Raw genomic sequence first — 90,877 nt, 5'->3', positions numbered from 1 at the left:
AGGGTGAGTTTTTGTTTTGCAACTCAAAGATAATTTGAGATACAAAATTCAACCCTCTTTTTTTGAACTTTTTTTAAACGTTTAGGACGCTATTGGTTTTAAATAATGATTCTAGCTCAACTTTAGAAAATCGTTACAACAACGAAATTTCTAAAGCGGGTATTTTTTCGTTCTTTTCTGCATTCCGAAACAATCATTTAAAATTCGATGAACATTACAAATCATTGCCGATAGAACAAGCTTTTGCGCAAATGAAAATCGAATTGCAAGATTCGAAAACTGTTTTCGATCAACAATATAAAAATCCATTGCGTCGAACTATTTTGGCAACAAATCCATCACAACCCGAACAAAAACCAAATGTTATTTTTGTGATGATGGAAAGCATGAGTTCTTCGTTTATGAAAGAGGAATACAACGGAAAACCGATTACGCCAACTTTAAATGATTTGGCAAATAACAGTATTTATTTCTCGAATATGTTTGCAAACGGAACGCGTACCGTTCGTGGTATGGAAGCTGTAACGCTGTCAATTCCACCAACGCCCGGAAATAGTATTGTAAAACGTGTGGATAATCAAAATTTATATACGATTTCTACTGTTTTTAAAGCAAAAGGTTACGAAAACATGTTTTTTTATGGTGGCGATGGTTATTTTGACAACATGAATGCTTTTTTTGGCGGAAATGGTTTTGATATTTATGATCGTGGTCGTGGAAGTATTTTGAGTGATAAAATTAATACAAACCGATACAACATCAACGATAACGAAGTTAAATTTGAAAATGCTTGGGGAATTGCTGATGACGATATTTACAGAAAAGTATTGAATGTTGCCGATCAAAAATACAAAACAAAACAACCGTTTTTTGCTTTTGTAATGACAACTTCAAACCACAAACCTTATACGTACGAAGATGGTAAAATTGATATTCCATCGGGTACAGGTCGTCCTGGTGCGGTTAAATACGCCGATTATGCCATTGGAGATTTCTTAGCGCAAGCCAAAAAGAAACCTTGGTTTGCTAACACCGTTTTTGTTTTTATTGCAGATCATTGCGCAAGTAGCGCGGGTAAAGACGCAATTGATGTAAAAAATCATCACATTCCGGCATTTATTTATAATTTAAAATCTCGCCCGAATGAAAATGTATCAAAAGAAGTCGCTCAAATCGACATCTTCCCTACTCTTTTCTCTTTATTTAACTGGAAATATACTTCGCAGTTTTATGGAAAAGATGCTTTCGATCAGCAATATCAATCGCGTTCGTTTGTTGGAACGTACATTAAATTAGGAATGAAAAAAGGTGATGATGTCATTATTCTTTCCGATCAAAAGAAAATAAATCAATACAAATGGACAGATTTAAATTTGAAAGATGCACCAATTGATCCAAAATTTGAACGTTCAATTATTTCAAATTATCAAACGGCAGATTATTTATTCAGCAACAAATTATTGAATGAAAAATAAAATCATTTTTATCATCAATCCTATTGCAGGAAAAAGTCAAGGAAAACTTGTTGAGTCGAAGATTCAGCAAGTTTTTGCTGATAAAAACATAGATTTTTCGACCGTTTTGACAGAAAATGCAGGTCATGCCATTACGTTAGCCAAACAAGCCATCTTGTTAAATCCTACTATTATTGTGGCTTGCGGCGGCGACGGAACCATAAATGAAGTTGCCCAAACTTTGGTCGGAACTGATATTGCATTGGGCATTATTCCGATTGGTTCTGGAAATGGTTTAGCAGCGAATCTTAAAATCCCAAAAAACATTGATCTTGCGATTGCTGGAATCTTAAATCATTCGAAAACAAAAATTGATGTCGGAAAAATTAACGAAAATTATTTTTTTAGCAACATGGGATTGGGAATTGATGCTGCAGTAATTGATAATTATTCGCAAACTAAAAAAAGAAACTTTTTGGGTTACGTAACCGCAAGTACAAAAGCAATGCTTCAATTTAAACCTAAGAAATTTAAAATTGAAATTGATCAAAATGATGCGTTTGACGATGCATATTATTTTGTATTTTGCTCCAATTCTAACGAAGCAGGTTACGGAATTTCGTTTTCGCCAAATGCAAAGTTGAATGATGGAAAATTAGACTTTTTGGTCGTTAAAAAATTAAATGTTTTACAACAACTTCAGTTTTCGGCTTGTGTTTTAGGGAAATGTATCGAAAAAATGAATCGTGCAAAAGTAATACAAATAAACAACGTAAAATTCAAAACAGATGAACCCAAAACTGTTGCCCAAGTTGACGGAGAAGCTGTTATATTTGAAAAAAATAGTATTGAAGTGAGCATTGTTCCTAATGCACTGAATATTATTGTTCCAAACTAATAAAAAATGAATAAAGCAGCTATTTTAATCGTAGAAGATGAAATCGGAATTGCCAATTTTGTAATACAAGGTCTGCAAGAAGAAGGCATGATTTTGACGCATTGCATGAGTGGCGAAGAAGCTTTATTGGCGATAAATCAACACAAATTTGATTTAATTTTATTGGATTGGATGATTTTAAATCTTTCTGGATTAGAAGTTTGCAAAGCCATTCGAAATTCTGAAAATCCGAATCAAAAAACACCGATTATTTTTATCACGGCAAAAGATACCATTGAAGATACGATTGAAGGTTTGAATGCTGGCGCGAATGATTACATCAAAAAACCATTCGATTTTAATGAATTGGTTGCGCGTATAAACGTGTATTTGCGTAATAATCAAGAAAATGAAGTTTTAAAATTCGGGAATATTTCGATTAATCCGAAAACGCATCAAACTTTTTTAGAAGAACAACTAATTGATTTAACTTTAAAAGAATTTCAACTTTTATATTATTTATTTCAAAATAAAAACCGAATTTGTACTCGAAAAGAAATTATCGAAAACGTATGGAATATTCATTTTGAATACGATACCAGTGTTATTGATGTTTTTATCAATGCAATTAGAAAAAAATTAAATCTAAAAAAAGACGATCCACGCTTGCATACAATTCGTGGCGTAGGTTATATTTCGAAAGATGTTTAAAAATTTATCGGTTAAAAACAGAATTGCCTTATTTTATAGTTTCACTTTTTCCATTGTTCTAGTTCTTATTTTCGGACTAATTTACTTTATTGTGAATTTTGGAATTAATAAAACGATGTATGAAACGCTTGAAGAAGAAATTAACAGTCACGTAGATTATGTGCTGCACGAACCTACGTTAAAAAATTTTGTACAACCGCGCGAATGGGAAGAAGTTGAACATACCGATTTGTCTTTAAATCCTGTTTTTATTGCTATTTATGACATCAATTTTAAGTTAGTTGAAAATTCGCCAAATCTCATTCAGAATAAATTAGAATGGAATAAAAATCAAGCGGAACAGACGCCTTTTTATGCGAATTATAATTCCATACAAATGTTACTTTCGCAAGCAAAACTTGTGCATCATGGCGAAGTTGTTGGTTATTTGGTTGTTGGTATTTCTACAAAACACAATCAATTGGCATTGGATTATTTACAAAAAGCTTTACTTCTTATTTTCCCGATTTCACTAATTATTATTTTCTTATTGGCTCGTTTTATTGCTGCAAAATCCATAAAACCTGTCTTTAATGTTATTCATACAGCGCAAGCTATTTCTGAAAATAATTTATCGGAACGAATTATTTTACCTAAAAATAAAGACGAATTATACCAACTTTCGACAACGATAAATTCTTTATTGGATCGATTAGAGTTTCAAATTATCAAAGCCAAACAATTTTCATCTGATGCTTCGCACGAATTACGAACTCCATTAGCGGTAATAAAAGGAACTTTGGAAATTTTGATTCGACGCGAACGCACAACCGAAGAATACAACGAAAAAATAAATTATACGCTGAAACAAGTCAACAGATTATACAATTTAGTAGAACAATTTTTACTACTTTCTCGTGTAGAAAATAATAGTTTGCAACTCACATCTTCTGATTTTGATATTAAAAATGAAGTTTTATCGTCAATAGATCGTTTTCAGATTTTGTTGGATGAAAAACAAATTGAAGTAAATACAACTGAATTATCTTCTCAAAGTCTATCCAATTATAAAGAATTTATTGAAATAATTATTGATAATATTCTGTCAAATTCAATAAAATATGTTCATCTAAAAGGAGAAATAACCATTTCATCGGTTACAGAAAATAATTTGTATCATTTAATTTTTGAAGATAATGGAATTGGAATGAGCGAAGATGATTTGAAATTTGTGCAAGATCGTTATTTTAGAATTCAAGACGAATCGATGCTAAATGTTTCGGGTTATGGCTTGGGATTAAACATTGCTACCAAATTAGCACAGCTTACCAACGCAAAAATTAACATTACAAGCACACAAGGAAAAGGCACAAAAATTGTTTTAACTTTTATATTGAAGTAATTTTATTAACATGACACTACCAAAAAATCAACTTAAAATGAGCGAACACGAGTATACAAACAGAGATGTAACCATTATTTGGAAACCAGAACTTTGTGCGCATGCAGGTATTTGCGTAAAAATATTACCAAAGGTTTATAATCCGAAAAATAGACCTTGGATAAAACCAGAAAATGCAATGAGCGACGAAATTATAAAACAAGTAAATCAATGTCCGTCGGGCGCATTAAGTATAAAATAACAAAAAACGCCTAAACTAAGTTTAGGCGTTTCTTATTTATAAAATATAAAGTGCTTATTATCTAACTCTTTTTACTTTAACAGCGTAAGAACCTTTTTGTCCTTGTTCTACTTCAAATGTAACTTTGTCATTTTCTTGGATTTCGTCAATTAATCCAGAAGCGTGAACAAAAATTTCTTGATTTCCTGTTGAAATGAAACCAAAACCTTTAGTTACATTGAAAAATTTTACTGTACCTTCTTGCATTTTATTAATTATTTATTATTAAACTTTTTTAATATCTATTGCTCTAAAACCTTTTTCAGAGACTTCTTTTTTATACGTAACCTTGTCGTATTTCTTCACTTCTTGTCTTAATTGACTTTGGTGGAAGAAAATACTATCATTTGTTTTTTCCTCAGTAATAAATCCAAAACCTTTTTCATTCATAGAATTAATAATTCCATTAAAAAGTTTAGCTGGATCCAATACTTCGTTTGGATTTTCTTTTCTACTTAATAAATCCTCTTCTTGATTCTGAAGATGTGGAGGAACTGATGTTAAATTTCCATTAATATCAACATAAGCAATCATGTCTTCCAACGTTTTTCCTTTGTTGTTATTAGTTTTTCTGTCCTCTTTTTTAATCAACTTATCTTGTCTCTTCTTTTCTCTCTTTTTTATATTTTCTTTCTTTGAATAAGAATCTGCCATATTATTATTTTTTTATTTTTAAGCTTTACTTGTAGATTTAGGATTAAATTTTTCAACCTTAATCTTTGTTCCTATAAGTCTTTCAATATTTTTCAAATCTTTCTTTTCTTCTAACGAACAAAAAGATCTTGCTACACCTTCTTTACCAGCGCGTCCCGTTCTACCAATACGATGTACATAAGTTTCAGGAACATTTGGCAACTCAAAATTAATGACATTAGATAACATATCAATATCTATGCCTCTTGCAGCAATGTCAGTTGCAATTAACACTTGTATTTTATTATCTTTAAAATCATTCAATGCTCTTTGGCGTGCATTTTGGGTTTTATTACCGTGTATTGCAGCCGAAAGTATCTTCGATTTCTCTAATTTTTTCACCAATTTGTTTGCACCATGTTTTGTACGTGTAAATACCAATGTTCTGTCATTAGAGTCTTTTAATAATTTTACTAAAAGTAATTCTTTTTCAGTTTTTTCTACAAAATAAACTGATTGTTGAATTGTTTCTGCCGTAGAAGATACTGGTGTTACGTTGATTTCTTTTGGGTGATTTAAAATCGTATTCGCAAATTTACGAATAGATTTTGGCATTGTTGCCGAGAAAAATAATGTTTGTCTAACTTCAGGAACTTTTTTCAGAATTTTTTTAATGTCATTTACAAATCCCATATCCAACATACGATCTGCTTCGTCAAGAACTAAAATCTCAATTTGATTTAATTTTATAATTCCTTGCGACATCAAATCTAATAAACGACCAGGAGTAGCCACCAAAACATCTACACCATTTCTGATTGCATTAACTTGTGCATTTTGAGAAACACCACCAAAAATAACTGTATTTTTGATTGGTAAATTCTTTCCATACATCGTAAAGTTATCGTTAATCTGAACGGCTAATTCTCTTGTGGGAGTTAAAACTAAGGTACGGATTATTTTACCTTGTTTTGGTTTTTGATGCAGTAATTGTAAAATTGGAATCGCGAACGATGCTGTTTTACCTGTTCCTGTTTGTGCGCAACCTATCAAGTCGTTTCCTTCTAAAACTAAAGGAATAGACTGACTTTGAATTTCAGTTGGACTAGTATATCCGGCTTCGTCTATTGCTTTTAATATTGGTTGTATGATATTTAAATCTGTAAAATTCATTAATTTTTTTATACTCTGTTGTTTAAAAATAATATGCTGTACATTATAGTCTTCAAAATCAATATGATTAATCATAACTATCAATGATACAAATTTGATAATAAAATTTGGCAGCCAAAAGCGAAAACTGGAGTAACTAAAGTATTACAGAAAAAGCAAATATATAAGTAGCCTCTATTTAATATAAATATTATTTTGCAAAGATACAATAAAATAACGAGATGTTATTAACTAATAATTTGTTATATCAATAAAATATTAAAATCATAAAAAAATCCTCTACCAAAAACTGATAAAGGATTTGCGGAGAGTGAGGGATTCGAACCCCCGGAGGTATGACCCTCAACAGTTTTCAAGACTGCCGCATTCGACCACTCTGCCAACTCTCCAACAACGCTGTCTATTGCGTTATTGTGTTGCAAATATAGAGCGATATTTTTAATTACCAAATCTCGATTTAAAGTTTTTTTAATCTAAAAACTTAGTTGTTTCAGTATCAAATAAATATTTTTATTATTTTTAACTAATTACAACAATTATGAGTTGAATTATAAAACCTACTGTAAAAAAGATGGCTGCAAGCTTTAATAATAAATACCTGAAATTTTGACTAATGATTAATTTATTCATCATAGGTTGCGAAATTTTTCTGTCCAAATAAGCTTCTATTCGTTTTGTATTTTTCCATTGTATAGCTACAATTATAGTAATTAATAGCACCCAAAAAATTGAACTTTTAGTAAAATAAAGCAAAAGCCCAATAACAATTCCTAAGATTAAAGAGATTAAACTTGGAATTTTATTGATTGCTTCTCTAATTATTCGCTCCGCTTTTTTTAACCAATCAACACCCAAAATTTCGGGTGCGGCAAACCAAAAAGCTACAAATTGCAATATTAATCCAAGAATTGTAAAAATTTTAATCATCTAAAAATCAATTTAGGATTAAAGATAAAAAAACCGTTCAATAATTAATTGAACGGTTTTAAGTTATTGTTTCAGAAAAAAATTATTCTTCTTCGTCTTCGTCATCTTCTTTCATGGTATGATAAACATTATTTACGTCTTCATCCTCATCAAATTTTTCTAACAATTTTTCGATATCTGCTTTTTGTTCTTCTGTTAATTCTTTTGTAGTTTGAGGAATACGCTCAAATTCTGAAGAAATAATTTCGTGACCAGCATCTTCTAACGATTTATAAATTGTTCCGAAGCTTTCGAAAGGTGCAATTAATACGATTCCGTCTTCGTCTTCAAAAACTTCTTCTACGCCATAATCAATCATTTCAAATTCTAATTCTTCTAAATCAAAATTTGCTGGTTTTGCAATTTTAAAATTACAAATATGATCAAACATAAATTCTACAGAGCCTTGTGTACCCAATTGTCCGTGACATTTACTAAAATAAGAACGCACGTTAGCTACAGTTCTGTTGTTATTATTTGTTGATGTTTCTACTAAAACAGCAATTCCGTGAGGTCCGTATCCTTCAAAAATAATTTCTTTATAGTTTTCGGTATTCTTATCAGATGCTTTTTTGATGGCACGCTCAATATTGTCTTTCGGCATATTGACAGCTTTAGCATTTTGGATAACTGCACGTAATTGAGAGTTAGAATGTGGATCTGGTCCGCCAGCTTTAACAGCCATTACGATATCTTTCCCAATTCTTGTAAACGCTTTAGACATTGCAGCCCAACGTTTCATTTTACGCCCTTTTCTAAATTCAAAAGCTCTTCCCATTGATACTTAATTTTATGTTGCAAATTTATTCATAATACCAAAAAAATCCAAGAACAATGCCTTGGATTTTAAGTATCTTATTATTTATTGTCAAAAAATGGTTTAATTATTTCAATCCATGGTATTTTAACATAGGTTCGATTGATGGATTTTTTCCTCTAAAATTCTTATAAATCACATTCAAATCGTCCGAATTACCTTGAGAAAAAACTTTATCGCGTAATATTTGACCATTTTTGCGTGTCATTCCTCCATTTTCTACTGTCCATTGGTAAGCGTCATGATCTAACATTTCTGCCCAAATGTACGCGAAATAACCTGCTGCATATCCACCACCAAAAATATGGCTAAAATAAGTAGAACGGTAACGAGGCGGAACTTGTGGTAAATTAGTTTTATTATCAATTAATGCCTGTTTCTCAAATTCATCAACACTTGTTATTGATTTATTTACATCAACTGTATGCCAAGACAAATCTAATGCTGCAGCCGAAAGTAACTCTGTTAATGTATATCCTTTATTAAAATTTGAAGCCTTTTTCATCTTAGCAACCAATGCATCTGGAATAGTTTCTCCAGTTTTGTAATGTTTTGCATAATTTTTAAGAACAGATGGTTCTGTTGCAAAATGCTCATGAAATTGAGATGGAAATTCTACAAAATCTCTCGAAACATTTGTTCCTGATAAAGTTGGATATTTTTGATTTGCAAAAAATCCGTGTAAAGCGTGACCAAATTCGTGAAATGTAGTAATTACATCGTCAAAAGAAATCAACGCTGGCTGACCATTTGCTGGTTTTGTATAATTACCAACATTATAAATAACTGGTTTTGTACCAAATAAATGCGATTGCTCTACAAGATTACTCATCCAAGCACCACCTTGTTTACTGTCTCTTTTGTAATAATCTGTATAAAATAATCCTAATGTAGAACCGTCTTCGTTAAACAATTCATACACTTTTACATCTTCGTGCCAAACCGGAATATCCGTTCTTTTCTTAAATGTAATTCCGTATAATTTAGTGGCCATATCAAAAACACCATTCTCAACAACAGAATCTAAAACAAAATATTGTTTCATTTCATTTTCGTCGATATCATATTTTTCTTTACGCACTTTTTCTGCATAATAATTCCAATCCGCAGCAGTTAATGTGTTTGATGCATTTTCTTTCTTCGCTAAAGCTTCAAAATCTTTTGCATCTTTTTGTGCCATTGCTGTTGCTGCAGGAATCATTTGATTTAAAATTCCTTTTGCTGCAGTTGGTGTTTTTGCCATTTGATCTTGCAAATTCCATTCTGCATAATTTTTATACCCTAATAATGTTGCTTTTTCTACACGTTTTTTAACCAACGTTAAAATTGTTGCACGCGTATCATTTTCATCATTTTTCTCATTTCTAATCCAAGCTGCATCAAATAATTTTTTACGAGATGCCGGATTCGTCATATTTTGTAATTCGGGCTGTTGTGTTGTATTCAATAAAGAAATTAAATATGTACCATCCGCTTGTTTAAAAGCTTCTAAATCAGAATCACTCAAACCAGCTAATTCAGTTTTTGTAAAACTTACTCCACCAGCTTTTGTACCTTTTAATAATTGATTTGAAAATTTAGTTTCTAAAGAAGCTATATCTCCATTCAATTCTTTTAATTTATCTTTTTGTGTATCATTTAAATTTGCTCCAGCCAATTCAAAACGTTGGTAATAAACATCTAATAATCGTGCTGATTCTTTATCTAAATTCAATTCATTTTTCTTCGTGTATAAAGCTTTTACACGATCAAATAATTTCTGATTCAAATAAATTGCATCGCTGTGTGCCGCAAATTTAGGCGCTAACTCCTCCTCCACTTGTTGCAAAGTTTCGTTTGTATTTGCACCCGTCAATAAACCAAAAACATGTTGAACACGCGTTAATAATTGACCAGATTTCTCCATTTCTACTAATGTATTTTCAAAAGTTGGAGTTGCAGAATTATTTGCAATTTTATTGATTTCAATCAACTGTTCCGCCATTCCTTCTAACAATGCAGGTTTAAAATCTTCATTTTTGATTTTAGAAAAATCTGCTGTATGATAAGGTAATTGACTTTCTTTATAAAACGGATTTGTATCGTTCCATAAATTATTTGTTGACTTTTCGCTACAAGAAGTGGCTAATATAGAAGAACCTACCATCATTCCGTAAAAAAGTTTTTTGTTGAACATTATTTATTTTTTTAACCTAACGAAGTTAAAATATTAATCTGAAGTTACAAATTATAAATTATATACATTTAAACAACTAAGGATGAGTAAAATATCTTGCTCAACTATTCTGAACGTAATCTTTTTCAAAAACTACCAAATAATTATACAAAGTTTACTTAAATTCGCAGGCATTACCTAAACTTTTAAAAACTTATGAATTTGTTAGTTAGACTAAAAAATACTATCTTTTTTATTCTATTTCTTGCCCTTTTTACGGTAAGTTATGCTCAATCTAATCAAAATTTTGACAAACTTTATCAGCAAACTGCGAAATTGGTTGATGACGAAAAGTTTAAAAATGCTTTTGATCAAGCACTTAATCTTGAAAATATTGGGAATCAAAACAACAATAATTTACAAATTTCGAAGGCTAATTATTTATTAGCTTCAATTTTTAAAAAGCAAGAAAATTATCTGCAAACCATAAAATACGCTACAAAAGCAAAAGAATTCGCAACGTTAGAAAATAATTTAGAATATACCATTTTATCGAGCGAATTGCTTTCTTGGGCGTATGTTTACATTGGTTTTTTTGACGAAGCAAATAGTCTTTTAAGTGATATTGATTCGATGATTAATCAATATTCTGGAAAAGAAAAACACTTTTTGACTTATAAAAAACTATACCGCGAAGCTTCTTTATTGAGAAGACAAAACGAAAAGCCAAAAGCAATTTTACAAGTTTATTTTAAAGCTCTAAAAGAAATCAATCAATACGATTTTAGTAATATTCATCACAAAAACGAGAATTATTTATCGCTTTACAACAATATTGGACGCAATTATAAAGATATCAACACCGATTCTTCTTTTGTCTATTTTGAAAAAGCAACAAAGTTTAAAGATAATTCTGACGAGCGCGGAAATGCAGATTTAGATGCAAATATTGCAGCTTATTTTGTCGACAAAAAGGAAAATAAGAAAGCAATTGAGTTATTAAACAAATCAATTCCTACTTTAATAAAAAGTGAGCATAAATTTTTGACTGCCGAAAGTTATAAAGTTTTGGCTGATGCCTATAAAAATGACGGAAATCTAGCAAAAGGATTAGAATATAATACACTTTATTTGACATACAAAGACAGCTTGAATCTTAAACGAAATCAATCTGTAAACGAAGCCGTAGAATATGTCAAAAAAATCAAGCATGTTGAAAAAAATACGGATTCAAAACTTCCTTATACATACATTATAGCTGGTTTTATTGCAATAATTGGCTTAATTATTATAATTGTGTTAAAAAAGAAGAAAAGCAACTAAAAAGGTGACTTTATCTTAATTTAAAATATTTAACTTTGAAAGGGTGAATTTTTCACTCTTTTTTTATTACCAAAAAAATTATTAAAACTTGTATTTAGATTTAGAAGAAATAAAATATCTGTTGGCAGAAAGCGTTGAAGGACTTCCTGGTTGGGATTCTCATCAAAAACTTTCGCCACCATATAGAGAAAAATACGACCTCGAATTTATAAAACGTACAAATCCGAGATCAGCTTCGGTTATGATATTATTGTATCAAAACGAATCAGGAGATGTAGAATTTCCTGTAACCATGCGTGTTTCGTACGAAGGCGCACATTCGCATCAATTTTCTTTACCAGGCGGACAATTCGAAGAATTAGACATTAGTTTTGACGAAACTGCAATTAGAGAAACGGTAGAAGAACTTGGAGTTGAGTATGAAAACATCGAAATTGTTCGTCAATTAAGCGAAATTTATATTCCGCCAAGCAACTTTTTAGTTTATCCATATATCGGAATTTATACGGGCGTACCAAATTTTACACCCGAAGAACGCGAAGTACAATACATTGTTCCATTAGATTTAGAAGCTTTTCTAAATGCTGATCACGAAGTATTTGAACGAGAATTTTCTGGTCAAATGGTCGAAATTCCAGGATATAATATCGGCGATGAAGAATATCTTTGGGGTGCAACTGCAATGATTTTGGAAGAATTCAAAGATTATTTGAAAATCGTATTAAATTTGTAACTTAAATAAAAAGATCTCGTGTCTCAAAAAGCAAAGAAAAAGAACGCCTTTCGCGATTCGTTCGGACATTTATATTTCCTAAAAAGAACTTTAATTTTCTTATTAGGTTCATTTACTTATAACCGTTATAATGGTTTTAATAAATTAAAAGTTACCGGAACACAAAAATTGGTTCATTTACCAGAACAAAACGTTTTATTTGTATCAAATCATCAAACTTATTTTGCTGATGTTTTTGCAATGTATCACGTTTTTTGTAGCGTAAAAAATGGTTTTATTGATACCATCAAAAATCCTATTTATCTTTTAAATCCAAAAATTGATTTTTATTATGTTGCCGCAGAGGAAACAATGAAAGACAATATTTTGACAAAACTTTTTGCCTACACTGGTGCAGTTACTGTAAAAAGAACATGGCGCGCAAAAGGCGAAAATGTAACTAGAAAAGTAGATTTAAACGAGTTAAATAATATTGATTTGGCTTTACAAAGCGGCTGGGTTGTTACATTTCCGCAAGGAACTACAACTGCTTTTGCACCAGGGCGTAGAGGAACGGCGCATTTAATCAAGAAAAATAAACCAATTGTAATTCCCGTTGTAATTGATGGTTTTCGTAGAGCATTTGACAAAAAAGGTTTACGTATCAAAAAACGTGGAATTAATGCAACTTTGACATTTAAAGAACCCTTAGAAATTGATTACGAAAATGATTCGAGCGATGCAATCATGCAGAAAATAATGAATGCAATTGAGCAAGCGCCAGAGTTTAATAAAGTTCGTCCAATTAATGAGATTTTAGAAGAAAACAAACAAAAATCTTTGGATGATTATTTAAACGAAGACGATGATGACGAAGAGTTTGACGATTTCGATGAAATGGGATACGACGAAAACAATAAAAAAGACTAAAATAGTATACAATTCAAAATGAAAAAAGTTCATTTTATAGCTATCGGTGGTAGTGCAATGCACAATTTAGCCATCGCTTTACACGAAAAAGGATACCAAGTAACAGGTTCTGATGATGCAATTTTCGAACCTTCTAAAACACGTTTAGATCAACGTGGAATTTTACCTGAAGAAATGGGTTGGTTTCCAGAAAAAATTACGACAGATTTGGATGCTGTTATTTTAGGAATGCACGCGCATGCGGATAATCCTGAAATGCTAAAAGCGCAAGAATTAGGTTTAAAAATCTATTCTTATCCAGAATATTTATACGAGCAATCAAAAGATAAAACGCGTATTGTAATTGGTGGTTCTCATGGAAAAACGACGATTACATCGATGATTTTACATGTTTTACATTATCACAATATTGACGTTGATTATATGGTTGGTGCGCAATTAGACGGTTTTGATGTAATGGTAAAATTAACGGACGACAACGAATTTATGATTATGGAAGGTGACGAATATTTATCATCTGCCTTAGATCGTCGTTCTAAATTTTTATTGTATCAGCCAAATATTGCCTTGATTTCTGGTATTGCGTGGGATCACATCAATGTTTTTCCAACATTTGCAGATTACACTTCTCAGTTCTCAAAATTTGTAGAATCTATTGTAGATGGTGGCGCATTAATTTTTAATGAAACCGACGAAGAGGTTGTAAAAGTTGTAGAAGAAACTGAAAAAGCAATCAAGAAATTTCCATATCATTTACCAGCACATTTTATTGATAACGGAATTACATTTATCGAAACAGAAAATGGTCCAATTCCGTTAGAAGTTTTTGGAAATCATAATTTGATGAATTTAGAAGGTGCGCGCGCTATTTGCAAACAATTAGGTGTAATGGATGATGATTTTAATGAAGCAATTCAATCATTCAAAGGTGCTTCTAAGCGTTTAGAATTAATTAATCGTACTACTGATTTTGTTGCGTATAAAGATTTTGCACATGCGCCAAGCAAAGTAACTTCGGTAACCAATGCGGTAAAAGAGCAATACCAAGACAAAACGGTTGTTGGATGTTTAGAAATACACACGTATTCTTCTTTAAATCCTGAGTTTTTAGTTCAGTATAAAGGAGCGTTAGACAAAGCGGACATTAAAATTGTGATGTACAGCCCAGAAGCGTTAGAAATAAAACGCATGGAAATGATTTCGCCAGAGGATATTAAAAAAGCTTTTGGAGATGATACAATTTTAGTTTTTACTAATGGTGAAGAGTTAAAAACGTATATTGAAAGTTTAGATAAAAAAGATAAAATATTTTTGATGATGAGTTCGGGTAACTTCGGTGGAGTTCATTTGAATGATTTATTTAAAGCTTAAAATTATAATATCAAATAAAAAAATCACCTCAAATGAGGTGATTTTTTTGTTATTTATAGAAGTATATTTAATTATTTACCGAAACCTTCGCTAAATTCTACTTGTCCTTTTATATGAACTTCGCTCCATGTTTTCGAAACTCCATCAGCACCTTTATGCAATTCTAAACACGCCTGATTTAACGCTTCTAAAGCTTTAGATGCATTAAAATCTAACAAATCTATTGTTCCATCAATCGTAAAAACATTGTTCTCAAAAGTAGATTTTACTTCGTACTCTTTTGACGCTTTGTTTAAAGTTAAATTTAAATATGTTTTACCGTCACGAAAATGTAATTGACCTTTTATTTCTTTTGTATCAATCATATTTCCGAACAAAATATCTTTCAATTTTTGATCTCTATCAATTTGATCCGAATTTAACGACGGTACAATTGCAATAATATTTGCGCCTTCTAAAACTTCTTGCGGCGTTTTACCATCTTCTTTGGCATCTTTTACCAAAACAACATCAAAATGTCCTGTTACACCAACTTTTTCTGTCGTTTTGTAAGCTGTCCATTCTACAGATGATTTACGAATTACACCTTCCACAATCTCAGTTGCTTCTTCTGTTGTTGTAGAAACCTCTTTTACCTCTGTCGTTTCTACTTTTTCTTCTGTTTTATTTGTACAACTGTACATAGACATTGCAACGCAAATTGCAAGTGCCATATTCAATTTTTTCATTTCAAACTTTTATCCAGCAAAAGTACAACATGCAAAATCGATTACACAATTGATTCTTAACATATTCGAAAAATTTTATACATTTGTTAAATGATTAAGAATCTGCTAAACACTTGTTTGATTATCATTTGTTTACCTTTTATTTTAGTATATGAGATTTATTGCTCCGTCTATAAATACAGAAAATAATTGGTTAACTTCGTCCTCAAATAAAAAATAATGAGCAATAAAATTATAGGTATAATGGGCGCTATTCCCGAAGAAATAAACGGAGTAGTTAGCTTATTAACCGATAAACAAGAACATAGGATTGGAAAAAGAACGTATTATACAGGCCTTTTAAACAATCAAAACGTTGTTGTTGTTTACTCTCGCATTGGTAAAGTTGCAGCCGCAACTACTGTTTCTACTTTAATTTTAGAATTTAAAATTACCGAATTAATTTTTACGGGTGTTGCGGGCGGAATAGATTCTTCTCTAAAAATAGGCGATATTGTATTAGGTCAAAGTTTAATACAACATGATATGAACGCGCAACCTTTGTTTCCTGCATACGAAATACCTCTTTTGGGTAAAGCTTATTTTGATGCCGATACTGATAAATTAGAATTAGCTAAAACGGCAATTTTAGAGCTCTTAGAGCAACAACATTTACACCAAGTAATATCGGATAAAGATTTAAATAAGTTTAACATACATCAACCACAATTACATGTTGGTTTAATTGGTTCTGGAGATTTATTTTTCTCTACAAATACTCAAAAAGAAAAACTACAAGCTAATATAAAAAATGTTTTATGTGTCGAAATGGAAGGCGCTGCAGTAGCACAAGTTTGTTACGAATTTGGAATTCCTTTTATCATAATCCGAACTATTTCTGATCAAGCAGATGATCATTCTACAATAGATTTTCAGAGTTTTATCGAGAAAATATCAAATGTATATTCGATAGAAATCATTAAAAATATCATCAAGTAAAAAGTCCTTAAAAAAGGGCTTTTTTTTGATGTATCACATAAATTAAAAATTCATTCAATATTTAATTGAACTACATTTTAAAACTAAAAAAAATAATGATTTATTTGTGGGGAGAGCAGGATTCGAACCTGCGAAGGTGAAACCAACGGATTTACAGTCCGTCCTCGTTGGCCGCTTGAGTATCTCCCCAACCTTATAAAGTTTTTTCAAAAAAGAACGAGCCGATGGAGGGATTCGAACCCACGACCTGCTGATTACAAATCAGCTGCTCTGGCCAACTGAGCTACATCGGCAATTTTTTATTTTTTTAAAGTAAATATAAACTTTCGAGCCGATGGAGGGATTCGAACCCACGACCTGCTGATTACAAATCAGCTGCTCTGGCCAACTGAGCTACATCGGCAATTTGTGGGGAGAGCAGGATTCGAACCTGCGAAGGTGAAACCAACGGATTTACAGTCCGTCCTCGTTGGCCGCTTGAGTATCTCCCCAACCTTATATTTTTGCTGAGCCGATGGAGGGATTCGAACCCACGACCTGCTGATTACAAATCAGCTGCTCTGGCCAACTGAGCTACATCGGCAAAAATTTTCTTTTTTGAAATGTCAAATTGAAAACAAGAACTTTAAAAACCATTAAAGGCAATTGTTCCTTTTTCGTGGTGCAATATTAGGGCAGTTTTTCGAAACTCGCAAATGTTTTTCAAAAAAAAAGTAGAAGTTTTTCACTTTTTGTTACTTCGATTTTGAAAATCAGAATTTTAGATTTAGAAAAAGTTTTTAAGTTTTTTTCAATAAAACCTAAAAAGATAATATTCTATTTACATAAGAGTCCCTATTTTTGTGCTCAATAATTAATAAATGCATCTTTTAATCCTAATATTACAACTTTTCGGAGCAATCGCTTTGTTTATTTTTGCAATAAAATTATTAAGCGAAAATTTACAAGCATTATCTGGATCTAATTTTAAACGCACTTTAAATAAATTAACCAAAAACAATTTTTCTACAATTGTTACGGGTACCATTTTTACAACTGCCATACAATCGTCTTCGGCAGCCAGCGTATTTATATTAGGTTTTGTGAATGCAGGATTGATTAATCTACGTAAAGCATTTGGATTAATATTGGGCGCAAACATTGGGACAACGCTTACTTTATGGTTGGTATATCTCGGAATGCAGTTTGATTTGGTACAAATTGCGTTACCACTTATTTTAGTTGCTTTTCCGTTTTATCTGTCTAAAAAACGAAATCAACGAAAAATTGGTGGAATATTATTTTCGCTTTCGTTGTTGTTTTTAGCTTTATATTTTCTAAAAAACTTTTTACCATCAATTGAGAGTCATCAAAAATTACAAGAATTTTTTCAACACCTTTCTAATTACGGTTTATTAACCAATTTACTTTTTATTGTTTTTGGTATATTATTAACTGTTTTAGTTCATTTTTCATCTGCATCCATCACAATTTCAATCTTATTAGCAAGCAAAGGTTTACCGATAGAATTGGCTGCAATGATTGTTTTAGGTGCAAATATCGGAACAACTTTTACCGCGCATTTAGTTGCCGCAATTGGCGATAAATACACCAAAGTTGTTGCTGCATTTCATACATTTTTTAATGTAATAGTTGCCTTAATTTTCTTGTTTTTAGGTAAATTATTACTCACTTTTATTGGAGATTATATTTCTACAAATCTTGCCGTACAACTTATTACGTTTGATACGATTACAAATCTTGTTGGTGTTCTTCTTTTTACACCAGTTGTAAATCGTTTGGCTTTTTATTGTCAGAAAAAATATTTTTCGTTTAATAATACAGAAAAAAGAGTCGAATTTTTTGCAATTCCTTTTGGTACAAATTCAGACCTATATAAAAACGAAGCCAATAAAAAATTAATCAAATTAGCAACTACAACCAAGCAAACAATTTATACGCTTGGACGAATGATTACGGAAAGTGACGAAGAGAAAATATTGGTTTTTCGTGAACGAATTTTAGAATTAGAGAAAGAAGGTGATCAATTGGAGCGCGAAGTGAATGAATTTTTGAATGAAATTGCCGATTTAGATTTGCCAAACGAAAACACATTGGCCATTCATCAATTGATAACGCTTTGTCATCATTTAGAAAGTGTTGGCGATATTGCGATTAAAATTTCCTCTATTCATCGTCGTCGACGTATGACAAATAGTTATTTTACACCCAAAATGAGAACTTATTTGGTAGAATTTCAGGAATATTTAGATCAAGCAACTCGAATTTTAAATCAAAATTTGAACGAAACACAAGAAGAAGTTTCGATTAAACAAGCAGAATTTATCGAAAAATCAATCAATACAATTTATAAAGAAGCGGAATCTAATTTGATGAAAACCATCGAAAAAGAGAAACTTTTAACTACAAGTGCATTATTTTATAAAGATTTAATTCAGAATTATGAAATCTTAGGCGATCATCTTTACAAAGCCAATAAAACAATTGTGAAATTAAAAAATCAGTAATTATTTGTAAGTTTGAGTTAATCATAAAAATTATGTTATGCAAAATGATTTATTTTCTAAAATTGATTTTGACATTAAAGAAGGACGAAAATATAAAGCAACTTTGCGTCTAAGAAATCTTATCAATGAGTATCCTGATGAATTAAACTTAAGAAATCAACTTGCTGATTTATATTATCAAAGTGGTTTTTATGATGAAGCTGGTAAGTTTTGGATATTATCCGAAACCATAAATCCTGAAATTTCAAAATGTATTGAAATTTATAAAAATTCAGTAAATAATTCTGGTAATCAAATTTTAAAAGACATTGTTTTTCGTGGAGATAAAAATAAATTATCTATAAATCAACAAACTATTTTAAAAGAACTGGAAAAAAATAGTTTAGAAAAAACGAAAACAGTTCCTAATTTTCAAAAAAAAAAAAATCAAAAAAACCTTATAGAATATAAAGAGACGTCTAAAGATAGACTTATTATATATCTATTTCTTATAATTATAATTTTTATTGTTCTGTTATTAATTCTTGGTATCATAAAAATTATTGAATGGTTTTAAACTTAAAATTCGTTCCCTTCTACTCTATTTTGTAATTTTGCAAAATGTTTGATTCAAAGCAAATTTTTTCTATTCAATCCGAAGAAGATTTTCAAAGCGTAGCGTTGGAAGTTTTCCGTTATCAAGCGCAAGAAAATGAAGTGTATAAAAACTTTCTAAATTTCTTGAATGTTGATTACAAAAAAATACAACACACCAACGAAATTCCTTTTTTACCAATTCAGTTTTTTAAAAAGTTTGAAATTATTTCAGGTAATCGTCCTGTCGAAAAAATATTTTCAAGCTCAGGAACAACTGGTACGTTGACAAGCAAACATTTGGTTACCGATTTGGCGTTGTATCATTATAGTTTAGAAAAATGTTTTGAACAATTTTACGGACCGCTTTCCGATTATACAATATTTGCGCTTTTGCCTTCGTATTTAGAACGAACAGGTTCGTCTTTGATTGATATGGTTGAATATTGGATTGAGAAATCTGGAAGCGATCAAAGTGGATTTTATTTGTACAATCATGATGAATTGTACGAAAATCTTGTAGCACACGAAAAAACGGGTAAAAAAGCTATTCTAATCGGAGTTTCGTTTGCTTTGTTAGATTTTGTAGAAGAATATAAAATGCAGCTTGAGCATACAATTGTGATGGAAACGGGCGGAATGAAAGGTCGTAAAAAAGAAATTACGCGCCAAGAATTGCATACTATTTTAAAAAATGGTTTTGGAACTGAAGAAATCCACTCTGAATATGGAATGACAGAATTGCTTTCGCAAGGTTATTCGCGTGGTGATTTGACGTTTAAATCGCCTAATTGGATGCGAATTTTGATTCGCGAAACCGAAGATCCTTTCAAATATGTAGAAGAGGGAAAAACGGGCGGAGTAAATGTGATTGATTTGGCAAATTACAATTCAATTAGTTTTATAGCAACAGATGATTTAGGAAAAAAAATAACACATAATCAATTCGAAATCTTGGGACGTTTTGATCATTCGGACGTCAGAGGTTGTAATTTATTGGTTATTGAATAAATGAAAAACCACTTCGGATTGAAGTGGTTTTCTTACTATTTAGCTTATTTGTTTTTATTTTTTCTTGATCAAAACTTCTTTTGTAGATTCTGTTTTTATTTTCTCAAAAAATTGTTTCAAAACAGTGTATTTATCTGCTTCGTAAACACCTTCTGGTAAAATAAATTGAATCATTAAAGTTAAAACATTGTCTTTTATTTTTGCTTCTTGATAATACTCTAAGCCTAAATCTATTTTATGATGTGCTTTAAATGTATCATCAATTACAACTGAGTAACCTTCTGGAATTTTAATTTTGGTTTGAATATTAAATAAATATGGAAACTGAAATTCTATTTTACGTTGACGATTTTTATCCTCAAAAGTATATTGTTTCAAAAATTCGCGCAAAGGATTAATTACTGTATAAAACGGGGATTTAACATTATTACTCGCTGCTCTGTAACTTTTTGTATACATGTTTTTGTCGTAGACAACTTTCTCTTCATTCTCTACATCCAACTGTATATCCATACTTTCTGTCACATATCTTTTTAATGTATTTTCATCTTTTGCATCTTTATCGTAAAAATATCCGTCAAAATTATCTTTACGATTTAAAACAAGTTTAGTATCTGTAAAATGATAACTTGATGCAGATTCGTAAGTCGACATTTTTTGATTTAATTTCACAAAATTAGGCTCACCTTTTTGTATCACTATACCATGATAGTTAAACGCATTAATTGGTCCAAATTCTACTTGTTCTTTGTTTAATTGCGACGCATCTAAAATAATACTTTGTCCATTTTTTAACTTTGCAACCGTCACAACCGAATTAAATTGATTAACAAACGGATAACCAAACATTATTTGCCCGTGTTGGCGCGTGCTATATAAAATAATATACGAATCAAAGCCTTTGGCAATAAGCAATTCGTTTAATAATAAATTTAAATCTGCAGTTGTTCCAACTTTTTCTTTCAACAAAGTTTTGTTTGATTTTCGCGGAATGATAGAGTAAAAATTATTCCATTTCACATTATTATCAACGTAATCAACAATGTTTTTTAAAGTCTCAACATCATCTTTTCCATTGGGTATCGTTTGCGCAATATCTCTTATTGCAGATGGATTTCTATAAGTCTCATATTCATTATTTAAATCTAATATCAAACTTTTCCAAGCACTTAATGTATTTTTCTTTCCTCCTTCTGTATGATAATTATCGGCTTGTAATTTTATACGTTCACTCTGATCTTCTGCATTATAAACATATTTTAATTTATTAAAACTTTCTATATTAGTTAAAAACCAAGTCGTTGTACTCGCAGATTTTGCTTTATATTTTGTATTTAAATCGTCTCCAATTGTTATGATAGAAAAATTATTATATGCTTGATTATTCAACTTAAATTCACTGAATAAAGTTGGTAATTCGTGCTGAAAATTCCATGCATCAATAGAAAAATTATGTTGACTATTTTTCGTGTACGAATACTCGATAATCGAACCAATTTTTACATTAGGCAAAGCAAAACGTTTTGACGAATACAACTCATTTATTTGTACATCAAAAACATCTTTATCAGTAATAGAGCTAATTACTGGCTGACCATTTTCAATATTTATTGTATTGGCTTTTATATTCGAAACACTTTCGTTTTTACTTTTACTGTAATAATCTAACTCAATATTTGCCTCATTAATTCCTTTTTCAGTCAAAATTTTAATTCGTCTTTTAACTGTCAAATAATAATTAGAAGGCGTTAAATCTATTTTTCCTTCTTCGGACAAAATAACCGCATTTGCGTCTTTCTCAAAAGAAACTTCTTTCAAATTAATTTCTTGTTCCGAAACTTTTCCGAATTTAAAATCTTTGATTTGACCAAAACTTAAAAAAGTAGTCAAAACCAAAAGTAGAGTAAGTTTAAATTTCATTTTATTTTTAATAATATTGCAAAATTAGTAAATACAACAATAGATAACAACAAACATCGGCTTCTTCTTTATTATATTTTACATCAACAATTACAATAACTCTTTTAAAGCTTTTTCTAATGCCGGATATTTAAATCGAAAACCTTGTTTTTCTATTTTAGCTGGACTAATTCTAGAACCTTTCAAAACCAAATCACTCATTTCACCCAAAGCAATTTTCATGATAAATGAAGGAATATTTGGCAGAAAAAAAGGTTTATTCATCTTTTTAGCCAATGTTTTATTGAAAGTAGCATGATTAATCATTTCTGGAGACGAAGCATTATAACTTCCATTCCATTGATTATTTGTCGCAGCATCGCAATACATTTGCACCAAATCATCAATATGTATCCAAGGCATCCATTGTTTACCATCTCCAAGATTTGCGCCAACACCAAATTGAATTGGCTTTTTTAACAACTTAAAACCTTCTCCATTTTTAGCTAAAACCAAAGATGTTCGCAAACAAATTACACGACTTCCTAACTTATGAAATTGGTATGCTGCATTTTCCCAATCCACACAAACTTGTCCTATAAAATCTGTTCCTGCTTTATCATTTTCTTCAAAAATATGCTCAGAAGTAATTTGACCATAATATCCTGAACCTGAAGCAGAAATAAAAAACTTAAGATTTGGAACGTATTTTTCTGCGTATTTATACAATAGATTTGCCGTATTTACACGACTTTCTAAAATTTCTTTTTTATAAGATTCTGTCCATCTTTTCGCAATTGCAGCACCAGCCAAATGAATAATTCCATCTAAATCTTCAAATGCTTTTTCATCAATTTTATTTTTATTCCAATGATAAAAAGGATGTTCAACATTTTTTTCTCGTGTTAAAATACGAACTTGATGACCGTTGTCAATCAATTTTTCTATTAATTCTGAGCCAATTAAGCCACTTCCTCCAGTTAGAAGAATATTCATAATTATTTTTTCTCTAATTTAGCTCATTCCAAAATATAAACCAATGTTTAAAGGTCGATTTCCAACATTCAAACGAATGGGTCAGGATGAAGAAAATAAATTGAAGCAAAAAATATTTGATGTCATTTTCGAGGCGAACACGCCTTACGGAAAATTATTCGACATTACTTTATTGTTTCTTATTTTGATGAGTGTTGGCTTAGTTATGTTAGAGTCTGTACCCGCTGTTAATGCGCGTTATCACTCAACATTAGTTACACTTGAATGGACTTTAACCTCTTTGTTTACACTAGAATATCTTTTGAGAATTTATTGTGTCAAAAATCGTTGGCGTTATATTTTTAGCTTTTATGGTATAATTGATTTATTGTCAATTTTACCTTTCTATTTAGGTTTATTCTTCCCGACAAGTAAATATTTATCAAGTATTCGAATTCTGAGATTATTACGAATTTTTAGAATATTTAATTTAACTCGTTTTACGCGCGGAAAAAATGTTTTGGTAATTGGATTGAAAGAAAGTAAAGATAAAATTATTGTTTTTTTATCCTTTATTGTTCTTATTGTCGTTGTAATTGGATCTATCATGTATATGGTAGAACATGATCATCCCGAATCTGGGTTTACAAGTATACCGATAAGTATTTATTGGGCAGTAGTTACCTTAACAACAGTTGGTTACGGTGACATTTCTCCAGTTACGGGATTAGGTCAATTTCTAGCTTCGTTGGTTATGATTATAGGTTATGGTGTAATTGCTGTGCCAACGGGTATTGTTACCATGGAAATGAATAAAGCTGCGAAATATGATGTTCCTAAAAATACAGAAAGATGTAGAAATTGCGGCGATGATTATCATTTAGATGGTTCTGTTTACTGCAAAACTTGTGGTCATAAACTCAATCATTAATCATCCTCTTTTTCGTCGTCTTTGTCCAAATTAATGTAACGATTACTATCTATATGACTAACATATTCGTAATTACGAGTATAGTTTATCGACATATTTAATTCATAACCTACCAACATCAAAATAACATTGATGTAAACAAAAATCATCATAATCATCACAAGTCCAAGCGAGCCATAAAGCAAATCAATATTGGTAAAATAGCTAATATAGGTATTAAAACCAATTACGGTTAATAAGAACAAAACCGATGTTAAAATAGCGCCTGGTAAAACTGTACTTCGAGATTTTTTGTGATTTGGACCAAAATAATACAACATACACATCGATACAAAATAGAAAATAAAGACCGTGAAATAATTAATCAAATACGAGAATTGACCTAATTTGCTTAAAAATCTAACATGACTTAAATATTTCCATATTACTGATGTTGAATAAGAGAAAAACACCTGTAAAACAATAAAAGCAGTAAAAAATAACGTCAAAACAATAGAAATTAACCTCGATTTCATATTTTTTCGTTTGACATAAACATCTTGATACGAAACATTAAATCCATTAATAATTCCTTGTATTCCGTTTGATGACATAAAAATTGTAATCAAAATCAACAAATAATTCACCTTCTTTTTACCTTGTATTGCTGTCGTATTATCGATGTAAGAAATCACTTCGTTACTTACATGTTTTGGTAAAAGTTGCGGTAAAAGTTGTGTGAATAATAAATTTTTTATCTCTTCATAATAAACCAAATGCGGCAAAACACTAAACAAAAAAAGTAAAAAAGGAAACATACTAAAAAACAAAATCCAAGAAACCGCCGCAGAACGCAGTGGAAAATTACCTTTCATCACACGAATCCAAAAAACTTTCAAAAAATCATATACAGTAATTTCCGTTTTTTTATTCATTAATGTCTTCTTCGACCAATCTCGAAAATAATTTATTCCTGTATATGTTTTAAAATCTTGCAGAATGCGCATATTTTTGCCTGATATAAATTTATTGAATGAATATTACGACCATTTGTATTGGTAAAACTGACGAAAAAGCCATTGAATTACTTTTACAAAAGTATGAAAATCGATTGCCTTCGCATATTAATTATCAAAGAATTGAAATTCCTGACCTTAAAAATCGTAAAAATTTGTCAGAAATTCAACAAAAACAAAAAGAAGCTGAACAAATTCTTAACAAAATAGTAAATACTGATTTTGTAATTATTTTGGACGAAAAAGGTAAACAACCAACGTCTAAACAATTTGCAGATGATATTCAAAATTACATGAATCAATCGGTCAAAAACCTAGTTTTTGTAATTGGTGGACCTTATGGTTTTGATGAAAGTGTTTACAATCGTGGCAACAAAAAAATGTCATTATCCAACATGACTTTTACACACCAAATGGTTCGTTTGTTTTTAACAGAGCAAATTTATCGCGGATTTAGTATCTTGCAGGGTAAACCTTATCACCATGAATAATACTTCTGCTTTTGACGAGTTTGTGCCGCAACAAACAAATAATTTAAGTTTCGGAATTCTTAAAGCATTCTTATATAGCTTTGTAGCTATTTTAGTTTGGCAATTTGTTGGCGGAATTATTTCTGTTCCAGGCATATTCTACAAACCATTAAATCACATCACATTACCGCTCGGATTTTTAGGTGGTACAGTTACTGCAATCATCGTATTGTTAATGCTTACATCAACAAAATTTGCAGTTATTTTACAATCCATCAAACATCCATTTACAGCAATACAACTCATTTTATCAATTGCTTGTTGGATTTTATTTTTGCCTTTGGCAGAAGTTTTTACAAGTTTAATTCCTACAGATGGACCTTTCGAAGAAATTTATCACATGTTTCAAGAATCTTTTGAAATGATGTTAGATTATAAGATTGCAGGATTTATAATGGTTTGTGTTTTAGCACCAATTTTTGAAGAAATTATTTTTAGAGGAATTATTTTAAAAGGAATGCTAAATTTCAAGGTAAGTCCAGCAATTGCAATATTAATCAACGGTTTTATTTTCGGATTAGCACACATGAATCCTTGGCAATTTATAGGAGCCGGAATTCTAGGAATCATCTTCGGATTTGTTTATTATCGTACAAAATCTTTATTAATTCCGATGATTTTACACTGTTTAAATAACACACTTTCATACTCAATGATGATGATTCAGGGCGATATGGAAGGCGATGTTTTTGTACAATCAGATTATATTTTAGTTGCAATAATGACGCTTCTTGGTGTTGGATGTATTTATTTATTAAGTAAAAAAACAGAACAAAAAACAATATAATGGAACTAATTTTTGCCACACATAACGATCATAAAGTAAAAGAAGTTGCGCAAATGTTGCCTTCTTATTTAACGATGAAATCTTTAACTGACATTAATTTTCATGACGAAATAGACGAAACGGGTAAAACTTTTGAAGAAAATGCTTTATTAAAAGCAAAAACAATCTTCGAAAAAACGAATAAAAATATTTTTGCAGACGATTCTGGATTAGTTATTGATGCTTTAGATGGCGCTCCAGGCGTATATTCTGCGCGTTATGCTGGCACTGGAAAAGATGCGGATAATGTTACCAAAGCTTTAAAAGAATTAGAAGGAAAAACAAATAGAAAAGCCTACTTTATTTCAATTTTCTGCTTAATTTTGAATGGAAAGGAATATTTTTTTGAAGGAAAAGTAAACGGAACAATCTCAACAGAAATACTTGGAGAAGATGGTTTTGGATATGATCCAATATTTATTCCAGATGGTTATTCAAAATCTTTTGCACAAATGACAGCCGAAGAAAAAAATAATATCAGCCACAGAGGATTAGCTGTAAAAAAGCTAAACTATTTTTTAACAAAGCAAAACAAAAATTGAGTTTAAAACTTACCATATTAGGATTTAATTCCGCTGTACCAACAGCTTTTACTCATCCAACATCACAATTACTAAACATAGCCGAACGCTATTTTTTGATTGATTGCGGAGAAGGGACGCAAGTACAATTGCGCAAAGCAAAAGCAAAATTTAACCGCATAAACCATGTTTTTATTTCGCATTTACACGGCGATCATGTTTTTGGATTAATCGGTTTAATTTCTACTTTACAACTTTTAGGGCGCGATATGCCTTTTCATATTCATGGTCCAAAAGGAATTGAAGAATTTATAATGACGCAATTGCGTTTAACTGAATCTACATGCTCATTCAAAATTATTTTTAATGAATTAAGCTCTAAAAAATCTGTTATCGTTTTTGAAGATGATATGGTCGAAGTTATTTCTATTCCGCTAAATCACCGTGTTTATACAAATGGTTATCTATTTCGAGAAAAAAAGAAAGCGCGAAAATTAAATATAGATGCAATTGCAGAATTCCCTGAAATTGAGATTTGTGATTATCAAAATCTTAAAAACGGAAAAGATTATACATTAGAATCTGGTGAAATTATTCCGAATAATTATTTAACGTTTGATGAACAAAAATCTTTGAGTTACGCATTTTGCTCGGACACACGTTACAAACCCGATATTATTCCGCTGATAAAAGAGGTTGATTTGTTGTATCATGAATCTACTTTTTTACACGAATTGAAAGAATTGGCGATGTACACAGGTCATACAACTGCAAAAGAAGCGGGAATTATTGCAAGAGAAGCCAATGTAAAAAAATTAGTAATCGGACATTTTTCTAACCGTTACCACGATTATAGCGTTTTATTAGACGAAGCAAAACAAGAGTTTCCGAATACGATATTACCTGAAATTTTAGGTACAATTAAGATAAAAGTTAATTCATAAAATAAATTACATATTAAAAAATCCGCTCGAATTATTCGAGCGGATTTTTTTTGTTTTTATATTTCTCTAACTAAATAATTTCTATTAAACTTCCTTTTTCTTCATCTTTTACAATTGATAAAGCCACTGGAATTCGGTCTTTTAATTCATCTACGTGCGAAATAATTCCGACAATTCGATTCTCTTTTTGCAAATTCATCAACGTTTCAAAAACAATATTTACAGCCTCTGTATCTTGCGTTCCAAAACCTTCATCTATAAAAAAGAAATTCTTTTCCGCCTTCACATTTGCTTGTACACTTTCTGCTAACGCCAATGCCAAACTCAAAGAAACCTGAAATGCTTGTCCACCAGAAAGCGTTTTTACACTTCTCGTTCGCCCTTCATTTAGATAATCAACAATCTCAAAATCGTTATTTTCATTAATTTGTAAACTCAATTGATTTCGTGTCATACGATGAAATCTAACATTCGCATTTTCGCACAATTGTCGCAAATAAATCGACGAAACATATTGTACAAAACCAGCGCTATCAAACAAACTTTTCATCGTTTTCAGATTATCTGCACGTTTTTGTAATGCAGCTTGTTCTTCTAATAATTCTTTTTTTGCTTCAAATTCTTTCGTTAAACGATCAATATTCGCTTTTATTAATGCTACTTTTTCAGACGCTTCATTCTTTAGAATTTCAGAGTTTTTAAATTTAACTTCAGTTTCTTCAAAAGCATTTTTATCAAAAATTAATCCGTCCAATTTAAGCTCCAAATCGTTTATAATTTGCTTCGCTGTTTCGTATTTTACTTTAAAAATATTAATCTCTTTTTGCTCTTCAGAAATATTTAAGTGCTGATTTAAAATCAAATTCACATCTTCTATTTTATCTAAATGATGTTCTGCTAATGACGCTTTAATTTGAGTATTTACTTGATTTAATTCATTCAAAATCTCTTTAATTTGCGTTTCAATTAAAGTAATTGACGTTTTTTGAGACGCTAATTTTGGATTCAAATCATTTAAATTTAGATTTAAAGCTTGATAAGTTTGCTCAATTTTTTGATTTGATTTACTTAATTCTTTTGCTTTAAATAAAATATCTTCCTCAGAAAACGTTTTAAAATCATCAAAAGAAAGGACTTTTAAATTTGCTTCATTCTGATTGATTCGAGCTGATTTTTCACCTTCTTCAAGCTTGAAATTTTCTAATGCTTTCGAAAATTTATCCAAATCTTGGCGTTCTTTTTCTAAAACAATTCGATCATTTTTCAGCGCTTCATTTTTTTGCTCAATTTCTTTTTCTAAACGAATAGAATTTTGTTGTATTTCTTGAAAATGAGTATAATTTGCAGAATCAAAATTTGTCCAAATAAATAATTTTAAATGATTAATACTTTGATTATTCAAATTATCAATTAAATTATTTTCTTGTTTTAATTGATCTTCAAATATTTGTAAACGAGAAAAAATCTGTTGAACTTTATTTACTTTTTGTTGCCAATCTGCCTCTTCTTTTTCTATTTCTGCATAAGAATCTTTCAATAACACTAAATTATTGCTCACATCTTCTACTTCAATAATATGCGGATGTTCCGCCGAACCACACAAAGGACAAGCTTCTCCGTCATGCAATTCGTGAGCATATTGCGCTAATTTTTGTTGAACTTCAAGCTGATTACGCTTTTCTTCAATTTCTTTTTTACGATTTAAAAATTGATTTTTTAAGGCAATATTTTCTTTTTCAAATGAATCTTTATCAACATTTAATTCAGTCAATTCTTCTTTTAATTGATTGATTTGCAACTGAACTTGTTCAATCTTTTTTTGTTGATTAGAAATAGAATTTTGAAGATTTTTCGCTGTATTAAACCAATTCCCAACTTCAAATATGATTTGAGAATCAACTTTATTCGCTTTTAAATCTTTTATTTCTTGTTCTTTTTTCTCAATCGATTGATTGATTTTTATTTCGTTTTGCTTTACTTCTTCTACCTGAAATAAACCTTTTTGTGTTCTTTCTTTTAAAGTTTCAATTTCTTTTGTAAACTTTAAAATTTCTGCAATTAAAACAAAATCAGTTTCTTCTTGTCGTAAATGATGTAATTTTTCAAATTGAGGTTGAATTATTTCTAATTCTTTTGTAATTTCTTTTAATTGATTTTCTGTTAAAAGAAATTGTTTTTTTTGATTTTCGACATCATATTTTTTTAATTCTAACTCTGTCGAATATTTAATTTGATCTTTTAATAACTGATAAAATGAATTAAAAATTCGCTCATAAATAACCAAATTTTTCTCTTTTTTATCAATATTTATTTTTTGTTCCTTTAATGTTTCAAATTCAATTTTACGATGTCTTAAATTGTCAAAATCTAATTTCAATCTTTTCAATTTCTCAAAAGCTTCGCTTAAAATTAAATGTTCTTCTAAAACTATTTTTGAATGCTCTTTCGCAAGTTTTAATTCTACTTCTAATTCTTCAATTTTCTGAACAGAAACTTCTTCAAAACCCGATAATTTTCCTTGAAGTTGATCTAAATTTGATGAATTTTTCTTTACTAAACCACTTACTTTATCTTTTAAATCAAAACGATGAAGATTAAAAATTTCTTTCATCATTTTCGTACGTTCAGTCGCTCCCAACTCAATAAATTCTTTGAATTGACCTTGTGGAATAATAATTGTGCGCTTAAAATTTTTGTAACTTAATCCAATAATTTTTTCAATATCTGAACTTTCTAAAGGAATCCAAATTTCATTTTTGAATTCATATAAAACCACCGTTGGCGATTTTACGTCTTCGAAGTTTTTAGAATTTCGTTTAAATTCTCGCGTCGCACGAAACAATTTATTTTCATAATTATAAAAATCAAACTCGATATAAGAACGATTTGATTTTAAATTCATCATATTATATGCTCGTTTATCACGATTGTTTAATCGTTCTGTTTCACCGTATAATACAAATGTAATTGCTTCTAAAATTGATGATTTTCCTGAACCAACTTTTCCGAAAATTCCAAATAATCCTGCTTCTGTTAGATTATTAAATTCAATTATTTGACGTTCTTGGTAAGAATATAAACCTTCTATTGTTAATTTTACTGGAATCATAAATTAAGCATTCAAAATTTCGTTGAACAAGTTTTTTAAATCATCGTTTGGTTCTTGATTACCATTTTTTGATTTGAAATAATCTTGAAAAAGATCTTCCATATTTTGATTCAAATTAATTTCTTTGGCTTGATTTTCTAAGTTTCTTTGATTTTTAACTTTCGGAATCAAATGAATAATTCCTGGATGAGATTGATAAATCAATTTTCTATCTTCAGCTTTTAGAAATGTTTCACTTTCTAAAGTCAATTCCACCAATGTATTTTGATGATCATTTAACCATTCGACAGCATTTTCTACAGAATCAAAAGTTTTGCGAACCAACGGTTTTCCTTTCTTCAATTCAATCTTTTCAAACGATACATTTTCGTTAGGATTTGCCTCAATAATTGAAACATATTTGGTTTGACCAGCTTCGCTAAAACTATAACACAAAGGCGAAGAACTGTAAACGACAGGTTTTTCTGTAGTTCCTACGTTATTAAATGCATGCAAATGTCCCAAAGCCGTATATTGAATTTGAGCAGGAATTCCGTCTGAAAAAACCAAATCTGCATTACCAATTTTAATTGGCTTTTCTCCTTCTGGCTCTTCCAACAATTCTTGCCCTTTTTTATTCATATACAAATGTGTCATCAAAAGATTAACGCCATTTATATCACAAAAATTAGTGGCTAAATCTTGCCATTTTGAGGCTAAAATAGCATTTAATTGTTGCTCTTTTTCTTCGTCAAAATATTGTTTTAAACGAATTTCATTTGCATAAGCTGTATGAATAATTCGGATTGGGAATTTTATTTTGTTCAATTTTAACTCAATAAAACCTTCTACCGAATTAGAAATCTCAAATTCAGGAAGTTTAAATTCCTGCACTTTCGTATTTGGATGACCGATTAAAATAATTCCACATTCGCGCGCCAAAGGATCTGGCGCATCAATGCGATCGGGAGAATCGTGATTACCACCAATTGCAACAACCGGTCGTTGACCATTTTTTGCTAACCGTTTCAACGTTTTATAAAATAATTCGACAGCTTCTACACTCGGATTAAACGTATCAAATAAATCGCCGGCAACTAAAACCAAATCGACATTTTGTTCATCTGCAATTTCGCAGATTTCGTTCATCACCTCAATTTGCTCCTCTATTCGAGAATAATTATCCAATCGTTTACCTAAATGCCAATCGGCAGTGTGTAGAATTTTCATTATTTAATCTTCGTTTTCTGGTTTATTTTTTTCGTTAAAAATTCGGTTAATTTCTTTTAAACGAGCTCTACGTTCAGCTTCTTCGTCTTTAACTTTTTTTCTTTTTTGTGCTTTTTTTGCTTTTACAGCTTTTTTATTTGCATCTGTATTTCTACTCATTCTTTCTATTCTATAAAATTAAAATTCAGCAACGCCAAATGATGTCGCAAAATTACGCGTTTTCTAAAAGTTATAGTAAAACTTTTGCTAAATAAAATGAATTAATTATCTTGTTGTGATATTATCAAATTTATTAATTTAAAACACTTTAGATGGGAAAAGGAGATAAAAAGTCAAAAAGAGGAAAAATTGTAAATGGCTCTTATGGTGTAAAACGACCGCGTAAAAAGTATTATTACGAAGATGAAGTGGTTGAAGAAAAACCTGCTAAGAAAGCCAAAAAGTAATTTTTTGAAGCTGAAAATCGAATCGATTTTCAGCTTTTTTAGTTAATACAGTTTTTCAATTTTGTCCAATCTGCTTTTTTAAGCTTAAATGGTTTATTCAATGCTGGATCAGCCATATTTTCTTCAAAAACTACATGATTCTTCACATCAACCGTTAGCCAAACTGCGTTATAATCACGATCGGGATAATGTTGCACCATCACAAAACTATAAATACCTTTATCAGCTTCATTAGATTGTAAACCATAACCAGTTCCTCCATTTTCCTTGATTAATTGACTCCAATCTTTTGTCATTTTTTTTATATAATCAGAATTATAAAGTGCATTTGCGGCTAAGTTTTCGCACTTACTTCTACTTTGAGCATTAACGAAATAAGTCGTTAAAAAGAGCGTTAAAAAAACAATTATCTTTTTCATATTCGTAATTTAAATTAAAACTATCGTATAAATCATTTCAGAAAAAATCATTCTGCCTTATTTTTGAAGAAAAATAAATGAGAACTATTCTTCTTTCTGTCGTAATTTCTTTGTTAAATATAGTTGTTTCTGCGCAAGCAATCGAAATAAAATCACCGAATTTTATTCCAAATCAATCCGAAAAAACAACAATATTTTTAGGGGGAACAATAGATATGGGAAATTCGGAAGATTGGCAAGCTAAAGTTACAAATGAACTGAAAAATGAACGTGTTATTTTACTAAATCCACGTCGTGATGATTGGAATACTGCTTGGAAACCCGTAAAAGAGGAACCCGAATTTCGCAAACAAGTTGAATGGGAATTGAATGCTTTGGAACAAGCAAATTACATTATTATGTATTTTGGAAAAGATTCTAAAAGCCCAATAAGTTTATTAGAAATGGGATTATATGCCCGAACTGGAAAACTTTTTATTGTTTGTCCCGAAGGTTTTTGGCGAAAAGGAAACGTTGATATTACTGCCGAAAAATATGGTGTAAAGCAATTTGAAACTATAAATGATGTAATTATTTTCTTGAAAAAAGAATTGAAATAAAGTCTGGAAACGATAAATTTTTTAAAATAAAAATGGATTATTTTCTAATTAAGTTTTAGCTTTGAAACCGCATAATTAGTGAGTTTTGGGTAGTATGAGACATAATGATTTGGAAATAAGTCGTTTGATAGAACGATTAGAATCTATTGGTATTTTGGTAGAAAAAATAGAAAGTTCTGGTTTCGGAAATATGTTAAATTTTGAAATGACTTATCAATTACCAAATAATCCGACAAGCCAACTTATTAGTTTTAGACGATTTGATATACAAGATGTTTTTTTATATTTTAAAAATACAATAAATCAGAAAGGAAATATTTTTTACGTTGATTTATAAAACAAAAACCTCAAATCTAAGATTTGAGGTTTTTGTTTTATTTGATTTTATCTAAATCTGAAACAGTATAAAATTTCATATTATTATTCTTTACAAATTTGCAGATTTCTGTTAAAGTCGAAAATTCGGTTTCATAATTTTTAGAAGCTTTAGGCACAGTTTTATGCGCGTAAAAAATGACAACTTTATTTTGCTCTTTAGCATATTGTAAAAGTGACAAAAAATAGGGCACACTAAAGTGAGGATAACTGTTATCTAAACCCAAACCGTAAATTAATTTACTTTTGTTGTAATAACAATTTTGCAAATTTGGTGCTTCACTACCATAAGTGGTTCCTCTTAAAAAATTAAAATGCTGAAACAACAATTTATCCGTTTCTTCGGTTCTATTACCGTATGGATAAGAAAAATTGGTTACGTTAAATCCATCATTTTTCATCAAAGTTAACATCGGATTAATTTCTTGTTTGATAAACGAATCGGCTCCATTTTCTTTTACAAATAATACGGTATGTTGATGATTTAGTCCATGTGCTGCAATTTCGTTGCCTTTATTTTGTAAATTTTTAAGTTCTTGAATTTCTTGTGGTTTTAATTTATCAAAATGTGTCACAAAAAAAGTTGCTTTCCAATTGTATTGCGCTAATATACTATTTGCTTTATTCCAATCATCTACATAATCATCGTCAAAAGTTAAGACAACTCCTCCACGAAATTCTATCTTTTTTCCTTTGATCGTGTCTTCTTCGTGATTACATGAAAAAAGAATTAATATGAAAACAATTGAAAAAAAGTAATTCAATTTCATTATAGGTTAGGTTTTGGTTGAGAAAAACTTGCTAAAATCTTTTATATTTTGTTTTATCAAGCTAAATCAAATATATCAAAAAGGGAAGTAAATCAACAATAATTAATGAAATATATGTTAACAAAAAAACCACTCAAATTGAGTGGTTTTAATTGTTATTTTTTATCGTTTAAAATCTATATCCTACAGATAATTGCCCAACTTGATTGATCATTTTATAGTCTGAACCTTCTAATTTATTAAAATTTGATAATCCATAATTATAACGTGCTGAGAAAAACAAATTTATTGGTAAACGATATGATAATCCTAATACCAAAGCAAAATCTATACTTTTTGTTTCGTCTTTATAATCATACTTGCCAAAATTATCTTCGTCCTCAGATTTTACTAAAAATCCAATTTGTGGTCCAGCTTCTACAGAAAAAGCATCTGTAATATAATACTTTGCCAAAACTGGTACATTGATATAATTTACATGTGATTTTGACTCATAGTTTTCTAATTTATGTCTTTTTCCTTGTTCTGAATAAACTATTTCTGGTTGAATTGATAATTTAGATAAAACAGGAATCTCTACAAATCCACCAGCATGAAAACTTGATAATATTTTTGTATTTTTTACATCTCCACTAAAATCTGCCATGTTATAACCCGCTTTTAAACCATAAAATATCTTTTTTGATTGAGCTTGTGTTAACACACTAAAAACTGTGAATATAAATGTAACTAAAAGTAATTTTTTCATCATAATATCTATTTAAGATTATTGTAAAATTAATCATTTATAATCAATTAATACTCTTAATTTAATTCATAATCAGCTTTTTATATAAAAAATAATTACAAAAAAATCCTTTAAGTCTAAACTTAAAGGATTTATATAAAAATATAGTATACGAATTATATCTGCTGATACATAAAGTTTTCGCCCAAATAAACACGACGAACGTCTTCGTCATTTGCTAATTCTTCTGGCGAACCTTCTTTTAAAATTTTACCTTCAAACATAATATATGTTTTGTCGGTAATTGCTAATGTCTGAGAAACATTATGGTCAGTAATTAAGATTCCAATATTTTTTTCTTTTAACGATCTTACAATCTTCTGAATATCTTCTACCGCAATAGGGTCAACTCCTGCAAAAGGTTCGTCTAATAAAATAAAATTAGGCTCTGTTGCCAAACAACGTGCAATTTCGCAACGACGACGCTCTCCACCAGAAAGTAAATCGCCTCGATTTTTACGAACATGCTCTAACGAAAATTCTTCGATTAAAGCATCTGTACGCATTTGCTGTTCTTTTTTAGATAGTTTCGTAAATTGTAAAACAGATTTAACATTATCTTCTACAGAAAGTTTACGAAAAACAGAGGCTTCTTGCGCCAAATATCCAATACCTTTTTGCGCGCGTCTATACATCGCATCGTTTGTGATATCCTGTTTATCCATAAAAACTTTTCCTTGCGTTGCTTTTACTAAACCAACAATCATGTAGAACGAAGTTGTTTTACCAGCACCATTTGGTCCCAATAATCCAATAATTTCTCCTTGTTCTACTTGGAAAGATACATTTTTAACCACGTGTTTTTTACCGTAGTCTTTTATTAAATTTTGTCCTTTTAATACAATTCCCATATCGCTTCAAAGATAGACATTTTGTTATTTAATCGAATTGATAATATCATGTTTTGTGATAATATGATATTTTCCGTTTTCAAGCTCAACTAAAACAGCTTGATTATCTTTTGTAATTAATTTCGAAACTTCTTCGATTGATGCACTAGCTTTTACAATTGGATAAGGTTTTCCCATTATCTCGCGAACTGGTTTATCAGCTACATTTCTATCTTCTAAAAAGGCTTGAAATAAATCTGATTCATCCAAAGATCCAACAAATCCTGTAATATCCATTACTGGAATTTGAGAAATTTTGAAACGACGCATACGATCTATTGCATGTGCTGCCAATTCTTCTGTACGAACTGTTAACAATGGTTTGTCTACATGTTCTTGAATTAAATCTATTGCCGTTTTTACCTCTTCTTCTAAGTATCCTCTGTCACGCATCCAATCATCATTAAAGATTTTACCAACGTAACGAGAACCTGAATCGTGGAACAAAACAACTACTACGTCATCTGGACCAAATTCATCTTTTAATTGTAATAATCCTTTGATTGCAGAACCAGAAGACATTCCTACAAAAAGTCCTTCTTCTAACGCTAAACGACGTGTATAAACCGCTGCATCTTTGTCAGTAACTTTTGTAAAACCATCAATAATATCAAAATCTACGTTTTCTGGTAAAATATCTTCTCCGATACCTTCTGTAACGTAAGAATATACTTCATTTTCGTCGAAGATTCCTGTTTCTTTATATTTTTTGAAAACTGATCCGTATGTATCAACTCCCCAAATTTTTACATTTGAATTTTTCTCTTTTAAGTATTTTCCAACACCAGAAATTGTTCCTCCTGTACCAACTCCAACAATAAAATGAGTTACTTTACCTTCTGTTTGTTCCCAAATTTCTGGTCCAGTTTGCTCGTAATTTGCTTGTGCATTTGATGGATTATCATATTGATTAACATACCAACCATTTGGTGTTTCTTCTGCTAATCTTTTTGAAACTGAATAATAAGAACGTGGATCTGTAGGCTCTACATCTGTAGGACAAACCACAACTTTAGCACCAACGGCACGTAAAATATCCATTTTTTCTTTTGATTGTTTATCAGTAATCACACAAATTAATTTGTATCCTTTGATTACCGCTGCCAAAGCCAATCCCATTCCTGTGTTACCCGAAGTACCTTCGATAATTGTACCACCAGGAACTAAACGTCCGTCTTTTTCTGCATCTTCTACCATTTTAAGAGCCATACGATCTTTACAAGAACTACCTGGATTAAAATATTCTACTTTCGCTAAAACCGTACAAGGTAATTCCTTTGTTATTTGGTTAATTTTAACCAAAGGTGTATTCCCTATCGTTTCTAATATATTATTTGCGTATTTCATTTTATTCTAACTTTTACTTTAAACTAAGAAATTTTATCTAAAATTTATCGCTTTTGCAGGCGTTATTTTAGAAATCATATACGATGGCAAAAGTAATACAATTGCACAAACTAATAAAGCGCCAACGTTTAATAATACTATTGTTCCGAAATCTAAATAAACTGGAGCTGTTGATAAATAATAATTTTCGGCTGGTAACTTAATGATTCCGAAATATTTCTGAATTAATAATAATCCAATTCCAATTACATTTCCTGCGATTAAACCCGGAAACATAATAAATAATGCATAATTGATGAATAATTTTCGGATTCGCCAATTGGTCGCACCAAATGCTTTTAAAATTCCGATTGAATGTGTGCGTTCTAAAATCAATATTAAAAGAACCATTACCATATTAATGACAACCACAAAAAGCATAATAAAAACGATGATGATAATATTTTTATCAAAAATAGTAATCCAATCATTGATTTGCGCAAATGACGATGTTGCAGATTCTGAATATAAATTATATGGAATTAATTCGTTTACTTTTTTTGCGACGGGCTCTATATTTTCTACATCGTTTACAAACATCTCAAAACCACCAACTGTTGTACTATCCCAGCGATTAAGGCGTTGCACGTGTTTTAAATCGCCCAACATAATAACATCATCAAAATTTTTGACATCAGTTTTAAATAATCCCGAAACGGTAAAACGTCGATAAATTGGCGTGCTATCATCCTGAATAAAATACATCACAAATGAACTATCCACGTCTAATTTCATTTCATCTGCAATCTTTTTAGACAACACAACATCATTCATAATCGAATCTTTATTGATTTTAGGAAAATGTCCTTTTATCAAAAATTTCTGAAAACGAACAGTATCATAATCTGTCCCGACACCTTTAAAAACAACGCCACTAAAATTTTCTTTTGTTCTAATTACACCACTTTTATTGGCGATTGCTTGAACATGAACAATTTCTGGAACTTCTTTAAACGTTGGATAAAATTTTTGATGAAGTGATAACGAATCCGAATTTAGCGAAGTATTACTGTTGTAATTTTTGATTGTAATGTGACCATTAAAATCGGCTAATTTCTCTTTTATTGCTTTTCTTGCACCAACACCAGTCGAAATTGTAACCAACGAAACAATTAATCCCAAAGCTACCGCAACTTGACCAATGCGAATAATGATACTTGATAAGTTATTTTTAGTATTTTTACCAAGCGCAATTTTTTTTGAAAACCACCAAGAAAAACTCAATATTTATTATTTTTTACGATTAAAACTAATTTTAGGTTGACTATTTACCTAAACTAAAAAATTCTTCAAAACGAAATGAAAAACTTTGTCAAATATACATCAATTGCTTTACTTAGCTCGGGTATTTTTTTAAGCTTTGCTTCAAAAGTTTACAGTCAAAACAAAACTTCTAAAAACATTCAAACGAATGAAAATATTTTAGTTGGTGCAGAAAATACTACTTTATATCTTCCACAATTAAAAGGTAAAAAAGTGGGCGTTGTATCCAATCAAACGGGTATTGTAAAATTTGATGGAACAACAATGCACACAGTAGATTTGTTATTGAAAAACGGAATTGATGTTGTTAAAATTTATTCGCCCGAACATGGTTTTCGCGGTGATGCAGATGCTGGCGCAAAAGTAAAATCTGGAATTGACTCGCAAACTGGTTTACCAATTGTTTCGCTTTATGGTGATAATAAAAAACCAAAAGCCAATCAAATTGCTGATGTTGATGTCCTAATTTTTGATATGCAAGATGTTGGTGCGCGTTTCTACACCTACATTTCGACTTTGCATTATGTGATGGAAGCTGCTGCCGAAAATGGCAAAAAAGTAATTGTTTTGGATCGACCAAATCCGAACGGACATTACATTGATGGACCAGTTTTGAAGTCAGAATTTAAATCGTTTGTCGGAATGCACAATGTTCCGATTGTTTATGGAATGACGATTGGTGAATATGCAAAAATGATTAACGGTGAAGGTTGGTTGGCAAATAAAGTAAAAGCCGATTTAGAAATTATTCCGTTGATTAATTATACACATCAATCCAAATATAATTTACCCGTAAAACCATCGCCAAATTTGCCTAACTCGCACGCAATAAATTTGTATCCAAGTACGTGTTTATTTGAAGGAACAAATGTAAATGAAGGTCGCGGAACTGATAAACAATTTCAGGTTTATGGATCTCCTTTTCTTAAAAATATGTCTTATCAGTATACGCCTGTTTCAAAATCGGGTGCAGCGAGTCCTAAATTTAAGGATGAAGTTTGTTATGGTGAAGATTTAACCGATGTTCCTTATCAATCAGAAATCAATTTAAAATGGTTAATAACTGCTTATAAAAACAATACAAAGCAACCTTTTTGGACAATGAATGGTAAAAAACTTTGGATTGACCAATTGTCTGGAACAGATGAATTGAGAAAACAAATAGAAAAAGGAATGACTGCGGAGCAAATAAAAGCGACTTGGCAAAAGGATTTAGAAGCTTTCAAGAAAATTAGAGCAAAATACTTGATTTATAAAGATTAGGATAATGCATAAATGATAATCTACTATTTATCATATCAGTATTTGTTATTCAGAATAAAGCAAAAACGGAATGAAGAATCTCTTAGATAATAATATTTTATTTTAGATTTCTCCTTTGTCGAAATGCAGATTATTAATTATGATGAAAAAAAGGATATGTATATATTCTAAAATAATAAATCCACAAAAAAATATTTTTTTGTGGATTTATTATTTAGCACTAAAATGTATTATTTTTTACTTCCAATTACTTCAGAAACCGAATCTCCTAAGCTTTTTACTTTATCATAAAGTTTTTGATCTCCTTTCTCAAATTCTATAGAAACTCTTCCTTCGCGAAGTTTAATTTCAAGATTTTCACCTTTTCTCCAGACAAAATATTTTCCTTCGGTTGCTGGCTCTCCAAAAATAGTTACTATTTCTTTTTTTGCAGAAGATGTTTTTTGTTTATCAAAACTTGCCGCAAACGCGTAATTCGAATCATCATCACTTACACTAACCGAAACGTTAGAAGTTGTTGTCGTTGTATTTGTTTTAGAACTCGCAATAGCTTTTGCTTGTTGTGCATAAGCAGAAAACGAACTTGCCAATACAATTAATAATATCCACTTTTTCATTGATTTTAATTTTTGATAAAATTCTGAAAAAGAAAATGATAACTGGGTTAACAAACGGTTAACGAAGGGTTAATGATTAGCTGTGATTATTTATTGATAACCGCCAATATTTCTTCAACCACTGTTTTTAATTGATTATAAACCACTTCGTTTTCGTTACTTTTATCGTAACTAATTTTTAAAATTCCAGCTGTCAAATTAATTTCGAAAACGCCGCTTTCATACCAAATTAATTCATTTTGATTATTTGTCTTTGCATTACCAAATTTTGATTCGATTATATTCTTGATCGTTTCATTTTTTCGTTCATGAAAAACACCTCGAAAAGAGTAAATTATTGCATTATCATTTAAGACATACGTTTTATTTGAAATTGCAATATTTTTTGGCCCATAATTTATTAAAATAGAAATTAGTTCTTGTTCTAATTCAGTTATTTTCTTGTAATCAATTTCATTATCACTACTTTTTTCTAAACTAATTTCAACTTCACCGTTCTTTAAATCAATGTTATATTTTGCGTTTTTATTCCAAACAAGATTATCTTTTTTAGAATTCGCTTCTCCAAATTGATTCTCGATACTTTTCTTAATTAAATTTCTTTTATTTTGAGTAAAAACTCCTCGAAAAGAATAAGAATTAGCTCTATCATTTAAAACATAGGATTTAGTAGAAATCGCTCTATTTTTATAATGCGGTTTATTTATAATTTCAGTTAAATCATTCCCTAAAGCTTTAATATCAGTATAAATTGACTGATTATCGCTACTTTTTCCGAAATGTATTCTTACTTCATCATTTGCCAAAACGATTTCATAACTTCCATTTCTATTCCAAACCAAATCACTTTTATCTTGTCTAGATTTTCCAAATTTATGTGTAATCGTTTCAAGAATCTGTTGCTTAAATTCAGGATTAATTTTAGCTTTATACGTGTAAGAAACTGCCGTTTCGCCTACAACAATTGATTTATTTACAGTAGTATTTGTTTGGGCAAAACCCGAAAAAGAACCAATTATAATAAGAGCGAATAGATATTTTTTCATTAAATATTTATTATTAAGCAATAAATATCTAAAAATAATAAGACATAAACAGCAAAATTAATTTTAAATATTTTCAACCTCAACATATAAAATTTCTCCTGTCATAGAATCAAATGCAATTGTTACATTTTCTTTTGCATATTCACTAACCAAGCGGTTTGGATTATAATTTCCTTTCTTCGTAAAATCAAATTTTCTAGTTGCTTGAGTTTCATCTACAACAGATGATAAACCGTACATTATTTTTTCATTATAAACCGTACAAACTGGATTTGGAGATAAATAAAATTTGATTGAAGCAACTTCATTATTCAAAATTGTTAAATAGATTCCTTTTTCTTTGTACAAAACATCATAATCGTATGTTTTTGGAGAAGTTTCTACAAAATTTTCGCGGCTATAAATCGGAGATTCAAATTCTTTTTGAAATTTTTTATACAAATCGTCTTCAATCGATTGTCCTATTAATTGAAGAAATAAATCTGGATTAGCTTGAAATGAATTCATTTTTTGTAATTTTATTTTATAAAAAAACCTTTCGAATCGAAAGGTTTTTGTTATTATTTATGAAGTTAAACTTCTTAGTTTTCTTTTAAATAAACTCCGTCAGCTTCAAAATTATATTGCATCTGAGGTTTTGTAATTTTTGCAATTTCGTCTGCAGATTTTCCTGCATCTTCTGCATAATGACGTAATTTTTCTACAGAAATTTCGCTAACAAAAGCTTTTCCATGTACTACTACATTTGCTTTTTCGCCATCTAAAGGCATAAAAAATCCGTAATCTTTAAAACGTACAAAAGATTGTTCTTCTCCTTTTCCAAGGTCAACTTTCATCCAACAACCTTTCTTTTTACAAACAGATTCTATTGTCGAAACAAATTGTACATTTTGCAATTCATCACCACTTTTCATGTTATCGTACAAATTACCTAACTCTTTTTTTGTCAAGGCATTTTTTACATCAAAAGATTCTCCATACGCTTGATATGCATATAAATCGTCAATTTTAGCTGTTCCGTTATCTAAAATTTTTGATTGAGATTTAGATACTTTTTCAGTTTTTACTTTTTTATCTTGTTTTTTAGTTTGTGCATTAGTCGTTGTTGCAAAAGCCATTACAGCACAAATTCCTAAAATATAGTTTTTCATGATTATCTTATTTATTACAAATCTAAATAATTATTCATTAAAAGTTGAATGTTTGGGTAAGAATTTTCTAATAGTTGTGGAATTTCAGTTTCTTTTTTCCATTCTACCGTTTCTATCCCTTCTTCGGTTTGTGGCAAAGGCAATTCAACACCATCATAATAAACTTCGAACCAAAAAGTTTCCTTAATCACGTATTCTCTTAAATAATAGATATGAAAAGTTGGCATTAAATATCGTTTCAATTCTAAATTTGTAATACTACATTCTTCTTCAATTTCTCTAATTGCGGCTTCTTCTTTCGATTCTCCTTTCTCCATTTTTCCTTTTGGTAAATCCCATTTACCTAATCTAAAAATAAATAAAAAATCGTCTTGAGAATTGCGTACAATACCACCCGCAGCTTGTATATGTTTGTAATATTTTAAGAAACTCGTCCAAACCTCATCAATATTCTCGCTAAATACATTTACAAAACCTACTGATTTTGAAGATAATAAATGAAACGCTTCATCAAATTGTGTTTCGTGATGAAATAAAATATTTTTTGCTTCGGGGTTCGATTGATTGCTGAAAGTTAACAAACTTTCATTAAAAAAAACTTTGTACATTTGAACGATTTGTTACAAATTTAATAAAAACTCACAAGGATATGAAGGTAAATACAAAGAAAGTGCGTTTCGCAAAAAATCAACAAGATGCGTTTAACTTTTTGTTGGATATGAAGAATTACGAACAATTAATGCCAACGGATACAAAATCATTTGAGATTCACGAATCTGGAAAAGGTTTTACAGTTGGAGTTGGTAGTTTACCAAAAGTTGGAATGCGTTTAAAAGAAACTGTAGAGCCATCAAAAATTGTTTTTGAATCGCCTGCACCAGCTTTCGAATATACATTAACAATTAACATAGAAGCTGTGGATGATGCGACTTCTGATGTTGAATTGGATTTTGATGGAAACTTTAATATGATGATTGAAATGATGGCTAAAAAACCATTGACTTCTTTTATCGAAACTATAGCAGATAATATAGAAAAAGTAGCTTAATTATTTTTTTAATATATGCTCAAAACGGTTAAGCCGATTTAATCAAATAAATCGGTTTAACCGTTTTTTTATTCTTACCTTTTACCCTCTTTTTTACTCATTTAACTAAAAATATATGAAACAAAACTTTACTTTAAAGTTCTTTATACTATTTTGCTTCACTTATTTTCCTACCCAATTTTTATCTGCTCAATACATAAAAGTAGAATCAAGTTATACTGCAGAACAATTGATAAAAGATATTTTTGTTGGTTCTAATTGTATTGAGGTAATAGATGGCTCTATAAAAATACAAGGTTGGAGTTTTGACGATGGTGATAAAAGTTATGGATACTTTGACAAAGGAACAAGTTCTTTTCCGCTAGAAAATGGAATTTTACTTTCTTCCGGAAAACTAAAAGATGCGCCTGGTCCAAATAACGGAATTAGTAGTAGAACGGATAATAATTGGAAAGGTGACCAAGATTTAGAAAATGCTTTAAATATTTCGAATACAACAAATGCAACAATCTTAGAATTTGATTTTATTTCGCCAGAAAGTAATAAAATTAGTTTTGATTATCTATTTGCTTCAGAACAATATTTAAGAACGACTGATGCTGGAAATTGTGGTTATACGGATGGTTTTGCTTTTTTAATTAAAAAAACAGGAAGCGCAGATGCTTACAAAAACTTAGCTGTTTTACCCAATACTTCTACTCCAGTTTCTGTGAATACAGTTTACGGAAATGGAGGAAAATGTACACCTATTAATCCGCAATATTTTGGGCAATTTAATCCTACAAATTCGCCAATTGGTTTTAATGGTCAAACCAAAGTATTAACTGCAACAACAGCCATAATTCCTGGAGAAAAATATCATTTAAAAATTGTTATTGCCGATCAAGGAAATGGTTTATATGATTCGGGGGTATTTTTAAAAGCAGGTAGTTTTGTTGGCACAAAAAGTTTAGGAAATGATTTGTTAGTTGGCGATGGTACAGCTTTATGCAAAGGATCAACTCACATTATTGATGCAACAACAACAAATGCACAAAGTTATAAATGGTACAAAGATAGTTTTGAAATTTTAGGAGAAACTTCATCTCAATTAACTGTTAATGATGAAGGTTTTTACGAAGTAGAAATTACACAAATAAGTGGTTGTAAATTAAAAGGAAGTTTAACAATAGAAATCCAAATAGATCCAATTATTACTCAAACTAATTTTACTATTTGTGATGATGATTTGGATGGAAAAATAGAAAAACCTTTAAGTGATTTTACAGAATATATTATTGAAGACTATAACTATTCAACATTTAATATAAAATATTTTGAAACCGAACAAGATGCAATTGACAATTTAACTGGTGGAATAGATAAAGTTTCTTTTCTGACAACCGAAGTTTCTAAGAGTGTTTATATACGTATACAACCCGGAAATTGTACAGCGATAATTCATAAAATAACCTTTATCAATAATGGTTTAAGTCAATTCAATAATCTTGATCCTATTAAAATTTGTGACAATGAGCTTGATGGAAAAGAAGAAATTAATCTTACTAATTATATCGATATTTTAATTGATAATAGCTTCGGATTAACAACTTTTTATACTAATGAAAATGATGCAAAACTCAATCTAAATGCAATAATAAATCCACAACAAATAATTACAGCAGATAAAATTTTTTATGTACGATTTAGACAAAGTGGTTTATGCGATAATATTGCGCCTATCAGTTTTGAATTTAAACAATCAAAACGTTCTACAATTTTAAAAGACATAACTATTTGTAAAAATGCAACAACAGATTTAGATGCTGGCGCTGGATTTGATTCGTATTTGTGGGATTTTAACGGTGCTACAACATCATCTATACAAAATGTGCCCGTTGGTACTTATCATGTAAAATTAGAGCACAATGGATGTTTTTATACGCAAGAAGTAAAAGTAATAGCTGCCGAAGATCCAATTATCCAATCAATCAATATACAAGGTTCTACGGTAACTGTAATTGTTTCGGGTTCTACGCCGCCTTATTTGTATGCATTAGATAATGGTCAATTTCAGACCTCTCCTATTTTTACAAATGTTACGTTGGGCAATCATATTATTCACGTAAAATCTAGTTTAGATTGCGCGCCTGTTTCAAAAGAATTTTCGGTCATTAAATTGCTTAATTTTATTTCGCCAAATGGTGATGGTAAAAATGATGTATTAGATTATTCGCAATTAAAAAATAAATTAAATCCGAAGTTTACTATTTTTGATCGCTTCGGGAAATTAATTTTTGAAGGTTCTGAAGCAAATAATTTTACATGGAACGGTAAGCAAAATGGCTTTGTAGTAGAAACAACAAGCTATTGGTATGTGATTGAATGGACCGAAGCCGGCTCTGACCAAATACAACGTTTTACAAATTGGCTTTTGGTAAAAAGTAAATAAAATATGGATAAATGGATTGCTTTTCCTAAAAAGGATTTATTGCTTGAATTATATTTGGCTGAACAAGATTTGGATGATGAATTACTTGAATTTTGGAATGAAATCAAAATTTCTCCCGAAACTTGGACCTGTGAAGATGTAATTCATCAAAATTTTTGGGTTGTGGCTAAACATCAAAATTGGATAATTTGGTACAATGATATTGAAGAAGGTTATAACTTTTCGAAGTACACAGAAGATTTAATAATTTTAGAATATCGCGCAAATAAAGATGAATTGATAATTGTGCTTAAAAAATTAAAAACGATGATTCAATCAAATTAAAAATTTGTTTGATTAGATGTAAAATAAAAACGGGATTGTTCTTAAGAACAATCCCGTTTTAGATAAATTAAATTATTATAATTTTATTTTAGAAGCTTCTCATTCTCAAAGCTGGGTTAATATATACTCCACCACATGCATCTAAATTTAAAACTAATTTTTCTCGTTCAATAGATTCACAATCTTGTCCATTACCTGAGTCTGTTTTACGAGCTACGTAATATGTAGTTCCGCTGACAATTGGTGTTGTACCTAGTATAGGTGATGTAGAAGTTGCGCTATCATACCAAACCAATTTATATCCTGGTATTTTGATATCATCAAATATTGCTACTTTATTTTTACAGAACTTATCATCTAATAATTCTGTTGGTTTTGTTGGTAAAGGAGTAATATTAATTTGATCATTAATAATACATGCGCCTGCAGTACTAGGATCATAATTAATCACTAATTTATATTCTCCATAACCATATAGTGACAAATCAATATCTCTGGTTGTTGCAATAGGCGTAACTAAATCTGCATTAGTACCAGTCAATTTAAACCATTGATAAGTTGTTACTGCATTTGGATAAAATCCTGAAGCTGATAACATTTTATCTACAGCAATATCTCTACAAGCGTATACTGCTCCAAAACCATAAGTAGAATCGTCTGTTGTTTTATCTAAGAATTGAACATAACTAGTATTGTTTCCTCCATTTGTGCTATACGTTCCGAAGACTAAAACCTGGTAACTAGAGTTTGCATCAATATCTTTTACTGTTAGATAATCAAAATTAGTAGCTCCACCTAATATTGTAAATTTAGCACGTGTACCTGGTGTTGCAGAAACAATAGAACGTGTAACATCACATGAAGTTCCACTTATATTTGCTTGTTCTGTTACTTTTAGCTCTTTATTAGCTACAATACTTATTCTATTACTTAATGAATTTAATACACTTGTTGTTACATCTGAATTTACATTAAAAGTAACTCCACGAGTTGTAATACTTTTAAAAACTAATGCTCCATTTGAAGGTCCTGTTATAACATTAGTCGGTATTTTATCTACAAATTCTAAAGTAGCTGTACTAAAAGTTGAATTTACCCCACTAGTTGTTGTTGGTCCTAAATATGTAAAATAAGGTGAATTATTATTAACTAATTTAAATACTGTATTTGCAGCATTAACTGTAAATATTCCCGAATTAATATTAAAATTTGAAAGCTCTAATGATGAATTGTCAATATTTAATTTTCCACTTGCATTTGTCTCATTTGAAAAAGATCCTGTTTTTATTGTTATATTATTTGCTTCTACATCTGCACCATTCGTTAAATAATTTACATGATTAGTAATACTAGTAAAGTTATCAACTAATTTATAATATGCTCCATTTAAATAGTTAATACGCATATTTAAATTTCCTCCATTTAGTCTAATTTTATGTCGTGGAGTAGGATCATAAGTAGGATCAATTTGCTTACCCGCAGCTAAAAGTCTACTAAACCCAGAAATATCTGTATTATTTAATAATAAAGAACCGCCTAAATAAATATCTCTTGATCCGTTTCCTTTAATCAACATTTTTTGAGGAGAATCACTTTCAAAAATGATATTATTAATGTAAATATCGTTATTTACGGCTACTTCGTTTCCTTTTGCATTTGAATATGATTTGAAATGTGCATTATCAAATTTTGTAGGAGAACAAGAACTTGAACTTATACTACCATCAGAATTTGAAGTCCAGTTAACAGAATTACTCCATTGATTTGTTGTAGAAGCACTACCAATCCAATATAAATTAGCTGGCATAGCTTGTGTTAAGCTAGTATAACCTGTTGTTTTACTATCTGCACTACCACTAATATTTAATATATAAGATGCATTCTTTATAAACTTAATATTTTTTACATCATAATTTTTTAGGGTTAATACATTTGCTGTATTTGTTTGATCAGTAACATTAGGGTTAATTATAAAATTCACTGTATAAACATCTCCATCTAATATTGTTACTAATTGACATGCATCTGTATTAATTGTCTGAAACTTATCAAGTATATTAATTCTATAATTAGATGTAAAACCAATAAGATTACCTGCATAAACTTTTAATTGATTTATAATTACACTATTGGTTGTTGTATCAAATATAGATGAACCAAAAGCAGAAAAATAAGCAGAAGCTTCTAACTCTACATTATTCGCATCAAAAAGTCCATATAAACTTCTACTTACCGAAGTAATAGAATTTTTTAATATAATATTATTATACTTTAATTTATTATCAATCGTATATATATTTGTATCTCCTGCAGCAGTAAAACTTTGGGTAAAATTAATAGTACTTGTGCCTGCGTTTAATGTAAATTGACTATTAAGATTTGTATTGTTTATATTATTATATTTCCAATATTTAGTATTTATAGTACTGTTTTTTAAATAAAGATTTGCTTTGAAACTTGATCCTAATGCTATTTCACTAATAAAATCGTTAAAATTAACTGTAGCAGCATCAAATATTAGCGATCCATTTTCTAATATAAATGAATTTCTATTTGCATCCTCTGTTTTGTAATAAGTAAATGTAGGTCCTTTTAAGCTTAAAGCACCACCACCAGTTACAATTAATCGATCACCATTAGAAGTAGAACCTCTTAATAATCCATCGTTTAGAGTTATTGTTTCAGGCGAGTTTATATCAGTAGATTTTGGAACAAAATATAAATTTCTTATACTTAAAGTTGCTCCTACTTGCAGTTGTAAAGATCCTCTAATAGTAAAGGCGTCAGATGTGTCAGAAAAAATTTCAAAAGTTTTTCCTATAAAATCTGGCATTACAGTAAAGTTATGAATATCAACGTTTTTTATCACATTAATAATACCTGCAATTACTGAATTTGTATTAAAAAATACATTATCGTTAGAAGATGGTAAAGTTGCAGTTGCTACTGCTGCTGTTGGAGATAAACTCCAATTTGCTGTATCACTCCACGATACGCCATCTCCGCCACCTCTCCAATAATAATCAATAGCAACATTTGAAGTGACGTTAATATTCTTATTTAAGTTTTCTAAAACAGAATTACTAAAAGTAACTACTTTATCAGAATATATACCATTCGCTATCATATTTGCGTAAGGCGCAACAGCTACTACAGGAATATCTAAATACGCTAAACTTTTAGAACCCGATATGTAAGATTTAAACTTTGTAGTACCAGAAGATGATGAATTAAAATTAAAATTAGTAACCTTTAAATTTGGACTACTACTAGGCGTTGTTACAGTAGATGTACCATAAAATGTATACTCATATCCTTTATCTACTGTTAAGTTAGTTACAGTTAAATTATTTGTATCAAAATAAACACTTGTTTTTCTAACTGTAAGATTATTGATTATTAAATTATTATTATTTATGATAGAACAAGTTCTATTTGTATAATTATTTACATTATCAATTATAACATTTGGTAAGATAACATCTGCTTTTTCTACAATTAGTCCTCTATAAAATGTTGTAAGTGTTGTATTGTGTATAAAATTTGTCCAAGAATGCGCTCCACCATGAATATAAATTGTAGAACTTGAAAAATCAGATTTTGCCATATCAAAATTTACAAACCAAATCGTTTCTGTATTTAAAATAGTAGAAGTTAATTTTATTCCACTTGCACTATTCAACACTTTCAACATTCCTGCTGTATCTTCATTTACATTGGTATTCTTTCTTAAATTAACAGATAGATTAGATAAATCTAATGTTGTTCCATTATCAACAATAATAGACATCGCATTAAAATTATTCGTTATTTTTATATTGGTTCCTGAATTAAAAACAATATAAACACCCAAATCATTATTATTAATGAATTGGTGCATTTTTTAAAATCAAAGCACCTATATTATCAATATTTCCAGTAGAATTACTTATAAAACTAGCTTTTTGAGATAAATTCATTACACCATTTACAGTAAGCGTTTTAGTAGTACCATTAACAGCTGTAAAATAATAATTATAATTAGAGGTTGTAGAACTTGCTGTAAAATTGTTAAATACAATATTAGCTTGATTAAAATTTACATCAAATTTTATTGCACCATCCGTAAAAAACACATTGTCTGATGCACCTGGAACAACGGTTGGCACACCTCCCGAAATACTACCTAAAGCCCAGTTTTGCACAACATTATAATTACTACTCGATCCTTTTCCAGTCCAATAAAAATCTGCTGCTAATCCCTTTGTACTAAGCAATGTTAGACAAAGAAGAAAAAATAAATATATTTTTCTCATAGAATTAGTTTCTAACTTTAAATACTACGTTGATAAATGTTTTTTCTGTAACATTAGGCGTTGCAGGCACTGTATAAGTCAATTTACCATCAACTGCCAATGTTGCATTTGTAAAAACAGCAGTATCAATATAAGTAATAAAATAAGCCAATTGAGAAACTGTATAAGTAGACAAAGGAGTATCTACATTTGAAGACAATTTTGGAGCTCCAAATTGACTGCTATATTCTTGGTATAAATCTACTGTATGATTTCCTACCGTTGTATCCAATGCAATACTTGGCGCATAAAAAACCATTGGTTTAGCTTCGTTGTCATTGTTTAAAAAACGAGTCCATTTAGCACCTGACCAAAAATAAAAACCAGGCGTAACTCGATTAGGAGAAGTACCTGCAGTTGCTGTATTATAAACCATTAATGCCTCGGGAGCAGTTGCTGTACCTGATATTGGTGCTAACGTATTAACATCTGTTAAAACAACTCGTGGTATCAAAATTCCTTTTGAGTTAGAACTTGCGTCTAATATTGAATATGAATCGGGCGTAAAAGTAGTAGCACTACTAATACCAACTTGCGCATACGAACTTAATGAGAATAGCAAAGCGCTAAGACTTGCCAAAGTGTAAATCTTTTTCATAATAATTTAATTGGTTGATTTTAAGATCCAAATATATATATAATTTTAACATATTATATCACTACTTATAGTGATAATTAAATATTTATTTAAAATACAGCTCATTACGAATTATAGCAAAAAAAAATCCCGAACAAATTGTTCGGGATTTTTAATTTATAAAGTTTAATATTCTTTAAAAAAATATTAACTCATTGTTTTATCAAAACGTTTACGATCATTCTCTTTTAAATAAATTTTACGTAGACGAATAAAGTTTGGTGTAACTTCGATACACTCATCACCTTGGATATACTCCATACATTCCTCTAAAGTCATTTCGATTTTTGGAGCAATTGTAGTAGAATCATCTTTACCTGATGCACGAATGTTGTTCAATTTTTTAGCCTCAACTACGTTTACAACTAAATCATTGTTACGAGAATGCTCCCCAACAATCATACCTTCGTAAACCTCTTCTCCTGGCGCGATAAAGAATTTACCACGATCTTGTAATTTATCAATAGAATAAGGAGTTGACGTACCTTGATCTTTAGAAATGATAACTCCTGCAGAACGTCCAGCAATAGCACCTTTGAAAGGTTTGTATGCTAAGAAATTGTGTGCCATTACAGCCTCACCAGCAGTGTTAGTTAACATTAATGAACGTAAACCAATTAAACCACGAGAAGGAATCTCGAACTCTAAATGTTGCATACCTTCTTTCGCTTCCATCACTAATAAATCACCTTTACGTTGTGTTACTAAGTCAATTGCTTTAGAAGAATAATCATCTGGAACATCAATTACTAATGTTTCGTATGGCTCACATTTAACACCATCAATATCTTTAAAGATAACTTGTGGTTGTCCTACTGTTAACTCATATCCTTCACGACGCATAGTTTCAATTAATACAGATAAGTGCATAATTCCACGTCCGTAAACTAATTGTGTATTAGAATCTTCTGTTGGCTCTACACGTAAAGCTAAGTTACGCTCTAATTCGTCTGTTAAACGGTCTACTAAGTGGCGAGAAGTAACAAATTTACCATCTTTACCAAAGAAAGGTGAGTTGTTAATTCCGAAAGACATGTTCATTGTAGGCTCATCAATATGCATTACTGGTAATGCTTCTGGATTTTCTGGATCAGCAATTGTATCTCCAATTTGGAAACCGTCAATACCAACAACAGCACAGATATCACCTGCTTTTACTTCTGTTGCTTTTACTTTTCCTAAACCTGTAAATGTATATAATTCTTTTACTTTATGTTTCTTGAAAGTTCCGTCTGGCTTAGTTAAAGCAATCCAATCACCTTCTTTTACAACTCCACGAGTTACTTTACCTACTGCAATACGTCCTAAGAATTTAGAAAAATCTAAAGATGTAATTTGCATTTGTAATGGTCCTTCTGTTGCTTCTGGAGCTGGTACGTGCTCTAAAATACCGTCCATTAATGGTAAGATATTTTCTGTACGTACATTCTCTGTATTAAACCAACCTTGTTTAGAAGATCCGTAGAATGCAGGGAAATCCAATTGTTCTTCTGTAGCATCTAAGTTGAAGAATAATTCGAAAACTTTGTCATAAACCTCATCAGGACGACAGTTTTCTTTATCTACTTTGTTAATTACTACTAATGGTTTTAAACCTAATTCTAACGCTTTTCCTAATACGAAACGAGTTTGAGGCATTGGTCCCTCAAAAGCATCTACTAATAAGATAACACCGTCAGCCATTTTCAATACACGCTCAACTTCACCACCAAAATCCGCGTGGCCAGGAGTATCGATAACGTTGATTTTTACATCTTTGTACATAACCGAAGCATTTTTAGAGAAGATCGTAATCCCTCTTTCACGCTCGATATCGTTGTTATCCATGATTAATTCACCTGACTCTTGGTTTTCTCTAAAAACGTTTGTTGAGTGAAGAATTTTATCAACCAACGTCGTTTTACCGTGGTCAACGTGTGCGATAATCGCAATATTTCTAATGTTTTGCATCCTTGAAAATTATGGGTGCAAATTTACGACAAATTTATTTTTAATCACTATATAATTGATTTAATTTAAATTAATCAACAATTACTTTAGAAAAATTTAATTTTAGTGAAAAATATTTATAAAAAAAGCTATTTTTTTGCACATTAATTAACAAAATGATGATTTTAAAATAATGTGTTTTCTACAGAATTTATCATTAAAATATAAATCGAATATTTTTTTAACTCTTTTTAAATCAATATTAACGTCCAAATTGAAGGTAATTATCTGTTGCATATTTTTCAAAACGTTGCAACAACGCAATATTTTCTTTTTCTAAAGGCGTTAATTCTTTTTCGATGTCGCCATACATCGGCACATACCACGCTTCATCATTAAAAAATTGACGCGCCGTTTTATTTTTAAACGTAAAACCATGTCGCGCATATATTGCATTTCGAAGAATTTCTAAATCTAACTTTTGTAAATTTTTTAATTGTTTTTCGGTTAATTTTTGTGTCGAAGCATTAAGTTTATAAATCGCTTGAGACGAATAACGTTGTTTTGTTACATCATATTCGTTAGACTTACCTTCGTCATCCGTATATTTTTGCTTCATGTTTTTATAATTTTCCCAATCTACCAAACCAATATCATCTGTATAATCATCAAGTTTTTTGAAATTATTATTTGGATTATATTTAAATACGCGCGATGTCAACAAAAGTTCGCGCTTTGTTACTTTTAATTTTTTATCATTTGCCAACCAAATTCCTTTAATAGAATCTTGCCCTTTTGTAAAATTAATCTTAAAAACTCCATCATATTTATCATCACCAGGCTCATTTAATTGCACATATAATGTTGAATCTGTTTCCTTCAAAGTTCCTTCAAACGGACGTATATTTCCCGATACAATACTTGTTCCGTATACTTTATTTGACGGATCAATTTTATCGATTTTCAAATTCAATAAAGTATTATATGTAAAACCTTCGTCACCTTCAAATTCTGAAGCCATAAATTCGCCAACCCAATTGCCATATAAATGTTTATACGCAGGATTATCTGGAATTTCTTTGGTAGAAATAGTATCGATTTTTGTTGTTGAATCTTCAACTTTTACAACTTCTTTTTTAGTGTCTTTGCAACTAAAAACGAGTAATGACACAGTTATAATTAAAGCTATTTTTTTCATGATTTAGAAGGTTTTGTTTTATAAATATACAATTCTACAAGCAATAAATTAGGAATAAATCCCAACCAAGCAACAATTTGATAAACGTCCATTGGCGATGGATGAAAAAGAAAAACCAACGCTACTTTCCAAGCGCGCAATGTTAGCGCAGAAAGAGCCAGCGCATAACTTCTCATCATAAAATTTTGATGTACCCGAATGTTTTTTTCCTTTATTTTGAGCAAGCCAATAATGGTAAAAATCCACCATAAAATGCCTAAAATAACAAAAGCTGTTTTCGCAATTAATTCTCCATTTGCATAAAAACCAATAAAAATTCCGCTAGGCGCAGCCAAAAAAACGACGATGTAAAAATAAATTTTACCTGATATTTTATGAAGGTGCTGAATCCTCTTATTTTTTATTTTGATGAACTGAAAAACTCCAAACAACAATGCAAATATGGCAGAATACACATGTATATAAAAAATGGTTAAATAACTCGGAATCGTAGTAACCTCATCTTGTTTTATAGCTAAAAATGAAACATCTGACGAAATTGGAATATAACGAAGCGTAATTTGCAACATCAAAAACGAGAAGTAACACCAAAACAATAGCAATATTGCTTTCCACCATTTTATACCTTGAATTGTTTTGATTCGTTTCAAAATCTGTTGATTTATACAACTAAAATAATCGATTTATTTATGATAGACAATCCCTAATTATAGCCAATAAAAAAATCCTCCAGTAAACTGAAGGATTTATAATTTTATTATTTTGTTGTTGTCTTTTCTTTTTCGGCTTGTTCAACTTCCAAAGATTTCTGATAATCTGAAAAATCATCATCTTTTTCGTCCAAATCCTCTTTCTGATATTTCCCAACTTCTACCTCAAACGTATCCGAAGGACCCGTAATTTTAATCGGAATACCAATAATTCCGAAAGGCGGTAAGCCCAAACGCATTCCGACATTTACATAACCATCCAACGAAACTTGACCTTCTATACGCGGACGAAAACCTGCAATTTTAAATTTCGTACGCTCTATTGTAATCACATTATTTTCTATCTTCGAATTTACTTTTACTTTCGATACTTTCGCATCTCGCAAAGCGTCTGTTGATGTTTTTTCTGCAACCGAATTAAACATCTTGAATCCCATAAACTGAATTTCCTCTAAAGTTAAAACTCCACCACCTTTTATGGTTTTCATTTTAGGAAACATATCTGCTCCCAAATCTCCTTCAAGTTTATAATCTAACGAAACTTTTCCGTGCGCTTTTTCTGCTGCACTAACCATTTCTCTAAACAACGTCAATTCTTTGTAAGCGCGCTGTATATCAAAATTATTTCCTTTTACATCAAAACTAAAATTCGCTTTTCGTGCATTAATTGGTTTATACGTTCCGTTCATTGTGAAATGCGAACCAATCATATCAAATTTAGTCTGATTAAGTGTTAAAAATCCTTTGTTTAAAGCTAAATCGCCATCAAAATCTTGAAGAATAATATCTTTAAATAAAACTTCTTTGGCTTTTCCTTTTATACTCAATTCTACATTTGTTGGCAATAAAACAACACCTTCCGCAGCATTTGAATTTGAAGAAGTTTCTCCCGAATTAAACGCCATAAAATCATCAATTTTAACACGATTTGTCGTAAAATTGATTTCTCCTTTTAGTGTTTCATTGTCTTTTAACGCGTAATTTATATAATTTGAAACATTACCATCAAACATAAAAACATTGCGTTTATAACGCGCTTTTACATCTTTAAAAGTTAAATGAGCACCTTCAAATTTAAATTCTCCTTGTTTGATTAAAAACTTACTTGGAAAAAATTTAGAATTGATTGTTATGTTCTGAATTTTTACATAACCTTTGTTTTGTAAACTTTCTAAAGCAGCGCCATTTTTACCTTGCAAACCAACGTTTGTCGTAATAATTCCGGCAACATCTAAACCTTCTATTGGAAATAATTTATAAAAATCAGCTAAATTTAATTCTCCTTTCGAATGAATTCTATAATCTAAATTATTTAAATTTTTAAGATTTGCATTCACCATAAAAGGCTTTCCAGCCAACGTAAACGAAATCGGTAAAACATCTATCGATAAATCATTAAAAGATCCTCTACCGCTCTTAATACGTGTTTCTACAGTAATGTTTTCTAACGGCAAATCCGAATAATCTTTCAATCGGATGTATCCATTTCGCAAAATAATAACCGAATTACTTACGGGCACTTTTTTACGTTTCGGCTCGTATGTTCCGTTCGCTTTCATTTGCACAAACAAATCTCCACGCATATCAATATTCTGAACAGGATAAATTTTATAAATATCCTGTAATTTTATTTTGGCTTTAAAATCTGCATTAATCGGAAAATTCTTCAAATTCTTCACTTCTAATTTCCCGAAAATGAAATTATCCAATGCTTTTGCATCTATTTGACGAACCAAAATCGACGTATTTTTCACATTTCCGTCTTTGTTCATCATTTCCAAATCCAAATTAATGTGCTCTAAAGCCGCAGGCATTTCTTGCATTTTGAAATAACCGTTCTGCAAATCAGCTTTTAGATTAAAATGTGGAATTTTTGCTAAACTATTTTTTGAAGTTGAAGCGATAGAACCTTTCCAATCTCCGACAAGATTTAAAACACCTTTTGCATCAATTTTTTGGAAACCCGTAGCATTTTTTAAAGCTCCTAAATCTATTGATGATTCAATTTCTCCTTCAGAAAATTTCGTTTTTCCTGCCCAATAAACAAACTTCGTTTTTGTTTCGCCATCTAATAATTTAAACGATAACTGTTCTACATTTGCTCTTAATTTATCTGGATCTAACGCAGGTAAATCAATCACAGAAACTAAATTTAAGTGTTTAATTGGAGAAGTAGATTTTTTATAATTTAATAAACCATCGTCAATTTTTGCTTCGATATGAATATCAGGATTTTGTTTAGTTTCTGCATTCATAATTCCTTTCATGGTAAAAAGAATTGTAGACGAACCTTGCATTTCTACATCTTTCGCCCATTCTTGATACGCTTCAGGAATAATCGCTGGTACATATTTCAACTTATTTTTCTCTGAAAAAATAGTTAAATCAAACACTTTATTTTCGTCAGGCATTTTTAAGGAACCTTTTAACGTAAACGGAAAATTTCCTAATTCTAAATCATTTTCAATAAAATCAAATGTCATATTAGACAAATTAATTTTTGAATTGATTTTCCCTTTTAAAGGCTGATTCTTAATATATTTTTCTTGATCTAACTGAAAATTAGCGGTTTTTATTTTTGTATCAGCATTTAACGACAAAACATCATTTGTAAAATCTATTAATCCATCATAATCAAAATCGTCTAATTTCAAATAAACTTTAGAAGATTGATCGTCGTATAAAAAGTTAGAATTCGTGATTTTAAAGTCTTTTAATGCTAAACTTGCGCTTGACTCATTGTCTGGCTTTACATCTTCTTCGGCAACCATAATGTCAAAATTATTTTTACCTAAACTGTCAACTTTTAAATTAATCGTTGCATTTTGAATAAATAATTCATTAAAAATAATTTTATCTCCAAATAAACTTTTTAAATCAACTCCTAATGCAATTTCTTTTGCGGAAATTAAATTTTCTGTTTGAAATGGAGTCGAACCTTTTACCGAAGTATCCGATAAAGTAACGGTTAAATTTGGAAAATGTTTGAAGAATGAAATATCCAAATCTTTAAAATCTACATCTGTTTTGATGTAATTTTTCGCAATATCTTTTATTCCTTCATTAATAGAATCCTTAAAAAAATAAGGCGAAACGTATAATACCAATGCAAAACTACCCAAAGAAATTCCAGTAATTTTTACTACTTTCATTAATCTAGACAGAATTGTTTTCTGCTTTTTCATATTTTGGCTAAAATCTAGTTGCAAAGTAACTGCGAATTCAGATAATTATAAAATACTAAGCACTTTATTTACCTCAACATTCGTCATGTTTACCTCAATTTATTGTATAAAAAAAGCCAAACATTACTGTTTGGCTTCTTGTGACCTGGCTGGGGTTCGAACCCAGGACCCCAACATTAAAAGTGTTGTGCTCTACCAGCTGAGCTACCAGGTCTCCGTTTGGAGTGCTACCGTTTTTATACTTCTCGATAACATGAAGTTTGTGACCTGGCTGGGGTTCGAACCCAGGACCCCAACATTAAAAGTGTTGTGCTCTACCAGCTGAGCTACCAGGTCTCCGTTTGGAGTGCTACCGTTTTTATACTTCTCGATAACATGAAGTTTGTGACCTGGCTGGGGTTCGAACCCAGGACCCCAACATTAAAAGTGTTGTGCTCTACCAGCTGAGCTACCAGGTCTCCGTTTGGAGTGCTACCGTTTTTATACTTCTCGATAACATGAAGTTTGTGACCTGGCTGGGGTTCGAACCCAGGACCCCAACATTAAAAGTGTTGTGCTCTACCAGCTGAGCTACCAGGTCTCCGTTTTTTCGGACTGCAAATATACGAATATATCTGAGTTAACAAAACGAAAAATTAATTTCTTGGTGATTTAAATTTCAAAAAAACGTTTTGGTCTTGTGACCTGGCTGGGGTTCGAACCCAGGACCCCAACATTAAAAGTGTTGTGCTCTACCAGCTGAGCTACCAGGTCTTGTTCTTAAATCGAGTGCAAATATAGGGCGATTAATACTAATTTAACAAACGTTTTTTGAAGTTTTTTATAAATTAATCATTAATCATTTCGGTTTTAAGAACTTAAAATAGGTTATTTTTAAGAATATTGCTGCGAACTGTTAATCAGATGTTGATTTTATGTAAATTTAATCTTTTAGAAAGTTGATTTTTTCTAATTGTTAAATAATTTATATAGTATATTTGTCAACCAACAAATCGATGTATTAGCTTAAATAATTTTTGAATAAAAGCTAATTTTAGACTGATTTTTATAATGAAGAAGAAGATTTTATATATCGTTATTGTATTATTTATCGTTGCATCTTGCAAAAATAAAGAACATTCTGAAGCAGATGTTCCGGATTCTGAATATGCAAACAATTGTAATCAAATGACGAAAGATGCACATTTATCTAATTTAACTTTAAAGGAGTTAAAAGATTTAATAAAAGAAGATCCGCAAATTATTCATCAAAAAATGAATGATCGTTGTTTTAAAGTATCAAAACTTGGTAAAAATTTATACATTCAGAACCCAGAACGTGTAGATTCTTTAAAAATTAAGAACACTAATCAAGGTATATTTTTCTTAAATAAAATTACGGCTTTACAGATTTCGCAAGAAATTGTTTATAAATTGACGTATTCTTTCCCAATAAAATATCTTAATCAATATAGAACAGATATTAAAAAAATTGCGCCAAAATCCAAATATCATCATTCTAACGCAACTGTTACAAATGAAGATTTTAAGATTACGTATAATGTTGAGCGTTATGACGCAAATCGTTTAGAAAACACATATTCGTATCAAATTGATACACATAGCGACTATGCGCGTTTAACTATTTTTTACTCAGAAGATTTACCTGTAGATTAATAATTAATACATTATTTTAAGATGATTATTTCTTTAATTGGTTATATGGGTAGCGGAAAAACGACTACTGGAAAAGATTTGGCCAAAGCAATTGGCTATGAATTTGTTGATTTAGACGAATTTATAGAGCAAAAATATCAAACAAAAATACCTGAAATATTTGCAGCTGAAGGCGAATTAGGTTTTCGAAAAAAAGAACGCGAAGCTTTGCACGAAATTTTAACGAATACGAATATTGTCCTTTCTTTAGGCGGAGGAACTCCTGTTTATTACAACAATATGGAGGAAATCACCAAAAACTCGGTTTCATTTTTTATTCGTGTACAATTGCCACAATTGGTAAAACGATTAGAAAATAAAAAAGAAACGCGTCCATTAATCGCTCATTTAACGAATGATGAATTGACAGAGTTTGTTGCGAAACATCTTTTTGAACGTAATCAATATTACGAAAAAGCAAAATATACAATCAATGTTTCGAACCAAAGTACATTACAAGTTTTGGATCAAATTATGAATCATTTAAAAGCAGAGAAGACAAGGAATTAATCCAAATCTTCTGCTACTATTACATTTTCTTCGTTATTATCCGAAATATAATCATCCAATTCGCGACGATCTTTTTTAGTTGGTCTACCCTCACCTCTTTCTCGGTAATAATCTTGCGAAAGTTTACGTAATTCTAATAATTCATACTCTTCTTTTGACGTTGTATCCACAATATGTAACGTCAACAATTTAGCACCAATTCTATTTTTTGGAACTTGAATCACCTTTAAAGACAAATTAATTTGATCTTTCTTCACCTCAATTGTATCACTCGCCACGATTTCTCTTGATGCTTTGGCAACGACTCCATTTACTTTGATACGGTTCTTTTTGCATGCATCCGTAGCCAATGTTCTGGTTTTATAATATCTTACACTCCAAAGAAATTTATCTAATCTCATATTAAACTCAATATTTATAGGATTTAGAACAATATTTTTCTAAATTCGCAATTTAAATCGAAATAATATGATAAAGAAATTCTTTGTTACTTTAATTGCTTGCTCTGCTTTTTTAGTTAGCTGTAATAATGATGATGACAACATAAACAACATGCCAATTGAAAGTAGAAATTCTTTGGATGACAAGGCTATAGAACAATATTTAAATGATTATTATTTTTCTCCTGGCGATACAATTAATGGAAAAATTGTAAGAGGTGGAACTTTAACTAAATTTGACTCAATTCCAGGAAACGAAGATGATAAATACCCAGCTCTTAAAACTTTAATTAAGAAAGACTCAAATGGTATTTTATATGCAGAAAATCCTAATCATGCTGGTACAGGAAAGGATGTTGTAGTTTCTAATGATTCAACAAAAATACATATTTCGTACAATGTTTTAATGTTTAAAGCAACAGATGATTTAACAAAAGCAAACAATCCAACTCAAAAATATTACGGTACTTTTGGTACTTATGTATATCCTACTTATAATATTGGTGATGGCTCTCCAGTTGTAGATCCTTCTTTTTATTATTTTACCCCAACTGAAGTTGAAGCTAAAAATGGTGTAAAAAGAGAACACCAAGAGTTAAAGAATTTTATTGAAGGATTAAAACATTTTAAACCTACAGAAAGAGGTCTTACAGATAACTACAACTTTCAAGGTGTTATTATATTACCATCTCGTTTAGCATTTGCACGTAACCAAGTATACGTAGGAACTGGTTTATCTGACTTAGCATACAGAGATATTTCTTTTATTTTTAACTTTGAATTAGTTAAAACTGAAAAAAGAACAAAATAATTTTATTACACTATAAATTTTTCAAAAACCATCAAAATTGATGGTTTTTTTTTATCTTTAATTTTCAAATTTTTAAGAATAAAACCTAAAAAAATGAGTATCATAAAATCAATCATTGATAACGATTTTTATAAATTCACGATGCAATTTGGTGTAACAAAATTATATCCAGACGTAATTGCTCGTTATAAATTTATTAATCGTGGTCAACACGAATTTCCCGAAGGTTTTGCAACAGCTTTACAAACTGAAATAGATGCAATGCAAAATCTTGCATTAACAAAATCTGAAAAAGTTTTTTTTACAACAAATTGTCCATATTTAAGTCCTGCATATTTAGATTTTTTACAAGGTTACCGTTACGATTCTTCAGAAGTAAAAATTACTCAAAACGGAAAAGATGTAGAAGTTGTTGTAGAAGGTTATTGGTACCGCACAATTTTATGGGAAGTTCCTATTTTATGTTTAATTAGCGAATTATACTACAAATTAACTGACGCAAAACGAATTGACAATAATCAAATTACAAAACGAACAAGCGACAAAGTCGATTTATACAATAATTTAGGCGTTACAGTTGCAGAATTTGGCACAAGACGTCGACATTCGTACGAAGTACAAGACGTTGTTGTAAAAGAATTAACTAACCATAAAGGGAAAAGCTTTGTAGGTACATCAAACGTTCATTTTGCACATAAATATGGCGTAAAACCAATTGGTACGCATGCCCACGAATGGTTTATGTTTCATGGAGCGCGATATGGTTTTAAAGTTGCAAATTCGATAAGTTTAGACCGTTGGGTAAAAGTTTATTATGGCGATTTAGGAATTGCATTAACGGATACTTACACTTCGGATGTTTTCTTTAATCAATTTGATAAAAAACTTTCGAAACTATTTGATGGCGTTCGTCATGATTCGGGTGATCCAGTTGAATTTGGAGAAAAAACGATTGCTCATTACGAGAAAATGGGAATTAATCCATTATTCAAAACAATTATTTTTTCGGATGGTTTAAATTCTGAAAAAGTAGAAATGATTACAAAAGTTTTTAAAGGACGAATTGGTTTATCTTTTGGAATCGGAACCGATTTAACAAACGATACCGATTTACGACCAATGAATATTGTAATGAAATTAACAGAAATTTCGTCGATAGATATCCCTTGGACGGGTGTTGTAAAACTTTCGGACGAAAAAAATAAACATACCGGAACTCCAAGAATGATTGAATTAGCTAAAGAAATGTTAGGTTTAGACGAAATTCCAAGTCAGGAATCTCCAGCTAACGATTAATTATTTTCACTAATAATATACTAAAAAAGGAACTCAAAATTGAGTTCCTTTTTTATATTTAAATAAATTCTGAAATTTTATTTATTCATTAAATCTTCTATTTCATCTGCTTCTAAAGGAATATTACGCATCAAATTGAATGGATTTCCTTCTTTTTGAATCACATAATCATCTTCTAAACGAATTCCGAAACCTTCGGCAGGAATATAAAATCCTGGTTCGTTTGTAAACACCATTCCAGCAACAAAATCATCTGTTAACAAACCATAATCGTGCGTATCTAACCCCATGTGATGCGACGTTCCGTGCATCATATATTTACGATAAGCGCGCCATTCTGGATTTTCGTTTTGCACATCTGCTTTGTCTATCAAACCTAAACCTAACAATTCGGACGTATAAATATTCCCCATTTCTTCATGAAATTTATACCAATTATTACCTGCAACCAATAAGTTTTCGGCTTCTTTTTTACTACGTAAAATTGCATCATAAACTTCGCGCTGACGTTTTGTATAACGACCATTTACAGGAATTGTACGCGACATATCCGATGAATAGTTTGCATATTCTGCAGCTACATCAAACAAAATCAAATCACCATCTTTACATTGTTGATTATTTTGAATATAATGTAAAACATTTGCGTTGTTACCAGAAGCAATGATTGGCGTATAAGCAAAACCTTTTGAACGATTTTTAACAAATTCGTGCACCAACTCTGCTTCTATCTCAAATTCCCAAACATCAGGTTTTACAAAATTTAAAATTCTACGAAATCCTTTTTCTGTAATATCACATGCATGCTGAATCAAATCAATTTCTTCTTGCTCTTTAACAGAACGCAAACGCTGCAAAATAGGATTAGAACGTAAATACGTATGTCCCGGATAATCTTGTTTCAATTGTTTTACAAAACGATCTTCTCTTGTTTCCATTTGTGGTGCTTCAGAAACGCGGTAATGCTCGTTTTTGTTTACATAAACGTTTTCGGCTTCCACCATTAATTTACGTAAAACACCTGGCATATCTTGCAACCAAAGTACCGTTTTGATTCCTGAAACTGCTGTTCCTTGTTCTTTCGATAATTTTTCGCCTTCCCAAATCGCAATGTGTTCATTAGTTTCGCGAACAAATAAAATTTCTTTATACTTTGGATCGTAAGCATCAGGAAAAAGAACTACAACAGATTCTTCTTGATCGACACCAGATAAATAAAAAATATCACGATGTTGCGCAAATGGTAATGTTGAGTCTGAGGAAATCGGATAAATATCGTTTGAATTAAATATAGCAATTGAACGAGGTTTCATTGCTTTTACAAATTTTGCTCTGTTCTTTACGAATAATTCGCTTGGAATAGGATTGTATTTTGTAGTCATAAAATTTTACTTTATTATTTATGCTACCAAATTTAAGAAGATGTTTTTATAAAAAAAAGGAAAACCCTCGCAGAAACGAGGGTTTTAACCTTAACCAACCTAAACCTATGAAAAAGCCATTAGCCTTTTATGTTGACAAATGTAGGTTACTTTTTTCAATTGACAAATTTATTTTTAAAAAAGTTTACAAAAATTTAATAATTAGATAAAAATCAGCATTTAACGTGTTAAAAAAATATTCAATAACCAATCAGTTGTATAATTTAAATTATTGTTAGTATATTTGCACCTCGAATTTTAGTATAATAATAACTTAAAAGAAGTTAAAAATGACACATTACGAAACTGTTTTCATTTTGACTCCCGTTCTATCTGAATCTCAGGTAGAGGAAGCAGTTAATAAATTTAATGACTTTGTTACTGCTAACGGAGGAGAAATCGTTGCAAAAGAAAATTGGGGCTTAAAAAAATTAGCTTACTCAATTCAAAACAAAAGAAACGGATTCTACCACTTAGTAGAATTTAAAACTGAGAATGCTGAATTAGTATCTCAATTAGAAGTAAATTTTAAGCGTGATGAGCGCGTACTTCGTTTCTTAACTGTGAAATTAGATAAGCACGGTATGGACTGGGCTGAAAAACGCAGAACAAAATTAAAGTCTAACTCTAACAAGTAATTAAGCTATGGCAATTGACGATTTAGCAAAAAAAGCTGCAGGAGGTAGCGAATCAGAAATCCGTTATTTATCTCCCCTAGATATCGAAACACAATCTAATACAAAATATTGTCGTTTCAAAAAATTTGGAATCAAGTACGTTGACTATAAAGACGCTGATTTCTTAATTCAATTTGTGAATGAGCAAGGTAAAATCTTACCTCGTCGTTACACAGGAACATCTTTAAAATACCAAAGAAAAGTTTCTAAAGCGATTAAAAGAGCTCGTCACTTAGCATTAATGCCATTTATTGGAGATCAATTAAAATAATAAAACCTAAAATTAAAATATCATGAACGTAATTTTAAGACAAGATGTAGAAGGTTTAGGTTTTGAATTTGAAGTTGTTTCAGTAAAACCTGGATACGCACGTAACTTTTTAATCCCACGTGGATTAGTTTCTGTTGCTACACCAAAAAACGTTAAAGAATTAAACGAAGTTTTAGAAACTCGTAAAGCTGAAGAAGCATCTTTAATCGCTGCTGCTAAAACAAAATCTGAGAAATTAGATGGTTTAGTAGTTAAATTAGAAGCTAAAGTTGGTGCTGGAGACAAATTATTTGGATCTGTAAACAACGGTGATTTAGCTGCTGCATTAGTAAAAGCTGGTGTTGATGTTGAGAAGAAAAACATCAAAATCCCTGGAAATACTATCAAACGTTTAGGAAAATACGAAGCAAAAGTACGTTTCCATAGAGAAGTTGAAGTTGACTTTGGATTTGAAATCGTTCCAGATGCTGCATCTATCAAAGCTGCGGAAGACGCTGCTAAGACAAGAGCAGAAATCGCGAAAATGGATGCTGAAAAAGCTAAAAAAGCTAATACTGAAGAAGGTTCTTTCTTCAATTTTGACAATCCTATTTACGCTAACGATAAGAAAGCTAAAAAAGAAGAAGAAGAAATTATTGTTGAAGAAGTTGCTACAGAAGAAGCTCCTAAAACAGAAGAATAATTTTTCTTTTTATAAGAATATAAAAACCTCGTCCATTGGACGAGGTTTTTTGTTTAAAAATAGTTTTATTATTTATTTCAAATAATCTAACGTATTAACTTGTTTAAATTTTGGCGAACGTCTTAAAAAATCAGTAAAAAAAGCTGTATGACTTGCGCCCATCAAAATAAAAATACGATCGTCTTTGGTTATCGGAATATTATTAAGATTTGCAAACATCATCAAATTTCGATTATAATACTTAGTCGCTTGCTCTGTTCCCAACGAATAACCATTTACAGAAACCGTTGTCAACAAATCTGCATTTACATTTATTAAAAAATCTAAATACGCTGGTTGATTATTTAACCACAACAATTCCGAAACTGTCATTTTATCTTCATTGATATTGTTTCTTTTCTCATTACGATCAACCATTTCTCCATACTTTTTGTAAGTAATTGTGTCTTGTTGATTTTTTAATGCATAATGCAACGCATAATAATAATTTTGCTGATAATCTATTCCATAAATTTGTTTTGCATTACTTAATCGTCCAACCTCGTAAGCCAAAAGCTGAATTTCATTTGGATTATCAAACTTCATTTTCGGATTATTTAAATAAGCTTTATACGCATCAGCCAATCTTTTGTTTGTGTACGGTTCTTGCTCAACCAAAATAATTGTTGGTTTAAAAGCTGCGATTTTCTTCGCAATTTCATGAATTTGTTTTACATTTTCTGCGTTATGCTCATCAAATTCTACCGAATTAGCATCTGGCGTATATCCCATATGAAATGTCCCAACATTTAGCACAGGAATCGCATCATCAAACTTTGTTTGAAATTGATAATTAGTTTGAGCCATTAAACTTCCCGCTCCAATAAAAGTTGCAATTGCAATAAATAAATTTTTCATTGATTATTAATTTTAAATCAAATCTCAAATTTTTAAACAAATCATATTTTATTTTATCGACAAACCCTTTCGTTTTATCGACGAAGCGTTATAACTTAGAAACTGAAAGCTTTAATTTTACAGCAAACAAAAACAAATGATCAACGAAAATAAAATTCCTATTATTTCTAAGAAAAACGAGATTTCAATTCTAATACTTTATTGGTTATCTTATGTATTTTTTGATTATTTAAGCATAGGTTTTATGCGTGTTGATTCTGGAAAATCATTTTTCGACAAAACCGAACTTTTTACAATAACCATGTACATTGTCCAGTTGATTACAATTTTTGGGATTTATTTTATTATTTCTCCAAAATTTTTAAAAAATATCAATTGGAAATCAATTGTATTTGCGCTTATTTCTTCATTTACATTATTTATTGTAAGTCGTTATTTACTAGAACAAGTCATCACTAATATTTTATTTAACAAAGTGAACTACTTTGAAGGCACAACAATTGGTTTTTATATTTACGATAACTTACATTACGGATCGTTCATCGTTTTTTCTTCATTATTTCTTTGGACAATTATTCATCTTATCAAAACATTGCAGCAAAATAATTTTATAGAACAAGAAAAAAAAGAAGCAGAAATTAAATTTTTAAAAGCGCAAATTAATCCACATTTTTTGTTTAATACGCTCAATAACATTTACAGTTTGGTTAGTACAAATTCAGCTCATTCGTTAAAAGCAATCGAAAATCTTAGTTCAATTATGCGCTTTACGGCATACGAAACCAACAAAGATAAAGTTGAAATTAAAAAAGAAATTGATTACATCAATCAATATTTAGCATTAGAACAAATTAGATTTGGAGATAAGTTTTTCATCGAAAAACAATTCGAGATTGAAAATAATTCTACATTAATCCATCCTTACATTATTTCTCCTTTTGTCGAAAATGCGATAAAACATGGTGTTGTAAAAGATGCAGAAAATCCAATTAAAATTAGGATAAAAACTAATGATAATTTTCTTGAGATTTGTGTCGAAAATAAAATTAATCCGCATCAAAAAGACAAAGAAAATGGAATCGGTTTAACCAATTTAAAAAGAAGATTGAATCATTATTTTGGGAATCAATATCAATTTGAAATAAAAAACAATTACGAAACGTTTACTATCTATTTAAAATTTCCTTTAAATGCCTAAAATCAATTGTATTATTTTGGATGATGAGCCTTTGGCTGTAGAATTATTAAAAAAACATGCCAGCGAAAACGAGAATTTAAATGTTTTGTTTGCAACAACAGAAGTTTTTGAAGCGATTGATTTTTTGAAAAAAGAAAAAGTTGATTTAATTTTTACAGATATACAAATGCCAGAATTAACGGGAATTCAGTTCATGAAAATTTTAAATGATTCGCACAAATTTATTGTAACAACCGCGTATTCTGATTATGCCTTAGAAAGTTTTAACTTCCGTGTGATTGATTATATTCTGAAACCAATAACAAAAGAACGGTTTGATTTGGCTGTAAAAAAATATATTGATTTATTTAATTCGCAAACAATTAATCAAAGCACTTATATTTTTGTAAAAGCAGACGGAAGACAAGTAAAAATAAATTTTTCGGATTTATTGTACATCCAAGGTTTGAAAGATTATATCCGAATACATACAAAAACGGAGAAAATTATGGTTTTAGAAACGATGAAATCTTTTGAAGCTAAATTACCGAAAAACTTTAAACGTATTCATCGCTCGTTTATTATCAACCTTGATTATTTAACATCTATTGATGGAAACTCGGTTTATTTGGACCAGAAAATATTGCCTATTGGCGAAACTTATCGAAAGGAAATAAAGTTATTTTAAGCAAGAAAATATAAAATTTGTGATGAGATTCTGAAACGAGTTCAGAATGATAAAGAATATTTCATCAAAACAATCCTTTAATTAATAAGTGTGTCAAGCTGAATTTAGTTCAGCTTCTCAATATATATTTCTGAGACGAGTTCAGAATGACGAAGAATGTTTCATCAAAACAATCCTTTAATTAATAAGTGTGTCAAGCTGAATTTAATTCAGCTTCTCAATATATCTGAAAAGAGTTCGGGATAAGGATAACAAGAATAAAAAAATCCGTTCTCAAAAAGAACGGATTTTAAATTTATATATTTCTTGTTCGTTGAATTAGCAACATATCAGCCAAAACCATCGCAGCTAAACTCTCTACAATTGGCACAGCTCTTGGCACAACACAAGGATCATGACGACCTTTACCAAACATTTCTACCATTTCTCCATCTGCATTCAGCGTTGTTTGCTCTTGCATTAAAGTAGCAACAGGCTTAAAAGCAACTTTGAAATAAATATCCATTCCATTAGAAACACCTCCTTGTATTCCTCCAGAAAAATTAGTTTTAGTTGTTCCGTCTTGATTAAATTGATCGTTCATTTCTGAACCTTTCATCGATGTAGAAGCAAAACCTTCTCCATATTCAAAACCTTTTACCGCATTTATCGACATCATTGCTTGCCCTAAACGCGCATGTAATTTGTCAAAAATTGGTTCTCCTAAACCAACTGGCACATTCTGAATAACGCAAGTTACCTCACCTCCTATTGTATCACCAGCTTTTCTGATTTCTTTTATTTTATCAATCATTTGCTCTGCCATTTCCAAATCTGGACAACGCACAGCAGTTTCTTCAATTTTAGAAAAATCTAACGTAGAGTAATCGTTTGATAATTTTAATTCGCCAACACCACTTACATAAGCTGTAATATTGATGTTTGGAATAATGTGTTTTGCAACCGCACCACCAACTACCCAATTGGCAGTTTCGCGCGCAGAAGTTCTTCCTCCGCCTCTATGATCGCGAACACCGTACTTTGTTTCGTAGGTGAAATCGGCATGAGAAGGTCGAAAAACACCTTTGATATGATCGTAATCGTGAGATTTTTGATTATCATTCGGAATGATAAACCCAATTGACGCTCCAGTTGTTTTTCCTTCGAAAATACCTGAAAGAAATTGAACTGTATCTGGTTCTTTACGTTGTGTTACAATTGCAGATTGTCCTGGTTTACGGCGATCTAATTGTGCTTGTATCCAATCAAAATCTAATGTAATTCCACTTGGAACGCCATCAATTACACCACCAATTGCTACACCATGACTTTCGCCAAAAGTTGAAATTTTATATAATCTTCCGAATGAGTTCACGTTTATTTTTATTTATCGAATTGGTAAATCACCGCATTAATATTCATACTTGCTCCAACAGAAGCCATCAGTATTTTATCATTTGCATGAAATTGATGTGGTGCTAAATTATTTTCTTTGATTAAATCGAACATTGTTGGTACCGTTGCTACAGATGAATTTCCTAAAAATTGAACCGTCATTGGATCTACATTTTCGGGAATATTAATTCCATATAATTTATACAAACGCCCTATCATTGCATGATCCATTTTTGCATTGGCTTGGTGCAACAATATTTTGTCGATATCTGTTATTGTTAAAGATGATTCGTCTAACAATTCTTTAATTGCTGGTGGCACATTTTTTAACGCGAATTCGTAAACTTTACGACCTTTCATGCTAATATTTTTGATTGATCCAACATAATCTGCATTTAAAGAAGCGCCATTAATCAAATAATTCATCTCGTCTCCATTATACGATAATGTTGCGTGATTAAGAATTCCGTATTTATAATCATCTTCTTTTGCTTCTAATACAACAGCTCCTGCACCATCTGCAAAAATCATTGCAGTACGATCGTGTGGATCTACAGCGCGAGATAAAGTATCAGAACCTATTACTAATATTTTTTTAGCAATAGATGCTTGTAGAAATTGGTGTGCTAAGATTAAGGATTCTATCCAACCTGGGCAACCAAATGTCATGTCATATGGTTTACATTTCAGGTTTTTGATGCCTAAATTGTGTTTTACCTTTGCAGATATAGAAGGCATAATATCTATTTGACGCGCAACTGGATCTATATCTCCAAAATTGTGTGCGCATATTACATAGTCTAATTCTTCAGGATCAATACCAGATTTTTCGATTGCAATTTTCGCCGCTTTGGTTGCGATATCCGAATTGTTTAAATCGTCTTCTACGTATCTCCTTTCTCTTATTTCTGTAATATCTTCAAATTTTCTCGTAATTTCTTCGCCACTTTTTTCTATACGTTCACCATTATCGTCATAAAACTTATAATCGATGAAATGTTCGTTAGTGACAATTCTATTTGGTAGGTAATGTCCCGAACCAGTAATTACAGAGTTTATCATATTAATATTGTTCAGCTTTAAAAAAAATAATAGAGGCAAAGTTACGCATTTCATTAAAATAGTAAGTAAAAATATGCATTAACTCATACCATAATTGCTAAAGTATAATTAATTTAGCAGCATGAAAAAAAATCCGTCATTAATTGGACTTTTAAGTGTTTGTGGATTAGCCGTTTTGGTTTTTTTATTTTACAATGTGTTTTTAAACAAAAAAGATGGTTATGTTATTGGTAATCCATCTAACAAAACTATTATAATTAACATCAATAATAAAAACTATACTGTTGCACCACAACAACAAGCAAGGGTAGAATTGCCAAAAGGTAAAACTAAAATAGTGTATACTTTTAACAATAAAACAACAGATACTGTTGTAGAAATTACACGTGGCAACGGTTTTATTAACCCAACACGACAAGAATATATTACATTTACGCGACCTTATGGTATACGTAAAAATAAGGATTCTATCTTTTTATCAAATCACCTTTCTATAGACGACAAAGTTTATCAAGGTATTCTAGAAAAATCATCTCAATTATATATCGAAAACTTTTATTATAACATTGATCAAGATTATCCGAAGATGTTTATAAAAAGTTCTGGAAGCGAAAAAGCCACAGATTTATCTAAGATTTTTAATAAAGAGGATTTTAAACAATTTTATTTCGAGAATTACGAATAAAATTTAGATTTTATAACTTTACAACATGACAAATCATCAACACGATACAGTAAAACCTTACGAAGCTTCGGAATTAACGAAGAAAAAACAAGTCGAACAAATGTTTGATAATATCTCGCCAAAATATGATTTATTAAATCGTGTTTTATCAATGGGTATTGATATCCAATGGCGAAAAGATGTCATCAAAATGGTAAAAGCCTCAGAACCGCAAACAATTTTAGATATTGCAACGGGAACGGGAGATTTAGCTATTATGATGGGAAAAAATACCAATGCAAAAATTACTGGTTTAGATTTATCGGCAGGTATGTTGGATGTTGGTCGCAAAAAAGTAAAAGAAGCAGGTTTAGAAAATCGTATTACAATGGTACAAGGCGATTCTGAGAATTTACCTTTTGAGGATAATACGTTTGATTGTGCTACAGTTTCTTTTGGGGTTCGTAATTTTGAGAATTTAGAAAAAGGTTTAGCCGAAATTAATCGTGTTTTAAAACCAGGTGGAACTTTTGTTATTTTAGAATTTTCGTATCCAACTTCATTTCCAATGAAACAATTGTATACATTTTATTCTAAAAATATTTTGCCAGCAATTGGTAAATTAGTTTCTAAAGATCAAAGTGCATATACCTATTTACCTGATTCTGTACGTGCTTTTCCACATGGAGAAGAAATGAAAAATATCTTGAAAAATGTAAATTTTAATCAACCTATTGATAAAAAACTTACTTTTGGTATCGCAAGCATTTACAAAAGTATAAAATAAAATCGCTTGTTAATCGTTGAAAGTCTATGAGAAAAAATCTTTTAATCGCATTATCATTCGCTGTAGCAAGTATTGCAAATGCTCAGTTCCGTCCAAATAATGACAGAAGTGAAAACAGAACAGAAACTGACCAAAAAAAGTTTAGTTTCGGTTATTTCTTGGGTACAAATATGATGAGTTATAAGATTGTTCCTAAAGCACAAGACAATCCATTACCAGGTGCACCACAAACACCAGATGATGATGGTGTAAACCAATACGGATTAGTTTATTTGGACCAAGAATCTAAAGCAGGTTTTTCTGTTGGTTTAATTGCCAGAATGCGCGTTAACGATCACATCGATGTAAAAGTTGAACCAGGTTTACATTTTGCTCAACGAATTTTACATTTTCGTAATGCACCTTTAGCTGTTCCAAATCCTGATGGTACTTATGAAGAATCTTTAGAAGATACAAATGTTAAGCGCGAAGTAAAATCTACATACATAGAGATTCCTTTGTTACTAAATTTTCATGGCGATCGTTGGTTTAACACGCGTCCTTATATACAAGGTGGTTTAGGTTATGCAATGAATCTACAATCTAATGAAGATAAGGAAGACGATAACGCAACAGGATTATTTAGAACAACAACCAATAACTTTAACTGGCAAGCTGAAATCGGAATAGAAATTTATTTCAAACGATTTAAACTTACACCAGCACTTAAAGGAATGTTCTTCTTTAATAACGAATTAGTGCCAGATAAAGAAACAACTGCACCATATTGGGCAGGAAGTTTAAACTCTTTATCAACAAGAGCATTAGTATTCTCGTTAAAGTTTGAATAAAAAATAATATCAAAAAAACCATAAATAAATATCACATGAACTTTCAATTATCAGAAGAACAATTAATGATTCAACAAGCTGCGCGTGACTTTGCTAAAGCAGAGTTATTACCAGGAGTTATAGAACGTGACGAAACTTCTACATTTCCTTATGAAGCAGTTAAAAAAATGGGCGAACTTGGATTCTTAGGAATGATGGTTGACCCAAAATATGGAGGATCAGGTTTAGATAGTGTTTCTTATGTAATTGCAATGGAAGAAATCGCAAAAGTAGATGCTTCTGCGGCTGTTGTAATGTCGGTAAACAACTCATTAGTTTGTGCCGGAATGGAAAAATATTGTAGCGAAGAACAAAAAGAAAAATATTTAGTTCCTTTAGCTTCAGGACAAGTAATTGGTGCATTCTGTTTATCAGAGCCAGATGCAGGTTCTGACGCAACTTCTCAAAAAACTACTGCGGTAGATATGGGAGATTATTACTTATTAAATGGAACTAAAAACTGGATTACAAATGGTAACAACGCTTCTACTTATTTAGTAATTGCACAAACAGACCCAGAAAAAGGACACAAAGGTATCAATGCTTTTATTGTAGAAAAAGGATGGGAAGGTTTCGAAATTGGACCAAAAGAACAAAAAATGGGAATTCGTGGATCTGATACACACTCATTATTTTTTAATGATGTTAAAGTTCCAAAAGAAAACCGTATCGGAGAAGACGGATTTGGTTTTGCATTCGCTATGAATGTTCTTAACGGAGGTCGTATTGGTATTGCATCTCAAGCTTTAGGTATCGCACAAGGTGCTTACGAATTGGCTTTAGACTATGCTAAAATCCGTAAAGCATTCAAAACAGAAATCATCAATCACCAAGCTGTAGCATTTAAATTAGCTGATATGGCAACAAGTATTGCTGCATCACGTTTACTTTGCTTTAAAGCCGCTGTAGAAAAAGACGAAGGAAAAGACATTTCTATTTCTGGCGCTATGGCAAAATTATTTGCATCTCAAACAGCAAATGACGTAACAACAGAAGCTGTACAAATACACGGTGGTAATGGTTATGTAAGAGAATACCATGTAGAACGTATGATGCGTGATGCAAAAATTACTCAAATTTACGAAGGAACTTCTGAAATTCAGAAAATCGTAATTTCAAGAGGTATTGCTAAATAAATAATTACTATATTTATCTTTATAAGACATCTGTTACTGACAGATGTCTTTTTTTATTTAAAAATTTCAAAAACTAATCGTCGTATATTTGTGGCGGAAAAAATATAAAGAAGATGAAAATTTTTAGATTCGGACCTAAAGGTCAAGAAAAATCAGGAATCATCATTGATGATAAAAAGTTTGATGTTTCTGCATCTGGAATTGTGTATGATGAAGATTTCTTTGGAAATGATGAGCAACATATTGCATTACAAAAATATGTTGAACAAAACATCAACAGCTTACCGTTAGTTGACGATAATGTACGTGTGGGTGCACCTTTAACTCGTCCAGGTAAAATTGTTTGTGTAGGTTTAAACTTTGATGATCACGTAAAAGAAACTGGTTTAGAGCAACAAGCAGAACCAATTATGTTTATCAAAGCTAACCAATCGTTTAACGGTCCACAAGACGGAATTATGCAACCTAATGGTTCTACAAAAATGGACTGGGAAACAGAATTATGTATCGTTATTGGTAAAAAAGCAAACAATGTTACAGAAGAAGAAGCAATGGATCATGTATTTGGTTATGCATTGATTAATGATATTTCTGAACGTGCTTTTCAAACAGAACGCGGTGGTACCTGGGACAAAGGAAAAGGTTGCGATACATTTGCACCAATAGGACCATATATTGCGACAAAAGAAGAAATAGCAGATGTAAATGATTTACGCATTTGGTTAAAACTGAATGGAGAATTAATGCAAGATGGTAATACAAGCGATTTTATTTATCAAATTCCTAAATTAATCTCTTACTTATCTCAATTTATGTCTTTCTTACCCGGAGATATTATTTCTACAGGATCACCTGCAGGATCTGGAATGGGAAAAACACCACAAGTTTGGTTAAAACCCGGAGATGTTATAGAGTATGGTATTGAAGGATTGGGTTCTACAACACAAACAATCTTACCATTCGCTAAAAATTAATTGGCGTTGTCAATTAATTAACTTATTTTTGCAGACGTTTTACAATACGTTTCAGGGTACTGATTAGTATAAATGACGAATATTTCCTAAAAATATTTTGGGAAAAGGGAATCATTTTGTACATTTGCACCCCGATCGGATTGTCGGGAATTTATAAAATATTAAAAATCAAGATAGTGGACACGTTAAGTTACAAAACTACATCAGCCAACAAAGAAACTGCTCAGAAAGAATGGGTAGTTGTGGACGCTTCTGACTTATCATTAGGTCGTTTAGCTTCTGGCGTTGCGAAGCTAATTAGAGGGAAGCACAAAACAAACTTTACTCCTCACGCAGATTGTGGAGATTACGTTATTGTTTTAAACGCTGACAAAATTCAATTAACAGGTAATAAATGGGATGACAAATTATACATTCGTCACACAGGTTACCCAGGTGGACAAAGATCATTAACTGCAAAAGAAGTCTTTGCTAAGGATCCTGTACGCTTAATCGAAAAGTCAGTAAAAGGAATGTTACCTAAAAACAAATTAGGTAGTAAATTATTGACTAATTTACATGTATTTGTTGGTACAGAGCACAATCACGAAGCTCAACAACCAAAACAAATCGATATTAACGAATATTTATAATCTTATTCAATGGCAATAGTTCATAAAATCGGACGTAGAAAAACATCTGTTGCTCGTGTATATTTACAAGAAGGTAATGGAGAAATCTTCATTAACGGACGCGAGTTAACAAACTACTTCCCTACAGCAGTATTACAATACAAAGTAGAGCAAGCATTTTTAATCACTGATACGAAAGAGAAATACAACGTAGATATCAAAGTATTTGGTGGAGGAAACACAGGACAAGCTGAAGCAATTCGTTTAGCAATTTCTAGAGCTTTATGTGAAATCGACGCAGATTTTCGTTTACAATTAAAACCAGAAGGGTTATTAACACGTGACCCACGTATGGTAGAACGTAAGAAATTCGGTCAAAAGAAAGCGCGTAAGAAATTCCAATTCTCTAAACGTTAATTATTTCAATTTATTAAAAAATCCATTTTCCGTTGGTTTAGCATCTAAACAAATAAGGCGAGATAATATCAACCACTTATATGTTGCTTGTTGAGATAACGGAACGTAAACTAAAAAAAAGAAAATGGCAAAAGTAAATGTAAAGGACTTATTAAATGCAGGTGTGCATTTTGGTCACTTAACAAGAAAATGGAATCCGGCTATGGCTCCTTATATTTTTATGGAGAAAAACGGAATCCACATCATCGACCTTCACAAAACTGCAGTGAAATTAGATGAAGCATCTGAAGCTTTGGGAAAAATTGCTGCATCTGGACGTAAAGTCTTATTCGTAGCAACTAAAAAACAAGCAAAAGATGTAGTTGCAAAGCATGCTGAGGAAATCAATATGCCTTACATCACAGAACGTTGGCCTGGTGGGATGTTAACTAACTTTGTTACTATCCGTAAAGCAGTTAAAAAAATGAATTCAATCGATCGTATGAAAAAAGACGGTACGTTTGAAACACTATCTAAAAAAGAAAGATTACAAGTTGATCGTCAAAGATTGTCTTTAGAGAAAAACTTAGGTTCTATCGCTGATATGACTCGTTTACCATCTGCAGTTTTTATTGTTGATATCGTACGTGAGCACATCGCTATAGCTGAAGCACAAAAATTAGGTATTCCAATTTTTGCAATGGTGGATACAAATACTGACCCTCGTCAAGTAGATTTCCCAATCCCTGCAAATGATGATGCTTCTAAATCTATCGATATCATCTTAACTACAGTAGCTGATTCTATCAAAGCGGGTTTATCAACTCGTAAAATTGAGAAAGAAAAAGCAAAAGAAGGTAAAGAAGAAGGAGCTGAAACTAAAGAAGCTTAACATTAATTTGATGATCAATTCATCGATATAATATACATTGTAGCTCCTATACCACATATGTGGTGTATGAGCTACTTTTATTTAAAATATTAAAGAAAACATAATAAAAATATTACTATGAGCTACAAAGCAACAGCCGCTGAGGTAAGTAAATTAAGAAACGCAACTGGTGCGGGAATGATGGACTCTAAAAAAGCTATAGAAGAAGCTGAAGGAGATTATGACAAAGCAGTAGAGATCTTACGTAAAAAAGGTCAAAAAGTTGCAGCTAACAGAGCTGATCGCGAATCTACTGAAGGTGCAGTTATCGCTAAAGTTAACGCAGGTGCTAACAAAGGTATCATTGTTGCTTTAAACTGTGAAACTGACTTCGTAGCTAAAAATGAAGCTTTCGTAGCAATGGCTAACGAAATCGCTACATTAGCTTTAGACGTAGACACTAAAGAAGAATTATTAGCTTTACCATACGCTGGTCTTACAGTTGGTGAAAAATTAATCGAGCAAACAGGTGTTATCGGTGAGAAAATCGAAATCGGAAACTTCCAAGTTATCGAAGGTTTTTCTGTAAACGCATACATCCACGCTGGTAACAGAATTGCTGCAGTTGTTGCATTATCTGGAGAGTACGAAGGTGCTAAAGAAGTTGCTTATGACGTTGCAATGCAAGTTGCTGCTATGAATCCTGTAGCTTTAGATGAAACACAAGTTTCTCAAGCTGTTATTGATACTGAATTAGCTATCGCGAAAGAGCAATTAGCTGCTGAAGGTAAACCAGAAAACATGATTGAAAACATCGCGAAAGGTAAATTACAAAAATTCTTCAAAGAGAATACATTAGTTCACCAAGCTTCTATCAAAGACGGAAAAACTTCTGTTCAAGATGTTGTTAAAGCGGTTAACCCAGACTTAAAAGTTGCTGGTTTCATCCGTTACGGTTTATAATAAGTTAAAAACTTAACGATATATCATAAAGTGATGCTAATTTTAGCATCACTTTTTTATTTGGTATAAGTTTTGAAATGGTTTGTATTATTAATTTTTATTTTTATATTTGTTAGGATTAGACGCTTATGAAAAACATTATACTTATTATATCTTTCTTTTTATTTACAATTGGAACTGCATCTGCCCAATCTCGATTTGATCAAGACAAGGCAACTGTTAGTATTTATCCTAACCCAGCAAGTTCTACATTTACAATAAAATTTGATAATCCAACCAAAGTTAATTCGGTTTCGGTATATTCTATTATCGGAAATGAGGTAATGAATAAAAAGATGGACGGAACAGCACGTGTAAATTTTAATATACAAACCCTGAAAAAAGGAAAATATATTGTACGTGTTTTTAATGATGACGGAACAACAGAGACACAATCTCTGATTAAAAATTAAATCTATATTTAGATCATAAAAAAAGCTTCTCAAAATTGAGAAGCTTTTTTTATTTGTTAACTATTCAAAAAACTTATTTTGCTTTTTTATAGTTTTCTTCAACTTGTTTCCAATCCAAAACATTTGTAAAAGCTTTTAAATACTCATCACGTTTATTTTGGTATTTTAAATAATAAGCATGTTCCCAAACATCAATTCCTAAAATTGGTGTTCCTGCAACTTCTGCTCCTGGCATTAATGGATTATCTTGATTTGCTGTACTTGTAACAGCTAAAGAACCGTCAGCTTTTACAACCAACCAAGCCCAACCAGAACCAAAACGTTTTGCACCAGCTTCGTCTAATAGTTTTATTAACTCTTCTGTAGAACCAAATGTACTTTCAATCTTTGCTTTTAAATCTCCTGTAGGCGCTTTTTGAGGGCTTGGAGACATAATATCAAAATAAAGCATGTGATTGTAGTATCCACCAGCATTATTGCGCAAAGCTCCATTATTCATATCCATTGATTTTAAAATCTCAACAATATCATTCGATTTATTGTTTGATTCTTTCAATGCAGCATTTAGTTTGTTAATGTATCCTAAATAATGTTTAGAAAAATGAATTTCCATTGTTTTTGCATCAATGTATTCATTCAACTCATCATAACCATATTTTAATGGTTTGATTTGGAAAGTTCCTGGATCGGCTTTAACGTCTGTAGGATTACCAATTGGTTCCTCAGCGTGTATAGTATCTGTCTTAACAGTTTCTTCTGTCGTTGTTTTAGTATTATCTTTCTTTGCTTCACATGATTGAGCAAAAAACAATACTCCTAAAACTGACATTAATAATATACCCTTTTTCATATTATTTTTTCGTAGTTTAATTTATAGATGTAATAAGTTACTAAAATATACCAAAACTTGCTAATATAAAATCTTAAACTTTTAATTTTCTGTTAAAATAAAAGTTGAGACAAAAAAATATGTATAAAAAAGGTTATATATTAGACTATAAAATATTAAATGAGTCCACAAATAATAGAAACTATAAAAGATCCTAATTTTATTGAAATCATTTCAAATACTTCTGAAGTAGTATTTGATGCATTTTTAGAAGATGGAATTATAAAAGATATACCATTAATAGGTACATTATATAAAGGAATAAATTTAGTTTCATCAATTCAAGATAGATTATTTACTAAAAAGTTATACTTTTTTTTAAAACAATTAGAAAACACAGATTATCAGAAAAGATGCCAGACAATAAATCAAATTGAAAACGACCAAAGTTTTAAATCAAAAATAGGACACAAAATATTATTTATAATCGACAAATGCGAAGATGATGAGAAAGCAGAATTAATGGGATTTCTTTTCAAAGAATTCTTGGAAGAAAAATTTACCTATGAAGATTTTTTAAAACTTTCAACTTTATTAAATACACTTTCTATTACAGATATTAGTTTAATATTTACAAATAGAAATTTAATTAATTATTTTTTGAAGGACAATCCTAATTTCTATCTAAGTTCTGGATTATTTAATGTGAGATTTGAAACATTTATGAGAAATGATAATAGAGTTAAAAAAGCAGGAGAAATAGACGCACACTATACTTTAAATAAATTAGGTATTAAGCTAATCAAATCTCTAGAAAATTACTATAATTAATCAAAAAAATCCGGAAAATAATTTCCGGATTTTTTTATGATTTAAAGACTCTTAATCTCTTTTATAATTTACCACAGCTTCTATAAAAGCTTGTGCATTTTCTACAGGTATATTCGGTAAAATTCCGTGACCTAAATTGGCAATATATTTATATGGTCCAAAATCGTCAATCATTTCTTTTACCATTCTCTGAATTGTTTCTGGCGGCGATAATAAACGCGAAGGATCAAAATTACCTTGTAATGTTTTCTTAAATCCAGTAAATTCACGTGCTAATTGTGGTGTAATTGTCCAATCAACTCCTAATGCAGAAGCTTTAGAATCTGCCATTTTTTCTAAGGCAAACCAACATCCTTTTGCAAAAACAGTTACAGGAACTACTTTTGATAATTCGTTTACAATTTGCTCCATATATTTCCAAGAAAATTCATCATAATCTTTTGGAGATAACATACCACCCCAAGAATCAAAAATCTGAATTACATTGGCACCATGTTCTACTTTTTTCAATAAATATTGAATTGTAGTTTGTGTGATTTTTTCTAATAATTGATGTGCTGCAATTGGATTTTGAAAACAAAATGCTTTTGCTTTGTCAAATGATTTAGAACCTTGTCCTTCTACTGCATAACATAAAATTGTCCAAGGAGAACCTGCAAAACCAATCAATGGAATTTTATTATCCAACATTTTCTTAGTCAAATCCATCGCTTTGTACACGTAACCTAACTCTTCTTCTACATCTGGTACATAAACTTTATCTACATCTTGCGAAGTACGAATAGGATTTTCTAACCAAGGACCAACGCCTGGTTTCATCTCAAAGTCCATTCCCATTGCTTGAGGAATAACTAAAATATCCGAAAATAAAATCGCAGCATCCAAAGGAAAACGATTAATTGGTTGAACTGTAATTTCCGCAGCCAATTCTGGTGTTTGACAACGTGTAAAGAAATCATATTTATCGCGCAAAGCAATAAATTCTGGTAAATATCTTCCTGCTTGACGCATCATCCACACTGGCGGACGTTCTACCTCCTCACCTCTCAATGCTTTTAAAAGCAAATCATTTTTTATCATTGATATATTCTTTTATATTTTGTAAAACCACCTCTACCAAAGGCGTTTCTGCCGTTGTTATAGGATAATTTGGATAAACTTCTTGTACTGCCGCAGTTGTTGTATTTCCTATTGTAAAAATACGCGAACTTGTCGGAATTTTATTTTTCTGATGAAATGCTTTGAATGATAATGGACTAAAAAATACATAAACATCAAATATTTCATCTAATTGATAAACAATTTGTGATGATTGATACGTGATAATTTGATTTACAGCTTGCTGCTGTTTTTCTAATTCATCTACCAATAAATCTCGTCTTGTAGAACCACACAAAAAATTCCAATTCGTTTTATACTTTCCCGAAACTAATTTTGGTGCTAAATCTTTTGCATAATCTTCTACCAAAATTACATTTCTGTTTTGAGCTTCTAATTTTTCTGCTGTTTTTTTTCCGACAACAAAAAAATGACCATCCAAATCAAGTGTCTGAATGGCATTTACTGTATTTTGACTCGTTACGATATATTGATTTGTTGTAAAATCTATTTGATTAAAAATAATATTTGCCTCAGTCAATTCTATTGATAAAGTTGGTTTACAAACCACTTCTGCTTTATCTGTCAAAAAAACATCAAGTAAATCTTGATGAATTGCTTTGGTAAATAAGATTTTGGTCATCACTATTTCGAACCGATTTCTTTCTTAATTTCTTCAATCATTTTTGCTGCACCTTGCGCAATACATTCCTCTGCAAACTCTTTTCCTTTTGTTGGATATTCATTTGCTTTAAATTGTCTTTCGATTGTAATCATTTCTTTTCCATCAATTGATAAAATTGCTCCTTTGAAAGAATAATTTTCATCATCAATTTTTTCTACTAATGCGCCAATTGGTGCTGTACAACCTCCTTCTAACACATTTAAGAATTGACGTTCTACTGTTGCAAAAAGTTCACATTCAGGATTATTAATATCACTCAAATCAAAACCTTCTTTTGCTACGACACCCAAAATTCCTTGAGATGGCGCAGCCAACATCCAATCAATTACTTTATAATGAAGACCTTTCGAATTTAATTCTTCTAAAATCTCTGAACGATCTAATCCCGCAAAAGCAAAAATAGCACCGTCCCATTCGTCATTATCTTGTAATTTTTTTAAACGCAATTGCACGTTTCCACGTAAATCTACAATTGTATCTGTTGGGTATTTATGATTCCAAAAAGCTTTACGACGCAAAGATCCTGTTGCGATAACACGGTGTTCTTTCTCAAAAATATCTTCTGATTTATACACCAAAATATCCGCAGAACTTGCACGCTCTGGATAAGCAACTAATTGTAAAGTTTCGGGCAATACAGTAGGAACATCTTTTAGAGAATGTACCGCAATATCTACCTTGTCATTTAACAAAGCAATATCTAAAGAACGTGTAAAAACTCCTGTTAAACCTAACGAATAGATAGGTTGTTTTAGATTATCGTCACCTTCTGAAGTAATTGCAACAATTTCTGTTTCGTGACCTTTTGCTCCTAAAATAGATGCAATTTTATTGGCTTGCCAAAGTGCTAATGGACTTTGACGTGTACCAATTCTTATCTTTTTCATGTTATGTTACGCTTGTTTTAAATGAAACATTTTTTCGATTAGCTGAATTGTTTCATCTGCACTTTCCTTATTTTCTATCAAATAAGAAGCAAATTGATTTGTAATTTTTTGAATTACTTTTTCAGTTAACATTGTTTCATTTTCGTCGATGTTATAATTGTCTTTCTTCATATTATTCATTGCGAATTCTTGAAAAAAGTCTAATCGATCTTTAAAAGATTGAATGGCTGGAACTAATTCTCTGTTCTCTAACCAATCGTAAAACTCTGTAGAATGTTCTTCTATAATTGCCAAAGCTTCTGGAATTGCGTTACGACGTTGTGCAATTGTATCGTCTACCATTTTTGATAAGCCGTCTACATTTACCAATTGTATTGTTTCGCGTGCTGCCAAAGTATGAATTACGTTTTCTGGAACTGACATATCTATAATTGTCATTTCTTTATCAAAAGGAATCATTTTTTCTGTAATTGTGTAATTACTTGCGCCCGTTGCTACAATTAAAATGTCTGTGTTTTCTAATTCTTCTGCTAATTGACTATGATCTTTTACTGTAATATCATATTTAAGTCCTAAAACATCTGCTTTTTCTTTTGTACGATTGATTAACGTAATATTTGTGTTTGGATAATGTTTTACCAAATTAGCACATGTATTACGCCCAATTTTACCAATACCGTACAACAATATATTTTTATCGACCAAGTTGCCTTGTGTTGCCTGAATAAAATTAACCGCAGAATACGCAACTGATGCCGAACCATTGCTTAAAAATGTTTCGTTTTTTACTTTTTTACTAATTTGGATTGCTGTATTAACTAACCTTTCTAAAAAAGCATTTGATGCACCTTGTTTTTTGAATCGTGAAAACCAAATTTTGATTTGACCAATAATATCAAAATCACCTAAAATTTGACTTTCTAATCCTGACGAAACTCTAAATAAATGAGCAATCGCTTCTTCTCCTTCTTTTACCATCATAAACTGACGGAATTCTTCTGCATTACCTTCTGTATAGTTACAATATTGTTCTACGATTTGATCTTCGTTTTCTGCAAAACCATAAAATTCAGTACGATTACATGTCGAAACAATAAAAAAGTTATCTAAACCATTTGTTTTAGATTCTTTTGTAAATGCTTCTACTTGCTCTGGAAAAAATGTAAATTTACCACGTATTAAGGCATCAGCTTTTTCGTAGCTAATTCCGATTACGTAAAATTTATCTTCCGTTTTGTTTCCTTTAATTGTCATTTCTTCAAATACTGTTACAAAAGTAGTTGCTAAAGTGGTCATAAAAATAACTTAAAACATAAAAAATACCGCTAAAAATTAAAGATTGCTTTTTTAGAATAATTATAAATTAAAGTTTATATTTGTATGTAAACCATTATAAAGAGCGTACTTGACAAATATCAGCTTTTTTATATGACAAACCTCAGTTAACGAAATGAATTTAAAAAATACCCATAAAAGTAAAATAAACGAATACAAGTTATCAACTGACGTTTATATCGCTCAAATAGACAACTTTACAGATTCTACGGACACTATTTTAAAAGGAATTGACAAACGTTATATTCAATTTTATTTTTGCACAAAAGGTTCTGTAACATTTAATTTCAATAATGGTATTTACAAAATCAATCTACACGAGGGCAAAAGTTTTTTGTTTTATTATCCAACTTTAGACATTCCGTTATCGTTAAATATAAATGCAGAAAGTAAAGTATATATTGTGGTTTTGTCTATTCAAAAAATGCATCAATTATTTGCAGAATATCAAATTCAGAATGATTTAATTTCGAGTTTAACACAAGATAAATTCTATATCGAACGAGAAATTTTACCCGCTATAAAATTAGTTTTAAACCAAATTGAACAAACAAAACTTACACCTCAATTTCAGAATTTATTTTTGATTGGTAAAATGTATGAATTGTTTACACTTTATTTTTCTGAAATAGAAAATGAATCAGGACATTGTCCTTTTTTAAACAATGAAAATGAAGGTAAACGAATTAAAGAAATCAAAGATTATCTTTTAGCTGATTTTAAAAATCCGCCAACTATAAAAGAGCTTTGCGAAAAATTTTCTATCTCAGAATATCATTTAAAAGAAGGTTTTAAAGAACTTTATAATTCTACTATTTATGGTTATTTGTTAGACAAAAAACTAGAATTTGCTTTGCATAGATTAGAAGAAAATAAATTAAAAGTAAAAGATATTGCATTTGAAATTGGTTATGAAAACCCATCTCATTTTATCTCAGCATTTAAGAAAAAATACAGCTTAACGCCAAAACAATACACAAAACAGTTTAAATAGAATTTAATCTAAAAATAATTTATTAAGCAATTATTATCGTTTATAAATACTTAATTTCGCTGATTGATATTAAGTACTTATGAAAAAAATTATACTGTTTTTATTCCCTTTTACACTATTTGCACAAATACCCGATTATTATGAAGGTATCGATTTTAAAGCAAATGGAACAGATGTAAAAACAGAACTTCACGATTTGATTAATGCTACACACCGCGCTGTTAGCTACACGCCTGGAGTTTGGAATATTCTTGATAAATCTGATTTAGACTTAGATTCTAACGGAAAAGTCTTGTTAATTTATGGTTTCACAGATAATTCTACAATTTATGCTGAACAACGAACTCGTGATGTAAACAATAAAAATAACGGTTCGGGCGGAACAACAACAGGAAAATGGGAAAGAGAACATGTTTATCCAAAATCTTTAGCTGTACCGAAATTAGAAACTAATGTACCGGGAACTGGAACAGATGCGCATAATTTACGCGCTGTAGATCGTCAAATAAATTCATCAAGAAATAACAATCCTTATCGCGAAAAATGGGCGATTGATGTTACTGGTCAAGCAAAATTAAACAGTGGTGGTTTTTATCCTGGTGACGAATGGATTGGCGATGTTTCGCGCATTATTATGTATATGTATGTGCATTATGGTATGGAAACTAATCCGCAATCGGTTGCTTATAATACAACCACAACTAACCAAGATTTTATGCCAGATATGTTCTTAAAATGGAACACAATGGATAAAGTAAGCGAATTTGAAAAGGTAAGAAACGAAATAATTGCCGAAACACAAGGAAGCCGTAATCCGTTTATAGACAATCCGTATTTAGCAACAATAATTTGGGGTGGCGAAAATGCCGAAAATACGTGGTCAGAATTATCAACTATAAATTATGATTTACAAGAAACGACTGTAGAAGTTTCGCCAAATCCTACGACAGAAAAAATTACGATTACTGCAAATAAATTTGTTGATGCTAATTTATACGACATCACAGGAAAATTATTGGCAACAAAGCTTAGTAAAGAAATTAACCTTTCTAATTATCCGAAAGGAATTTATATAATTGCCGTTCATCTAGAAAACGGAAATACCGTGACAAAAAAAGTTATCAAAAAATAATTTCAATAAAAAAAATCCAACTCAATGAGTTGGATTTTTTATTATATTTTATTCCAAGAATTAACAACCTTCGTCATTATACATCACATCAAAAGATGTCACTTTATCATTTACAAGATAAAATTGCAACATAGATCCTGAATCTTGATCTTCTATATTAAAATATCGAAAAGCCTTTGTTCTTTTATCCGTTTTATCATCATAACCATCATAAATAGAGATATTTAGATTTTTATATTTCGAAATTAATTCGTCCAAAGAACTTCCTATTTTTATACCAGAAAGTGTTTTTAAACTAGAATCTGACGATTTTATAGTATACACCGTCAAATTAGTTGGACTTGCATCTTCTCCATTTGACATAAAACCAACTTTATATGTAATTCCTTTCGAAACAATTGTTAAATCGCCGTCAGGATAACTATATTCATTCAATTTTAGTTTAAATTTTTGACCAGTTAATTTTTCTAATTCAGTCAATTTCATTCCTAATTTTATATCGTTAATACGTGTTGTAGAAACTTGTGCTTGTAAAAAAATAGCTGCTACAAAAGCAGTCATAAAAAGTAGTTTTTTCATCGTTTATCTATTTATTATTAAGGTTTTATTTTAAATTGTACACTCTTCTGGATTATACGAATTGAGAATAATTTCGGTTACAATTTCATTTTTTAATTCAAAAAGTAACAATGTTCCATTCTCAGCATCTTGTATTCTAAATTCGCGCGAATCAAATTCGGCTTTGTCTAAATAAATATCATATTTTGCACCATAAGCTTTCCATAAATCATCCAAAGTACTTCCAATTCCAATTCCAGAAAGTGTTTTTATATTTTTACTTGTTGTCGAAATTGAATTTAAATACGAATCGTTTTCTGTTTTACTTAAATAACCTTTCCCGATAGAAAATGTAAAATTAACACCATTAATTGTAATTATTTTTTTGTAATCATCTACAATTGCAGCAGGCTTTTTACCATAAAACTTCATCACTTCATTTGGACGCATGCCTATTTTTAATTCATTCATTCGCGTTGTCGAAATTTGAGCAAAACTAAATGTTGAAATTAAAACGGTAATAAGGATAAGTATTGATTGATTAATTTTCATAAATATTATTGTTTAAATAACCCGAATCGTTTGACAAAGCAATTTTTACGACTTTATTATTCTTGAGGTAAAAATCGAGCACACAACCATTATCTATATCATTTAAAAAAAATAATCGATCCGATTTTGTTTCATCATCCCTCTCTATTGTTTGTACAGAAATGTCGTATTTCTTATATAAATTCCACAAATCATCCAACGTACTTCCTATTTTTATACCCGATAAAGTAGATAATTTAGGACTAGTTGACGAAACCATAAACACTTCTGATTGTTTCGTTTTTAAATTTTTATAATACCTCAAATGATATTTTATTCCATTTACAACAACATCTTGCTCCATCATTTCATCATCTGCAGATTTTGACGCAGTCGATTTATCTTGATTTAGCGCTTCAACTTGTTTTTGAGTCATATTATAAGTTATATCACCAAACTTTGACGTAGAAATTTTTTGTGCAAATGTAACCGTAGAACACAACACAAAAAGAGCACTTATTATTACTATTTTTCTAGGCATAACTGTTAATTTGAGCAATATGTTTCACAATTTTTCCATTCTCTAAAACCCAAAGCGCATCAAAAACGCCCGCGCCTTCACTAAAAGTACCAAACAAATAATATTGATTTAATGACTTATTGTACGTTAATTTCAAATCCATTAAATCTGCATTATACAAAAAGGCATAATATTCTTTCGGAATATTGATTTCTTTTTCTTTAAAATAAATTTTGAATGTTTTAAATTCAGTCATCGGTAAAACTCCATCCGAACCTAAAATATCATGATTATCTATCGCTATAATTGTGTTTTCATCTTTTGTGATAGCATGATTTTTTGGATTAAATTTTTGCGTTTCAATCGCTATTCTATAATCTTGAAATGAATATTGAATTGACGTTGAAGATTTTTTTGTAGGATTTATTTTCTCAAATTCGATTAAATCTTTTATTCGATCTTTCGATATATAACCAGAATTTTCTGGCTTATACTCTACCATTAACCAATTTTTAGCTTCAACATCTTCGTACGTTAAAATTGTATTTGAATTAATTTTCGAAAGAATTTTAGACGATGTATTTTCTTCATCTCTTACATTTACAAAACCATCTTTATCTTGTACAATCCCAAACTGAGCTTGCGCAAAATAAGACGAAAATAAAGTCAAAATGAATACTCCTTTTTTCATGGTTTTGAATGCTTTTTATTTGAGTGAAAGTTAGCAAATTCTGAACCAAAAATTTATCACTAATTATAGTCATTTTACGAAATGAATACTTTGTTGTAAGCCCAAATATTTAGCGATTACAAAAATAAATCCCAACACTTCAACTTTATATTGACGTGTTGGGATTTTTATATTTTTAGATAAATTGAATTAATATTTATCACATCTTATCAAGCTGAATTCAGTTCAGCTTCTCATCAAAATTTTACAATAATATGTGATTCTGAAACAAGTTCAGAATGACTTGTAATATTTTAAAATTATACAAATTAATATTTATAACATTCTGTCAAGCTGAATTTAGTTCAGCTTCTCATAAAGATTTACAGTAAGATGTGATTCTGAAACAAGTTCAGAATGACAACAAACTTAGAACTTAGAACTTAGAACTTAGAACAAATTTACAAATCAAACATATCTCGTTGAGGCGAATTTTCTCCTCTATATTTTACACCAATATGTTGATAGGCTTTTTCGGTTGCGACACGTCCACGAGCGGTACGCATCAAATAACCTTCCTGAATAAGATATGGTTCGTAAACTTCTTCCAAAGTTCCGCCATTTTCTCCAACTGCAGTTGCTAAAGTTGTAATACCAACGGGACCACCTTTAAATTTTTCGACAATTGTAGATAAAATTCGGTTATCCATTTCATCTAAACCATTGTCATCAACTTTAAGTGCTTTTAACGAAAAA

Annotated in this window: 92 protein-coding genes, 11 tRNA genes and 1 pseudogene (1 of these 104 cut by a window edge); 47 read left to right on the top strand and 57 right to left on the bottom strand. The window is 30.5% G+C overall.

Going from position 1 to position 90,877, the window contains the following annotated elements:
* Nucleotides 1-92: 92 nt before the first annotated feature.
* The 5 genes from BM072_RS03170 to BM072_RS03150 all read left to right on the top strand — a co-directional run bounded on the left by BM072_RS03170 (nucleotide 93) and on the right by BM072_RS03150 (nucleotide 4,664).
* Nucleotides 93-1,475, top strand: a complete 1,383-nt coding sequence (locus tag BM072_RS03170; protein WP_245752038.1) for an LTA synthase family protein — start codon at nucleotides 93-95, stop codon at nucleotides 1,473-1,475.
* Nucleotides 1,465-2,352: a diacylglycerol/lipid kinase family protein gene (locus tag BM072_RS03165; protein WP_092906454.1), complete on the top strand. Its 888-nt coding sequence runs from the start codon at nucleotides 1,465-1,467 to the stop codon at nucleotides 2,350-2,352. Before BM072_RS03170 ends, BM072_RS03165 begins: the two co-directional genes overlap by 11 nt.
* 6 nt (nucleotides 2,353-2,358) lie before the next feature.
* A complete protein-coding gene (locus BM072_RS03160) occupies nucleotides 2,359-3,042 on the top strand; it encodes a response regulator transcription factor (protein ID WP_092906452.1) in 684 nt (227 codons plus the stop codon).
* A gap of 115 nt (nucleotides 3,043-3,157) precedes the next feature.
* Nucleotides 3,158-4,423, top strand: a complete 1,266-nt coding sequence (locus BM072_RS03155) for a sensor histidine kinase (protein ID WP_177190247.1) — start codon at nucleotides 3,158-3,160, stop codon at nucleotides 4,421-4,423.
* A 37-nt stretch (nucleotides 4,424-4,460) separates the two neighbouring features.
* Entirely contained in the window at nucleotides 4,461-4,664 is a 204-nt protein-coding gene (locus tag BM072_RS03150) for a (4Fe-4S)-binding protein (protein WP_092906483.1), read from the top strand.
* A gap of 57 nt (nucleotides 4,665-4,721) precedes the next feature.
* Here BM072_RS03150 and BM072_RS03145 read toward each other — a convergent pair whose 3' ends face one another.
* The 7 genes from BM072_RS03145 to BM072_RS03115 form a co-directional block, all read right to left on the bottom strand.
* Nucleotides 4,722-4,910 (bottom strand): cold-shock protein, encoded by a 189-nt coding sequence (locus BM072_RS03145; protein WP_092906448.1) that lies wholly within the window; start codon nucleotides 4,908-4,910, stop codon nucleotides 4,722-4,724.
* An 18-nt stretch (nucleotides 4,911-4,928) separates the two neighbouring features.
* On the bottom strand, nucleotides 4,929-5,357 hold the full coding sequence (locus BM072_RS03140) for a cold shock domain-containing protein (RefSeq protein ID WP_092906446.1): 429 nt from the start codon (nucleotides 5,355-5,357) through the stop codon (nucleotides 4,929-4,931).
* 18 nt (nucleotides 5,358-5,375) lie between these two features.
* Complete coding sequence (locus BM072_RS03135; protein ID WP_092906481.1) at nucleotides 5,376-6,509, bottom strand: DEAD/DEAH box helicase; 1,134 nt, start codon at nucleotides 6,507-6,509, stop codon at nucleotides 5,376-5,378.
* 304 nt (nucleotides 6,510-6,813) lie between these two features.
* Nucleotides 6,814-6,898, bottom strand: a tRNA-Ser gene (locus tag BM072_RS03130).
* A 130-nt stretch (nucleotides 6,899-7,028) separates the two neighbouring features.
* Nucleotides 7,029-7,436: a hypothetical protein gene (locus BM072_RS03125; protein ID WP_092906444.1), complete on the bottom strand. Its 408-nt coding sequence runs from the start codon at nucleotides 7,434-7,436 to the stop codon at nucleotides 7,029-7,031.
* Between the two features lie 82 nt (nucleotides 7,437-7,518).
* Nucleotides 7,519-8,253, bottom strand: a complete 735-nt coding sequence (locus tag BM072_RS03120; RefSeq protein WP_092906442.1) for a YebC/PmpR family DNA-binding transcriptional regulator — start codon at nucleotides 8,251-8,253, stop codon at nucleotides 7,519-7,521.
* Nucleotides 8,254-8,359: 106 nt separating this feature from the next.
* Complete coding sequence (locus BM072_RS03115; protein ID WP_092906440.1) at nucleotides 8,360-10,468, bottom strand: M3 family metallopeptidase; 2,109 nt, start codon at nucleotides 10,466-10,468, stop codon at nucleotides 8,360-8,362.
* 195 nt (nucleotides 10,469-10,663) lie between these two features.
* On the opposite strand from BM072_RS03115, the gene BM072_RS03110 reads away from it, so the two are divergent.
* The 4 genes from BM072_RS03110 (at nucleotide 10,664) to BM072_RS03095 (ending at nucleotide 14,783) form a co-directional block, all read left to right on the top strand.
* Nucleotides 10,664-11,770: a hypothetical protein gene (locus BM072_RS03110; RefSeq protein ID WP_092906438.1), complete on the top strand. Its 1,107-nt coding sequence runs from the start codon at nucleotides 10,664-10,666 to the stop codon at nucleotides 11,768-11,770.
* An 88-nt stretch (nucleotides 11,771-11,858) separates the two neighbouring features.
* The gene (locus tag BM072_RS03105; RefSeq protein WP_092906436.1) at nucleotides 11,859-12,503 is read left to right on the top strand and encodes an NUDIX hydrolase; all 645 of its coding nucleotides are present in this window, start codon (nucleotides 11,859-11,861) and stop codon (nucleotides 12,501-12,503) included.
* An 18-nt stretch (nucleotides 12,504-12,521) separates the two neighbouring features.
* On the top strand, nucleotides 12,522-13,412 hold the full coding sequence (locus tag BM072_RS03100) for a lysophospholipid acyltransferase family protein (protein ID WP_092906434.1): 891 nt from the start codon (nucleotides 12,522-12,524) through the stop codon (nucleotides 13,410-13,412).
* A gap of 18 nt (nucleotides 13,413-13,430) precedes the next feature.
* Nucleotides 13,431-14,783 carry a UDP-N-acetylmuramate--L-alanine ligase gene (locus BM072_RS03095; RefSeq protein WP_092906432.1) on the top strand — a complete coding sequence of 451 codons (1,353 nt, stop codon included), beginning with the start codon at nucleotides 13,431-13,433 and terminating at the stop codon, nucleotides 14,781-14,783.
* A gap of 71 nt (nucleotides 14,784-14,854) precedes the next feature.
* On the opposite strand, the gene BM072_RS03090 is transcribed toward BM072_RS03095, so the two are convergent.
* A complete protein-coding gene (locus tag BM072_RS03090) occupies nucleotides 14,855-15,511 on the bottom strand; it encodes a YceI family protein (RefSeq protein WP_092906430.1) in 657 nt (218 codons plus the stop codon).
* A 219-nt stretch (nucleotides 15,512-15,730) separates the two neighbouring features.
* Between BM072_RS03090 and BM072_RS03085 the strand changes: the two genes are divergently transcribed.
* Entirely contained in the window at nucleotides 15,731-16,489 is a 759-nt protein-coding gene (locus BM072_RS03085; RefSeq protein ID WP_092906428.1) for a 5'-methylthioadenosine/adenosylhomocysteine nucleosidase, read from the top strand.
* A gap of 107 nt (nucleotides 16,490-16,596) precedes the next feature.
* Here BM072_RS03085 and BM072_RS03080 read toward each other — a convergent pair.
* The 5 genes from BM072_RS03080 to BM072_RS03060 form a co-directional block, all read right to left on the bottom strand.
* Nucleotides 16,597-16,678, bottom strand: a tRNA-Tyr gene (locus BM072_RS03080).
* A 30-nt stretch (nucleotides 16,679-16,708) separates the two neighbouring features.
* Nucleotides 16,709-16,782, bottom strand: a tRNA-Thr gene (locus BM072_RS03075).
* Between the two features lie 36 nt (nucleotides 16,783-16,818).
* Nucleotides 16,819-16,892: transfer RNA gene (locus BM072_RS03070), tRNA-Thr, on the bottom strand.
* Between the two features lie 6 nt (nucleotides 16,893-16,898).
* Nucleotides 16,899-16,980: transfer RNA gene (locus BM072_RS03065), tRNA-Tyr, on the bottom strand.
* 18 nt (nucleotides 16,981-16,998) lie between these two features.
* A tRNA-Thr gene (locus tag BM072_RS03060) sits at nucleotides 16,999-17,072 on the bottom strand.
* A gap of 277 nt (nucleotides 17,073-17,349) precedes the next feature.
* On the opposite strand from BM072_RS03060, the gene BM072_RS03055 reads away from it, so the two are divergent.
* From BM072_RS03055 to BM072_RS03045, 3 genes are read left to right on the top strand one after another with little or no spacing between them, the layout of a single operon-like run.
* Nucleotides 17,350-18,996 (top strand): Na/Pi cotransporter family protein, encoded by a 1,647-nt coding sequence (locus BM072_RS03055; RefSeq protein ID WP_092906426.1) that lies wholly within the window; start codon nucleotides 17,350-17,352, stop codon nucleotides 18,994-18,996.
* A gap of 37 nt (nucleotides 18,997-19,033) precedes the next feature.
* The gene (locus BM072_RS03050) at nucleotides 19,034-19,552 is read left to right on the top strand and encodes a DUF6584 family protein (protein WP_092906424.1); all 519 of its coding nucleotides are present in this window, start codon (nucleotides 19,034-19,036) and stop codon (nucleotides 19,550-19,552) included.
* A gap of 44 nt (nucleotides 19,553-19,596) precedes the next feature.
* On the top strand, nucleotides 19,597-20,580 hold the full coding sequence (locus tag BM072_RS03045) for an acyl transferase (protein WP_092906422.1): 984 nt from the start codon (nucleotides 19,597-19,599) through the stop codon (nucleotides 20,578-20,580).
* A 54-nt stretch (nucleotides 20,581-20,634) separates the two neighbouring features.
* Here the strand turns inward: BM072_RS03045 and BM072_RS03040 are convergent, their stop codons facing one another.
* Entirely contained in the window at nucleotides 20,635-22,500 is a 1,866-nt protein-coding gene (locus BM072_RS03040; RefSeq protein ID WP_092906420.1) for a DUF3857 domain-containing protein, read from the bottom strand.
* Between the two features lie 90 nt (nucleotides 22,501-22,590).
* The gene (locus tag BM072_RS03035; protein WP_245752037.1) at nucleotides 22,591-23,475 is read right to left on the bottom strand and encodes a TIGR01777 family oxidoreductase; all 885 of its coding nucleotides are present in this window, start codon (nucleotides 23,473-23,475) and stop codon (nucleotides 22,591-22,593) included.
* A 43-nt stretch (nucleotides 23,476-23,518) separates the two neighbouring features.
* Here BM072_RS03035 and BM072_RS03030 point away from each other — a divergent pair, with 43 nt between their 5' ends.
* Nucleotides 23,519-24,385 (top strand): ion transporter, encoded by an 867-nt coding sequence (locus BM072_RS03030; RefSeq protein ID WP_092906417.1) that lies wholly within the window; start codon nucleotides 23,519-23,521, stop codon nucleotides 24,383-24,385.
* On the opposite strand, the gene BM072_RS03025 is transcribed toward BM072_RS03030, so the two are convergent.
* Entirely contained in the window at nucleotides 24,382-25,371 is a 990-nt protein-coding gene (locus tag BM072_RS03025; protein ID WP_092906415.1) for a YihY/virulence factor BrkB family protein, read from the bottom strand. The genes BM072_RS03030 and BM072_RS03025 overlap by 4 nt on opposite strands.
* 26 nt (nucleotides 25,372-25,397) lie before the next feature.
* On the opposite strand from BM072_RS03025, the gene rlmH reads away from it, so the two are divergent.
* From rlmH to BM072_RS03005, 4 genes are read left to right on the top strand one after another with little or no spacing between them, the layout of a single operon-like run.
* Nucleotides 25,398-25,871 carry a 23S rRNA (pseudouridine(1915)-N(3))-methyltransferase RlmH gene (gene rlmH / locus BM072_RS03020; RefSeq protein ID WP_092906413.1) on the top strand — a complete coding sequence of 158 codons (474 nt, stop codon included), beginning with the start codon at nucleotides 25,398-25,400 and terminating at the stop codon, nucleotides 25,869-25,871.
* Nucleotides 25,864-26,697: a CPBP family intramembrane glutamic endopeptidase gene (locus BM072_RS03015; protein WP_092906411.1), complete on the top strand. Its 834-nt coding sequence runs from the start codon at nucleotides 25,864-25,866 to the stop codon at nucleotides 26,695-26,697. Before rlmH ends, BM072_RS03015 begins: the two co-directional genes overlap by 8 nt.
* Nucleotides 26,697-27,278 carry an RdgB/HAM1 family non-canonical purine NTP pyrophosphatase gene (gene rdgB, locus BM072_RS03010; RefSeq protein ID WP_092906409.1) on the top strand — a complete coding sequence of 194 codons (582 nt, stop codon included), beginning with the start codon at nucleotides 26,697-26,699 and terminating at the stop codon, nucleotides 27,276-27,278. The genes BM072_RS03015 and rdgB overlap by 1 nt, the downstream gene beginning before the upstream one ends.
* The gene (locus tag BM072_RS03005) at nucleotides 27,275-28,201 is read left to right on the top strand and encodes a ribonuclease Z (RefSeq protein WP_092906407.1); all 927 of its coding nucleotides are present in this window, start codon (nucleotides 27,275-27,277) and stop codon (nucleotides 28,199-28,201) included. Before rdgB ends, BM072_RS03005 begins: the two co-directional genes overlap by 4 nt.
* Nucleotides 28,202-28,271: 70 nt before the next feature.
* Here the strand turns inward: BM072_RS03005 and BM072_RS03000 are convergent, their stop codons facing one another.
* The 3 genes from BM072_RS03000 to BM072_RS15455 are packed head-to-tail and all read right to left on the bottom strand — an operon-like array spanning nucleotide 28,272 to nucleotide 32,678.
* Complete coding sequence (locus BM072_RS03000; RefSeq protein WP_092906405.1) at nucleotides 28,272-31,310, bottom strand: AAA family ATPase; 3,039 nt, start codon at nucleotides 31,308-31,310, stop codon at nucleotides 28,272-28,274.
* A 3-nt stretch (nucleotides 31,311-31,313) separates the two neighbouring features.
* A complete protein-coding gene (locus BM072_RS02995) occupies nucleotides 31,314-32,519 on the bottom strand; it encodes a metallophosphoesterase family protein (RefSeq protein ID WP_092906403.1) in 1,206 nt (401 codons plus the stop codon).
* Nucleotides 32,520-32,522: 3 nt separating this feature from the next.
* On the bottom strand, nucleotides 32,523-32,678 hold the full coding sequence (locus BM072_RS15455) for a hypothetical protein (RefSeq protein ID WP_177190246.1): 156 nt from the start codon (nucleotides 32,676-32,678) through the stop codon (nucleotides 32,523-32,525).
* Nucleotides 32,679-32,830: 152 nt separating this feature from the next.
* On the opposite strand from BM072_RS15455, the gene BM072_RS02990 reads away from it, so the two are divergent.
* Nucleotides 32,831-32,965: a 30S ribosomal protein THX gene (locus tag BM072_RS02990; protein ID WP_092906401.1), complete on the top strand. Its 135-nt coding sequence runs from the start codon at nucleotides 32,831-32,833 to the stop codon at nucleotides 32,963-32,965.
* Nucleotides 32,966-33,003: 38 nt separating this feature from the next.
* On the opposite strand, the gene BM072_RS02985 is transcribed toward BM072_RS02990, so the two are convergent.
* The gene (locus tag BM072_RS02985; protein ID WP_092906399.1) at nucleotides 33,004-33,384 is read right to left on the bottom strand and encodes a hypothetical protein; all 381 of its coding nucleotides are present in this window, start codon (nucleotides 33,382-33,384) and stop codon (nucleotides 33,004-33,006) included.
* A gap of 77 nt (nucleotides 33,385-33,461) precedes the next feature.
* Between BM072_RS02985 and BM072_RS02980 the strand changes: the two genes are divergently transcribed.
* A complete protein-coding gene (locus BM072_RS02980; RefSeq protein WP_092906397.1) occupies nucleotides 33,462-33,983 on the top strand; it encodes a nucleoside 2-deoxyribosyltransferase domain-containing protein in 522 nt (173 codons plus the stop codon).
* A gap of 94 nt (nucleotides 33,984-34,077) precedes the next feature.
* A complete protein-coding gene (locus BM072_RS02975) occupies nucleotides 34,078-34,320 on the top strand; it encodes a hypothetical protein (RefSeq protein ID WP_092906395.1) in 243 nt (80 codons plus the stop codon).
* Nucleotides 34,321-34,357: 37 nt separating this feature from the next.
* On the opposite strand, the gene BM072_RS02970 is transcribed toward BM072_RS02975, so the two are convergent.
* From BM072_RS02970 to BM072_RS02950, 5 genes are all read right to left on the bottom strand, one after another.
* Nucleotides 34,358-35,128 (bottom strand): polysaccharide deacetylase family protein, encoded by a 771-nt coding sequence (locus BM072_RS02970; protein ID WP_092906393.1) that lies wholly within the window; start codon nucleotides 35,126-35,128, stop codon nucleotides 34,358-34,360.
* A 169-nt stretch (nucleotides 35,129-35,297) separates the two neighbouring features.
* Nucleotides 35,298-35,879 carry a porin family protein gene (locus BM072_RS02965; RefSeq protein WP_245752036.1) on the bottom strand — a complete coding sequence of 194 codons (582 nt, stop codon included), beginning with the start codon at nucleotides 35,877-35,879 and terminating at the stop codon, nucleotides 35,298-35,300.
* A gap of 152 nt (nucleotides 35,880-36,031) precedes the next feature.
* A complete protein-coding gene (gene lptB, locus BM072_RS02960; RefSeq protein ID WP_092906477.1) occupies nucleotides 36,032-36,760 on the bottom strand; it encodes an LPS export ABC transporter ATP-binding protein in 729 nt (242 codons plus the stop codon).
* Nucleotides 36,761-36,790: 30 nt separating this feature from the next.
* The gene (locus BM072_RS02955; protein ID WP_092906391.1) at nucleotides 36,791-38,152 is read right to left on the bottom strand and encodes a pyridoxal-phosphate dependent enzyme; all 1,362 of its coding nucleotides are present in this window, start codon (nucleotides 38,150-38,152) and stop codon (nucleotides 36,791-36,793) included.
* A 33-nt stretch (nucleotides 38,153-38,185) separates the two neighbouring features.
* On the bottom strand, nucleotides 38,186-39,415 hold the full coding sequence (locus BM072_RS02950; protein ID WP_092906389.1) for an ABC transporter permease: 1,230 nt from the start codon (nucleotides 39,413-39,415) through the stop codon (nucleotides 38,186-38,188).
* A 75-nt stretch (nucleotides 39,416-39,490) separates the two neighbouring features.
* Between BM072_RS02950 and BM072_RS02945 the strand changes: the two genes are divergently transcribed.
* Nucleotides 39,491-40,717 carry an exo-beta-N-acetylmuramidase NamZ family protein gene (locus BM072_RS02945; protein ID WP_092906387.1) on the top strand — a complete coding sequence of 409 codons (1,227 nt, stop codon included), beginning with the start codon at nucleotides 39,491-39,493 and terminating at the stop codon, nucleotides 40,715-40,717.
* Nucleotides 40,718-40,947: 230 nt separating this feature from the next.
* On the opposite strand, the gene BM072_RS02940 is transcribed toward BM072_RS02945, so the two are convergent.
* From BM072_RS02940 to BM072_RS02920, 5 genes are all read right to left on the bottom strand, one after another.
* The gene (locus BM072_RS02940; protein WP_092906385.1) at nucleotides 40,948-41,334 is read right to left on the bottom strand and encodes a hypothetical protein; all 387 of its coding nucleotides are present in this window, start codon (nucleotides 41,332-41,334) and stop codon (nucleotides 40,948-40,950) included.
* Between the two features lie 86 nt (nucleotides 41,335-41,420).
* Nucleotides 41,421-42,380 carry a hypothetical protein gene (locus BM072_RS02935; protein ID WP_092906383.1) on the bottom strand — a complete coding sequence of 320 codons (960 nt, stop codon included), beginning with the start codon at nucleotides 42,378-42,380 and terminating at the stop codon, nucleotides 41,421-41,423.
* A 63-nt stretch (nucleotides 42,381-42,443) separates the two neighbouring features.
* Nucleotides 42,444-42,887 carry a hypothetical protein gene (locus BM072_RS02930; RefSeq protein WP_092906381.1) on the bottom strand — a complete coding sequence of 148 codons (444 nt, stop codon included), beginning with the start codon at nucleotides 42,885-42,887 and terminating at the stop codon, nucleotides 42,444-42,446.
* Between the two features lie 74 nt (nucleotides 42,888-42,961).
* Nucleotides 42,962-43,531, bottom strand: a complete 570-nt coding sequence (locus BM072_RS02925; protein WP_092906379.1) for a DUF4920 domain-containing protein — start codon at nucleotides 43,529-43,531, stop codon at nucleotides 42,962-42,964.
* A gap of 14 nt (nucleotides 43,532-43,545) precedes the next feature.
* Nucleotides 43,546-44,139, bottom strand: coding sequence for an NUDIX domain-containing protein (locus BM072_RS02920; RefSeq protein WP_092906377.1), 594 nt, complete (start codon nucleotides 44,137-44,139; stop codon nucleotides 43,546-43,548).
* A 41-nt stretch (nucleotides 44,140-44,180) separates the two neighbouring features.
* Between BM072_RS02920 and BM072_RS02915 the strand changes: the two genes are divergently transcribed.
* The 3 genes from BM072_RS02915 to BM072_RS02905 all read left to right on the top strand — a co-directional run bounded on the left by BM072_RS02915 (nucleotide 44,181) and on the right by BM072_RS02905 (nucleotide 47,334).
* Nucleotides 44,181-44,579 (top strand): SRPBCC domain-containing protein, encoded by a 399-nt coding sequence (locus BM072_RS02915; RefSeq protein ID WP_092906375.1) that lies wholly within the window; start codon nucleotides 44,181-44,183, stop codon nucleotides 44,577-44,579.
* Between the two features lie 115 nt (nucleotides 44,580-44,694).
* Nucleotides 44,695-47,010, top strand: a complete 2,316-nt coding sequence (locus BM072_RS02910) for a choice-of-anchor L domain-containing protein (protein ID WP_092906373.1) — start codon at nucleotides 44,695-44,697, stop codon at nucleotides 47,008-47,010.
* Nucleotides 47,011-47,013: 3 nt separating this feature from the next.
* Entirely contained in the window at nucleotides 47,014-47,334 is a 321-nt protein-coding gene (locus tag BM072_RS02905; RefSeq protein WP_092906371.1) for a hypothetical protein, read from the top strand.
* Nucleotides 47,335-47,422: 88 nt separating this feature from the next.
* Here the strand turns inward: BM072_RS02905 and BM072_RS02900 are convergent, their stop codons facing one another.
* The 12 genes from BM072_RS02900 to BM072_RS02845 form a co-directional block, all read right to left on the bottom strand.
* Nucleotides 47,423-51,214: a hypothetical protein gene (locus BM072_RS02900; RefSeq protein ID WP_092906369.1), complete on the bottom strand. Its 3,792-nt coding sequence runs from the start codon at nucleotides 51,212-51,214 to the stop codon at nucleotides 47,423-47,425.
* Nucleotides 51,198-51,590: a hypothetical protein gene (locus tag BM072_RS02895; protein ID WP_092906367.1), complete on the bottom strand. Its 393-nt coding sequence runs from the start codon at nucleotides 51,588-51,590 to the stop codon at nucleotides 51,198-51,200. The genes BM072_RS02900 and BM072_RS02895 overlap by 17 nt, the downstream gene beginning before the upstream one ends.
* Before the next feature lie 43 nt (nucleotides 51,591-51,633).
* Nucleotides 51,634-52,266 carry a hypothetical protein gene (locus BM072_RS02890; protein WP_092906365.1) on the bottom strand — a complete coding sequence of 211 codons (633 nt, stop codon included), beginning with the start codon at nucleotides 52,264-52,266 and terminating at the stop codon, nucleotides 51,634-51,636.
* 186 nt (nucleotides 52,267-52,452) lie between these two features.
* Nucleotides 52,453-54,255, bottom strand: a complete 1,803-nt coding sequence (typA, locus tag BM072_RS02885) for a translational GTPase TypA (RefSeq protein ID WP_092906363.1) — start codon at nucleotides 54,253-54,255, stop codon at nucleotides 52,453-52,455.
* A gap of 241 nt (nucleotides 54,256-54,496) precedes the next feature.
* Entirely contained in the window at nucleotides 54,497-55,432 is a 936-nt protein-coding gene (locus tag BM072_RS02880; RefSeq protein ID WP_092906361.1) for a YARHG domain-containing protein, read from the bottom strand.
* The gene (locus tag BM072_RS02875) at nucleotides 55,429-56,082 is read right to left on the bottom strand and encodes a DUF2306 domain-containing protein (protein WP_245752034.1); all 654 of its coding nucleotides are present in this window, start codon (nucleotides 56,080-56,082) and stop codon (nucleotides 55,429-55,431) included. The genes BM072_RS02880 and BM072_RS02875 overlap by 4 nt, the downstream gene beginning before the upstream one ends.
* 107 nt (nucleotides 56,083-56,189) lie before the next feature.
* Complete coding sequence (locus tag BM072_RS02870; protein ID WP_092906356.1) at nucleotides 56,190-59,327, bottom strand: AsmA family protein; 3,138 nt, start codon at nucleotides 59,325-59,327, stop codon at nucleotides 56,190-56,192.
* A 141-nt stretch (nucleotides 59,328-59,468) separates the two neighbouring features.
* A tRNA-Lys gene (locus BM072_RS02865) sits at nucleotides 59,469-59,541 on the bottom strand.
* Nucleotides 59,542-59,590: 49 nt separating this feature from the next.
* A tRNA-Lys gene (locus BM072_RS02860) sits at nucleotides 59,591-59,663 on the bottom strand.
* Nucleotides 59,664-59,712: 49 nt separating this feature from the next.
* Nucleotides 59,713-59,785 (bottom strand) — tRNA-Lys (locus tag BM072_RS02855).
* A gap of 49 nt (nucleotides 59,786-59,834) precedes the next feature.
* A tRNA-Lys gene (locus tag BM072_RS02850) sits at nucleotides 59,835-59,907 on the bottom strand.
* A gap of 100 nt (nucleotides 59,908-60,007) precedes the next feature.
* Nucleotides 60,008-60,080: transfer RNA gene (locus BM072_RS02845), tRNA-Lys, on the bottom strand.
* 297 nt (nucleotides 60,081-60,377) lie between these two features.
* Between BM072_RS02845 and BM072_RS02840 the strand changes: the two genes are divergently transcribed.
* Together BM072_RS02840 and BM072_RS02835 are read left to right on the top strand one after the other, a co-directional pair.
* The gene (locus tag BM072_RS02840; RefSeq protein ID WP_092906354.1) at nucleotides 60,378-60,983 is read left to right on the top strand and encodes a hypothetical protein; all 606 of its coding nucleotides are present in this window, start codon (nucleotides 60,378-60,380) and stop codon (nucleotides 60,981-60,983) included.
* A 21-nt stretch (nucleotides 60,984-61,004) separates the two neighbouring features.
* Complete coding sequence (locus BM072_RS02835) at nucleotides 61,005-61,532, top strand: shikimate kinase (protein ID WP_092906352.1); 528 nt, start codon at nucleotides 61,005-61,007, stop codon at nucleotides 61,530-61,532.
* Here BM072_RS02835 and BM072_RS02830 read toward each other — a convergent pair.
* Nucleotides 61,529-61,933, bottom strand: a complete 405-nt coding sequence (locus BM072_RS02830; RefSeq protein WP_092906350.1) for an RNA-binding S4 domain-containing protein — start codon at nucleotides 61,931-61,933, stop codon at nucleotides 61,529-61,531. The genes BM072_RS02835 and BM072_RS02830 overlap by 4 nt on opposite strands.
* A gap of 67 nt (nucleotides 61,934-62,000) precedes the next feature.
* On the opposite strand from BM072_RS02830, the gene BM072_RS02825 reads away from it, so the two are divergent.
* Nucleotides 62,001-62,783, top strand: a complete 783-nt coding sequence (locus tag BM072_RS02825; RefSeq protein WP_092906348.1) for a hypothetical protein — start codon at nucleotides 62,001-62,003, stop codon at nucleotides 62,781-62,783.
* A 93-nt stretch (nucleotides 62,784-62,876) separates the two neighbouring features.
* A complete protein-coding gene (gene pncB, locus BM072_RS02820) occupies nucleotides 62,877-64,079 on the top strand; it encodes a nicotinate phosphoribosyltransferase (RefSeq protein ID WP_092906346.1) in 1,203 nt (400 codons plus the stop codon).
* A gap of 77 nt (nucleotides 64,080-64,156) precedes the next feature.
* On the opposite strand, the gene BM072_RS02815 is transcribed toward pncB, so the two are convergent.
* The gene (locus BM072_RS02815) at nucleotides 64,157-65,461 is read right to left on the bottom strand and encodes an aminopeptidase P family protein (protein ID WP_092906344.1); all 1,305 of its coding nucleotides are present in this window, start codon (nucleotides 65,459-65,461) and stop codon (nucleotides 64,157-64,159) included.
* A gap of 329 nt (nucleotides 65,462-65,790) precedes the next feature.
* On the opposite strand from BM072_RS02815, the gene rpsF reads away from it, so the two are divergent.
* The 3 genes and pseudogenes from rpsF to rplI form a co-directional block, all read left to right on the top strand.
* Entirely contained in the window at nucleotides 65,791-66,138 is a 348-nt protein-coding gene (gene rpsF / locus BM072_RS02805) for a 30S ribosomal protein S6 (protein ID WP_092906340.1), read from the top strand.
* Between the two features lie 7 nt (nucleotides 66,139-66,145).
* On the top strand, nucleotides 66,146-66,448 hold the full coding sequence (gene rpsR / locus BM072_RS02800) for a 30S ribosomal protein S18 (protein ID WP_092906338.1): 303 nt from the start codon (nucleotides 66,146-66,148) through the stop codon (nucleotides 66,446-66,448).
* 22 nt (nucleotides 66,449-66,470) lie between these two features.
* Nucleotides 66,471-66,968 (top strand): annotated as a pseudogene (gene rplI, locus BM072_RS02795) (50S ribosomal protein L9); the annotation flags it as partial.
* A 234-nt stretch (nucleotides 66,969-67,202) separates the two neighbouring features.
* Here rplI and BM072_RS02790 read toward each other — a convergent pair.
* Nucleotides 67,203-68,027: a DUF5694 domain-containing protein gene (locus BM072_RS02790; protein ID WP_092906334.1), complete on the bottom strand. Its 825-nt coding sequence runs from the start codon at nucleotides 68,025-68,027 to the stop codon at nucleotides 67,203-67,205.
* 136 nt (nucleotides 68,028-68,163) lie between these two features.
* Between BM072_RS02790 and BM072_RS02785 the strand changes: the two genes are divergently transcribed.
* Nucleotides 68,164-69,225, top strand: a complete 1,062-nt coding sequence (locus BM072_RS02785; protein WP_092906332.1) for a sensor histidine kinase — start codon at nucleotides 68,164-68,166, stop codon at nucleotides 69,223-69,225.
* Nucleotides 69,218-69,892, top strand: a complete 675-nt coding sequence (locus BM072_RS02780; RefSeq protein WP_092906330.1) for a LytR/AlgR family response regulator transcription factor — start codon at nucleotides 69,218-69,220, stop codon at nucleotides 69,890-69,892. The genes BM072_RS02785 and BM072_RS02780 overlap by 8 nt, the downstream gene beginning before the upstream one ends.
* A 295-nt stretch (nucleotides 69,893-70,187) precedes the next feature.
* Here the strand turns inward: BM072_RS02780 and aroC are convergent, their stop codons facing one another.
* Together aroC and BM072_RS02770 are read right to left on the bottom strand one after the other, a co-directional pair.
* The gene (gene aroC / locus BM072_RS02775) at nucleotides 70,188-71,246 is read right to left on the bottom strand and encodes a chorismate synthase (protein ID WP_420836345.1); all 1,059 of its coding nucleotides are present in this window, start codon (nucleotides 71,244-71,246) and stop codon (nucleotides 70,188-70,190) included.
* Between the two features lie 8 nt (nucleotides 71,247-71,254).
* Nucleotides 71,255-72,328 carry a 3-oxoacyl-ACP synthase III family protein gene (locus tag BM072_RS02770; protein WP_092906328.1) on the bottom strand — a complete coding sequence of 358 codons (1,074 nt, stop codon included), beginning with the start codon at nucleotides 72,326-72,328 and terminating at the stop codon, nucleotides 71,255-71,257.
* A gap of 121 nt (nucleotides 72,329-72,449) precedes the next feature.
* On the opposite strand from BM072_RS02770, the gene BM072_RS02765 reads away from it, so the two are divergent.
* The 10 genes from BM072_RS02765 to BM072_RS02720 all read left to right on the top strand — a co-directional run bounded on the left by BM072_RS02765 (nucleotide 72,450) and on the right by BM072_RS02720 (nucleotide 80,051).
* On the top strand, nucleotides 72,450-73,013 hold the full coding sequence (locus BM072_RS02765) for a hypothetical protein (protein WP_092906327.1): 564 nt from the start codon (nucleotides 72,450-72,452) through the stop codon (nucleotides 73,011-73,013).
* 25 nt (nucleotides 73,014-73,038) lie between these two features.
* On the top strand, nucleotides 73,039-73,779 hold the full coding sequence (gene ubiE / locus BM072_RS02760; protein WP_092906325.1) for a bifunctional demethylmenaquinone methyltransferase/2-methoxy-6-polyprenyl-1,4-benzoquinol methylase UbiE: 741 nt from the start codon (nucleotides 73,039-73,041) through the stop codon (nucleotides 73,777-73,779).
* 26 nt (nucleotides 73,780-73,805) lie between these two features.
* The gene (gene porT / locus BM072_RS02755; protein ID WP_092906323.1) at nucleotides 73,806-74,609 is read left to right on the top strand and encodes a type IX secretion/gliding motility protein PorT/SprT; all 804 of its coding nucleotides are present in this window, start codon (nucleotides 73,806-73,808) and stop codon (nucleotides 74,607-74,609) included.
* A 35-nt stretch (nucleotides 74,610-74,644) separates the two neighbouring features.
* Nucleotides 74,645-75,784, top strand: a complete 1,140-nt coding sequence (locus tag BM072_RS02750) for an acyl-CoA dehydrogenase family protein (protein ID WP_092906321.1) — start codon at nucleotides 74,645-74,647, stop codon at nucleotides 75,782-75,784.
* Between the two features lie 113 nt (nucleotides 75,785-75,897).
* Complete coding sequence (locus BM072_RS02745; protein ID WP_092906319.1) at nucleotides 75,898-76,758, top strand: fumarylacetoacetate hydrolase family protein; 861 nt, start codon at nucleotides 75,898-75,900, stop codon at nucleotides 76,756-76,758.
* 176 nt (nucleotides 76,759-76,934) lie between these two features.
* On the top strand, nucleotides 76,935-77,390 hold the full coding sequence (gene rplM, locus BM072_RS02740; protein WP_092906475.1) for a 50S ribosomal protein L13: 456 nt from the start codon (nucleotides 76,935-76,937) through the stop codon (nucleotides 77,388-77,390).
* Between the two features lie 9 nt (nucleotides 77,391-77,399).
* Nucleotides 77,400-77,786, top strand: coding sequence for a 30S ribosomal protein S9 (gene rpsI / locus BM072_RS02735; protein WP_092906317.1), 387 nt, complete (start codon nucleotides 77,400-77,402; stop codon nucleotides 77,784-77,786).
* A gap of 124 nt (nucleotides 77,787-77,910) precedes the next feature.
* A complete protein-coding gene (gene rpsB, locus BM072_RS02730) occupies nucleotides 77,911-78,657 on the top strand; it encodes a 30S ribosomal protein S2 (RefSeq protein WP_092906315.1) in 747 nt (248 codons plus the stop codon).
* Nucleotides 78,658-78,774: 117 nt separating this feature from the next.
* A complete protein-coding gene (gene tsf / locus BM072_RS02725) occupies nucleotides 78,775-79,599 on the top strand; it encodes a translation elongation factor Ts (protein WP_092906313.1) in 825 nt (274 codons plus the stop codon).
* A gap of 128 nt (nucleotides 79,600-79,727) precedes the next feature.
* Nucleotides 79,728-80,051, top strand: a complete 324-nt coding sequence (locus BM072_RS02720) for a T9SS type A sorting domain-containing protein (RefSeq protein ID WP_092906311.1) — start codon at nucleotides 79,728-79,730, stop codon at nucleotides 80,049-80,051.
* 73 nt (nucleotides 80,052-80,124) lie between these two features.
* Here the strand turns inward: BM072_RS02720 and BM072_RS02715 are convergent, their stop codons facing one another.
* Nucleotides 80,125-80,901: a superoxide dismutase gene (locus tag BM072_RS02715; protein ID WP_276526142.1), complete on the bottom strand. Its 777-nt coding sequence runs from the start codon at nucleotides 80,899-80,901 to the stop codon at nucleotides 80,125-80,127.
* Between the two features lie 159 nt (nucleotides 80,902-81,060).
* Between BM072_RS02715 and BM072_RS02710 the strand changes: the two genes are divergently transcribed.
* Nucleotides 81,061-81,711, top strand: coding sequence for a hypothetical protein (locus tag BM072_RS02710; RefSeq protein WP_092906309.1), 651 nt, complete (start codon nucleotides 81,061-81,063; stop codon nucleotides 81,709-81,711).
* 51 nt (nucleotides 81,712-81,762) lie between these two features.
* Here the strand turns inward: BM072_RS02710 and hemE are convergent, their stop codons facing one another.
* Genes hemE through hemA form a run of 4 tightly spaced genes read right to left on the bottom strand, consistent with a single transcriptional unit; the run spans nucleotide 81,763 to nucleotide 85,677 of the window.
* Nucleotides 81,763-82,791 carry a uroporphyrinogen decarboxylase gene (hemE, locus tag BM072_RS02705; protein WP_092906307.1) on the bottom strand — a complete coding sequence of 343 codons (1,029 nt, stop codon included), beginning with the start codon at nucleotides 82,789-82,791 and terminating at the stop codon, nucleotides 81,763-81,765.
* A complete protein-coding gene (locus tag BM072_RS02700) occupies nucleotides 82,778-83,452 on the bottom strand; it encodes a uroporphyrinogen-III synthase (protein WP_092906305.1) in 675 nt (224 codons plus the stop codon). Before BM072_RS02700 ends, hemE begins: the two co-directional genes overlap by 14 nt.
* Before the next feature lie 2 nt (nucleotides 83,453-83,454).
* Nucleotides 83,455-84,381 (bottom strand): hydroxymethylbilane synthase, encoded by a 927-nt coding sequence (gene hemC / locus BM072_RS02695; protein ID WP_092906303.1) that lies wholly within the window; start codon nucleotides 84,379-84,381, stop codon nucleotides 83,455-83,457.
* A gap of 6 nt (nucleotides 84,382-84,387) precedes the next feature.
* A complete protein-coding gene (hemA, locus tag BM072_RS02690) occupies nucleotides 84,388-85,677 on the bottom strand; it encodes a glutamyl-tRNA reductase (RefSeq protein WP_245752033.1) in 1,290 nt (429 codons plus the stop codon).
* A gap of 154 nt (nucleotides 85,678-85,831) precedes the next feature.
* On the opposite strand from hemA, the gene BM072_RS02685 reads away from it, so the two are divergent.
* Complete coding sequence (locus BM072_RS02685; RefSeq protein ID WP_092906301.1) at nucleotides 85,832-86,710, top strand: AraC family transcriptional regulator; 879 nt, start codon at nucleotides 85,832-85,834, stop codon at nucleotides 86,708-86,710.
* A 79-nt stretch (nucleotides 86,711-86,789) separates the two neighbouring features.
* The gene (locus BM072_RS02680) at nucleotides 86,790-87,842 is read left to right on the top strand and encodes an endonuclease (RefSeq protein WP_092906299.1); all 1,053 of its coding nucleotides are present in this window, start codon (nucleotides 86,790-86,792) and stop codon (nucleotides 87,840-87,842) included.
* A 60-nt stretch (nucleotides 87,843-87,902) separates the two neighbouring features.
* On the opposite strand, the gene BM072_RS02675 is transcribed toward BM072_RS02680, so the two are convergent.
* From BM072_RS02675 to ruvB, 5 genes are all read right to left on the bottom strand, one after another.
* Entirely contained in the window at nucleotides 87,903-88,421 is a 519-nt protein-coding gene (locus tag BM072_RS02675; protein ID WP_092906297.1) for a PH domain-containing protein, read from the bottom strand.
* A gap of 30 nt (nucleotides 88,422-88,451) precedes the next feature.
* Nucleotides 88,452-88,952, bottom strand: coding sequence for a hypothetical protein (locus BM072_RS02670; protein WP_092906295.1), 501 nt, complete (start codon nucleotides 88,950-88,952; stop codon nucleotides 88,452-88,454).
* Nucleotides 88,942-89,472 carry a hypothetical protein gene (locus BM072_RS02665; protein ID WP_092906293.1) on the bottom strand — a complete coding sequence of 177 codons (531 nt, stop codon included), beginning with the start codon at nucleotides 89,470-89,472 and terminating at the stop codon, nucleotides 88,942-88,944. Before BM072_RS02665 ends, BM072_RS02670 begins: the two co-directional genes overlap by 11 nt.
* Nucleotides 89,465-90,142, bottom strand: coding sequence for an SH3 domain-containing protein (locus tag BM072_RS02660; RefSeq protein ID WP_092906291.1), 678 nt, complete (start codon nucleotides 90,140-90,142; stop codon nucleotides 89,465-89,467). The genes BM072_RS02665 and BM072_RS02660 overlap by 8 nt, the downstream gene beginning before the upstream one ends.
* Nucleotides 90,143-90,582: 440 nt before the next feature.
* Nucleotides 90,583-90,877, bottom strand: partial view of a Holliday junction branch migration DNA helicase RuvB gene (ruvB, locus tag BM072_RS02655; protein ID WP_092906289.1) — the end only. The gene runs 743 nt beyond the window's last position; 295 of the gene's 1,038 nt are visible here — the last part of the coding sequence; its start codon lies beyond the right edge, outside the window; it ends in the stop codon at nucleotides 90,583-90,585.

It is taken from the genome of Algoriella xinjiangensis (assembly GCF_900115015.1).
Classification (GTDB): domain Bacteria; phylum Bacteroidota; class Bacteroidia; order Flavobacteriales; family Weeksellaceae; genus Empedobacter; species Empedobacter xinjiangensis.
Note: the sequence above shows the minus strand (reverse complement) of the source record. Positions and strands in the feature narration are given on the sequence as shown.

Bases quoted from the DNA above. Each gene is read 5' to 3' on its own strand.
- BM072_RS03165 (WP_092906454.1), top strand. From the start codon at position 1,465: ATGAAAAATAAAATCATTTTTATCATCAATCCTATTGCAGGAAAAAGT.
- BM072_RS03160 (WP_092906452.1), top strand. From the start codon at position 2,359: ATGAATAAAGCAGCTATTTTAATCGTAGAAGATGAAATCGGAATTGCC.
- BM072_RS03155 (WP_177190247.1), top strand. From the start codon at position 3,158: ATGTATGAAACGCTTGAAGAAGAAATTAACAGTCACGTAGATTATGTG.
- BM072_RS03150 (WP_092906483.1), top strand. From the start codon at position 4,461: ATGAGCGAACACGAGTATACAAACAGAGATGTAACCATTATTTGGAAA.
- BM072_RS03145 (WP_092906448.1), bottom strand. From the start codon at position 4,910: ATGCAAGAAGGTACAGTAAAATTTTTCAATGTAACTAAAGGTTTTGGT.
- BM072_RS03140 (WP_092906446.1), bottom strand. From the start codon at position 5,357: ATGGCAGATTCTTATTCAAAGAAAGAAAATATAAAAAAGAGAGAAAAG.
- BM072_RS03135 (WP_092906481.1), bottom strand. From the start codon at position 6,509: ATGAATTTTACAGATTTAAATATCATACAACCAATATTAAAAGCAATA.
- BM072_RS03125 (WP_092906444.1), bottom strand. From the start codon at position 7,436: ATGATTAAAATTTTTACAATTCTTGGATTAATATTGCAATTTGTAGCT.
- BM072_RS03120 (WP_092906442.1), bottom strand. From the start codon at position 8,253: ATGGGAAGAGCTTTTGAATTTAGAAAAGGGCGTAAAATGAAACGTTGG.
- BM072_RS03115 (WP_092906440.1), bottom strand. From the start codon at position 10,468: ATGTTCAACAAAAAACTTTTTTACGGAATGATGGTAGGTTCTTCTATA.
- BM072_RS03110 (WP_092906438.1), top strand. From the start codon at position 10,664: ATGAATTTGTTAGTTAGACTAAAAAATACTATCTTTTTTATTCTATTT.
- BM072_RS03095 (WP_092906432.1), top strand. From the start codon at position 13,431: ATGAAAAAAGTTCATTTTATAGCTATCGGTGGTAGTGCAATGCACAAT.
- BM072_RS03090 (WP_092906430.1), bottom strand. From the start codon at position 15,511: ATGAAAAAATTGAATATGGCACTTGCAATTTGCGTTGCAATGTCTATG.
- BM072_RS03085 (WP_092906428.1), top strand. From the start codon at position 15,731: ATGAGCAATAAAATTATAGGTATAATGGGCGCTATTCCCGAAGAAATA.
- BM072_RS03055 (WP_092906426.1), top strand. From the start codon at position 17,350: ATGCATCTTTTAATCCTAATATTACAACTTTTCGGAGCAATCGCTTTG.
- BM072_RS03050 (WP_092906424.1), top strand. From the start codon at position 19,034: ATGCAAAATGATTTATTTTCTAAAATTGATTTTGACATTAAAGAAGGA.
- BM072_RS03045 (WP_092906422.1), top strand. From the start codon at position 19,597: ATGTTTGATTCAAAGCAAATTTTTTCTATTCAATCCGAAGAAGATTTT.
- BM072_RS03040 (WP_092906420.1), bottom strand. From the start codon at position 22,500: ATGAAATTTAAACTTACTCTACTTTTGGTTTTGACTACTTTTTTAAGT.
- BM072_RS03035 (WP_245752037.1), bottom strand. From the start codon at position 23,475: ATGAATATTCTTCTAACTGGAGGAAGTGGCTTAATTGGCTCAGAATTA.
- BM072_RS03030 (WP_092906417.1), top strand. From the start codon at position 23,519: ATGTTTAAAGGTCGATTTCCAACATTCAAACGAATGGGTCAGGATGAA.
- BM072_RS03025 (WP_092906415.1), bottom strand. From the start codon at position 25,371: ATGCGCATTCTGCAAGATTTTAAAACATATACAGGAATAAATTATTTT.
- rlmH (WP_092906413.1), top strand. From the start codon at position 25,398: ATGAATATTACGACCATTTGTATTGGTAAAACTGACGAAAAAGCCATT.
- BM072_RS03015 (WP_092906411.1), top strand. From the start codon at position 25,864: ATGAATAATACTTCTGCTTTTGACGAGTTTGTGCCGCAACAAACAAAT.
- rdgB (WP_092906409.1), top strand. From the start codon at position 26,697: ATGGAACTAATTTTTGCCACACATAACGATCATAAAGTAAAAGAAGTT.
- BM072_RS03000 (WP_092906405.1), bottom strand. From the start codon at position 31,310: ATGATTCCAGTAAAATTAACAATAGAAGGTTTATATTCTTACCAAGAA.
- BM072_RS02995 (WP_092906403.1), bottom strand. From the start codon at position 32,519: ATGAAAATTCTACACACTGCCGATTGGCATTTAGGTAAACGATTGGAT.
- BM072_RS15455 (WP_177190246.1), bottom strand. From the start codon at position 32,678: ATGAGTAGAAATACAGATGCAAATAAAAAAGCTGTAAAAGCAAAAAAA.
- BM072_RS02990 (WP_092906401.1), top strand. From the start codon at position 32,831: ATGGGAAAAGGAGATAAAAAGTCAAAAAGAGGAAAAATTGTAAATGGC.
- BM072_RS02985 (WP_092906399.1), bottom strand. From the start codon at position 33,384: ATGAAAAAGATAATTGTTTTTTTAACGCTCTTTTTAACGACTTATTTC.
- BM072_RS02980 (WP_092906397.1), top strand. From the start codon at position 33,462: ATGAGAACTATTCTTCTTTCTGTCGTAATTTCTTTGTTAAATATAGTT.
- BM072_RS02975 (WP_092906395.1), top strand. From the start codon at position 34,078: ATGAGACATAATGATTTGGAAATAAGTCGTTTGATAGAACGATTAGAA.
- BM072_RS02970 (WP_092906393.1), bottom strand. From the start codon at position 35,128: ATGAAATTGAATTACTTTTTTTCAATTGTTTTCATATTAATTCTTTTT.
- BM072_RS02965 (WP_245752036.1), bottom strand. From the start codon at position 35,879: ATGATGAAAAAATTACTTTTAGTTACATTTATATTCACAGTTTTTAGT.
- BM072_RS02955 (WP_092906391.1), bottom strand. From the start codon at position 38,152: ATGAAATACGCAAATAATATATTAGAAACGATAGGGAATACACCTTTG.
- BM072_RS02945 (WP_092906387.1), top strand. From the start codon at position 39,491: ATGAAAAACTTTGTCAAATATACATCAATTGCTTTACTTAGCTCGGGT.
- BM072_RS02940 (WP_092906385.1), bottom strand. From the start codon at position 41,334: ATGAAAAAGTGGATATTATTAATTGTATTGGCAAGTTCGTTTTCTGCT.
- BM072_RS02935 (WP_092906383.1), bottom strand. From the start codon at position 42,380: ATGAAAAAATATCTATTCGCTCTTATTATAATTGGTTCTTTTTCGGGT.
- BM072_RS02930 (WP_092906381.1), bottom strand. From the start codon at position 42,887: ATGAATTCATTTCAAGCTAATCCAGATTTATTTCTTCAATTAATAGGA.
- BM072_RS02925 (WP_092906379.1), bottom strand. From the start codon at position 43,531: ATGAAAAACTATATTTTAGGAATTTGTGCTGTAATGGCTTTTGCAACA.
- BM072_RS02920 (WP_092906377.1), bottom strand. From the start codon at position 44,139: ATGTACAAAGTTTTTTTTAATGAAAGTTTGTTAACTTTCAGCAATCAA.
- BM072_RS02915 (WP_092906375.1), top strand. From the start codon at position 44,181: ATGAAGGTAAATACAAAGAAAGTGCGTTTCGCAAAAAATCAACAAGAT.
- BM072_RS02910 (WP_092906373.1), top strand. From the start codon at position 44,695: ATGAAACAAAACTTTACTTTAAAGTTCTTTATACTATTTTGCTTCACT.
- BM072_RS02905 (WP_092906371.1), top strand. From the start codon at position 47,014: ATGGATAAATGGATTGCTTTTCCTAAAAAGGATTTATTGCTTGAATTA.
- BM072_RS02900 (WP_092906369.1), bottom strand. From the start codon at position 51,214: ATGCACCAATTCATTAATAATAATGATTTGGGTGTTTATATTGTTTTT.
- BM072_RS02890 (WP_092906365.1), bottom strand. From the start codon at position 52,266: ATGAAAAAGATTTACACTTTGGCAAGTCTTAGCGCTTTGCTATTCTCA.
- typA (WP_092906363.1), bottom strand. From the start codon at position 54,255: ATGCAAAACATTAGAAATATTGCGATTATCGCACACGTTGACCACGGT.
- BM072_RS02880 (WP_092906361.1), bottom strand. From the start codon at position 55,432: ATGAAAAAAATAGCTTTAATTATAACTGTGTCATTACTCGTTTTTAGT.
- BM072_RS02870 (WP_092906356.1), bottom strand. From the start codon at position 59,327: ATGAAAAAGCAGAAAACAATTCTGTCTAGATTAATGAAAGTAGTAAAA.
- BM072_RS02840 (WP_092906354.1), top strand. From the start codon at position 60,378: ATGAAGAAGAAGATTTTATATATCGTTATTGTATTATTTATCGTTGCA.
- BM072_RS02835 (WP_092906352.1), top strand. From the start codon at position 61,005: ATGATTATTTCTTTAATTGGTTATATGGGTAGCGGAAAAACGACTACT.
- BM072_RS02830 (WP_092906350.1), bottom strand. From the start codon at position 61,933: ATGAGATTAGATAAATTTCTTTGGAGTGTAAGATATTATAAAACCAGA.
- BM072_RS02825 (WP_092906348.1), top strand. From the start codon at position 62,001: ATGATAAAGAAATTCTTTGTTACTTTAATTGCTTGCTCTGCTTTTTTA.
- pncB (WP_092906346.1), top strand. From the start codon at position 62,877: ATGAGTATCATAAAATCAATCATTGATAACGATTTTTATAAATTCACG.
- BM072_RS02815 (WP_092906344.1), bottom strand. From the start codon at position 65,461: ATGACTACAAAATACAATCCTATTCCAAGCGAATTATTCGTAAAGAAC.
- rpsF (WP_092906340.1), top strand. From the start codon at position 65,791: ATGACACATTACGAAACTGTTTTCATTTTGACTCCCGTTCTATCTGAA.
- rpsR (WP_092906338.1), top strand. From the start codon at position 66,146: ATGGCAATTGACGATTTAGCAAAAAAAGCTGCAGGAGGTAGCGAATCA.
- BM072_RS02790 (WP_092906334.1), bottom strand. From the start codon at position 68,027: ATGAAAAATTTATTTATTGCAATTGCAACTTTTATTGGAGCGGGAAGT.
- BM072_RS02785 (WP_092906332.1), top strand. From the start codon at position 68,164: ATGATCAACGAAAATAAAATTCCTATTATTTCTAAGAAAAACGAGATT.
- BM072_RS02780 (WP_092906330.1), top strand. From the start codon at position 69,218: ATGCCTAAAATCAATTGTATTATTTTGGATGATGAGCCTTTGGCTGTA.
- BM072_RS02770 (WP_092906328.1), bottom strand. From the start codon at position 72,328: ATGATAAACTCTGTAATTACTGGTTCGGGACATTACCTACCAAATAGA.
- BM072_RS02765 (WP_092906327.1), top strand. From the start codon at position 72,450: ATGAAAAAAAATCCGTCATTAATTGGACTTTTAAGTGTTTGTGGATTA.
- ubiE (WP_092906325.1), top strand. From the start codon at position 73,039: ATGACAAATCATCAACACGATACAGTAAAACCTTACGAAGCTTCGGAA.
- porT (WP_092906323.1), top strand. From the start codon at position 73,806: ATGAGAAAAAATCTTTTAATCGCATTATCATTCGCTGTAGCAAGTATT.
- BM072_RS02750 (WP_092906321.1), top strand. From the start codon at position 74,645: ATGAACTTTCAATTATCAGAAGAACAATTAATGATTCAACAAGCTGCG.
- BM072_RS02745 (WP_092906319.1), top strand. From the start codon at position 75,898: ATGAAAATTTTTAGATTCGGACCTAAAGGTCAAGAAAAATCAGGAATC.
- rpsI (WP_092906317.1), top strand. From the start codon at position 77,400: ATGGCAATAGTTCATAAAATCGGACGTAGAAAAACATCTGTTGCTCGT.
- rpsB (WP_092906315.1), top strand. From the start codon at position 77,911: ATGGCAAAAGTAAATGTAAAGGACTTATTAAATGCAGGTGTGCATTTT.
- tsf (WP_092906313.1), top strand. From the start codon at position 78,775: ATGAGCTACAAAGCAACAGCCGCTGAGGTAAGTAAATTAAGAAACGCA.
- BM072_RS02720 (WP_092906311.1), top strand. From the start codon at position 79,728: ATGAAAAACATTATACTTATTATATCTTTCTTTTTATTTACAATTGGA.
- BM072_RS02715 (WP_276526142.1), bottom strand. From the start codon at position 80,901: ATGAAAAAGGGTATATTATTAATGTCAGTTTTAGGAGTATTGTTTTTT.
- BM072_RS02710 (WP_092906309.1), top strand. From the start codon at position 81,061: ATGAGTCCACAAATAATAGAAACTATAAAAGATCCTAATTTTATTGAA.
- hemE (WP_092906307.1), bottom strand. From the start codon at position 82,791: ATGATAAAAAATGATTTGCTTTTAAAAGCATTGAGAGGTGAGGAGGTA.
- BM072_RS02700 (WP_092906305.1), bottom strand. From the start codon at position 83,452: ATGACCAAAATCTTATTTACCAAAGCAATTCATCAAGATTTACTTGAT.
- hemC (WP_092906303.1), bottom strand. From the start codon at position 84,381: ATGAAAAAGATAAGAATTGGTACACGTCAAAGTCCATTAGCACTTTGG.
- hemA (WP_245752033.1), bottom strand. From the start codon at position 85,677: ATGACCACTTTAGCAACTACTTTTGTAACAGTATTTGAAGAAATGACA.
- BM072_RS02685 (WP_092906301.1), top strand. From the start codon at position 85,832: ATGAATTTAAAAAATACCCATAAAAGTAAAATAAACGAATACAAGTTA.
- BM072_RS02680 (WP_092906299.1), top strand. From the start codon at position 86,790: ATGAAAAAAATTATACTGTTTTTATTCCCTTTTACACTATTTGCACAA.
- BM072_RS02675 (WP_092906297.1), bottom strand. From the start codon at position 88,421: ATGAAAAAACTACTTTTTATGACTGCTTTTGTAGCAGCTATTTTTTTA.
- BM072_RS02670 (WP_092906295.1), bottom strand. From the start codon at position 88,952: ATGAAAATTAATCAATCAATACTTATCCTTATTACCGTTTTAATTTCA.
- BM072_RS02665 (WP_092906293.1), bottom strand. From the start codon at position 89,472: ATGCCTAGAAAAATAGTAATAATAAGTGCTCTTTTTGTGTTGTGTTCT.
- BM072_RS02660 (WP_092906291.1), bottom strand. From the start codon at position 90,142: ATGAAAAAAGGAGTATTCATTTTGACTTTATTTTCGTCTTATTTTGCG.